Annotated in this window: 101 protein-coding genes and 1 riboswitch (2 of these 102 cut by a window edge); of the genes, 64 read left to right on the top strand and 37 right to left on the bottom strand. The window is 54.6% G+C overall.

All coding sequences use genetic code 11. The features are described 5' to 3' along the window. Positions 1 to 860, bottom strand: the 5' portion of a protein-coding gene (locus tag MTX78_RS18425; protein ID WP_243797279.1) for a mannose-1-phosphate guanylyltransferase. It extends 229 nt beyond the left edge of the window; the window shows 860 of its 1,089 coding nt (coding positions 1–860); its start codon is at positions 858 to 860; its stop codon lies beyond the left edge, outside the window. A gap of 142 nt (positions 861 to 1,002) precedes the next feature. After that, positions 1,003 to 1,980, bottom strand: coding sequence for a KpsF/GutQ family sugar-phosphate isomerase (locus MTX78_RS18430; RefSeq protein WP_394805595.1), 978 nt, complete (start codon positions 1,978 to 1,980; stop codon positions 1,003 to 1,005). A gap of 178 nt (positions 1,981 to 2,158) precedes the next feature. Between MTX78_RS18430 and recQ the strand changes: the two genes are divergently transcribed. After that, entirely contained in the window at positions 2,159 to 4,345 is a 2,187-nt protein-coding gene (recQ, locus tag MTX78_RS18435; protein ID WP_243797282.1) for a DNA helicase RecQ, read from the top strand. A 206-nt stretch (positions 4,346 to 4,551) separates the two neighbouring features. Further along, complete coding sequence (locus MTX78_RS18440) at positions 4,552 to 6,624, top strand: M3 family metallopeptidase (protein ID WP_243797283.1); 2,073 nt, start codon at positions 4,552 to 4,554, stop codon at positions 6,622 to 6,624. A gap of 101 nt (positions 6,625 to 6,725) precedes the next feature. Here the strand turns inward: MTX78_RS18440 and MTX78_RS18445 are convergent, their stop codons facing one another. Beyond that, positions 6,726 to 7,148 (bottom strand): BrxA/BrxB family bacilliredoxin, encoded by a 423-nt coding sequence (locus tag MTX78_RS18445; RefSeq protein ID WP_243797284.1) that lies wholly within the window; start codon positions 7,146 to 7,148, stop codon positions 6,726 to 6,728. A 316-nt stretch (positions 7,149 to 7,464) separates the two neighbouring features. Here MTX78_RS18445 and MTX78_RS18450 point away from each other — a divergent pair, with 316 nt between their 5' ends. The 6 genes from MTX78_RS18450 to MTX78_RS18475 all read left to right on the top strand — a co-directional run bounded on the left by MTX78_RS18450 (position 7,465) and on the right by MTX78_RS18475 (position 16,330). Then, on the top strand, positions 7,465 to 7,758 hold the full coding sequence (locus MTX78_RS18450; RefSeq protein WP_243797286.1) for a hypothetical protein: 294 nt from the start codon (positions 7,465 to 7,467) through the stop codon (positions 7,756 to 7,758). A 122-nt stretch (positions 7,759 to 7,880) separates the two neighbouring features. After that, positions 7,881 to 8,948 (top strand): tetratricopeptide repeat protein, encoded by a 1,068-nt coding sequence (locus MTX78_RS18455; RefSeq protein WP_243797287.1) that lies wholly within the window; start codon positions 7,881 to 7,883, stop codon positions 8,946 to 8,948. 80 nt (positions 8,949 to 9,028) lie between these two features. Beyond that, a complete protein-coding gene (locus MTX78_RS18460; protein WP_243797288.1) occupies positions 9,029 to 11,062 on the top strand; it encodes an OmpA family protein in 2,034 nt (677 codons plus the stop codon). Between the two features lie 173 nt (positions 11,063 to 11,235). Next, positions 11,236 to 14,865, top strand: coding sequence for a hybrid sensor histidine kinase/response regulator (locus MTX78_RS18465; protein ID WP_243797290.1), 3,630 nt, complete (start codon positions 11,236 to 11,238; stop codon positions 14,863 to 14,865). Between the two features lie 72 nt (positions 14,866 to 14,937). Beyond that, positions 14,938 to 15,657 carry a LytR/AlgR family response regulator transcription factor gene (locus MTX78_RS18470; protein WP_243797291.1) on the top strand — a complete coding sequence of 240 codons (720 nt, stop codon included), beginning with the start codon at positions 14,938 to 14,940 and terminating at the stop codon, positions 15,655 to 15,657. Positions 15,658 to 15,796: 139 nt separating this feature from the next. After that, entirely contained in the window at positions 15,797 to 16,330 is a 534-nt protein-coding gene (locus tag MTX78_RS18475; protein WP_243802926.1) for a PKD domain-containing protein, read from the top strand. 58 nt (positions 16,331 to 16,388) lie between these two features. Here MTX78_RS18475 and MTX78_RS18480 read toward each other — a convergent pair whose 3' ends face one another. After that, entirely contained in the window at positions 16,389 to 17,687 is a 1,299-nt protein-coding gene (locus MTX78_RS18480) for a hypothetical protein (RefSeq protein WP_243797293.1), read from the bottom strand. Between the two features lie 733 nt (positions 17,688 to 18,420). Next, entirely contained in the window at positions 18,421 to 18,642 is a 222-nt protein-coding gene (locus MTX78_RS18485; RefSeq protein WP_243797294.1) for a hypothetical protein, read from the bottom strand. A 195-nt stretch (positions 18,643 to 18,837) separates the two neighbouring features. On the opposite strand from MTX78_RS18485, the gene MTX78_RS18490 reads away from it, so the two are divergent. From MTX78_RS18490 to MTX78_RS18505, 4 genes are all read left to right on the top strand, one after another. Beyond that, positions 18,838 to 19,083, top strand: a complete 246-nt coding sequence (locus MTX78_RS18490) for a hypothetical protein (protein WP_243797296.1) — start codon at positions 18,838 to 18,840, stop codon at positions 19,081 to 19,083. Positions 19,084 to 19,391: 308 nt separating this feature from the next. Beyond that, on the top strand, positions 19,392 to 20,939 hold the full coding sequence (locus tag MTX78_RS18495; protein WP_243797297.1) for an ABC transporter substrate-binding protein: 1,548 nt from the start codon (positions 19,392 to 19,394) through the stop codon (positions 20,937 to 20,939). Positions 20,940 to 21,345: 406 nt separating this feature from the next. Next, positions 21,346 to 21,999, top strand: a complete 654-nt coding sequence (locus MTX78_RS18500; RefSeq protein WP_243797299.1) for an ABC transporter permease subunit — start codon at positions 21,346 to 21,348, stop codon at positions 21,997 to 21,999. Beyond that, positions 21,996 to 22,970: an ABC transporter permease gene (locus MTX78_RS18505; RefSeq protein ID WP_243797300.1), complete on the top strand. Its 975-nt coding sequence runs from the start codon at positions 21,996 to 21,998 to the stop codon at positions 22,968 to 22,970. The genes MTX78_RS18500 and MTX78_RS18505 overlap by 4 nt, the downstream gene beginning before the upstream one ends. 710 nt (positions 22,971 to 23,680) lie before the next feature. Here MTX78_RS18505 and MTX78_RS18510 read toward each other — a convergent pair. From MTX78_RS18510 to MTX78_RS18540, 7 genes are all read right to left on the bottom strand, one after another. Beyond that, positions 23,681 to 24,586: an SDR family oxidoreductase gene (locus MTX78_RS18510; protein ID WP_243797302.1), complete on the bottom strand. Its 906-nt coding sequence runs from the start codon at positions 24,584 to 24,586 to the stop codon at positions 23,681 to 23,683. Positions 24,587 to 24,667: 81 nt separating this feature from the next. Beyond that, positions 24,668 to 25,306 carry a peptidylprolyl isomerase gene (locus MTX78_RS18515; RefSeq protein WP_317258913.1) on the bottom strand — a complete coding sequence of 213 codons (639 nt, stop codon included), beginning with the start codon at positions 25,304 to 25,306 and terminating at the stop codon, positions 24,668 to 24,670. A gap of 40 nt (positions 25,307 to 25,346) precedes the next feature. After that, a complete protein-coding gene (locus MTX78_RS18520; protein ID WP_243797304.1) occupies positions 25,347 to 25,910 on the bottom strand; it encodes a GNAT family N-acetyltransferase in 564 nt (187 codons plus the stop codon). Between the two features lie 127 nt (positions 25,911 to 26,037). Continuing rightward, positions 26,038 to 27,033, bottom strand: a complete 996-nt coding sequence (gene hemC, locus MTX78_RS18525) for a hydroxymethylbilane synthase (protein WP_243797305.1) — start codon at positions 27,031 to 27,033, stop codon at positions 26,038 to 26,040. Between the two features lie 191 nt (positions 27,034 to 27,224). Continuing rightward, entirely contained in the window at positions 27,225 to 28,364 is a 1,140-nt protein-coding gene (locus tag MTX78_RS18530) for a DNA polymerase III subunit (RefSeq protein ID WP_243797307.1), read from the bottom strand. A gap of 51 nt (positions 28,365 to 28,415) precedes the next feature. Continuing rightward, positions 28,416 to 29,630: a GlmU family protein gene (locus tag MTX78_RS18535; protein WP_243797309.1), complete on the bottom strand. Its 1,215-nt coding sequence runs from the start codon at positions 29,628 to 29,630 to the stop codon at positions 28,416 to 28,418. 184 nt (positions 29,631 to 29,814) lie between these two features. Beyond that, complete coding sequence (locus MTX78_RS18540) at positions 29,815 to 30,060, bottom strand: type B 50S ribosomal protein L31 (RefSeq protein WP_022822257.1); 246 nt, start codon at positions 30,058 to 30,060, stop codon at positions 29,815 to 29,817. A gap of 202 nt (positions 30,061 to 30,262) precedes the next feature. Here MTX78_RS18540 and MTX78_RS18545 point away from each other — a divergent pair, with 202 nt between their 5' ends. The 10 genes from MTX78_RS18545 (at position 30,263) to MTX78_RS18590 (ending at position 40,558) form a co-directional block, all read left to right on the top strand. Continuing rightward, positions 30,263 to 30,682: a hypothetical protein gene (locus MTX78_RS18545; protein WP_243797311.1), complete on the top strand. Its 420-nt coding sequence runs from the start codon at positions 30,263 to 30,265 to the stop codon at positions 30,680 to 30,682. 120 nt (positions 30,683 to 30,802) lie between these two features. Next, complete coding sequence (gene rdgB / locus MTX78_RS18550; RefSeq protein WP_243797312.1) at positions 30,803 to 31,390, top strand: RdgB/HAM1 family non-canonical purine NTP pyrophosphatase; 588 nt, start codon at positions 30,803 to 30,805, stop codon at positions 31,388 to 31,390. Positions 31,391 to 31,614: 224 nt separating this feature from the next. Next, entirely contained in the window at positions 31,615 to 32,235 is a 621-nt protein-coding gene (locus MTX78_RS18555) for a uridine kinase family protein (RefSeq protein ID WP_243797314.1), read from the top strand. A 469-nt stretch (positions 32,236 to 32,704) separates the two neighbouring features. Further along, positions 32,705 to 33,016 (top strand): hypothetical protein, encoded by a 312-nt coding sequence (locus MTX78_RS18560; protein WP_243797316.1) that lies wholly within the window; start codon positions 32,705 to 32,707, stop codon positions 33,014 to 33,016. Between the two features lie 146 nt (positions 33,017 to 33,162). Next, complete coding sequence (gene secDF / locus MTX78_RS18565) at positions 33,163 to 36,174, top strand: protein translocase subunit SecDF (protein ID WP_243797318.1); 3,012 nt, start codon at positions 33,163 to 33,165, stop codon at positions 36,172 to 36,174. A 202-nt stretch (positions 36,175 to 36,376) separates the two neighbouring features. Then, the gene (locus MTX78_RS18570; RefSeq protein WP_243797320.1) at positions 36,377 to 36,961 is read left to right on the top strand and encodes an RNA polymerase sigma factor; all 585 of its coding nucleotides are present in this window, start codon (positions 36,377 to 36,379) and stop codon (positions 36,959 to 36,961) included. Continuing rightward, positions 36,936 to 38,366, top strand: a complete 1,431-nt coding sequence (locus MTX78_RS18575) for a porin family protein (RefSeq protein ID WP_243797321.1) — start codon at positions 36,936 to 36,938, stop codon at positions 38,364 to 38,366. The genes MTX78_RS18570 and MTX78_RS18575 overlap by 26 nt, the downstream gene beginning before the upstream one ends. A gap of 312 nt (positions 38,367 to 38,678) precedes the next feature. Next, complete coding sequence (locus MTX78_RS18580) at positions 38,679 to 39,053, top strand: hypothetical protein (RefSeq protein ID WP_243797323.1); 375 nt, start codon at positions 38,679 to 38,681, stop codon at positions 39,051 to 39,053. Positions 39,054 to 39,140: 87 nt separating this feature from the next. Next, on the top strand, positions 39,141 to 39,641 hold the full coding sequence (locus tag MTX78_RS18585) for a YceI family protein (RefSeq protein ID WP_243797324.1): 501 nt from the start codon (positions 39,141 to 39,143) through the stop codon (positions 39,639 to 39,641). Positions 39,642 to 39,652: 11 nt separating this feature from the next. Continuing rightward, positions 39,653 to 40,558 (top strand): DUF5777 family beta-barrel protein, encoded by a 906-nt coding sequence (locus MTX78_RS18590; RefSeq protein ID WP_243797326.1) that lies wholly within the window; start codon positions 39,653 to 39,655, stop codon positions 40,556 to 40,558. A 96-nt stretch (positions 40,559 to 40,654) separates the two neighbouring features. Here the strand turns inward: MTX78_RS18590 and MTX78_RS18595 are convergent, their stop codons facing one another. Together MTX78_RS18595 and MTX78_RS18600 are read right to left on the bottom strand one after the other, a co-directional pair. Next, complete coding sequence (locus MTX78_RS18595) at positions 40,655 to 41,227, bottom strand: acyltransferase (RefSeq protein WP_243797327.1); 573 nt, start codon at positions 41,225 to 41,227, stop codon at positions 40,655 to 40,657. 157 nt (positions 41,228 to 41,384) lie between these two features. Further along, positions 41,385 to 42,011 carry a NifU family protein gene (locus MTX78_RS18600; RefSeq protein WP_243797328.1) on the bottom strand — a complete coding sequence of 209 codons (627 nt, stop codon included), beginning with the start codon at positions 42,009 to 42,011 and terminating at the stop codon, positions 41,385 to 41,387. Between the two features lie 317 nt (positions 42,012 to 42,328). Here MTX78_RS18600 and MTX78_RS18605 point away from each other — a divergent pair, with 317 nt between their 5' ends. After that, positions 42,329 to 43,684, top strand: a complete 1,356-nt coding sequence (locus MTX78_RS18605; RefSeq protein ID WP_243797330.1) for an HTTM domain-containing protein — start codon at positions 42,329 to 42,331, stop codon at positions 43,682 to 43,684. Between the two features lie 56 nt (positions 43,685 to 43,740). On the opposite strand, the gene aroC is transcribed toward MTX78_RS18605, so the two are convergent. Continuing rightward, the gene (aroC, locus tag MTX78_RS18610) at positions 43,741 to 44,820 is read right to left on the bottom strand and encodes a chorismate synthase (RefSeq protein WP_243797332.1); all 1,080 of its coding nucleotides are present in this window, start codon (positions 44,818 to 44,820) and stop codon (positions 43,741 to 43,743) included. Positions 44,821 to 44,907: 87 nt separating this feature from the next. Further along, positions 44,908 to 46,410, bottom strand: coding sequence for a BatD family protein (locus MTX78_RS18615; RefSeq protein WP_243797334.1), 1,503 nt, complete (start codon positions 46,408 to 46,410; stop codon positions 44,908 to 44,910). A 295-nt stretch (positions 46,411 to 46,705) separates the two neighbouring features. On the opposite strand from MTX78_RS18615, the gene MTX78_RS18620 reads away from it, so the two are divergent. The 5 genes from MTX78_RS18620 (at position 46,706) to MTX78_RS18640 (ending at position 50,610) form a co-directional block, all read left to right on the top strand. Next, on the top strand, positions 46,706 to 47,431 hold the full coding sequence (locus tag MTX78_RS18620; protein WP_243797335.1) for a ferritin-like domain-containing protein: 726 nt from the start codon (positions 46,706 to 46,708) through the stop codon (positions 47,429 to 47,431). Between the two features lie 31 nt (positions 47,432 to 47,462). Next, a complete protein-coding gene (locus tag MTX78_RS18625; protein WP_243797337.1) occupies positions 47,463 to 48,329 on the top strand; it encodes a ferritin-like domain-containing protein in 867 nt (288 codons plus the stop codon). Positions 48,330 to 48,496: 167 nt separating this feature from the next. After that, positions 48,497 to 49,207 (top strand): ferritin-like domain-containing protein, encoded by a 711-nt coding sequence (locus MTX78_RS18630; protein WP_243797339.1) that lies wholly within the window; start codon positions 48,497 to 48,499, stop codon positions 49,205 to 49,207. A 15-nt stretch (positions 49,208 to 49,222) separates the two neighbouring features. Then, positions 49,223 to 50,116: a ferritin-like domain-containing protein gene (locus MTX78_RS18635; protein ID WP_243797340.1), complete on the top strand. Its 894-nt coding sequence runs from the start codon at positions 49,223 to 49,225 to the stop codon at positions 50,114 to 50,116. A gap of 302 nt (positions 50,117 to 50,418) precedes the next feature. Then, a complete protein-coding gene (locus MTX78_RS18640) occupies positions 50,419 to 50,610 on the top strand; it encodes a hypothetical protein (protein WP_243797342.1) in 192 nt (63 codons plus the stop codon). A gap of 209 nt (positions 50,611 to 50,819) precedes the next feature. Here the strand turns inward: MTX78_RS18640 and queG are convergent, their stop codons facing one another. The 3 genes from queG to ruvB form a co-directional block, all read right to left on the bottom strand. Continuing rightward, positions 50,820 to 51,773, bottom strand: a complete 954-nt coding sequence (queG, locus tag MTX78_RS18645) for a tRNA epoxyqueuosine(34) reductase QueG (protein WP_243797343.1) — start codon at positions 51,771 to 51,773, stop codon at positions 50,820 to 50,822. Positions 51,774 to 51,932: 159 nt separating this feature from the next. Beyond that, entirely contained in the window at positions 51,933 to 52,385 is a 453-nt protein-coding gene (locus tag MTX78_RS18650) for a hypothetical protein (RefSeq protein WP_243797345.1), read from the bottom strand. A 182-nt stretch (positions 52,386 to 52,567) separates the two neighbouring features. After that, positions 52,568 to 53,608, bottom strand: a complete 1,041-nt coding sequence (gene ruvB, locus MTX78_RS18655) for a Holliday junction branch migration DNA helicase RuvB (protein ID WP_243797347.1) — start codon at positions 53,606 to 53,608, stop codon at positions 52,568 to 52,570. A 302-nt stretch (positions 53,609 to 53,910) separates the two neighbouring features. Between ruvB and MTX78_RS18660 the strand changes: the two genes are divergently transcribed. Next, complete coding sequence (locus tag MTX78_RS18660) at positions 53,911 to 54,870, top strand: hypothetical protein (protein WP_243797348.1); 960 nt, start codon at positions 53,911 to 53,913, stop codon at positions 54,868 to 54,870. Between the two features lie 104 nt (positions 54,871 to 54,974). Here MTX78_RS18660 and MTX78_RS18665 read toward each other — a convergent pair whose 3' ends face one another. Next, positions 54,975 to 55,319, bottom strand: coding sequence for an HIRAN domain-containing protein (locus MTX78_RS18665; protein WP_243797350.1), 345 nt, complete (start codon positions 55,317 to 55,319; stop codon positions 54,975 to 54,977). 160 nt (positions 55,320 to 55,479) lie between these two features. On the opposite strand from MTX78_RS18665, the gene MTX78_RS18670 reads away from it, so the two are divergent. Continuing rightward, complete coding sequence (locus tag MTX78_RS18670) at positions 55,480 to 55,941, top strand: DUF4268 domain-containing protein (RefSeq protein WP_243797352.1); 462 nt, start codon at positions 55,480 to 55,482, stop codon at positions 55,939 to 55,941. 564 nt (positions 55,942 to 56,505) lie between these two features. Here MTX78_RS18670 and MTX78_RS18675 read toward each other — a convergent pair. Both MTX78_RS18675 and MTX78_RS18680 read right to left on the bottom strand, forming a co-directional pair. Next, positions 56,506 to 56,994: a YfbM family protein gene (locus MTX78_RS18675; RefSeq protein WP_243797354.1), complete on the bottom strand. Its 489-nt coding sequence runs from the start codon at positions 56,992 to 56,994 to the stop codon at positions 56,506 to 56,508. A gap of 113 nt (positions 56,995 to 57,107) precedes the next feature. Then, positions 57,108 to 58,340 carry an acyl-CoA dehydrogenase family protein gene (locus MTX78_RS18680; RefSeq protein WP_243797356.1) on the bottom strand — a complete coding sequence of 411 codons (1,233 nt, stop codon included), beginning with the start codon at positions 58,338 to 58,340 and terminating at the stop codon, positions 57,108 to 57,110. A gap of 215 nt (positions 58,341 to 58,555) precedes the next feature. Between MTX78_RS18680 and MTX78_RS18685 the strand changes: the two genes are divergently transcribed. Beyond that, a complete protein-coding gene (locus tag MTX78_RS18685) occupies positions 58,556 to 60,301 on the top strand; it encodes an APC family permease (RefSeq protein ID WP_243797358.1) in 1,746 nt (581 codons plus the stop codon). 83 nt (positions 60,302 to 60,384) lie between these two features. Here MTX78_RS18685 and MTX78_RS18690 read toward each other — a convergent pair whose 3' ends face one another. Then, entirely contained in the window at positions 60,385 to 62,868 is a 2,484-nt protein-coding gene (locus MTX78_RS18690; RefSeq protein ID WP_243797360.1) for a TonB-dependent receptor, read from the bottom strand. A 60-nt stretch (positions 62,869 to 62,928) separates the two neighbouring features. Beyond that, positions 62,929 to 63,032: riboswitch (TPP riboswitch) on the bottom strand. Positions 63,033 to 63,354: 322 nt separating this feature from the next. Between MTX78_RS18690 and MTX78_RS18695 the strand changes: the two genes are divergently transcribed. Continuing rightward, complete coding sequence (locus tag MTX78_RS18695) at positions 63,355 to 63,624, top strand: hypothetical protein (RefSeq protein WP_243797362.1); 270 nt, start codon at positions 63,355 to 63,357, stop codon at positions 63,622 to 63,624. A gap of 221 nt (positions 63,625 to 63,845) precedes the next feature. Here MTX78_RS18695 and MTX78_RS18700 read toward each other — a convergent pair whose 3' ends face one another. The 4 genes from MTX78_RS18700 to pnuC form a co-directional block, all read right to left on the bottom strand. Further along, positions 63,846 to 64,259, bottom strand: coding sequence for a GNAT family N-acetyltransferase (locus MTX78_RS18700; protein WP_243797363.1), 414 nt, complete (start codon positions 64,257 to 64,259; stop codon positions 63,846 to 63,848). A 9-nt stretch (positions 64,260 to 64,268) separates the two neighbouring features. Continuing rightward, a complete protein-coding gene (locus MTX78_RS18705; protein ID WP_243797365.1) occupies positions 64,269 to 65,144 on the bottom strand; it encodes an aldose 1-epimerase family protein in 876 nt (291 codons plus the stop codon). Between the two features lie 148 nt (positions 65,145 to 65,292). Beyond that, positions 65,293 to 65,817 carry an AAA family ATPase gene (locus MTX78_RS18710; protein ID WP_243797367.1) on the bottom strand — a complete coding sequence of 175 codons (525 nt, stop codon included), beginning with the start codon at positions 65,815 to 65,817 and terminating at the stop codon, positions 65,293 to 65,295. A gap of 65 nt (positions 65,818 to 65,882) precedes the next feature. After that, complete coding sequence (gene pnuC, locus MTX78_RS18715) at positions 65,883 to 66,515, bottom strand: nicotinamide riboside transporter PnuC (protein ID WP_243797368.1); 633 nt, start codon at positions 66,513 to 66,515, stop codon at positions 65,883 to 65,885. Between the two features lie 112 nt (positions 66,516 to 66,627). On the opposite strand from pnuC, the gene MTX78_RS18720 reads away from it, so the two are divergent. The 3 genes from MTX78_RS18720 (at position 66,628) to MTX78_RS18730 (ending at position 70,679) form a co-directional block, all read left to right on the top strand. Then, complete coding sequence (locus tag MTX78_RS18720) at positions 66,628 to 66,951, top strand: rhodanese-like domain-containing protein (protein ID WP_243797370.1); 324 nt, start codon at positions 66,628 to 66,630, stop codon at positions 66,949 to 66,951. 53 nt (positions 66,952 to 67,004) lie between these two features. Continuing rightward, complete coding sequence (gene hrpB, locus MTX78_RS18725) at positions 67,005 to 69,638, top strand: ATP-dependent helicase HrpB (RefSeq protein WP_243797371.1); 2,634 nt, start codon at positions 67,005 to 67,007, stop codon at positions 69,636 to 69,638. 249 nt (positions 69,639 to 69,887) lie between these two features. Then, positions 69,888 to 70,679, top strand: coding sequence for a DUF2490 domain-containing protein (locus MTX78_RS18730; protein ID WP_243797373.1), 792 nt, complete (start codon positions 69,888 to 69,890; stop codon positions 70,677 to 70,679). 156 nt (positions 70,680 to 70,835) lie between these two features. On the opposite strand, the gene MTX78_RS18735 is transcribed toward MTX78_RS18730, so the two are convergent. Beyond that, on the bottom strand, positions 70,836 to 71,675 hold the full coding sequence (locus MTX78_RS18735; protein ID WP_243797375.1) for an FRG domain-containing protein: 840 nt from the start codon (positions 71,673 to 71,675) through the stop codon (positions 70,836 to 70,838). A 252-nt stretch (positions 71,676 to 71,927) separates the two neighbouring features. After that, positions 71,928 to 72,776, bottom strand: a complete 849-nt coding sequence (locus tag MTX78_RS18740) for an oxidoreductase (protein ID WP_243797377.1) — start codon at positions 72,774 to 72,776, stop codon at positions 71,928 to 71,930. A 425-nt stretch (positions 72,777 to 73,201) separates the two neighbouring features. On the opposite strand from MTX78_RS18740, the gene guaB reads away from it, so the two are divergent. The 9 genes from guaB (at position 73,202) to MTX78_RS18785 (ending at position 84,290) form a co-directional block, all read left to right on the top strand. Further along, the gene (gene guaB / locus MTX78_RS18745; protein ID WP_243797379.1) at positions 73,202 to 74,683 is read left to right on the top strand and encodes an IMP dehydrogenase; all 1,482 of its coding nucleotides are present in this window, start codon (positions 73,202 to 73,204) and stop codon (positions 74,681 to 74,683) included. Between the two features lie 159 nt (positions 74,684 to 74,842). After that, on the top strand, positions 74,843 to 75,304 hold the full coding sequence (locus MTX78_RS18750) for a hypothetical protein (RefSeq protein WP_243797381.1): 462 nt from the start codon (positions 74,843 to 74,845) through the stop codon (positions 75,302 to 75,304). Positions 75,305 to 75,505: 201 nt separating this feature from the next. Continuing rightward, entirely contained in the window at positions 75,506 to 77,605 is a 2,100-nt protein-coding gene (locus MTX78_RS18755; protein ID WP_243797382.1) for a PP2C family protein-serine/threonine phosphatase, read from the top strand. 14 nt (positions 77,606 to 77,619) lie between these two features. After that, positions 77,620 to 77,949 carry an STAS domain-containing protein gene (locus MTX78_RS18760; protein ID WP_243797384.1) on the top strand — a complete coding sequence of 110 codons (330 nt, stop codon included), beginning with the start codon at positions 77,620 to 77,622 and terminating at the stop codon, positions 77,947 to 77,949. Between the two features lie 24 nt (positions 77,950 to 77,973). Next, entirely contained in the window at positions 77,974 to 78,387 is a 414-nt protein-coding gene (locus MTX78_RS18765; RefSeq protein WP_243797386.1) for an ATP-binding protein, read from the top strand. A gap of 307 nt (positions 78,388 to 78,694) precedes the next feature. Then, entirely contained in the window at positions 78,695 to 81,010 is a 2,316-nt protein-coding gene (locus MTX78_RS18770) for a peptidylprolyl isomerase (RefSeq protein ID WP_243797388.1), read from the top strand. A gap of 278 nt (positions 81,011 to 81,288) precedes the next feature. Further along, positions 81,289 to 82,677 carry a peptidylprolyl isomerase gene (locus MTX78_RS18775; RefSeq protein ID WP_243797390.1) on the top strand — a complete coding sequence of 463 codons (1,389 nt, stop codon included), beginning with the start codon at positions 81,289 to 81,291 and terminating at the stop codon, positions 82,675 to 82,677. Between the two features lie 108 nt (positions 82,678 to 82,785). Further along, positions 82,786 to 83,751, top strand: a complete 966-nt coding sequence (locus MTX78_RS18780) for an AAA family ATPase (protein ID WP_243797391.1) — start codon at positions 82,786 to 82,788, stop codon at positions 83,749 to 83,751. A gap of 101 nt (positions 83,752 to 83,852) precedes the next feature. Beyond that, positions 83,853 to 84,290: a hypothetical protein gene (locus MTX78_RS18785; protein WP_243797393.1), complete on the top strand. Its 438-nt coding sequence runs from the start codon at positions 83,853 to 83,855 to the stop codon at positions 84,288 to 84,290. 115 nt (positions 84,291 to 84,405) lie between these two features. Here the strand turns inward: MTX78_RS18785 and MTX78_RS18790 are convergent, their stop codons facing one another. Next, complete coding sequence (locus tag MTX78_RS18790; RefSeq protein ID WP_243797395.1) at positions 84,406 to 85,299, bottom strand: SDR family NAD(P)-dependent oxidoreductase; 894 nt, start codon at positions 85,297 to 85,299, stop codon at positions 84,406 to 84,408. Between the two features lie 196 nt (positions 85,300 to 85,495). Here MTX78_RS18790 and MTX78_RS18795 point away from each other — a divergent pair, with 196 nt between their 5' ends. Next, entirely contained in the window at positions 85,496 to 86,068 is a 573-nt protein-coding gene (locus tag MTX78_RS18795; protein ID WP_243797397.1) for a GNAT family N-acetyltransferase, read from the top strand. A gap of 64 nt (positions 86,069 to 86,132) precedes the next feature. Here MTX78_RS18795 and MTX78_RS18800 read toward each other — a convergent pair whose 3' ends face one another. Next, positions 86,133 to 87,269 carry a hypothetical protein gene (locus tag MTX78_RS18800; RefSeq protein ID WP_243797399.1) on the bottom strand — a complete coding sequence of 379 codons (1,137 nt, stop codon included), beginning with the start codon at positions 87,267 to 87,269 and terminating at the stop codon, positions 86,133 to 86,135. Between the two features lie 226 nt (positions 87,270 to 87,495). On the opposite strand from MTX78_RS18800, the gene recA reads away from it, so the two are divergent. The 9 genes from recA (at position 87,496) to tsf (ending at position 95,481) form a co-directional block, all read left to right on the top strand. Then, complete coding sequence (recA, locus tag MTX78_RS18805; RefSeq protein ID WP_243797400.1) at positions 87,496 to 88,596, top strand: recombinase RecA; 1,101 nt, start codon at positions 87,496 to 87,498, stop codon at positions 88,594 to 88,596. A gap of 340 nt (positions 88,597 to 88,936) precedes the next feature. Next, positions 88,937 to 89,641, top strand: coding sequence for a DUF3108 domain-containing protein (locus MTX78_RS18810; RefSeq protein WP_394805596.1), 705 nt, complete (start codon positions 88,937 to 88,939; stop codon positions 89,639 to 89,641). 203 nt (positions 89,642 to 89,844) lie between these two features. Next, the gene (locus MTX78_RS18815) at positions 89,845 to 90,543 is read left to right on the top strand and encodes a response regulator transcription factor (RefSeq protein ID WP_243797403.1); all 699 of its coding nucleotides are present in this window, start codon (positions 89,845 to 89,847) and stop codon (positions 90,541 to 90,543) included. A 171-nt stretch (positions 90,544 to 90,714) separates the two neighbouring features. Next, positions 90,715 to 91,806: a sensor histidine kinase gene (locus tag MTX78_RS18820; protein ID WP_243797405.1), complete on the top strand. Its 1,092-nt coding sequence runs from the start codon at positions 90,715 to 90,717 to the stop codon at positions 91,804 to 91,806. Between the two features lie 91 nt (positions 91,807 to 91,897). Then, positions 91,898 to 92,611: an RluA family pseudouridine synthase gene (locus MTX78_RS18825; RefSeq protein WP_243797407.1), complete on the top strand. Its 714-nt coding sequence runs from the start codon at positions 91,898 to 91,900 to the stop codon at positions 92,609 to 92,611. Positions 92,612 to 92,824: 213 nt separating this feature from the next. Continuing rightward, entirely contained in the window at positions 92,825 to 93,277 is a 453-nt protein-coding gene (gene rplM, locus MTX78_RS18830) for a 50S ribosomal protein L13 (RefSeq protein ID WP_243797408.1), read from the top strand. A gap of 41 nt (positions 93,278 to 93,318) precedes the next feature. Continuing rightward, positions 93,319 to 93,705 (top strand): 30S ribosomal protein S9, encoded by a 387-nt coding sequence (gene rpsI / locus MTX78_RS18835; protein ID WP_243797410.1) that lies wholly within the window; start codon positions 93,319 to 93,321, stop codon positions 93,703 to 93,705. Positions 93,706 to 93,723: 18 nt separating this feature from the next. Then, positions 93,724 to 94,491, top strand: a complete 768-nt coding sequence (rpsB, locus tag MTX78_RS18840) for a 30S ribosomal protein S2 (protein ID WP_243797412.1) — start codon at positions 93,724 to 93,726, stop codon at positions 94,489 to 94,491. Positions 94,492 to 94,641: 150 nt separating this feature from the next. Further along, positions 94,642 to 95,481, top strand: coding sequence for a translation elongation factor Ts (gene tsf / locus MTX78_RS18845; RefSeq protein ID WP_243797414.1), 840 nt, complete (start codon positions 94,642 to 94,644; stop codon positions 95,479 to 95,481). Positions 95,482 to 95,862: 381 nt separating this feature from the next. Here the strand turns inward: tsf and MTX78_RS18850 are convergent, their stop codons facing one another. Then, positions 95,863 to 96,864 (bottom strand): DUF3089 domain-containing protein, encoded by a 1,002-nt coding sequence (locus tag MTX78_RS18850; protein ID WP_243802929.1) that lies wholly within the window; start codon positions 96,862 to 96,864, stop codon positions 95,863 to 95,865. A 609-nt stretch (positions 96,865 to 97,473) separates the two neighbouring features. Here MTX78_RS18850 and MTX78_RS18855 point away from each other — a divergent pair. The 7 genes from MTX78_RS18855 to MTX78_RS18885 all read left to right on the top strand — a co-directional run bounded on the left by MTX78_RS18855 (position 97,474) and on the right by MTX78_RS18885 (position 108,362). After that, positions 97,474 to 98,799, top strand: a complete 1,326-nt coding sequence (locus tag MTX78_RS18855) for a hypothetical protein (RefSeq protein WP_243797416.1) — start codon at positions 97,474 to 97,476, stop codon at positions 98,797 to 98,799. Positions 98,800 to 98,855: 56 nt separating this feature from the next. After that, on the top strand, positions 98,856 to 99,311 hold the full coding sequence (locus MTX78_RS18860) for a hypothetical protein (protein WP_243797417.1): 456 nt from the start codon (positions 98,856 to 98,858) through the stop codon (positions 99,309 to 99,311). Between the two features lie 114 nt (positions 99,312 to 99,425). After that, positions 99,426 to 100,907: a hypothetical protein gene (locus tag MTX78_RS18865; RefSeq protein ID WP_243797419.1), complete on the top strand. Its 1,482-nt coding sequence runs from the start codon at positions 99,426 to 99,428 to the stop codon at positions 100,905 to 100,907. A 137-nt stretch (positions 100,908 to 101,044) separates the two neighbouring features. Then, positions 101,045 to 104,602, top strand: coding sequence for a hypothetical protein (locus MTX78_RS18870; RefSeq protein WP_243797420.1), 3,558 nt, complete (start codon positions 101,045 to 101,047; stop codon positions 104,600 to 104,602). After that, on the top strand, positions 104,583 to 106,058 hold the full coding sequence (locus MTX78_RS18875; protein ID WP_243797422.1) for a hypothetical protein: 1,476 nt from the start codon (positions 104,583 to 104,585) through the stop codon (positions 106,056 to 106,058). The genes MTX78_RS18870 and MTX78_RS18875 overlap by 20 nt, the downstream gene beginning before the upstream one ends. Before the next feature lie 190 nt (positions 106,059 to 106,248). Continuing rightward, positions 106,249 to 107,703, top strand: coding sequence for a hypothetical protein (locus MTX78_RS18880; protein ID WP_243797424.1), 1,455 nt, complete (start codon positions 106,249 to 106,251; stop codon positions 107,701 to 107,703). Next, positions 107,700 to 108,362: a hypothetical protein gene (locus MTX78_RS18885; protein ID WP_243797425.1), complete on the top strand. Its 663-nt coding sequence runs from the start codon at positions 107,700 to 107,702 to the stop codon at positions 108,360 to 108,362. Before MTX78_RS18880 ends, MTX78_RS18885 begins: the two co-directional genes overlap by 4 nt. 8 nt (positions 108,363 to 108,370) lie before the next feature. Here the strand turns inward: MTX78_RS18885 and MTX78_RS18890 are convergent, their stop codons facing one another. The 4 genes from MTX78_RS18890 to MTX78_RS18905 all read right to left on the bottom strand — a co-directional run bounded on the left by MTX78_RS18890 (position 108,371) and on the right by MTX78_RS18905 (position 111,309). Beyond that, a complete protein-coding gene (locus MTX78_RS18890) occupies positions 108,371 to 108,697 on the bottom strand; it encodes an antibiotic biosynthesis monooxygenase (RefSeq protein WP_243797427.1) in 327 nt (108 codons plus the stop codon). A 24-nt stretch (positions 108,698 to 108,721) separates the two neighbouring features. Further along, a complete protein-coding gene (locus MTX78_RS18895) occupies positions 108,722 to 110,155 on the bottom strand; it encodes an SHOCT domain-containing protein (protein WP_243797428.1) in 1,434 nt (477 codons plus the stop codon). Between the two features lie 116 nt (positions 110,156 to 110,271). Next, positions 110,272 to 110,997 carry an ATP synthase subunit B family protein gene (locus MTX78_RS18900; protein WP_243797430.1) on the bottom strand — a complete coding sequence of 242 codons (726 nt, stop codon included), beginning with the start codon at positions 110,995 to 110,997 and terminating at the stop codon, positions 110,272 to 110,274. Positions 110,998 to 111,060: 63 nt separating this feature from the next. Then, a complete protein-coding gene (locus MTX78_RS18905; protein WP_243797431.1) occupies positions 111,061 to 111,309 on the bottom strand; it encodes a hypothetical protein in 249 nt (82 codons plus the stop codon). A gap of 146 nt (positions 111,310 to 111,455) precedes the next feature. Here MTX78_RS18905 and MTX78_RS18910 point away from each other — a divergent pair, with 146 nt between their 5' ends. Beyond that, entirely contained in the window at positions 111,456 to 111,656 is a 201-nt protein-coding gene (locus MTX78_RS18910; RefSeq protein ID WP_243797433.1) for a hypothetical protein, read from the top strand. Positions 111,657 to 111,779: 123 nt separating this feature from the next. Here MTX78_RS18910 and MTX78_RS18915 read toward each other — a convergent pair whose 3' ends face one another. Beyond that, positions 111,780 to 112,472 carry a class I SAM-dependent methyltransferase gene (locus MTX78_RS18915; RefSeq protein WP_243797435.1) on the bottom strand — a complete coding sequence of 231 codons (693 nt, stop codon included), beginning with the start codon at positions 112,470 to 112,472 and terminating at the stop codon, positions 111,780 to 111,782. 316 nt (positions 112,473 to 112,788) lie between these two features. Here MTX78_RS18915 and MTX78_RS18920 point away from each other — a divergent pair, with 316 nt between their 5' ends. Beyond that, complete coding sequence (locus MTX78_RS18920) at positions 112,789 to 114,993, top strand: S9 family peptidase (RefSeq protein ID WP_243797436.1); 2,205 nt, start codon at positions 112,789 to 112,791, stop codon at positions 114,991 to 114,993. 344 nt (positions 114,994 to 115,337) lie between these two features. Beyond that, positions 115,338 to 115,343, top strand: the start of a protein-coding gene (locus MTX78_RS18925) for a sensor histidine kinase (RefSeq protein ID WP_243797438.1). The gene runs 1,938 nt beyond the window's last position; the window shows 6 of its 1,944 coding nt (coding positions 1–6); its start codon is at positions 115,338 to 115,340; the stop codon falls past the right edge of the window.

Raw genomic sequence — 115,343 nt, forward strand, 5'->3', positions numbered from 1 at the left:
CCCATGCGGTGCAGCGAATCCCAGGTACCTAGGTCGCTCCAACCGAAGTCAGCGGGCAGTACAAACACGTTGTCTGCCTTCTCCATGATGCCGTAGTCGATGCTGATGTTGCGGCACCGGGAATAGGCCTCCGTGATAAAAGCTTCTTCCTGTGCTGTACCGAGTTGCGCTTGCCCGTCGTCGAACACTTCCGCAATATCACTCAGGTACTGGTGGAACGCTTGCACAATCACGTCGGCGCGCCATACAAATAGGCCAGAATTCCAAAGGAAGTCGCCGCTTTGCAAGAACATTTGCGCCAGTTCCAAATTCGGCTTCTCAGTGAAGGTTTTCACCTTTTTCAGCCCGTTTGGCAGGTCGCTGGCCTCCTCATCAATGTACTGGATGTAGCCATAGCCTGTGTCGGGACGCGACGGCTGAATGCCGAGCGTAATGAGAACTTCGTGGGTGCGCGCCACATCAATAGCTTGGCTGATGACGTTCCGAAACTCGTCTTCCCGTAGCACCGCATGATCGGCGGGTGATACCACAATGACAGCCTGAGGGTCGCGCTTGGCAATGCAGTAGCTGGCGTACGCAATGCAAGGAGCAGTATTGCGCCCGATGGGCTCACCCAAAATTTGGTCGGCTGGCAGATCCGGTAGATGCTGCTGTACCAATTCCTTGTAATCTCGGTTCGTAACTACAAACACGTTCTCAGGCGGGCAAACCCCTGCAAACCGGTCGACAGTTAGCTGAAGCATCGAGCGGCCTACGCCTAATACATCATGGAATTGCTTGGGGTGGTTGGTACGGCTGAAGGGCCAAAAGCGGCTACCAATGCCGCCCGCCATTACGACGAGATAGGTGTGTTGCATCATAAACAGGAAGTAGTGCAGCTAAGGAATTAGAGGTATGCAAATATCCGATTTTAACGCGAACCATATAGAATAGCTAGATAATGTAATGAAAGCGCGACAACCGCTGCTCAAGGTATTGCTCCTATTATCTGTCTTTTTCAAGCTATACCAAGCCTTCGCGTAGCAAATCGTGGAGATGAATAAAGCCGCAAAACCGGCTCTGCTCCGTAACAATAAGCTGCGTGATGTTACGCTCTTGCATTCGGGCCAAGGCCTCCACTGCAAAATCATCGATATCAACTGTCACCGGACTGGGTGTGAGGATATCCAGTGCTCGCACGTCCTCTAGCCGGCCCTCAAACGTAGTGAGCATCCGGCGTAAGTCGCCATCCGTAATAATGCCCCGCAACTGACCGACGGTATCAAGGACGGCCGTAGCTCCCAGCCGCTTACCTGATATTTCCAAGATAATCTCTTTGAGTGGCGCCGTTTCGTGCACCTGCGGCTGCTGGTTTTGCCGGCTTAAGTCGCCCACTTTCAAATACAGTTGCTTGCCCAGGGTACCCCCAGGGTGCAGGCGGGCAAAATCTTGGCGAGTGAAATCCCGGCTTTCCAACAGACACACGGCCAGCGCATCACCAAGCGCTAGCGCGGCGGTAGTGCTAGTGGTGGGCGCTAAGTTATGTGGGCAGGCTTCGCGCGTTACGGGAGCATGCAGAATGTAGTCGGCCTGCTGCGCCAAGTAAGAATCGGCGTTGCTGACAAGGGCCGCCATAGGCACACCTTTGCGCTTAAGCAGCGGCACCAGCACTTTTATTTCGGGCGTATCACCGCTTTTGCTGATGGCCACCACAAAGTCGTCTGGCTGTATCATGCCCAAGTCCCCGTGGATGGCATCGGCAGCGTGCATGAACAAGGCGGGGGTGCCAGTGGAGTTGAGAGTAGCTACCATTTTACTGGCAATGTGCGCGCTCTTTCCAATTCCCGTAACCACCACCCTCCCTCGTAGTGAGAGTATTGCCCCTACACAGAGTGCAAAATCTGGCGTTTGCTCGATAGCCTCTGCTACGCCCAGAATTGCTTCCGCTTCGTGCTGCAGCACTTTTTTTGCAATGGAATGAAGTTCGTTTTGCGGTTTCAATCTAAATTTGATTAGGTATTGAGTATTGGAGGGCGAGATAGAGCGTATTTGTCTTACTCCTTTAATGTCTCCTACCGAATACTTCAAAATTCCCTAGATTGAGATAAGCAACCTGTTTTGTGCAGATGAAACTTATCTGAATCTTCCAACCGAGCAAGTGAGGATGTCAATGCCAGCCGTGAACAATGCAATCAGCCAAGGTGCTGATTTGAAAGGCAAGTTAAAGGAAGTTTTTGGGTACGGTCAGTTCCGCGGCACGCAGGAGGCCATCATCCAGAACGTTATCGAGGGGCATAATACGTTCGTTATTATGCCGACAGGTGCTGGTAAAAGCCTTTGCTATCAATTACCTGCCCTCGTACTGCCTGGCACAGCCATTGTCATCTCTCCACTTATTGCCCTGATGAAAAATCAGGTCGACCAGCTCAACGCCTTCGGGGTAAACGCACAGTTTCTGAACTCGACTCTGACCAAGGCCGAGATGAACCGGGTGAAAAAAGACGTTATCAGCGGCGAAGTGAAGCTGCTCTACGTTGCTCCCGAAAGCCTGACCAAAGACGAAACCATCGATTTCCTGCAAAAGGCAACCATTTCTTTTGTCGCTATTGATGAGGCGCACTGTATTTCAGAATGGGGCCACGACTTCCGCCCCGAGTATCGTCGGATTCGTGGCATCATCGACAACATTGGGCAGGTACCTATCATTGCTCTGACGGCCACCGCTACGCCTAAGGTGCAGCTGGATATTCAGAAGAACCTGCAGATGGACGACGCCAGCGTTTTCAAAACGTCGTTCAACCGTACCAACCTCTACTACGAAGTTCGCCCTAAGCACAACACCAAGAAGCAACTGATTCAGTATGTGAAACAGCGCAAGGGGTTGGCAGGCATTATTTATTGCTTGAGCCGCAAGAAGGTAGAAGAAATTGCCGAGTTGCTGAAGGTGAACGATGTGCGGGCCCTACCTTACCACGCAGGCTTGGATCCGCACATACGCATGGCCAACCAAGACGCCTTTCTGAGCGAAGACTGCGACGTTATTGTGGCAACCATTGCCTTCGGCATGGGTATCGACAAGCCCGATGTACGCTTTGTTATTCACTATGACACCCCGAAAAGCATTGAGGGCTACTACCAGGAAACCGGCCGCGGCGGCCGCGACGGTCTCGACGGCGACTGCCTGATGTTCTATAGCTACGACGACATCGTAAAGCTAGAGAAGTTCAACAAAGACAAGCCCGTAACCGAGCGCGACAACAGCAAGTTGCTCCTCCAGGAAATGGCCAACTACGCCGATTCGGCGGTGTGCCGGCGCAAGCAGTTGCTGCACTACTTCGGCGAGCATTTCGAGAAAGACTGCGGCTTCTGCGACAACTGCAAACACCCGAAAGAGCGGTTTGAAGCCCAACAAGAGGTATTGCTGGCCCTCAAAGCAGTTGTTCAAACCGAGCAGCGCTTCGGTATCGACCACATCGGGACCGTGCTTATGGGCATGAACAATGCGCACGTTGAAAGCTACGGCCACAACGGGTTACCCATCTACGGGCAAGGCAAAGACCACGATGCACAATATTGGCATTCGTTGTTGCGCCAGTGCTTGATTTTTGGTTTCTTAGAGAAGGATATTGAAAACTTTGGCGTTGTAAAAATCTCCGACAAGGGTATGGACTTCATCGAGAATCCCCATTCAATTAAGCTCACCAAGGACCACGACTACGACGAGGAGGTCAAGGAAGAGCAGGAGCAGGAAGAGGTGCAGCAAGCCGCTGGCCACGACGAAACCCTGTTCGAGATGCTGAAGGCGCTGCGGAAGAAAATGGCCAAGGAAAAGGAACTACCTCCGTACGTTCTTTTCCAGGACCCATCGCTGAAAGAAATGGCCACTACATTCCCCACCAAGCTCGATGAGCTAGCGCATGTGGGCGGTGTAGGCCAAGGAAAAGCCCAGAAATTTGGCTCACCCTTTTTGGCGCTTATCAAGAAGTATGTCGAGGAAAACGACATCATGACGGCCTCCGACGTGGTGGTGAAATCGGCTGTCAACAAGTCGAAAATCAAGATTTACATCATCCAGCAGATCGACAAAAAGATGGACCTAGAGGAAATTGCTTCCTCTAAGGGCATCGACATGCGCGAGCTGATGGAAGAAATCGAGCACATCTGCTATTCCGGCACCAAGCTCAACCTCGACTACTACATCAACGGTATCTTGGACGAAGAGCGCCAAGAGGAAATCTACGATTACTTCATGACGGCCAGCACCGACAATATTGCGGTGGCCCTTAAAGAGCTAGGCACCGATGACTACACCGAAGAAGATCTGCGCCTGATGCGTATCAAGTTCCTAAGCGAAGTAGCCAACTAGAAACTTTTATTTCGGCGATTTTACAAGCGCCATTCCTACACCGGGTCTTGATTTGAAAGCCGCTTCCTTATGGGAGCGGCTTTTTCTATTGAGGGGTAAGCCAGAGCTATTTTGCGGCAGTTGAAGATGAATACATCATATTTTCTATATGATACATACTGTAAACTAGCTACCTTCAAAGCCTCTCTTCTCAACCTCATCCTCTGATGTCCATTCATACTTCTTTTACATCCGTACGGGCAGGCCTGACGCTGGTAGTCAGCTCTTTGACAGTACTCAGCGTGGCGGCAGCTTCCAATCCGCTAATGCCGGCCTTCAACCAGCCTATTGCCTTCGCCAAAGTCACGAAGGCGGATGTACAGCAGGCGACGGCTACTGTTATTGCAGGCACCAAAACCTCGTTGAACACTATCTACACTGTACCGGCCGGCAAGCGCACGTTTGCCAACACCATGGTGGCCTTCGATAACCTCAGCGACGACATCGACCGGGTGGCGGGTCCCATCAGCATTCTGTTCAATGCCAGCCCCGACTCCACCATCCGCAACCAGGCCCAGAAAAGTCTGGCCCAAATCAGCAAGTATGGCAACGAGCTGGCGCTAGACGAGAAGCTATACCGAGCAGTAAAGGACTATTCGAAAACCAAAGAAGCCCAGGCCCTGACCGGTGCGCACAAGAAGTTTCTGACTGAAACGATTGAGGAATACGAGCGTAACGGCTTCGCTCTCACGCCCGAGAAGCGCAAGGAGCTGCAACAACTCAACGACAAAATTGGCGACCTAAGCATTGCATTCGGAGCCAATATTGCTAAGGACCAAAGCTTCCTAATGGTGAGCGAAGCCGACATGAAGGGCCTGCCCGACGACTTCAAGAAAAGCCGCACTAAGGTCGGCGACGCCTACCGCATTGGGGTGGACGGCCCGACATACAGCACGTTTATGAAGTACGCCGAGTCGGAGGCGATGCGCAAACAGCTCTACACGCTGTATAATAATCGCGCCGCCGACACCAACCTGGAGGTGCTAAAGCAAATACTAATTGAACGTCAGAAGAAGGCACAATTGCTAGGCTACAAAACTTACGCCGCCTATCAAACCAGCAGCCGCATGGCCAAAACGCCTGAAACAGTGTGGGCTTTTGAAACCAAGCTGGTGGACCGGGTGAAGCAGAAAAGCCAGCAGGATCTGGAAGAACTGTTAGTGGTGAAGCGGGCCTACTTGAAAGACCCAAGCGTGAAGACGATTGCGCCTTGGGAAAGTGGCTTTTACAGCAATCTGCTGATGAAAGACAAATACCAGCTCGATGCCGAGAAAGTAAAGGAATACTTCGAGGTAAACCACGTGGTAGATGGCCTGTTTCAGACCACGCAGCAGCTATTTGGCTTGAAGTTCAACGAGGTGAAGGAGCCGTCGGTGTGGCACAAGGACGCGCGTATGTTTGAGGTACAGCGCGACGGCAAGCTCATCGGTCGTTTCTACATCGACCTGTTTCCGCGCGAAAACAAATACACCCATGCCGCCTGCTTTGGAATAGAATCGGGCAAGGCAACGGGCAAGGGCTACCAGTTGCCCACCGCGGCGCTGCTTTGCAATTTCAACGCGCCCACGCCCGGTAAGCCGGCCCTGATGAGCCACAGCCAAGTGGTTACGTTCTTCCACGAGTTCGGCCACGTAATGCACAACTTGGTGACCACGGCCGAGCTATCGAGCCAGTCGGGTACCAGCGTGAAGCGCGACTTTGTAGAGGCTCCTTCGCAGATTCTGGAGAACTGGGCTTGGAACTACGATGCTCTCAAGACCTTCGCCAAGCACTACCAAACCGAAGAGGTACTGCCCAAGCCGCTGTATGATAAGATGTGGGCTGCCCGCAACGTCGGTTCTGGCATTGGGGCTTCACAGCAGATTTTGTACGGCACCCTCGACATGACCTTGCACGACAAGTTCGACCCAAACGGCACCGAAACAACCACCGAAGTGCTGAAGAAGCTGCAAAACCAACTGACTCCCTTTGCCTACCTCGATGGCACTAACATGCAGGCCGCGTTTGGCCACTTGACGGGCTATGCCGCGGGTTACTATGGCTACCTGTGGTCGAAAGTGTATGCCGAGGATATGTTCTCGGTGTTCGAGAAGAATGGCGTGATGGACCAAAAAACCGGCCTTCGTTACCGCGACATGATTCTGGCTAAAGGCGGCACCGACGACGAATACACCCTGGTGAAGAACTTTCTCGGCCGCGAACCGAATCAGGAAGCATTCTTTAAATCGTTGGGACTATAAGTAGCGCTACTCGTCGGCCTTCTGAATGAGTGCTAGCCCCAAAGCAAAACGGCTTGTAGCAGATGCTACAAGCCGTTTTGCTTTGGGGCTAGCACCGAAAACTAGCAATACTCTTCGAAAGCGCCTTGCAGGTTGTTGACAATGCGCATCATGTCGTTGCCTTCGATGTGGTAACGCTCGATCATGTGCACCAGCTCGCCGTCTTTGAACAGGGCAATAGCGGGGCTGCTAGGAGGATAAGGCAGTAAATGCTCGCGGACCTTCGCTACAGCTTCGGTCTCCATGCCGGCAAATACGGTCACAAGTTTAGTGGGCTTCTTTTCAGAGCTGGCCACAGCCATTTTCAGGGCGGGGCGGGCTTTGCCGGCAGCGCAGCCACACACCGAGTTAACGGCTACCAATACGGTACCGCTTTGCTCGTTGAGGACGGCGTCCACTTCTTCGGGGGTCATCAGTTGCTCGAAACCGGCCTCCACGAGGTCCTGACGAATCGGTGCTACCATGTATTCTGGGTACGTAGCCATAGGTAAAAGCTAGGCGTTGGGGTGAGAGGTGAAAAGACAACGAGCTACAACTAGTCGTTGGTATTGCAAAAATACGCAAACATTGGCGGCTCACAGGAAGTTTGATTTTATAGCAGCTAACTACCGAAAACACTACCAGTGCAACGGCTTTTTCGGTTTAGCGCTGCAGACCGCACAGTTTCATACCACTCTGGGTCCGTCCACCGTAGTAGCTGCAGCACAGTCGGAGTGGCGCTAGGGTAACCAAGAGCACGCTATACTTCGTAACCTCAACACACTGCCTCGTTAGAAGCACAACCACCCGTTTTTTTAAGTTATGACTTACGCCGAGTTTAGTGCTTCGCTTACGCAACACACCCCTCCCAGCAACCTCTCTCCGTTGCTACAGGCACTTTGGCACGCAGGCCGCAACGAATGGGCCGATGCCCATGAAATCGCTCAAGATCATGAAGGCGAGGCACTATACGACTGGCTACATGCCCTGCTGCATCGGCAAGAAAATGATACCACTAATGCTGGCTATTGGTACCGCCGAGCCGGACAGCCTGTCTTTCAAGGTAGTGTCCGGCATGAGTGGGAAACCTTGGTTCGGACGCAGCTTACAATCTAACCGAAGCAAGCTTCTACTTCGTCTTAAAATAATTACACGAGCCAATAATTTTTCAGCCCAATTCGTCGCGTCTACGCAATAAAAATTATATTTATCCAGTCAAAGCAAACTGACTGGATGTGATGTTGAAACTACTACTTCTAACGGGTACTCTTAGCTTGACCAGCCTAGCGGCGCAAGCACAGGTCGATTCCGTGCGGGCTTCTACCCTTCCGCCTGCCCAACAAGCTGAAAAGTTTTACAACAGCGGTGTGGCCAAGTTCAACCAGAAAAGCTACCGTGCCGCGATGCAAGACTTTGACCGGGCGCTTGCGTTGCGGCCGGACTTCGCCAAAGCTTTCTACAACCGAGCCACCACGCGCTACGAGTTGAAAGACTATAAGCCCGCGCTGCAGGACTACGACGAGGCCTTGAAGCTGGAGCCCACCAGCGGCACCGCTTACTTTGGGCGGGCGCAAGCACATGAGGCCTTAAAGCAAGCAGCCGAAGCAGAACAGGATTATACAAAAGCCGTTGAGGCAAATGCTGCCTATGCTCCAGCGTGGTACTACCGCGGTGCCCTGCGCTTCGAGAAGGCTGATTACGCGGCCGCTAAAGCCGACTTTGACCAAGCCATTAAAGCTGACCCCGCCTATGCCTATGCCTGGCACGACCGGGGTAGCGCGCAGCGGCAGCTCAACAACTATCCGGCAGCCATTCAGGATTACACCAAAGCGTTGGCCCTGCAACCCGAATTATTGCCCGCTCTGCTCAATCGGGCTGGTGCCAAGCGGCGCGCTGGTGACCTAAAAGGTGCCCTGCAAGACTACGCCGATTACCTCCAGAAGAAGCAGGATAATCCTACGGCGTATACCAACCGAGGAGCCACCCGTTACGAAACCGCCGATTACAAGGGTGCCGCTGAAGATTTCGGCCGAGCAGTAGCGCTAGATGGCACTTACGCTTTTGCTTGGAACAACCGTGCGGCTGCTTATCTCAAGCTGGAAGATTATAAAAAGGCCGAAGCGGATGCAAGCCGAGCTATTGCCCTCAATCCCCAGTACGCCGAAGCGTATTTGAATCGTGGTCATGCCCGCGAAATGCTTCGCAATACAGAAGGCGCTTGCCAAGATTGGCGCAAAGCAGCGGAGTTGGGCTTGGAAGTTGGCGAAAACTACGCTGCCAATTCCGGCTGCGGGGAAAGCAAATAGTGCGCGAGACAAGAATAGTATCTGCGGAAGCCATTGTGGTAGCCAATACCCCTATGCGCTTACGAAATCCTGCTAGAGATATGCATAAGTACCTATTAGCCTTTCTGCTACTTTCTACCGCCGCTCACGCACAAAGCGTGGAGTTCAGCAAAGACCGATTTGGCAACAACAAAGACGGCCTCAAAACGGCACTGAAGGAAATCAAATCGGGAGACGAATGGTATAATTCTGACCCACCCCGGTACGAGCAGGCGTTGCCACACTACCTGGAAGCACAGAAGCTCAACCCTGAAAACGCCGAGCTAAACCTTAAAATTGGAGACTGTTATTTGCATTCTGGCTTCAAGCCACGGGCGCTAGCTTATTTACAGAAGGCGTATCAGCTCAATTCCGGGGTTGATCCACGAATTCATTATTTGCTGGGGCGTGGTTTGCACCTGAACGGTAAATGGAAGGAAGCTATGGCAGAGTATAAACAAGCTATTCCCGCCACTGGCACCAAAAACACCTCTGCTTTCACGCAGGACATCCAGAAAAAACTAAAGGAGTGTGAAAATGGCCAGAAGCTGGCTGATAAACCTACACGCGTCTTTATCGACAACGCGGGACCGGGCGTAAACTCGCCTTATCCCGATTACGGTCCGGTTATTTCGGCCGATGAATCGGTGATTCTCTTCACGTCGCGGCGGCAGGGCTCTACGGGTGGAGAGAAAGACCCCGAATCCGGTGGCTTCTTTGAAGACGTGTATCAAAGCAACCGCGAAGGAGAGTCGTGGAGTGCGGCGCGCAACTTAGGGGAAACGGTAAATTCTGCGGGACATGATGCCACCGTGGGCCTCGCGCCTGATGCGCAACGCATGCTGGTGTATGTGGAAGACAATGGTGGCGACTTGAATGAAGCCAACCTGCGTGGCGCCACCTGGGCCAAGCCGCAGCGTCTTGGCAACCGCATCAACAGCAAAGCCCACGAGTCGTCGGCAGCGTACTATCCGGATGGGAAAAGCTTGCTATTGGTCTCCGACAAGCCTGGCGGCTTGGGTGGCCGCGACATCTACAAGGTGGAAATAGATGGCAGGGGACCGGCCGTGAACTTAGGGCCGGCCATCAACACGCCTTACGGCGAAGAGGGCGTGTTCCTGCATCCAGATGGCAAGACGATGTACTTTTCTTCGGAAGGCCATAGTTCGATGGGTGGTTACGACATTTTCAAATCGACTTTCGAAAACGGTAAGTGGAGCGCGCCCGAAAACTTGGGCTGGCCCATCAACACCCCCGACGACGACGTGTTTTTCGTGATTTCGGCATCGGGTCGTCATGGTTATTATTCTTCGTTCCGCGACGATGGCATGGGTTCCAAGGACATCTACCAGATTACGTTTCTGGGCCCCGAAAAACCACCTGTTCTTAGCCAAGAAGACCAACTATTAGCGTCGCGTGCGCTGCCCGTGAAGGAAACGCTGCTGGCTCCGCCAGTTCCGGTTGCCACATCACAGGTGACTATTCTGAAAGGCACCGTCACGGATGCGGCTACCAAACAGCCTGTGGAGGCCACCATTGACGTGGTAGATAATTCGCTGAACCAGACTATTGCTTCGTTTCGAGCCAATGCTCAGTCGGGGCGCTACTTGGTTTCGTTGCCGTCAGGTATAAACTACGGTATTGTGGTGCGGCAGGAAGGGTACTTGTTCCACTCCGAAAACTTCGACTTGCCAGCTGGGGCAGCTTACTCGGAGGTGGTAAAAGACATCGAGCTTAAGAAGCTGGATGTCGGGGTGAAGGTGGTGCTCAACAACATTTTCTTTGACTTTGATAAAGCTTCGTTACGCAAAGAAAGCACTGGTGAATTAACCCGCTTACAGGCTCTGCTGACGGAGACGCCTGCCCTGCGCCTAGAAATATCCGGCCATACCGACAACGTAGGCAACGCGGCTTACAACAAAGACCTTAGCCAGCGGCGGGCCAAAGCCGTGGTGGACTACTTGGTTGGGAAAGGCGTCAGCAAAGACCGCCTTACGTTTGCTGGCTACGGCGACACGCAGCCTGTAGCGCCTAACACAACGAAAGGTAACCGCCAGAAAAACCGCCGTACCGAGTTCAAGGTAACGGGTAAGTAGGCACCGGCCACACAAAGATGCGGCGGCGTTTGCGCCGCCGTACTTTTTCCTCGTGGTGTCAAAGACATGATTCGTCGGGTAAAGGCCGTATTTCCCCGATACATCGGCGGCTCACCTATACCGGGGCTGTATCTTGCTACAGTTTGCTACCGACCATCGGGCTACTTTTCCTTGTGCTGCTTCGCTGTTATCGTCTACTCTTTACGCTGTTTGTTTGCTGGGGCAGTTGCGGCCTTGGTGCACAGGCCCAACAGGCAAGCCCCCAGTATTTCCTAAAGCAGTTCGGCCCAGCCGATGGCTTGCCACAGCCTTTCATCTACGCACTAGCCCAAGACCAAGCAGGTTACCTCTGGATTGGCACCGCTGAAGGGTTGGTCCGCTATGATGGCACTGAGTTCGTCACGTTCAGCACCAAAGATGGACTGGCCGAGGATTTTGTGACGGCGCTATACGTGCAGCCACAAACCGGCCATGTCTGGGTGAGCCACTACCAAGGCGGAGTATCATGCTGGGATGGACAACGGGTGCGGCGAGTGCCAGCAAAAGCAGTGCAGCCTAAAGGCTTTCACCCACGGCCCGGTATTGCCGCTCCTGATACGGTTTACAAGAATGCAACTCAGTTTGGCCTCGCCACGCAACAGGTAGCCACGCTGCACCAAGTACTTCCTGCTGGCACCGTACCCCAAGTGGTACTCACTGACCGAGAGCATAACCTGTGGGTCGGAACGGCTGGACAGGGGTTATGGCGCTGGTCGGACCGCCATATTAGTTTCTATCCGTTGCCCAAAAACTCGGTCAGTGCGCTATTCAACCAAGGCAAAGCAGGCGGCATTTCAACTACGGGAGAGCTTGTTTCACTGAATTCGATTTCTGGCCAACCGTCACCATTCATTGTTTATCCCGGTAAGCTGTTGCCATATCCACCTAGCGCGGTCCTTTACACAGCAGACAAACCGTCGAACCTTATTTCCAGCAATGCCTACTCAAAGCTAGTACCTGGTTCTATTTTGGCTGGTACCGCTGGGCATGGGCTCTGGCAAGGCGCTGTAATCCCGAGGCGTTCCATTCTACGCTTGGTACGGCGTCTGCCCACTACACTTTCGGTTACAGCCCTTGCCCAACAACGCAACGGCGACGTATGGGTGGGCACTGCGCTAGATGGCTTGTATCAGCTCCCTGCCGACTCCACCAAAGCAGTACAACACTTCACTACTGCCAATGGCCTACTGCATAATACTATTTATGCCCTCACCGCCGATTCCACCGGAGGGGTCTGGATTGGTACCCACGACACTGGACTAGCCATGTGGAGACAGGGAAGCTTTCATTACTTCCGCTTTCCTAGTGGCAGCCTCGACGTATCGGCCCTTCTAACCGATGGTGCCGGCCGGGTTTGGATTGGAACCGAGGGCAACGGCATTTTCTGCTATGAAAAGGGCCTGCTTCGCAACTATGGTCCTAGCAACGGCCTTCGCTCTCCCTACTGTTACGCGTTGCTACCAATACGTTGGCGTAACAATTCGGGCAATATTTCCCAGCACGAGCAAGTACTGGTAGTGCATCGTAATAGCCTTAGCTTCTCTGACACTACTCTTCGCCACTTTATTCCGGCGGCTCTACCCGGCAATCCGCTGGTCCGCGACTTACTACCGCAAGCCACTGTAGATAAAAGCGCGTTTTGTGTGTGGTTACGCACTCGTAGTGGTTTACTCTGCCTACGGACCACCACCGCCACCCTCTTGCCTGGCACCCGCACGCCTACCCCTACCCTATTGAGCAGCGAAGTTGATGGCGCCACTCGTTTGCCTACTCAGCTAAACGAACTGTCTGCCACGCAGCACCGGGTCAGCTTCATGTTCCGAGGCATCAGTTTGCTACCCAACCAAACAGATTTGCAGTATCAGTACCGCCTTGCGGGATATCAGGAACAGTGGAGTCATCCTACTGTGGTGGGCGAAGCACAGTTTCCGCGTTTGGATGCCGGCCATTACTCCTTTGAAGTACGCTGCCGGCGAGGGGCACAGGGACGCTGGTCGGCATCAACGGTAACCGCGTTTTCCATTGCCACCCCTTTCTGGCAAACGTGGTGGTTTGCGCTAACAAGCCTGGTGCTGTTGGGGGCAGGAGTTTTTGCACTGATACGCGTGAGAGAAGCTACACTCCGGCGGCAGAAGGTGCAGTTGGAAACCACTGTCCGTGCCAGGACCCACGAGCTACGTGAGCAGAAAGCCCACATCGAGGACATGAACGCCGAGTTAGTTGTAGCCCGCGACGTGGCCGAGGCTTCACGCAAGGCCAAAGCCCAGTTTCTGGCCAACATGAGCCACGAAATTCGAACCCCTATGAACGCGGTTATTGGCCTGACCCACCTGCTGCGTCAAACGCCCGTTAACTCCGAGCAGAACGAATACCTGGAAGCGGTACAGTCGTCGTCGCAAAACCTGCTGGTCATCATCAACGATATTCTCGATAGTTCCAAAATAGAAGCCGGCAAGCTCAGCTTAGAGCACACCGCATTTCGCTTGCCGGAGTTGCTGCGGCGCGTCGCGAGTATGTTCCGTTTCGCCACCGAGGCCAAGCATCTGTACTTCAACCTTGAGATAGATTCCACCGTGCCCACGGCCGTACTCGGCGACTCGGTACGCCTAAACCAAGTTCTCGTGAACTTGGTGGGCAACGCGGTGAAATTCACAACGACTGGGGGCGTAACAGTACGGGTGACGTCTTCTTCCACTGAACCTAGCGGCCTCCAGTTGGTGCGCTTCGTGGTGCGAGACACAGGTATTGGTATCCCGGCCAATAAGCTGGATGCCATTTTCGAAGACTTTTCGCAGGCTAATACCAGCACTACCCGTCAGTTTGGGGGTACCGGCCTAGGCCTTAGCATCGCCCGCAACCTAGTGGAGTTGCATGGCGGGCGCTTGTGGGTGGAGAGTGAGGACGGACAAGGCTCCGCATTTTCCTTCGAAATCCCGTATACCGTCGCCGACCCCACCGAGGTGGCCCCAGAAGCCACCTTAGCCGTCGGGCGCTTCGAGCCAGAACTACGTGTGTTGGTAGCCGAAGACAACGACTTAAATCAGCTAGTTGCCCGTAAAACTCTGGAAGCTTGGAATGTACAGGTGACCATTGCCGCCAACGGCCGACTGGCAGTAGAGGCCGCTGAGCAGCACACATTTGATGCTGTGCTGATGGACGTGCAGATGCCGGAGATGGATGGCTACGAAGCGGCCCGTCAGCTGCGGGCACGCTTCCCTGATTCCGCCGTTCTACCCATCATCGGCCTCACTGCCTCTGCCCTCCCCGAAGACCGGGCCCTAGCCCTTGAAGCAGGCATGAACGATACCCTGGCAAAACCCTTTGACCCGGCCGTATTATACGCCCGCCTTGCTCACTACACCGGGCGCGGACACCTCGCTGCGCAAACCCCATCGTTCCCAGGAGCCGAACCCACAGAACTAACTGCTTCCCTTCCCACCCTCGACTGGACGCTTTTGGAAGAGCTAGCAGGTGGCAACGAAGCCTTTGTTCAACAGATTATCAACACTTTTATCAACCAAGCGCCGCCGCTACAAAAGCAATTAGAGACGGAACTGGCGTCGGTCGATCCGGCGGCCATGGCACGCACCGCCCATAAGCTCAAAGGGCAGGTAGCTTATTTTGGCGTTGAAGAATTGTATTCCACACTAGAAACACTAGAGCAGCAAGCCAAACAAAACGCAACGCCGGATACACTTTCAGCATTGGTTGAGCAAAGTGGCGAATACCTGCGCAGGCTGTATCCACAGCTGCGAGAAAGATAAACTACCTAGCTTATGTCTTATTAAAATCTGTAACGCTGCGGTTTTTTCCAGGGATAGTATACCTTTGAAAATATGCCTGCTTCTCTATCCCCTCTGCGTTGTCTGGTAGTAGACGATGATCCACTTTCTGTACAAGTAGTTGAAAACTGCATTGCCAGCACCCCGTTCCTAAAGGCGGTGGGCAGTTGCGAGAGTGCCGTTGCTGCTGCCGAAGTATTACGCAACCAAGAGGTGGACCTGCTATTTCTTGACGTCGAAATGCCACTTATGTCGGGTATCGACTTGCTCAGCACACTCCACAATCCGCCGTTGGTGGTGCTTATCACTAGCAGCAAGCAGTATGCGGTGGAGGCGTTCGAGTACGACGTAGTTGATTATCTGGTGAAACCCGTGAGTTATGCTCGCTTTCTGAAAGCCGCTCAACGCGCTTTGGAGCTTGCCCACCCCCAGGCAGTTACGGAGCCTACTCCTCCCGCTGATGCGGACTTCACCTTCATGAAGGTAGATACCAAGCTGGTGAAAGTGCTTTTCGATGAGGTACGCTACGTAGAAGCCCTCGGCGACTACGTCCACATCGTCACGGGCCAGAGCAAGCTCATTGTGTATAGCACCATGAAAGCGGTAGAGGAAAAGTTTCCTGACACCTTATTCGTGCGCGTGCACCGATCCTTTATTGTCAATCTGAAACGGGTGCAAGCCATCGAAGACAACACGATTGTCATCGATAACAAGCACATTCCTATTGGGCAAACGTACACCCGGGAAGTGTTCCAACGGCTTAATAAGTTCTAATAATTGCTTTGCTGTTCTGACTGATTCAGCCGGTACAACCGTGAAATTTCTATTCCACTTTTCAAGGCTAATTTTTGGACTCATTGCTGGGCTGGTGCTCGTTCACCAACCTGCACGGGCCCAGCAGGCCGGTGATACGGTGAGTGTATCATGCCCACTACCGCGAGTAGTAGAGCTTTGCGTTGAACTTGATGCCAGCGCCTCAGTCGATCAGGCAGCCGGTCCTCTCACCTTTCGTTGGCAAATGGGCGACGGCACAACGCTCACGGGCCCAATGGTAGCTCATTGCTACGCTATCCGCCGCCGCTACACCGTCCAACTCGACGTAGTAGACGACAAAACAGGAGAGGTGCGAGAAGCCGAGAAAATCATCCCGGTAGACTTCACCCAAGAAACTGTTCTCAACTTCACGGCTACCCCCGACACGGTCCGCGTTGGCCAGTCGGTTGCCTTCGATGCCGTGGACTCGCAGTTACCTTTGTGCGAAAATGTAGTTGTGCTGTGGGATTTTCGAGATGGGGTGGTAAGTAATGGACGGCGAGTACAACACGTTTTTCGCCGTCCAGGCCAGTATGCTGTTCGAATGGCGCTACGCGGCAACGGTCCGGATAGCTGCCCTAGCAGCCATTGTGTAGGCCGGGTTATCACAGTTATACCGGCGGCTGCGCCCTAAAAACACCTATCGGCTTAAAGCACGGCAGCAGGACCAGCACTATACTTAGTATCGCTTTCTAAACCAATTGCCGGTCTTCTTCTGCCACCTGCACTGCCGTTACTTTCAGGATATCTATCGTGAGGCCCCATAGATTTTCGTAGGGTACTATCTCAATTTCCGAGTACGCTTCTCCGGGAGGTGGAGCTGCTTGCATTCTTTTCAAGAGAGGCGCTGCCTGCTGCTGACTTAAGGTTGGGTCGAAGTCAGACTTCACTGTAATAGCCAGGAGGCGAAAAAACAATTGGCTGCGTAATGTTCCTACGTCCCGCAGGTGGCGCTGCTGGTACTTGCGCAAGCTTTCCAGCCGCAGCAGCAAACCGTCTAAGTCGCGCTGACGCAAATAGTGCAGAAACTGCAGAATTAATACGGCTACGTTGTAGCCCTGCTTATCACGGCTGTGCGTCGGGACAGTTTGAATGAAGGTGTTGAAGCTACGAATTCGCAAGGGGGAAGACTCTGGCCGAATGAACTGCAGATACACTTCATACAAATCCCAGCGTTCTTGAGCGGCATAGCGTTGCTTGTTGAAATACACGCTTTTACGCGCTGTTTGCAGTAGCTCTTGCGCCTGCCCATATTGCCCTGCGTGTAGGGCTAGCAGCATGTATATTTCTAAGAAGTACAGCCAGTTGTTGGATGCATAGTGAAAGTCCTTGGCGTATTCTTCAGCTAGTTTAAGCCCCTGTTCAGCCTGCCTGCTGCGCAAATGCGCATACACACTCATGTAGTTGTTGTAGCGCTTATCGAAACGGGTGCGGTTAATTTTACCCTGCTCCCACTTCTTGGCGGTTTCCGTTGTGAGCCTTATAATCTCTTGATAGTTGCCTACCAATTCTTCCCTAGTAAGTTGCGTTCGGTAGAGATAGAAGAAGGTGGTAAACGTTCTGGCATCTTTATGCAGCGTTTCCAGTTGCTTGAGATAGGCCTCAATCTTTCCAAGCATACCCTGCCGGGCCCGCACGGTGTAAGCCATCATTGCTTTCACCTCCCAGAATAGTTTTGCGGCTTCCTCTTCTAACCCCCAAAGCCGTTGGTTTTCTGCTAGTTTCTTGTTGTTGTTGCGGAACTTGCCAGGCTGTTGCATATCAGCATAGATACTACGCAGCAACTGCCCGCACATTACGCTGTAATGGGTGAATTCCATTGTTTCAGCCAAGCGCAACGCTTTACGAGCCAAGCGTTCTGCATTGAAATACTCGCCTTCCCCAAACAGAGTACTTACCTGATAATACAAGCTCAGGCATTGCTGTTCGTAGCGCCGCGATACTACGTGCCGTGGATCTGATTCGTCGAGAAAAAAAAGATGGTTCAACATTTTCTGCTGAACCCGGGATTTTAGCTTCCGAAAAGCAGTTTTGCTGACAGCGTCCGTTTTGCCATACAATGATTTGACTACTTGCTGCTGCGACTTTTCTTGATCCTCAAGCAGCAAATGGATCAACGCCATTTCCTTATTGGCCCCTTGCTTGACTGTAAAATCCAGTAATGGCAACACTTTTTGCCGGCGGTCTGTCACAATTCTTGCCAGATTATTCAATCCATCCATCATGCATTTTCCCTTTACAGTCTCACAAGGGCTATTTTATAAACAGACCCTACCCAAAATTACTGTCACAAATCGACCTTTTTTTTCCTTTACAAATATCATCTCCCTATTTGATCTTTGTAGAGGAAAAGTGTGTGTTTTTGAAAGATGAGATGTCACATTTTAAGGTATTATCTACAATACAAGCGGTAATACCAAATGTGACTTAGCCTTGAGTAGCTGAAGGATGATTTGTTTAATAGAAAAAGTTTAAAATTATATAACTAACATACAAATCACTTTTAGACTATACGTTTCCTTTACGAGCGTGCGGATGTATTTCACCTTTGTGTCAATCAATGACTTGGCACAACATAAACTTACTACCATGCTCAATATAATCACTTTCGCTCTGTTGCAATTCGCCACTTCTTCCATCAATGCTACCTCTCAGGTTAGCTCGGTTGAAGCAAATCCAGCAACAGTATACACTGTAGTCGCAGACCACGGTAACGGCGGCTGGTCAGGTACTGCAGCTGTAGATCACGGCAGTGGTGGTTGGTCCGGGGTTGCAGCCATAGATCATGGCAATGGTGGCTGGTCGGGTTTCGTGTCGGCAGACCACGGTAACGGCGGCTGGTCGGGCTTCGCAGCCGTAGATCATGGCAACGGCGGTTGGTCCGGGGTAGTCGCCGCAGCTGACCACGGTAATGGTGGCTGGTCCGGTATTACAGCAGCTGACCACGGCAATGGTGGCTGGTCGGGTGTTGTAGCTTCAGCCGATCATGGAAACGGTGGTTGGTCGGGTGTTGCAGCCGCCGACCACGGTAATGGTGGCTGGTCCGGAGTTGCCTCAGCCGATCACGGCAATGGTGGTTGGTCCGGAATAATAGCTGTAGCCGCAGACCACGGCAATGGTGGTTGGTCAGGTACTGCAGCTGTGGATCACGGTAACGGCGGCTGGTCGGGCTTCGCAGCCGCCGATCATGGCAACGGCGGTTGGTCCGGGGTAGTCGCCGCAGCTGACCACGGTAATGGTGGCTGGTCCGGTATTACAGCAGCTGACCACGGCAATGGTGGCTGGTCGGGTGTTGTAGCTTCAGCCGATCATGGAAACGGTGGTTGGTCGGGTGTTGCAGCCGCCGACCACGGTAATGGTGGCTGGTCCGGAGTGACGGCCGTTTAAGTAACACTAAGCCGTCAACGGATTGTAAGCCACTCAATAATTAAGTGAATATCCGGCTCTCGTAGCCAGTCTTGGAGTTCGCGCTAGGATTCTTGGTTATCTTGCGACTGCACATGCCGGGCGCTAGCTAGCTAATGACGCGACACCTTCAGAAAATCCTTTTTTTTCTTCTGCTCAGCGCTTGCGGATTAACGGCCTGTGCTCCCTCTTCCAGACCAGAGGCAGTGCGTATTCGTTGGACCTCTGACCCGCAAACATTGGACCCTCTAACGGCAGCTTCTCCACAGGCGATAGAGGTGCTCAATCTGATGCACTGCAGCTTACTTATCAGCGACGCCACCACGCTAAAGTTTGCGCCTTGGCTGGCCAAGCAGATGCCCACCATTAGCCGAAGAGGTACTTCGACGCTATTCAGCTATCAACTCCGGCCAGAAGCCACTTGGGATAACGGCCAGCCTGTATTGGCTCGTGATGTAGCGTTTACGCTAAAAGTGCTGAACTGTCCTGGCCTGCCTACCGAGTACGCGCGAACTCAGTACGGATTCGTTACGGATGTGGAACTAGATGACCGTGATCCGCGCCACTTTACTTTGGTGTGTGAGACTTCCTCGCCCGACATTCTATTCTCTACCGGGGATTACGCTATCCTACCAGAATATGTACTGGACCCGAAAGGGGAATTACGGGCGGTACCCTATTCCTTGCTGCGTACCGATACAGTTGCTGCAGTGCGCCGCTATCCTGCTATACGGGAGTTTGCGCGGCGCTACAAGCAAGCACGGCTAGACAAGCATCCCGAGCATCTGCCTGGCTGTGGGCCGTATACGCTAACTAAATGGGCCGATAAACGCTACCTACGTCTTCAGCGCAAAGAAAAGTGGTGGGCTAGCGCCCTCCCCACTCCCCCAACATGGCTGCAAGCCCATGCGCGACGCCTGGAATACCAAATCATTCCGGACAACACAACGGCCCAACTGGCTCTTCGCCGCGGCGACTTGGATTTGTATCCCATGCCGCCCGCTCGGGACTTCGACCGGTTACGAAAATCAGCTGATACAGCCCAGCTAACCTTCCACACCTCCGGGTCCTATGAAATAACGATGGTAGGTTTCAACAACCAACATCCGTTGCTTCAGGATGCGCTTACTCGCCAAGCGCTAAGCTTGCTCTTTAATGTACCAGGATTGATGCAGGCCACCCAGCCAGGATTGGCGTACCGGAGCGTAGGCCTGATTAACCCCAGTGACAAGGAGGTTTATAATGACAGCATCCCGCTCCTGCCATTTAGCACAAGCAAAGCAGTGGACTTGCTTCGCCAAGCGGGTTGGCAACGCCAGGCTGGTGGAAAGTGGACGCGTAAGAGCGAAACACTGTCGTTGAGAATCAGCTACCGTGCTGGCGAGTCAGCTCATGAAACAATAGCGTTGCAGTTTCAGGGAACAGCCTCTAGCCTAGGTATCCCTGTCTTGTTGCGGCCCACGGAAGTAGGCTTGTTTAAGCAACAGTTAGTGTCTGGTGAGACTGAACTTCACGTGAGCACCATCCATGGCAGTCCTGGCTACAATTTCATACCGTATTTGCACTCGCGTAGTATTGGAATAAGCAACCTCACCCGCTATAATTCGTCAGTAGCCGACCAGTTGATGGAAGCCATTGTCAACGAGCCCACCGGACCATTGCGTACGAAGTTGATTCGAAAATTTCAGCAGCAGTTTCGTACCGACTCACCCTTAGTCGTGCTATTTTTCCTTCGCAACCGGTTTATTGCCAGCAAACAATTGCAAGGAGTACGCGCTATACCTATTAAGCCCGGCTACGACGTCTTAAGTATAGCACCAGTTTTTTCTCGACAATAGCAGTATGGTACGTGGGGTGATGCAACTCTTGCAGTGGATTTTCACCGTTTGGGTACTCATCACGATACTCTTCCTCTTGACGAAGGCATTGCCGAATGAGCAGCAACTGCTGCTCCGTTTTGCGGACACAGCGGGGAGCAGGCAGGGCTTTTCAACTCAACAAGTTGCAGCAGCACAGCAAGCGGCTCGTCAGCGCTTGGGACTCACCGAGCCAGCATTTTATATCTCACCAGCACCACATTCTGGCGCATCAGAGTGGCGCTGGCACTGGAATGGTTCACGCAACCAATATCACCGCTGGCTTCGTGCTTTGCTACACGGCAACCTAGGCCAATCGTATTATACTCAGGAATCCGTAACAGCTTTGCTTGTAAATGCATTGGGTGTAACTGCACCTCTTGCTAGCTTGGCTGCCCTACTGGTGGTTGGTCTTTCGATACCAGTGGGTTTGTGGCTGGCTGCTCGCTCCGGCTCTCATTGGATGCTCACCGTGCTGCTTGCCCTCGATGCTTTGCCACTTTTTGTAATAGCATTGCTACTCATGATGCTGCTAGCTAGCCCTGATTATCTTTCCTTGTTCCCAGCATTCGGGCTCAGTGCGGAAGAAGAGGATGCCGGCATCAGCTCTATTCTCAAGCAACCAGCATTTTTAATACTGCCACTGGCTAGCTTAGTTATTTCCACCATCACGGAACCCGCCGTACAACTTGCTCACGCACTCCGCCACGAGGCTCAACTTGACTACATTGTGACGGCTCGGGCCAAAGGGTTAGCAAAAATGCAAGTACTACAGCGGCACGCACTACGTAATGCGCTGCTGCCCACCCTTACCCTCTTCACTGAGTTATTGCCAAACCTGCTAGCGGGAACCGTTGTAGTGGAGCTAGTTTTTGCACTCCCTGGCTTAGGCCGGTTGGTAGCTGATGCTGCGGCCGCTCGCGACTATCCAGTGCTACTCGGAGGCGTGTTGGTCGTTCTTGTTGTACGCCAGCTTCTGTTGGTTTTCGCCGATTGGCTGTACCAACTAGCGGATCCGCGGATCCGTGCTTTAAACCAATGAGGAAATGGCTCCATCAGAATCCTCAACGAACTTGGACGCCTCTGCTGGCCTTGCTCTGGCTTTCCTTGCTGGTATTCGCTGCCGTGGTAGCAGGCTTGCTTCCACAGCAACTCTTGTCTCCTGATTTGCTTAACAGCAATGCACCGCCTTCTACTCCTAGCCATTGGCTAGGCACTGATCCGCAAGGGCAAGATGTCATGGCCGCGCTGTTGTATGGTGCTCGTACTGCCCTGCTAGTCAGTATACCATCTGTTGGCATTGCCGCTGCTCTAGGCACTGGCTTTGGCTTAGCCGCTGGTTATTTTGGTGATACACGTTTGCGTTATCCGTTGGCTTATTGTGCGACGGTGGGATGTGCTTTCCTCTGTTTTGCCCTGTTCAAAATCTCATTCAGTTGGCTACTGTTGTTGCTGTTATCAGCGCTAAGCGTAGGCAAAGTACTAACACGATTCCAGTTTTGGTCGCATAGGATAGCACTTCCCCTCGACCAACTTATACAGGTATGCACCAGCCTGCTTTCGTCTGTTCCGAGGTTGTTACTTATCATCACAATAGCAGCAGCTATTGAACCTACGCTTCTTGGCTTGGTATTGCTGTTGGGATTCACTTCCTGGACCCAAACAGCCCGGCTGGTACGCGCAGAAGCAAGACGTGTGCGTCAGTTGCCTTATCTGGAAGCTGCGCATGCGGCCGGCTTACCACCTTTGCGGATCGTATGGCATCACATGTTGCCCAACGTTATGCGGCCTGTTATTACCACAATACCTTTAAGTATTGCCGCATTTATTACACTAGAAACTACCCTGTCTTTTCTAGGAATAGGCTTGCCTCCTGAAGTTGTAAGCTGGGGAAAATTACTTGCACTCAGCCGTTTGGCTCCATCTTCGTGGTGGTTGTTGCTGTTCCCGGCGCTTTGTCTGTTGGCTACCACACTGGCTCTACGTTCCGTACTGGCTTTCAAAAAAAGGTAGTCTGCATCTCCTATTGATGTCACAAAATGTGTGCATTCCACCCTGTTTATATGACAGGTTGGGACTTCTATAGGTAGCTTAAATGGCTTGAAAACTGGTTGAAACAGCGTGTAGCAACTATCAACCTCTACGATATGTACTAGTACTGAACACAAAATCGCTAGTCACAATTAACACCGTTTCTTCCTTTACTTACCTTGAGCCTAGCCCTAGTTTTGTAATGTACTAAAGGATAAAGCACACAAACTTCTTCTCTTCTCGCTGTTCGCCTCGGCTAATAATGGCGTCACTACTTCTCAAGCGTCGGCAGGGACACGCTTTGCGTTACTTGCTTCTGGAAATGGCAACTAAACAAAACGTTGCAACAACTAGGTCTGGTTTCCAGACAATTGACGGAGAAATAGTGCCCTTTATCGCTGGTGAACTAGCACTCCGCTCAGGAGCGGCAGTGATGATTGGAGGTCTCTTGGTAGGAACTGTTTTATTGGAATCCACATAAAGGTGTTAATTATTACGGCTTTCTCTGCTAAGGGAGCAAGAAAGTCAGTGAACAATGTTGCAATAGGTGTGTGAAAACCCCGCTGGTTCTGCCTGCGGGGTTTTTGCGTTTGCCAGCCCCTGCATTTTATCCTGTGCATTATCATTACCCACACCCTCAGACATCTTTGAACTGCCTCCGTCTTCTGCAGCAGGAACTACCGCTTATATGGTCATGATTCCTGCGTCTGTTGGGCTAGTAGGGCAATGCCACTCTGGAAGTCATGAGGCTGATAGCCTAGCTCCGTTTGTGCTTTGCTGATGATGAAGCCTGTGCGCGGGGGGCGTTTAGCTGGCTGAGAAAACGTACTACTGTCCACTCTAGTAATAAGCGACGAGTCGAGCTTGAAATAAGTAGCTACCTGCAACGCCATTTGGTAAGGGGTCAGCAACTCGCTGCTGCTGATATGATAGACACCCGTGGCGTTATGCCTAGCGGCAAGCCAGCAACCCTTCGCCAGATCTTCAGCCAATGTGGGTGTGCGAAACTGATCGTCAACTACTTTGATCTGTTTGCCAGCACGAAGAGAATCGCGGACCCACAGTACGATGTTGGTACGGCCGTAGTCGTGCGCGGTGCCATAGACGAGCACAGTGCGTATAATCACCCACGGGCCGAGGCTGGACTGCACAACTTGCTCGGCAGCAAGTTTGCTTTGGCCGTAGAAATTAATGGGTGCCGGCACCGCGTCTTCGGCAAGAGGGCCTTTTTCACCGCTAAAAATAAAATCGGTGCTAACGTGAGTCAGATGTACGTTATGAGCGGCGCAAGCTGCTGCTAGGTGCTCTACAGCCGTTACGTTTTGCAGCCAACAAGCCTCTTGGTTTAATTCGCACTCGTCGACGTTGGTCATTGCCGCCGTGTGAATGAGGTGGGTAGGCTGCTCCTGCCCTATCACGGCCGCCACTTGCACCTGATTGGTTACATCAAGTGCAACGAAACGCACCTCTGGGTAAAGGCCAGCAAGCTTGTTGGAGCCACGCGAAGTAGCCATTAGTTCCACGTCAGGCTGTTGTCGAAGCAGTGACACAAGCTTTTGGCCAAGCAAGCCATTTGAACCAGTGATTAATACTCGCATGCAATAACAGTCACGTAGTGAGTTTACTTCAAGGCAGACAACTGCCTCCTTATCCTGTTAGCTGGCTGCTTCGGTACCGCACTAGTATTGGTACCCGTACAGTTCGGTGATTTTCTTCTTCTTGACCTTCTCTGCTTTCACTGTCATTTTGATGTCAGTAAGCGGACGGTCACGGTCGTTTTTGGGTTGAGCAGCTATTTTATCGAGCACATCGAGGCCACTGATTACTTGACCGTACACAGTGTACTGACCATTGAGGTGCGGTGTACCCTGATGGTTTTGAACGAGGTAGAACTGCGAAGAGCTACTAGCTCGTTCCGGATTCACAAAATCGCCCTGACGAGCGGCAGCAACGGCGCCAAATTTATGCTTGAACTCCGGCCGAATTTCGGCTGGAATGGTGGGAGCATCAGGCTGTCCCATCCCGTCATTGTCTGGGTCAGCGTCTTTGGAATTGATGTCGCCTCCCTGAACCATGAAGTTAGGAATCACGCGGTGGAAGGTAGTGCCATTGTAGAAGCCGCTATCCACTAACTTAAGGAAGTTGGCCTTATGCTTTGGCGTGGCATCAAAGAGCACGAGTTTGATTTCACCAAGCGAGGTACTAATAGTCACCAACTGATCTTTCTTGCTGCGCTTTGGGCCTTTGGCAGCATGCAGCACGGGCCCCATTAAGAGTAACAGCACCGTGCACAGCAATGCTGAAAAACGAAAATTCACTTTCATAAGATAATAGACACGAAAAAGTTACGCGGCGAAATTAAGCTGTTTCGGCGGCTAGTGCCCTATCGTCTGATTGGAGCAGCCCGTACAGGATGGTGTCATGGAGTGCTCCGTCACCTCCCCGAAACGCATGACGCATCAATCCTTCACGCCGAAAGCCTAAGCGTTCTGCCAGCATTCCACTACGAAGATTGCCAGGACGGGCATTGCAGTACACACGCTCTAGGTCAAGACGCTCGAAAGCCCATGCCAAGCTCGCGCGCGCCGCTTCTAGCATTAGTCCTTGGCCTTCAGCAGTGGCTGCCAACAGATACGCTAATTCGGCCTTCGGCACGCTCCAATCTATGTTCTTGAAGCTCACAAACCCAATGCATTGGTTGTTGGCTTTTTGCCAAACCCCTAATTGATAGCCTGCGCGAGTATGCCACTCCCTAATTTTCTCCTCAATAAAATTCGCAGCGGTAGCTGCGTCTTGTACGGCTGCTAGCGTTTTAGGAAAATCAAGAGTCAGGCGAGAACGGTCAGTATCTAGCAAAGCAAGTAGAGAATGTCGGTCGTGGGCCTGCCAAGGCCGCAAAAGCAAACGTTCCGTTTCAATCATACAGGCCAATTGTGCGGGGCACTTGCATCCCCGCTCGCTCACAGTTGTATCAGAAATTTATCTACCTCTACTCCCTGCCGTGCCGTTTTTCACACACCTGCCAATTGTTGACCAACTAACGAAAGGGCTAGACGGGTGTGCGTGCTTCGCGGATGCTTTCCAGGATTTGCTGCCCTCCACTAGCCAGAATCTTTTCAGCTACTTGAACGCCAAGCGCATCAGCCGCCGTAGTAACAGCCGACTGTATTTCCTCTAAAAGCTGCTCGCCATCGAGGCTGATAAGGCCACCGTGCAGTTGAACAGTACCAGCAGTGGTGAGAGTGGCTAGCGCAAAGGAAGGGATGCTGCACCCACCTTCCATGGTGCGCAAGAAAGCCCGCTCTGCCGCCAAACAAATATGGGTGGGCCCATGGTCGAGAATGCGCTGGAGTTCCGCCTTCAGGTCTGATTCCAAACTGCGGGCACATTCAATGGCCACGCTGCCTTGGCCAGTGGCTGGCACAAACTGCGTTTCGGGGAGGGTATGCCGAATAAGGGCGTCGTATTCCATGCGGTGCACACCGGCGTAGGCTAGTACCAGGGCGTCATACTGGCCCTCTTCCAACTTGCGCAGACGGGTTTGTAGGTTGCCGCGGGCTTCGGCCGTGGTAGAGTTCGGTAGGAAGCGCTTTAGCATAGCCTTGCGGCGGGTGCTGCTGGTGCCCAATACCAAACCTGGCTTGTGCAGATCAAGGTCGGTTTGAAAACTCACAACTACATCGTTCACTTGCTCGCGCTCCATAAACGCCAACAGTTCTAGATCAGCAGGAATACTGCTTTGCACATCCTTGGCGCTATGCACTGCAATATCTATGTGGCCGGTACGCAAGCCTACTTCCAATTCCTCAGTGAATACGCCTTTCGCTCCTATCTTATCGAGCGAACGGTCGAGCACCACGTCACCGGTAGTGGTGATGATGACAATTTCAGTCATGATGCCAGCTTGCTCTAGGCAAGAGGCTACGTGGTTAGCTTGCCATAGCGCCAAGCGGCTACCTCGGGTGCCAATACGAACGGGCTTTTTCACGAGTACGAATCCAGAGTTTAAATAAGAGCCGCCCACTACACTTGTAGCGTCAGCCATACGACTTGCCAATAGAGTTGAACAGCAAAACAGAAAATAAATTCTGCCCTAGGCAGGATTTGGCGAAACTGATTCAAACCCCGACTTTGTGACGAGCAAAGATAGAACTGTGCGTATTCAGACGCTGGCTATAGCAGGCTTAGCACTAGCTATAGCTTTTTAGCAATCTATATTTTCTACGTTTACAGGCTCTAGGCCGCGTTTTTTAGCAGTTCAGCCACCCGCAACGATACATCCACGAATACCATGCGAGGGTTAGCATTGCGTTCGATATGGTAGTGTGCTTCGTTTAATTCGCGGGCAAGCGGGTCGGCGTTCCGGGGCGTAACAAAGCGGCTGAAGCCGTTGATGAACTGCTGTTCGGCCGCCGGCAAGTGAGGCACCAGTAGTGGGTCGAGGCCGTAGAGCAGCACCTTGCGCAAAAGCCCTAAAGCAAATTGCACGAACTCCTTCTGGTTTTCTCGGCCTAGCTTCTGAAATTCGTCGCTGATGGCTAGCATCTCACCTACATTGTTGCTGTAGCACAAGCGCATCCATTTCACAAACAGCGTGAAGTAGTCGTGGTCGGCGGTGGCGGCTTGCTGAGCAGCTAGAGCAACTCCAGGGTTACCCTCCGCTAGTTGAGCCAACTGCCTGGCTTTCACCTCCGGAATATCGTGCGCAGTGTGTAGCCAAGTGGTTAGCTCGTTTTCTGGTAATGGGCGCACCACTACCGGCTGCACACGGCTAATGATGGTAGGCAGTAACTGCTCGGGAGCATAACTCACCAATAAAAACACGGTAGCTGGCGGCGGCTCCTCCAGCAATTTTAGCACTGCATTAGCGGCGGCCGGATGCATCAGTTCTGGCAACCAGACAATCACAATTTTGAATTGGGCCTCGAAAGCTTTCAACGAAACTAGCTTCAGTAATTGCAAGCTTTCTTCTTTGGAAATACTTCCTTGCTTGTTTTCAGCACCAATGTGCTGCATCCAATCATTAAGGCCTTGGTATGGATTGTCGAGCACAAAACTGCGCCACTCCGCCATGAACTTGTTGCTAGTTGCGTCCTTGGCCACTGTTTTGGTGGTCGTCACGGGCACAATGAAGTTTAGGTCGGGATGGATGAGCTTGTCGATTTTCTGACAGCTCGGGCATTGCCCACACGAATCCTCGGCTGCGGGGCCCCGAGACTCACAGTTCAGGAAGGTGCCATACGCCAGCGTCAGGGCTAGCGCCGGCGACCCTTCAGCTCCCCGAAACAACTGCGCGTGCGCCACATGGTTGCGCCGCACCGATTGCACCAATACTTGTTTGACCTGCTGTTGACCAGGAATATCAGAAAAACGCATAGCTATGAACGAGCAGTGAACAGGACGCCACAAAGAACAAGGGTAGCACTATTACTCTTTATGTACTGATCTTTCCCAGACCCGGTCCTTGGCGGTATCCTCATATACCTGCTGCATGATGGCCTGCTCCACAGCATCATATTCCAGTTGGCGGCGAGCCATCACACGCTCTGCTACCTCTGTTACCTTGGGCAGCTTGAACGTCTCGAAACCGGCTGCTCCACCCCAGCTGAAGCTCGGGATGAATGTACGCGGGAAGCCTGCCCCAAAAATATTGGCCGCCACTCCTACTACCGTGCCCGTGTTGAACATCGTGTTGATGCCGCACTTGCTGTGGTCACCCATCATGAGGCCACAAAACTGCTGTCCGGTGTTCACGAAGCGGCCTGCCATATGGCTCCAAATTTTAACAGCGGCGTAGTTGTTTTTCAGGTTGGACGTGTTGGTGTCAGCCCCAAGGTTGCACCACTCGCCAATTACCGAGTTGCCTACATAGCCATCGTGGCCTTTGTTGCTATACCCGAAAAATATGCTGTTCGTCACCTCTCCTCCTACTTTGCAAAACGGCCCTACCGTATTATCACCGCGCATTTTGGCGCCGGGGTTGATGTGAGAACCTTCGCCTAACGCCAGCGGACCACTGATGATAGCGCCTTCGTGTATCTGCGAATCTTTACCGAGGTAAATGGGCCCCCTTTCCGCATTCAGAATAGCCGCTCGAATTTTGACACCAGGCTCAATAAAGATGTTTTCTGGCGCATACACGATGGTATGCGCATCCCCTACGGGCGCCGATTGGCGGCCTTTGGTTAGTAGGTCAAAGTCGCGGCGGATTTCCGCTCCGTTATACAAAAACAAGTGCCACACTTCCCGAATGGTGGTAACAGGCTCTACTACTTCGTGCGTTTTCTGGAAACCGTCTTGGATCAGCTCCGCTACCAACGAAGCATCGGCCAGATGAGCCGCCACGAGCATCTCCTTGTAATACAACGCTTCTCCCGCTTGAAGTTTTTGTACTTGCTTGGTAAGTACCTCGTCGGGGCATATGGCTCCGTTGATTACCAGGGCAGGGCCTGTGACGGAACCAGCGGGATACTTCGCTTGCAGGTAGCGCTCTGTGAGGTAGGCAATAGGCAGTTGCAGACGGTGCTGCCATTTTTCAGCCAGCGTCAGGATGCCGCAGCGCAAGGCTGCCACGGGCCGCGTGAAAGTGAAAGGCAGCAAGTGCGGCCGAATGGCCGGGTCGTCGAAGAGCAGAACGCGCATGGAAAGGTTTCTGATTGCTGGTACTAATAAGTTGGGCTCGGCTATATAATTGAGGCTCGGCTTATGGCTGAGGCGGTTTCTTTGGACGCCTCCGTTAGAGCGCAAATAAAAACTCCTGCCGGACAAAGCCGACAGGAGTTATACAATACTGCCTTTTCGGAGTCAGCAACCCCGAAATAAGCAGTTATTTTTTCTGGTAGCGGTTGCGGAATTTCTCTACGCGGCCAGCAGTGTCAAGAAGCACGTTCTTGCCGGTGTAGAAAGGGTGCGACTCGCTGCTCACTTCCACCTTGATGACGGGGTAGCTCTTACCGTCTTCCATCGTGACGGTCTCGTTGGAGTTCATCGTCGAGCGAGTGATGAATTTAAATCCGCTCGACGTGTCCTGAAACACGACTTCGCGATACTCGGGGTGAATGTTCTTTTTCATGGTCGAAATGCCGTTTGTACCTGGGTGCCTGCCGATTTTGCGGAAGGGACTGCAAAAGTACAAGTTACGCTCAACTTTCAAAAGCACTACTTGTCTTTTCTGCGTTTATGCGGCTACCGAGCACGACCTATAATAAAATGTTTATTTTTGGCGTCGTTCTTAGGTTACTTTATCCTCTATTCTCTTCTCCTTATCCGCTGCCATGCTCCATAAGGTTGGTTTTTCGTTGTTGTTGATGGTCTTGTTGAGCGCCTTGTTGGCTTTTGGTGCTACTGTGACGCTTTTTCAGGCTAGCTACGACAACTCGAACGTGCGGGTGGTGTGGGAAGTAGCCAACGAAAGCGGAGTGCAGAACTATGACCTGTACCGTAAGGCCAACTCCGAGCCGACTTTCACCAAGCTAAGCACCCTGTCGCCTTCTGGGCAAGCACGCTACCAATACATGGATGCCGATGTGTACCGCGGTGCCGCAGCGGGTGCAGCCGGTACCTTGGGAGGTCCTTTCACGTATCGTCTCACCGTACGCACCACGGCTGGCGACCAAAGTTACACCAGTACCCTAGGCGACACTCCTAGCGCCGTTCAGCGCTCTTGGGGCAGCATCAAGTCGATGTTTCGGTAGCACCTACCGGCTTGCGCCTTGCGTTACTTGTTCTTTAACCGGCTTGTCCGGTTTTTTTTGTGTTGTCTTTACCAGGCAGCACCTTAAGAAGTACCTCATTCTAACGTACCACATCAGCCTATGCGCCTTTGCTTTGCTTCCAATAATGCCCACAAGCTCGATGAAATCAAGCCGTTGCTCCCAGCAGGAACCGAGTTGCTGAGCTTAGCTGACATTGGCTGCCAGGAGGAGCTTCCTGAAACCCAGGATACCTTGTCCGGCAATGCCCGCCAAAAGGCCCTTTATGTGTGGGAACATTACGGGGTGTCGTGCTTCGCCGACGATACTGGCTTGGAAGTAACTGCCCTAGGCGGTGCACCTGGCGTGTACTCGGCACGCTACGCAGGCCCACAGCGCCTAGCTGCCGACAACGTTGCGAAGTTGCTTCACGAACTACAAGGCCACCCGGATCGGTCGGCTCAGTTTCGAACCGTAATAGCCCTGGTGCTGCCTGATGGCGCTGTGCACGAATTTGCGGGGGTGGTGAAAGGCAGTATCACGGAAACTAGCAGGGGAGGGGGTCGCTTTGGCTACGACCCCGTTTTTCAGCCAGCAGAAGGTAATGGTCGGACCTTTGCTGAGATGAGCACCACTGAAAAAAACCAAATCAGCCACCGTGCCCGGGCTGTTGCAGGCTTAGTCAAGTTCCTGGGAGACGCAGCAGAGTAGACAACTGGTGCAGCCGGCAAGGCAGAGAAACCGCGCGGCTATTAGCCCGAGAACCACGCAAGCAGAGAAGCACTTACCGCCCAGACCCAGGCCAACATCGTGTCGAGCTTCAAGAGTTGAGGCTTTGGCAATAAATATTGCTGCTGCTCTGTCTGGCAATGACAACGCAATCCTTGCTACTTTTGCAGGGTTGGCCCTGCCGGTACGGGCCATTTATTCGCCTCATGCAACATCCTTTCATCGTCGGCATCACCGGCGGCAGCGCCTCGGGCAAGACCACCTTTTTGCGCCGGCTGCTGGCCTCGTTTCCCGAAGAGGAAATCTGCCTGATTTCGCAAGACAATTACTACCACCCGCGGGAAAGCCAGCAGGTTGATGCGCAAGGCGTCACTAACTTCGACTTGCCTTCCAGCATTGACTCGGTGGCTTACGCAACTGATGTTCTACGCCTGAGCCAAGGGTTGGAAGTACGGCGGCCGGAGTACACGTTCAACAACCCTGACGCGGTGGTGAGAGAACTGGTATTTCAGCCAGCTCCTATCGTGGTAGTAGAGGGCATCTTTGTTTTCTACTTCGAGGAAGTGGCGAAGCTCCTGAACCTGAAAGTGTACATTGATGCTGAAGAGCACGTGAAGCTACAGCGCCGCATCGTGCGCGACCGGGACGAGCGGGGTTACGACCTAGAGGACGTACTCTACCGCTACACCAACCACGTAGCCCCGACCTACGAGAAGTATATCAAGCCATTCAAGCAAGACGCCGACATCGTCATCCCAAACAACCGGCATTTCGACCGGGGCTTAGAGGTGCTAGTGTCGTTTCTGAAGTCCAAGATTGTAAGGTAGCCTAGCTCTACAGTAAAATAAAAGTGGGGCCTTATCTTCCAAAAACGGAAAGACAAGGCCCCACTTTTATTTTACTGTAGAGCTAGGCTGCTAAAGCAGCGGCTAGCTAGCGCACTCGCCCGAAACTCCCTTAGGTAATCAGTTTCTTATCACCGCTCGTGCATCGCACACAGTCTAAAGACTGTCGAGCAAATGTTGGAACATAAGTGAGCCGCGCAAAATCCCAAAATGTTGTTAGCAGCACCTTGACTGATAGTAGGATTTTTCTCATACCGCCAAGCACCTCTTTAGTAGCTTGACGAACTATTTCTCTGGAAAGGAATATTTCAGCCTGAATTTATAAGCAGTTCAATGTTTCGACTTTCCTTGGCTGACTGATTTAATTATATTTGTAGCTCTTGGGTTGTCTATGGTGCTGCGTATTACCAACTTTTTGCCTCGCTTGCGTTTTGCGCTACTAACAGTCACTATGCTGTTCGTACTGTCGCTCAACCACCAAGCTGTTGCCACCTTCCGGGTGCCAGCGGGCAAAACTACGCGCGTTGGTCAGCCTGCTAAGGTGAACGTGGTAAAGCAGAAAGTAACGCTAGAAGCCACCGGAACACTGGATCTGCACATTGCGCCCCAAGCTGATGCTTGGTTGCCGTGGCCAACAACGCATGTGTGGTTGCCCGCCATGCGCCGAGCGTTGGCCGCTCCTCGTCCTCTCTTAGGTGTTCTCCCGGCCGCGGTATTCCGCGCCCGCATGTTAGTGGCGGCTCTCTCGCCGCAGGCCCCCTAGCGCCGCTTGGTTTGAGCGGCCGGCCGTGGTTGATACCGTGGTGGCTATCTGCATGTCTTGCTGTTTCGTTGGGGCTATTCACCACCCAGCTAAGCGTTTGAGTTGCAAGACCCTCCTTTCCAAGCTTCAACTTTCACTTGTATTCAATGCGTAATAAAGGACTTATCATCGGGTTGACGATCATCGTGTCGGCCCTGTGTATCTACTTTCTGACCTTCACGTTTATTTCACGTCGGGTTCAAAACGATGCCGTGGTGTATGCCACGAAGAACGGGCAAGTAAACCAACAGCAGCGCCAGCACTATCTGGACTCGGTGTGGCGCGCCCCCGTTACCAGCCTGCTCGGTGTTGATTATACCTACCGGGATGTACGCTCTTCCGAGTTAGGCCTTGGCCTCGACTTGAAAGGTGGCATGCACGTAACACTGGAAGTTTCGCCGGTGGAGATTGTGCGCGCCATGAGCGGCAACACCAAAGATCCTAAGTTCAACCAAGCCCTCGAGCGGGCACAGGTTGCTCAAAAGGCAAATCCGTCCACGCCCTTCACGGCGCTGTTCGCACAAGCATACCGCGACGTAGCACCCGGTGAAAACCTGGCCCGCATCTTCGCAAACACCACCAACAAGAGCCGCGGCATCGACATCAACTCCAGCAACGAGAAGGTGATTGGCGCTATCGACAAGGAAGTAGAAGAAGCCATTGACCGTTCGTTCAACATTCTGCGGACTCGGATAGACAAGTTTGGCACCAGCCAGCCGAGCATTCAGCGCGTGAAAGGCACCGGCCGTATCCAAGTGGAACTGCCCGGCGTTGACAACCCAGACCGGGTACGTAAGCTGTTGCAAGGCCAGGCCAAATTAGAGTTCTGGGAAGTGTGGCGCCAAGACGAGTTTGGTCCTTATCTCCAGCAACTCGATCAGGCGCTGATTGCCAAAGAAAAAACCGTTACCCCTGCTACCGCTGCAGCCACTACCACCGGAACCACCGCCGACGCTGCCGCTGCTAAAGGCGACTCCAGCTCCCTGGCCAGCCAGTTGGCTAACAAGAAAGCCGCTGCTACCGCTAAAGCTGATTCCACTAAGCCCCAGCAAAATTCGGTGTTGGCTCGTCTGTTCACGATGCCAATTCCTGGCCAATTAGGTGTAAACCTGCGCGACACAGCCCGGGTGAACGCCATCCTGCGTTCCGATGAGGCTCGCGCTATTTTGCCTCCTAACCTGACCATGTTGTGGAGCGTGAAGCCCGAGGTAATTGAAGGCCAAGAGTACTTGAAGCTGAATGCCATCCGGAAAACACCTGGCACTGAAGCGCCCCTGGGCGGTGAGGTAGTAGCGGATGCTCGGCAGGATTACGACCAGGGTGGCCGCCCCGAAGTGAGCATGGCCATGAACCCTTCGGGCGCTAAGCGGTGGCAGAAAATGACCGGCGCCAACATCGGCCGCCAGGTAGGCATCGTGCTCGACGACTATGTGTACTCTGATCCGGTGGTGCAGTCGGAAATTGCAGGTGGCAACACTAGCATCTCGGGCAACTTCTCGATTGAGGAGGCGCAAGACCTTTCCAACGTACTGAAAGCAGGTAAGCTGCCCGCTCCTACTCGCATTGTGGAAGAAGCAGTAGTGGGTCCGTCGCTCGGTCAGGAAGCCATCAACCAGGGTCTGTATTCTTCGCTGGCTGGTTTGGTTATCATCATGGCATTCATGGCGCTCTACTACGGCCGTGCTGGTATGGTAGCCGATGCCGCGTTGCTCTTCAACAGCTTCCTGATTCTGGGCGTACTGGCGCAGTTTTCCTTCGCCCTCACGCTGCCCGGCATTGCCGGTTTGATTCTGGTATTCGCTTCGTCGGTGGATGCCAACGTGTTGATCTTCGAGCGTATTCGGGAAGAATTAGACCACGGTCTGACCTTGCAGGATGCTATTGCCAAAGGGTACTCACGCGCTTTCTCGGCCATCTTCGACTCCAACGTGATGACGTTGATTATCGCCTTGATCCTGTTCATCTTCGGAACGGGTCCGGTGCAGAACTTCGCCGTAACGCTGCTGATTGGTATTTTCACCTCGTTCCTATCGGCCGTGTACATCTCGCGCCTGATTATCGAGTGGCTGGTGAAAGGCAAGACGGTAAGCAAGATGACGTTCTCGACCTTCCTTTCGCGGAAGCTGTTCACCAACATGAACTTCGACATCGTGGGCAAGCGTAAGATTGCCTACGCCTTCTCTACTATCTTCATTGTAGTAGGATTTGTGCTGATGGCCGTGCAGGGTGGTCCAAACCTGGGTGTTGACTTCCGTGGTGGCCGGGCGTATGTAGTTGATTTCGCTAAGCCTGAAGTGGCGTCCGATGTTCGCGAAGCCGTAACCGAAGCTTTCCAAGGTGCTGGTACCGAAGTGAAAACGTTCGGCAATGCTAACCGTCTGCGCATTACTACCGGCTACCTCTCTGATGACGAAAGCGTAGCTGCTGATAAGAAAACTCGCGATGCTTTACTAGTTGGCTTGAAGAAGTATAATGTCGCAGATAAGCAAATTGTTAGCACCTCGAAAGTAGGCGCTACCATTGCCGACGACATCAAACGCACTTCGGTGTTGAGTTTGGGCCTGACGCTGCTCGGTATCTTTATTTACGTATTGTTCCGCTTCGAGAAGTGGCAGTATTCGATGGCGGCGGTAGTAGCCTTGTTCCACGATGCGCTGCTGGTTATTGCCTGCTATCCAATTGCCCGTCTATTCGGTTTGAACTACGAAATGGACCAGATTTTCGTAGCAGCCGTCTTGACCATCATTGGTTTCTCGATGAACGACACCGTAGTTATCTACGACCGTATTCGGGAATACTTGCGGGAGAACCCCAAGCTGACGTTCGCGCAAGTAGTGAACCCGGCGTTGAACAGCACGTTCTCGCGCACCATGATTACGTTCACTACGCTGTTCTTGGTGGTGTTGGTACTCTACATCTTCGGGGGTGAAACGTTGCGCTCCTTCTCGTTCGCTATGTTAGTAGGTATCATTTTCGGTACGTATTCGTCGCTGTTTATTGCCACGCCGATTATCCTTGATACTTACGGCCGCAAGGAAGCCCGCGAGCGGGGCACCGACCTCTCCACCAAAATCACCGACGATACCGACGCTCCTAAGCTCTCGACAGCATCGGTGTAACCTTCGTTTTTTCAGTCTTTTGAAAAGAGCCCGGCCAGTTGGTCGGGCTCTTTTTTTGGTTGCTGACCATGACACGAATCTTCTTTCAGCTGGAGCCTCTACGATTTTACTATATTATTTACTGATCCGCAGGCAACCTTTTCTTGTTGGCCGCCGAGTGGCCTATTGAATCTTCTCTCCCGCCGCTGTGGCTAGTCACGAAATGGATTCTGCGCTGCTCATCGAAATCCTGGCCGGCTGCCAAAAGCTGGAACAGGCCAGTCAACGACGGCTGTATATGCTGTATTATAGCTACAGCTTCAGCGTATGCCTGCGCTACCTCCACGACCGGGATGTGGCCCTGGAAACCGTGAATGATGGCTTCATGAAGGTTTTTCAGGAGCTACCACGCTTTGATGTGGCACGGCATGCAGATATATCAGGCTCTTTGCGCGGCTGGATTCGCAAGATTATGGTACACACCGCCATCGACCGGTTTCGAGCTACCTCCCGTCTCGTCTTCCAATCCGACTTAGACACTGTAGCCGGCTCCTACGTCGACAACAGCCATACTCCACTCGACGCCCTGTCTTTTGAAGAGTTGCTGCACCTGATTGGGCAGCTCACACCCGCTTATCGCGCCGTGTTCAACATGTACGTCATTGACGGCTACACGCACGAGGAAATTGCCAAGCAACTAACTATTTCGGTCGGTGCTTCCAAGTCGAACCTTTTCAAGGCGCGGGAGCACTTAAAAACGATGCTTAAAAAAAGTAAACACCATGCCTACGCCAAATATGTCGGATGAAGAGCTGGACGAGTTAGTCCGGCGCAGCGCCGAGGCGTACCCCGAGGAAATTCCTCTGGGCGGCTGGTTACGCATGGAAGACAAGCTGCAAGCGGCTGCAACCGACCGGCTGGTACGCCAGAAAGTGCTGCGGCTTTTTGCAGTTGAGCTAGCAGTAGTAGCCCTATTGCTTTTGCTCTGGCAGGGATACAAAGCGTCAAACCGCATCAACGAGGTGGCGCAACAACCCAATAACACGGCTGCATCCATTCATAAACAACCAGCTAGCTCTTCCAAACAGCAAGCAAGCACTCAGCGGCTTGCTGCTTCAACATCTGATATTGCCAGCGCATCACTACTTAGTAGCTCCTCGACCAAATCCAGCTTGCCGGCAGCAGATAGGCCCACACTATCCGTAGCGGAAACTTCTCATCGGCCCCTATTGATCGAAATGCCACTTGGTGCAGGCTCTCGCCGGCAAGTGGGCGCAACAGCTGTATTCCACTCTGAAGTAGCGCTTCACAAACGCCAGAAAGTTGCTTCGAATGTGGAACGCCAGCTTGGCGCTACGCCTTCTGCTTCCTTACTTGAAAAGGAAGGGACTGAAGCCACCAGCCGCCAAGAAACGACTTATGCATCATCACCCAAGTCGCTGGTGGTAGTTCCCTCCCTGGCCGTCATCCCGGAAACATTCTCCTCCCAACCTTCGGAACTCTCTCCGCAAGCCGCTACACTTCCTGCGGGCCCAACAGGCCGCCAAGATACCTTAGCTCAGCAACCACTTCCCTCCCCTTCCGATTCAGTTGCTCGCCCGCAAGCCAAACCCGCCCGTCCGACGCACCGGTTGTTGATTGGCTTGCTAGTGGCCCCTTCGTTTAGCGCGGTGCGGCGGCTTGAAACCACCGGATTCGGCAACGACGTGGGAGTACGACTGGAATACCGGCTCACTTCCCGCTTGCGCGTACGAACCGGGCTGACCCGGAGTGTGAAACGCTATGCGGTAGCCAGCACCGATTACACAATTCCAGCCTCCTGGACCTGGCGGCAAGGAGAATACAATGTCAATGCCGATTGCCGCATCACGGAAATTCCTGTGGATCTGCGCTACGATGTGGTTGCCCGCCCTACGTACAGCGTTTTTGCCAGCGTGGGCCTGACTTCCCTGCTTATGCGCTACGAGTGCTACGACTATGATTTCCAGGTCAATGGTCAAACCCGAACGGCAGTTGAAAAGGTATTCAACGGGTCCAACCATACTTTCGGTCTTCTCAACCTGTCTGGGGGCGTAGAACGGGCCCTCGGAAGCCGGTGGTCGGTGCAGGCCGAACCCTTTTTGCAATTACCGCTCGGTGAAGTTGGAGCCGGAAAAGTGCGACTTAGCAGCGCTGGCGCAGCCTTTTCCTTGAAATATGGGCTGCTACGATAAGACAGAACTTCATTTACACCCTATCATTTACATCCTCTTTCGCTTGTTCAGGGCTGCTCCTGGTAGCGCCATTCCTCTGCAGTTGAATGCATATGCATCCTAACGGATGCTCAGTTGACTCCCTCTTTTCCTGGTTCTTGCCCGCTAAGCCCTATCTCCTTAGCCGGATAGCTCTTGCCTATTTCCTGGCCGGTTACGCACTACTAATCATCCAGTCAACTAACTGACTATCTGCTATATAATACCCAAGATCACAAGGTAGCAGCCAGAACCGAATGCCTTTTCGCTGATCCATCATCCATTCCTTTTTCTATGTACAGCAAACTACTGCTCTTGCTAAGCGCCGGACTTGTGTTCAGCGCCTGTGCCTCCGAAAATGGGGAAGACCAGGTAGCCGACGCGCCGCCGACTCCAACCTGCAATACGGCGAACGTCACCTACACGCTCACTGTGGCGCCGTTGCTACAGAAGAGTTGTACTTCCTGCCACAACAGCAATTTCGCGAGCGGCGGCGTGAACCTGAGCACTTACGCGCGGGTCCGAACGGTGGCACTCAATGGCCGCCTTATTGGCAGCGTCAATCATGAGGCCGGCTACTCTCCGATGCCCAAGGGCGGAACCAAACTACCCGACTGCGACATCAGCCAGTTGCGCAAGTGGGTAGAAGATGGTGCCATCGAAAACTAATCGATGATGACTACAAGCCATTTTTTTCCGCCAATCCTCAGGACGTTAGCGCTGCTACTCCTGAGTGCGCTACCGGCTATACCCGGGGTGGCGCAGAGCAAGTTTCTCACGCGCACGGGCACTATCAGCTTCTTTTCTGCTACTCCCATCGAGGATATCGAAGCCCGTAGCCAGATGGTGGGGGCAGCCGTGGATGTACAGGTAGGGCAAGTAGCTTTTACGGTGCCCATGAAGTCGTTTCAATTTCCTAAGTCTCTGATGCAGGAGCACTTCAACGAGAATTACGTGGAGTCGGAAAAGTATCCGAGGGCTACCTTCTCGGGGCGGCTCGTCAATTGGACCGCTGCGGCATTGCCCGCTACGGGTCCGCAGCCCGTGCAAGTGGAAGGCGACCTAACAATTCATGGCGTGACCAAGCATATCCGCGTACCGGGCACCTTGGAAAAGCAAGGCAACCGCCTGCTCGTTAAGTCGAAGTTTGCCGTGGCTCCCGCCGATTACAACATTGAAATTCCGGCTCTTGTCCGCAACCAGATTGCCAAATCAGTGGACGTAACCGTGAACCTAGCCTGCAATCCAGCTCCCTGATTTTTCCTTCTATGACTTCAACCTTCACTCGTTGGTATCTGGCTACCGGACTGGCCAGTGCATTACTGCTTGCCCCTGGCAGCACCCACGCGCAGGACTTGCTCAATCAACTGGAAAGCACGCCCACTGATAGCCTGCGCCGCGAATACGTAACGGCCACGTTTAAAGGCACACGCATCGTCAATGGCCATTCCATTGAGACGCCCGGCCGGGGCAGTATGCTGTTTCTGATTTCGCACCGCTTTGGTACCCTCAACAGCGGAGCTTACGAGTTCTTCGGCCTCGACCAAGCCACCATCCGCCTAGGCTTGGAGTACGGCCTGACAGACAGGCTGGCGGTAGGCGTAGGACGCAGTTCCCTGGAAAAGACCTATGACGGATTCGTGAAGTATAAGGTCTTGCGCCAGAGCAGCGGCCCCCGTCCTCTACCTGTCTCGGTAACGCTCCTGGCTACTTCCGCCGTTAGCACGCTGAAGTTTCAACCGCAGCCGGAGCGCTCCACTACCTCGCGCTTCACCTACACGTACCAGGCATTGCTCGCCCGCAAATTCAGCTCAAACCTGTCGGTACAACTCATGCCCACGCTCGTGCACCGCAACTACGTGGCCCTGCGCCGCGACCAGAACGATGTGTATGCCCTTGGCGCCGCAGCCCGGCAGAAACTAACCAAACGTGTAGCCCTTACGGCGGAGTACTACTATGTGCTGCCCGGCAACACGGCCGATGACTACCGTAATTCTCTCGCTCTTGGATTTGATATTGAAACTGGCGGCCACGTGTTTCAGCTGCACTTCACCAACTCGCAGGGCATGATTGAAAAATTCTTCATCCCACAAACGACCGGAAATTTCTTTGACGGTGACATTTATTTTGGTTTCAACATTTCTCGCGCCTTCCAATTGAGTAATCGGGAATAAATAAAACAACATGAAGGATCCGGCGCAGTTTGCTGGCAACCGTAATAGGTGCCAGCAAACTGCGCCGGATCTTTCATTTTCTGCGAAACAAGAATATTATTTTCGGTCTCCTATCTTTTTGGCTGGCACCCCCGCCCATATTTCATTGGGCGCTATTGATTTTGTTACCACCGCGCCTGCTGCAACAATAGCTCCGTCGCCTATCGTAACGCCCTTGAGTACTACGGCATTCACACCAATCCACACGTTGTTTCCGATAGTAATTGCAGCGTCAGTACTAGGCTGCGTTCTCATGAGTGAGGAAAGCTCAGTACCGTGGTTGTGGTCGATGAATCTACTCCCAGAGGCTATCAACGCATCATTACCGATGGTAATACCCGTATTGATATTGAACTCGCACCCCGTTCCAATAAATACGTTGTTACCAATTTGTATGCACGACTTGGTATTCCAAACCCCGTCGTACTTGAAATACACGTTGTGTTCAAACGCACAGTTTTCTCCAATTGTCACTTGGTTGGGCCACGTAGTATGCACCTTATGGAAATAGGTACCCTTCCCAATTTTCATTCCCAGAAAACTCAACCATAGCCTTCTAAAGAAAAAGCTGAATTGCGCGTAATACCGTTGATTAAGAACGAAAAAGCCGTGTTGAAGCAAATAACTCATGTGTGAAGTCTGGTTGATATTTCAGCGGCGCGCTTGTTTTCGGGAAACATAAAACAAAAATGCCCCTGCTAAAAAGCAGAGGCATTTTAGCACCAGTAGCGAGCAGCTTGTTACGCTGAAACGCGCTGGAAATATGGAGTTGAAGCTACGAAAGCACTTATGCGGTGATTCCTTCCGCTACTACTTCTCTCACTTCGGGCACCATACGCTTGAGCAGGTTCTCGATGCCCGATTTCAGCGTAACAGTAGCCGAAGGGCAGCCCGAACACGAACCTTGCAGGTTCACGGTCACGATGCCGTCTAGGTAGCTTTTGAAAGTGATGTTGCCACCATCTTGCTCAACTGCAGGGCGCACATAGTTGTCGAGCAGGTCGATGATTTTCTGGCTGGTTTGCTGGTCAGCTTCCGACGAGTCGCCGGTGGCGGCGGCTTGCTGGGCAGCTTTCTGCTCGGCAGCAGGATCCACGGTGAAGATGGGGCCGGCAGCCTCAATGTATGACTTCAGGAACGTGCGCAACTCTGGAATGAGCTGTGCCCACTGCAAGTCCGAGACCTTAGTAACGGTCACGAAATTCTGGGCAATGAACACGCGCCCTACGTAGTCGAAGTTGAAAAGCTCCTGAGCCAGCGGCGAATTGGCGGCCGCTTCTAGGTTTGGATAGTCGACGCTCACGCCATCAGCTAGCAGCTGGGAGTTGAGCACAAACTTCATGGATTCGGGGTTGGGGCTGGCTTCGGCATAAATCGAAACCGGCGCAGCGGGGGCAGTGAGTTGTTCAGCCATGTTTGAAAGACTTGGAGACAAGCGGGAGAAAGTCAACCGGTTTCCTTACCGGTCCGACATATAAAACCGCACTGGGCGGGATTAGTTGCAAAGATAAACAAGTCGGCGAGGATAAGGCATTGCCACCGCGCGTAACGTAGGGGTTCCTCTCCTACGTACGCATGTTGTGCCCGTCCTACGTACGCATGTTGTGCCCGCCAAATTTAGCATCCGTTGGGGCATGGTGTACGGCGTTAACCCTGCCTGATGCAGGATAAATTACTACTTGCGCCGTCCGCAGCAACCCACCGACACCCCTGCGCCCGTATCTTACCACCATGCTTGCCCGGTTCACTACTGCTTTATTTCGTCCGATTGATATTGCCTGGCTGATTGTTGCGCGTATTGCTGTCGGGTTTTTGCTGGCAATGGAAATGGCTGGCAGCTTAGCCTTGGGTTATATTCGGGAGTATACCGAGCCCCAGTTCCACTTCTCGTACCTGCTTTTTGATTGGCTGCCCGACTGGCCGCCAGCCGTCATGGTGGGGCTGCACCTCGGAGCCGTGGCGGCGGGTATAGCCGTAGCGGCGGGCTGGCGTTTTCGCTTTTCAGCCGTGCTCCTGACACTTTGCTACACGCTGTTGTTTCTGGCTGAGCAAACCCGCTTCATCAACCATTTCTACCTCTATTGCCTCATAGCCGGTATGCTAGCCCTGATGCCAGCACACCGCGCAGCTTCCGCCGACGTGCGCGCGGGCCGGGTGGCCCCCTCTGCTACCACTCCCGCCTGGACCCGCTACCTCTTGCTGTTCCAGATGAGCACTGTTTATCTGTACGCGGGGTTGGCCAAGCTCAACATCGATTGGCTGATGGCTCGTCCGCTAACGGTGTGGCTGGCGCCCAAAGCTAGCTACCCCATCATTGGCCCGCTCTTAGGTAGCAGTGGCCTTCCGTGGGTGATGAGCTATGCGGGAGTGGCTTTCGACCTGCTGGTAGCTCCGCTGCTGCTCTGGCGCCGCACCCGGCCGTGGGCGTTTGCAGCAGCTATGGTTTTTCACCTCTCCAACGTCTTGATATTCGGACTAGGAACGTTCCCGTGGTTTTCACTGCTGATAACGGCCGCTTTATTTTTTCCACCCGACTGGCCTCGTCATACCCCCGGGCTGCGTCGGTGGGTGGCTAACCGCGTTCCGCTGCCGCACCCGGTGGCGGAACCCGTCAGGCCCACTGTGCCACGGTATACGCCAGTTTTGCTGGCTGGGCTGGGCCTGTATGCACTGGTACAGCTGCTGATTCCGTTGCGGCATTTCTTGTACGCCGGTGATGTACACTGGACCGAAGAGGGCCACCACTTTGCCTGGCACATGATGCTGCGCGCTAAGTCCGGCTCCCTTCTGTACCGCGTAGTGTTGCCCGACGGCCGCACCGAAACTGTGGTTCCCACCACGTACCTCACGCCCCGCCAGTACAGCAAACTAGTCGGGCAGCCCGACTGTATTCTGCAGTTTGCTCATTTCATAGCTGCCGAATACGTTCAGCGCGGCCTCGGAAAGGTGGCCGTTTATGCCGACTCCCATGTGCAGCTCAACCGTCGGCCTAGCCGGCCCATTGTGGCGCCTACTACTAACCTGGCCGCCGAGCCCCGCACTCTGCGCCTCTACCCCTGGATTACTCCCGCGCCGCCAATCGAGTAACGAGTTCAGCTGCTCTGGAAGCCCACTTTAGTTGATTGCGGACTGTATGAGTTGCGCTACACCTTGTTGGCTCGGGCACGCAGAAGCATGTCGGCTAGCACGAGGCTGGTCATGGCATCCACGATAGGAACGGCGCGTGGAAGCACGCAAGGGTCGTGGCGGCCACGGCCAGCCAGCATGATTTCCTCGTTCTGGTCGTTGAGTGTTTGCTGGGGCTGCAGGATGGTCGCAACGGGTTTAAAGGCCACGCGGAAATAGATATCCTGTCCGTTGCTGATGCCCCCCTGAATACCTCCGGAGTGGTTGGTGCGGGTGCGTACGGCCCCGGCCTCATCTGTGTAGAATGCGTCGTTGTGCTCCGAGCCGAATAACAGCGTACCCGCAAAGCCAGAGCCGTATTCGAAGCCCTTCACGGCATTTATGCTCAGCATGGCCCGCCCTAGTTCGGAATGCAGCTTATCGAAAACCGGCTCGCCGAGGCCAGCCGGCACCCCTTTCACTACGCCTGTTACTAGACCCCCCACCGTATCCTGCCGGTCCCGGGTCTGCCGAATGAGCGCAGCCATACGCTCTGCCGTTTCGGGATGCGGACAACGCACAGGGTTGCTGTCAATAAGCCCGAGGTCTAGCTGCTCGTACCCCACGGGCACCTGCACCGCCCCTACCTGCGACACGTAGCTCTGCACGATTATGCCGTGTTGGGCCAGAAACTTCTCGGCTATGGCGCCTGCTGCTACCCGGGCCGCCGTTTCGCGGGCCGAGCTGCGGCCACCTCCGCGGTAGTCGCGGCGACCATATTTCTGGTCGTAGGTGTAGTCGGCGTGGGAAGGCCGGTAGGCGTGCTCGATATGGGAATAGTCGTGGCTGGCCTGGTCCTGGTTGCGGATGAAGAGGCTAATGGGCGTACCCGTGGTATGCCCTCCAAATAAGCCAGACTGTATTTCCACCTGATCGGCTTCCTTGCGCGGAGTGGTTAGGTCACTTTGTCCGGGTCGGCGCCGGTCTAGCGCCGCCTGGATGTCGGCAACCTCCACGGCCAGCCCAGCGGGGCAGCCATCTACAATTACCCCAATACCCGGCCCGTGCGACTCGCCGAAGGTGGTGATGCGAAACAGGGTGCCGAAGGAATTGCTCATGGGTAACCAAGTAAAAGAGTAGCTGAGTGGCCGCAAAGGTAACAGCCGCTCTCGCCCAACATACTACTGCCGGAGCTACTATGCCCCTCAATTGCTTTTTCGCCACCACCCCCAAACCGCTACCGCCAGCAAGACAGCCAGGATATAGTTGGCGTAGCGGCGTACATCGGAGTAGGTGTCAAGGGGCTGCAGAGTGTTGTTAGCGTCGAAGAGCTGGTTCTGGTAGAACGGGTCGTCGGAAGGGGCCCGAAAGGTGCTGGCGGTCCGCACCGGGCCACGCACCGTCGGGCGCAATTCGGCGTGTAGCGTGTCATAGCGGCCGGTGGCTGGATCAAAGAATACCAGCCCCAATAGGCTGTCTAGCGGCAATTGCCCCGGCCTACGTGCCACAAAGCGGTAGGTGAATACCTTGCGGCCACCCACGCGGCCCGCTTGCCGGGTTATTTCCTGCCGTATGTCGGGGCCATATACTTCCAAGCCGAGCCGAGCTGGCACGGCCGGTGCGCTGACAGCCGCCAAATTGCCTTCGCCCTCCACCCCAAAACTATACGTGAAGGCCTGCCCTGTTTGAAATGTTGATTTATTGATGGATTCACGCAATTGATAACTCCCAACGGGCACCTGGTCGCGGAGGGGGTGCGGCGGCAGTGGCTTCACTCGGATGGTGCGGGGTGTAGTAAGGTAGGTTTTGTAGCCTTCCAAACGGTTGTCGAGACCCTCAGCGGGGTTTTTAGCTAAGCGGTATTTCACCATGCGCAACGCTACCATCGGAAACACCAGCGGCTCGGCATTCAGCGGATAGTACTCGGCTTCATAAAGACGATAACGCAGAAAAGGCTTGCCCCCCATCGTCACCGATTCCGGCACTATCTCCTGCTCGTTGAAGGGCTCTTCCCACGCGGTGCGTTGCCGGAGTTGCTGCAGAATTTCTGGTAGCTGGCCCGCAAAATTGTAGAAGTCGAGCAGGCCCTGGTCGGCGGGCGTGAGGTAGAAGTACAGGCCCACATGCACGCCTTCCCCCACAAACACGCTGGTTTTGTCGGGCACTACAGCCAGGAAAGCGTTGTCTTTTGGCTCCACGTACTCCTGTGGCTTGGGCTTGCCAAATAGTTTATCAAGCAAGCCGATTCCCTGCAAGCCGCCCGGTGCGGGAGTGGGGGCAGTACCCGCAGCCGGCGCCGGCCCCACTCGCAGGGTAAGGCCTTCCGAGCGCACCGTTAGCCCGTTAATAGTCATGAAGAAGGGTTTTACGCTGTATTCCCCTTCCGCATAGGCGGCGTAGCGCTGCGTAATCCGTAGCTCAGTGGTGGTTTGTCCTTCTACTATGCGCGTGGTCGTGGTGTTGGACTTGCCGCTTTTCTTGAATCCCTCAATATCGGGGAAAGCGGAATAGCGTTCCAGCGCGGCGCCCCGCAGCCGGAAACTAATAGTAAAATACTCGGTGACCGGAAATGCGGCCGGGCCTAACTCCAGTTCTGCCTGCGCTGCTATAGCTCCTGGCACTGGCTTGGGAGGTTGCTGCGCGCTGCTTGGCTGCCACAGAAACGAGCAGCCAACAAAAAGAATAAAGCAGAACAGGTAGCGAAGCATAGAACGGGCGACAGCGCAATCAAAGCTACGCAAAAAGCCCTTTCAGCCGAAAGAATACGGTTTTCTATGCACCCGAGTGCGTTGGTAAGCTCGTCTTTTGTATGGTTGAGGTTAAGGGCAGTGCAAACCCGACAATAAAATTCTGGCTTTCGGCAATCCTCCCAGGCTTGGACGTCGTAAGTGCCTTCCAAATACCCAACAGTATTTCTCGGTAATCTTCAATACACAACTCCCTAAAAGCTGTGTACAGGCTGTTTTTTGCCGAAATTTTCCTTTACCAAAATCATTCCACCACATGTCCAACAATCTCAAAAAGGATAGCGACGAGGCAGCATTTGCCAAGCCGCTTTACGTTCCCATCAAGCGCCGCTCGTTCTTCATGTATGCTGGCGCTACCGCTGGCGCCACTGCCTTGCTTCTCTCTGGTTGCGAAGACGACGATGGTGGTGGAATGACCACTCCCGGCACTGTGAACTTAGGCTCCGGCGACGTTGGAGTATTGAACTACGCCTATGCGTTAGAGCAATTGGAAGCTGCCTTCTATGCTCAAGTGGTAGCCACCCCGTACACAGGCATTTCGACCGATGAGCGTACTGCCTTAACGGCTATTGCCAAGCATGAGGCCATTCACCGCGACTTTTTCAAAGCTGCCATTCCAGCTGCTTCCGCAATTCCGGGCCTGACTCCAAACTTCAGCGCGGTTAACTTCAGTGACCGTAACTCGGTACTGACCACGGCTCGCACGTTTGAAGATTTGGGCGTAGGTGCTTACAACGGCGCAGGTCGTCTGATCGGCGACACTATGGAAGGCAAAAATTATCTGCTATTGGCCGGTAAGATTGTATCAGTAGAAGGTCGTCACGCTGCTTATATCCGCGACCTGCTTACGGCAGGCAGCTTTGCAGGCAGTGATGTTGTAAACGCTCAGGGTCTCGACCAGGCGCTCACGCCGGCCGTAGTACTGGCCGCCGCTCAGCCCTTCATTCGGGAAACCATCAACGGCAGCAACATCGGCAGCTAATTCACCTTCTCACAACTGACTTCTCTTTCGTATGAATCTGTTCAATATAATCTCCGAGTTGGAAAAGGTGGATCCAGAAATTATGGACCGCCTCACGCACCGCCGCAGCGCTTTGACTGCGCTCGGTGATATCAGCAAAAAGATGGCCTTGGCTGCTGCACCCATTGCAATTGGCTCCGCTTTCAACAAAGCAGTTGGCCAGCAAACGCTTGGTGATGCGAATGCCGTTTTAAACTATGCGTTGCTGTTAGAGCGCTTGGAGTACGACTTCTACGTGCAGGCGCTGGCCGCTCCTACCCTAGCCGCGACGTTGACTGGTGCTGATCGGACGGCTATTACGGTTATCCGAGACCATGAGAATGCCCACCGTACGCTGCTTGCAGCCGCCCTCGGTGCAAATGCAGCACCAGCTCCCTCTCGCTTCGACTTCGGTAACGCATTCGCCACATACGGAAGCTTCCTCACATTTGCTCAGGCGTTTGAAGATGCAGGGGTACGGGCTTACAAAGGTCAAGCAACTAACATTCCGCGTACGCTTAACCCAACTGTGGGCGGCAACGTTGTAAACGTACTGACTGTTGCCCTTCAGATACACTCGGTGGAAGCCCGCCACGCCGCCCACGTGCGCGTTATGCGCCGCGCTCCTGCGGCTGGGAGCCAGACGATCTTCCCATGGATCATTAACGGTGATGCCAACGGCGCTCCGGCTCCTGTATATGGCGCTGGCAACCCAGTAGCTACATTCCCTGCTGAGGGCAACCTATCTCAAGGTGGTATCATGAGTCTTGCTACGGGCCTCGGTGCTACGTACACGGCCGAAGATGTAAGCGCAGCCTTTGATGAAGGCCTCGACAACACCACGGTTGTAGGAATTGCTGGTCCCTACGTTAGAGCATAAGCCAACCAAACCAGAGCTTCTCTGCTCACTAATAAAAAGGCGTCTCCATCTTGGGGACGCCTTTTTCATGCAACCTAACTCATGGTTAGAGCATCCCATTAGAACGAGTTATCTTTGTTGCATTCCAAGCCGAGTTTGCTGCGGCATTGCTTTCTGATTGTCTGTTTATGTCAACCTTATTTCTGGCGCGTGCCATGCAGCGCCGCTCTTTCTTTCGGGTGGCGGGGGCCACAGTAGCAGCCTCCACCCTGGTGCTGGCTGGCTGCGGTGATGACCCAGACCCAGCTCCAGCCCCCGTAGATAACGGCTTGGCACTTGTCGGCTTTGATGCAAACCGTAACCCTATTGACGATGGGCTACTGAACTACGCTTATTTGCTGGAGCAATTGGAGGCGGCCTTCTACCAGAAAGTGGTGGCCGCGCCACCGGCTGACTTACTGCCTGGCGAATTGGGGTACCTCACCGATTTGCGTGACCATGAGCTTATCCACCGCGAGTATCTGAAAACGATACTAGGTAGCAGAGCATATGATGCGACTCTGAGCACTCCGTTGGAGTTCAACTTCTCTACCTTCACGCTTACCACGCGGGTGGGCGTCTGGACGGCAGCTCGGCAGTTGGAAGACATTGGCGTGGCAGCCTACAACGGTGCCGGAAAATTGCTTGTGCAAAAATACAACCTAATAGCCTTAAGTAAAATTGCCTCAGTCGAGGCCCGGCATGCAGCGTTGGCGCACGAGCTTTTACAATCTGACTCCTTCGCCTCTACCGTAGGCGCCGATGGGCTAGACGACGCTAAAACTCCGGTTGAGGTTTTAGCTCTGCTGGAACCTTACCTTCCCATTAAAGTATCTGCGGCAGACTTGTCGACCACCTAAGGCTTGCTGGCTACTATGAATATTCTGAAGCTTCTGGCCGATCTGGCCGCTACCCCTACCACTCAATTCGAGAACAGCACCCCCCGGCGTGAGGCGCTCGGCGAACTGCGTCGTATCGGAGCGAAAACCCTGGCCGCTGCGCTGCCCTTGGGGTTGGGTGCTCTGCCCACCCAGGCCCGCACTACCCGCACCATCCTCGACTCGCTGCAGCTGGCTCTACAGCTAGAACGCCTGCAATCTGCGTTCTACACCCGCGCTCTAACTGCGCCCGCCTCGTTTTTTCCAGCTGATGGCAGCATTCGTGCTTCTATTGTGAAAATGCAGGCGCACCAGCAGCAACACGTGGCGCTGCTGACACGCCTTATTTCTTCCAACGCGGCTATACCAGCACTGCCTACCTACGATTTTACGGGCAGCAAAAACAACACCCAGCCGGCACTCTTCCCCAACGTGTTCAGCAATTTCGACCAGTTTCTGACGTTAGCGCAACTCCTGGAAGACACCGGCGTGCGAGCCTACAAAGCGCAAGTGGAATTTCTGACGGCCGATAACTACACGCTGCAAACTGCGCTACAGCTTCACTCCACCGAGGCGCGCCACGCAGCCCGTATCCGCACAATCCGGCGGCAGCGCGCGGCGGTAGTTAAGCCTTGGCCCAGCCCGACGGATGCTTCCATTACGGTAGCCGGCAAAACCGACGTGGTGTACGCCACAGAGCACGCTACCACGCAAGTGATTTATCAGGCCCCCACCTCGACGGGTGCAGCAGGAACCTACAAGCCGGTACCCTTCCGGCTGCTGCCAATTGGCTCTGGAATGGAGCTGTTGACAGTAAGCGTACCGGAGGCTTTCGACGAGCCCTTATCGGCTGAAGAGGCGGAAGCACTGCTGGGCTTGTTTACCTATTAAGCAGCGTTAGCCGGCGCAAATACGGTTAACTCCCACTTTATTTAAAAAAGGAATGGCATCCGCTATTCCTTTTTTTGTGAGTGAAGGGCACTATATAGATACATTGTTGTTTAGCCAAGTACCTCAATATCCAAATCTTACACCAGTAAATACAACCAGCCTTTTTATCTTCAAAGTACCAACTTCCTCCTTCCATCAACGTTCCACTCGGCCGGCGCGCACCCTTTTTTCGGCGTTCCGTATACAGCTCTACTGATGCTCCTTCCACCCACAAAAACACCCATAATAATTAGCTTACTCCTATGTTGGAATACGCAAAAACCATCCTGCTCAAGGTGAGCTTTGATAAGATCCTATTTGAAAAAGAGCTCCGCAAAGCTCTTCGCATGCTGGTACCAGCTGAGTTAGCTCAATTTCGCGTGTGGTGCTACGAACAGTTCTCTCGCATCTACCACCGCATCCTGAACCGCGTGTTCAGCCAACCCGCACTCTAAACTGAGAGACGAAAGAGGGAGGCCCCTGGCAGAGAATAAAACAGCGTGAATCTGTTTTATTCTCTGCCAGGGGCCTCCCTCTTTCCAGTGGGCTTTCTTTCACTATCCACTACATACCCCTGGTGAGCGGTGCTATTGCTAAGCTTGTTGCTCCCTAAGTACAGAGCACAACGCTCTTTGCTATCCTGTCTATCTAGTCATTCACGGCGTTAGCTCTCGTTGAGCGGCGGCTTATCCCCCGTCACGAAGCGAATATTGCGCTGCAAGCCGACGTATCCTGTCCGTTTTACTGCCGACTGCCGAAACAGCTCCGAAAACAGTTCGTGCGTGATTTCCTGCCAATCGGTAGCCTTGAGGTCTTTCAAGCCAGGATGGGGATTAAACTGCGGCTCTTGGTGGGGCTTAGCAAAACGGTTCCACGGGCAGACGTCTTGGCAAATGTCGCAGCCGAACACCCAGTTGCCGAATTTACCTTCCACCTCCCGCGGAATCTGGTCTTTCAACTCGATAGTGAAGTAGCTGATGCACTTGCTACCATCTACCACGTAAGGCTCGGTGATGGCGCCGGTGGGGCAGGCATCCACGCATTTGGTGCAGGTGCCGCAGTAGTCCTTAATAGGGCCGTCGTAGTCGAGCTCCACGTCCACAATCAGCTCGGCAATGAAGTAAAACGAGCCCGCGCCGGGTGTAATCAGGTTGGTGTTCTTGCCCATCCAGCCAGCCCCGCTGCGCTTGGCCCAGGCCTTGTCCATCACCGGCGCTGAATCGACAAACACCCGGCCGCCCACTTCTCCTATTTCCTCCTGCATGGCTGCCAGCAGCGTTTTCAGCTTGTCCTTGATGACGAAGTGATAGTCGCGGCCGTAGGCGTACTTGCTGACTTTAAGTGTGTCGTCGAACTGCTGGGCTTCCTGGGGCGGGTAGTAGTTGAGCAGCAGCGAAATCACCGATTTGGCCCCATCCACGAGCAAGCGCGGGTCGAGACGCTTATCGAAGTGGTTGGCCATGTAGCCCATCTGGCCGTGCATATTGCGGTTCAGCCAGTTTTCGAGGCGCGGTGCTTCTTCCTCTAGAAACTCGGCCTTGGAAATACCGCAGTACATGAAGCCCAGCTCCGCCGCGCGTTGCTTGATAAAGGCAGTATAGTGAGCGGTAGGGAGCATGAGCAGAAAGCACCAAAAGTAATTACATGGCAGCTACAAGACAGACTACCCAAGTAATTTCAAAGTTCACTCGAAAAATGAAAGCCCTACCGGCAGTGGAGTTTACTGGATAAATGCTGTGGCGCCAATAGGCTGTTGACAGCTGTTTTCAATATAATTTCAACTACCACACGCTATAAAATAAGTGGGCAACCCATTTATAATCTGCGGGGTATCGTCAGTTCCCTCAAAGAATATATGGTCGCCAAGGTCTTTATTTGCTTGCTGATTATGTGCCTTCATCAGGAACTCCAAGACTGTAAATTTTTCTCCGTCATTGGCTGCCAGCGTTGCCAAGATTTCAACCTGATGCATTTCTTCTTCAGGTTCTTCTTCAAAAACCTGCTTGTCTTCATCGATTAGCGTTTCGTTTTCCAGCAAGTCTGATGGCTGTTTCACCCATGCCATATATTGAACTTGTAATTCTGGAACAGCAAATACAACGGTGTTAGGTTCCCAATGATTATCCTTCTGATAGATTGCTAGTTGATGCGCCACTACATCTTGATTGAATCTTGCTGAGTCAGTATAGAGTTCTTTGGTAAAGCGCCAAGCAATACGGTTCAGTGCCATGGTTCGTTCGTTCTTGTTAATAGACTTTTCTTAATAATGTCGCCAGGAACGAAACCAGTAGGCGTTTTTCGCTCAGTTACAGATTGTCGGCTATATGATTCGCGTCCAAAACGAAAGTGGCGAAAAGTAGCTTCATTCACTACTTCTCGCCACTACGGTTGCTGGACTAAAATCTGTAATTACTAGCTGAACAGCTCACCAGTGTTGCCACGCAGGTGCTGAGGCATGAGCTTGCCGAGGTGCTGATAGGCATGCTCGGTGGCTTCGCGGCCGCGGCTCGTGCGCTTGATGTAACCTTCCTGAATCAGGAACGGCTCGTACACTTCCTCAATGGTCTCGGCTTCCTCGCCGCAGGCCGTGGCAATGGTGCTCAAGCCCACCGGACCACCTTTGAACTTGTCGATGATGGTGGTAAGGATACGCTTGTCCATGTCGTCGAGGCCGCGGGCATCTACGTCGAGGGCGTTTAGGGCAAACTGGGCTATTTCCACCGTAATGGTGCCGTTGCCTTTAATTTGGGCGAAGTCGCGAGTGCGGCGCAGTAGGTTGTTGGCGATACGTGGCGTACCGCGCGAGCGGCGGGCAATTTCGTAAGCCGCATCCTCATGAATAGGTGTGCCTAGGATTTCAGCCGAGCGCTGCACAATGCTGGTCAGCAGCTTAGAGTCATAGTATTCCAGGCGCGAGCTAATACCGAAACGGGCCCGTAGTGGCGACGTGAGCATGCCGGAACGGGTGGTGGCACCAATCAGCGTGAAGGGCGACAACGTAATCTGCACCGAACGCGCATTCGGACCCGAATCGAGCATGATATCGATGCGGTAATCCTCCATAGCCGAGTACAGGTATTCTTCCACCACCGGGTTGAGGCGGTGAATTTCGTCGATGAAGAGCACATCGTGCGGCTCGAGGTTGGTAAGCAGGCCAGCTAGGTCAGATGGCTTGTCGAGCACCGGGCCGCTGGTCATCTTGATGCCGGATTCCAGCTCGTTGGCAATGATGTGAGAAAGCGTGGTTTTGCCGAGGCCGGGAGGCCCATGCAGCAGTACGTGGTCGAGGGCATCGCCACGGCGTTTGGCCGCGGCCACAAACACTTTCAGGTTCTCCACTACCTTGTCCTGGCCGGCAAAGTCGTCGAATGAAAGCGGGCGGAGGGCCTTATCAATGTCTTTTTCGGAGGCGTCCATGTGGTCGTTGGCGCCGGTGAGATAGTTTTCGCGCATAGCAGCCGAAAGAAAGGTTGGTATCGGCAAGGTAACACCCTAAGGAGGTAAAATGTCCCTTTTTTAGCAAAAAACATTGAAATGCCCTATACTACTAATTACATTAGCAAAAGACCCGTGCATTTATTCGGTTTGTATACTGCTCTAACGGCCGTAACACCAAGCAGGAAGTGGCGTTGCAAGGCGTAGCACGCCATTTATTAGGAACGAGAAACACAAATGCCACTTATTTGTAAAGCTTGAAACGCTATGTGGCAGCGTCGGCGTCTGTAACTTGCAGCCTCAAATTGCCTTGCTGCCGAATGCCTTCTACTTCCTCCAACGACTGGCTCCAAACGCTTCCTGCCGATTTCTACGACCAATTGGCGCGTTGCCTTTCCCTGCATGGCATGGTCTGCGTGGAGCTTCTAAGCCGTTCCCAGGAGGAACTCCCTCGCCAAGTGGCCGCTCTTACAGATCTTACGCTTGCACGGGTAAACGAGCTGAATACCATTGCCAGCCACGAACAGCTACTGCTGGCATTAGAAGAGCAGCCTCGCGCTTTGTACAACTTACTGCTCGTAGGCCGCCTCGCGCTGGATACGACGCTGGCGGAACCGGTTTTGGCTTATGTGAGACGTCAGATGGACATTGGCATTGCGCAGATGCAGCAGCTGAAAACCTATTGCCAGGAACTGAGCGGCGCGTTTTTGCTTACGCTAGAGCAGCACTTGCCCCCTGCGTGGCAACTAGGGCTGCACCGGCTGCGGGTGGAAGAGCTGTTTCATGCTTATGTGGCCAAGCACCCTGTCATGCCGCCTCTGGCCGCTACCATCCGCTTTTCAGAGGCGCAGTTGCAGATGGTGCGGTTGGCGCTATTGCTGGTACACTCGCTCCCCGAAGCTGGCGACCATGCTTTCCTGCGAGCCGTGGCCGCTCTACCCAGCTTGCAACCAACTGCTCTGGAACCTATGATTGGCCGCTTGGGTGAGTTGCAGGCCGCTGAAGAACTGCCGCTGAGCATGCCGGAGCTAGTACAGCTCTATCAGGCAATGCAAGTGTGCGGCATGGTATTCGTTTCGGAAGTGCTAGAACGGCTCGGACTAGAAAGCCTATTCCCGGCACGGCCAGCCGAGGAAAACGCTACAGCCGCGCCTAGCCACCGACAGGCGGTAGGCGAAATGGTGAGCGGCTTTACCCGTTGGGTGCAGCATACATTTCCGCAAGAACCCGCATTGCTAACTGCTCGCCAGCAAGTATTAGCCCTGGCCGATGCACTGTAATCGGTGGCCCGGCGCGGTTGTTATTCCGCCGTCAGTAGGAAATTGCGTGCGTTAGTTGAACGACTTTCACTCAGATTCCTTCCGCGTTGGAATGACTGCTACTGTTAGGACTGATTGCTGGCAAGCAGTACCACTTCAATTTCCAGGTGCAGCCACTCGTCTTCCCAGGCTTTGTGGTTGAGGCGGGCTTCAAGTGGAAAGCCCGCGTCTAGGAGCCGGGCCACGGTCTCGTTGCGCCCTTCGGGCAGGTAGCCCAGCCAAAAGGGCTCGGGGTCAGCGGTCAGGACCCGGACCGCCCAATCATCGTAGGTGCTGTCGGCTTCACGAGTGAGTACTAAGCGCTGTCCTAGTTGCAGGTGTGGCTCGTATTCGGACAGGCCCGAGCGGTGGGTGGTACCGGCTACGAGGCATTCAAGCAGAACGAGGGCAGAGGAGTCGGGAGCGGCCATAGAAACGGAGCTGTTGAACCGTAAAGTAAAGAAGTAGCCAGCAGCTTCGTAGTAGCTAGCTGAAATTCTTCGGCCAAGTAGCTTGCCGAACCGTATTTCCTCGACTACACGCTGGCTTGGCTGGCTTCGGGCAGTTGTTATTTGTCACCTAAGAATATCTATGTACAGTAAAGCAGAAGCCTCCCAGATTCGGCAGGCCTTTTGGACCACCTTCGGCCAATACATGGCCCCCGTACCCTCGGCCGAAGGACTCCCGACCAACTGGATTAACTACAAAACCGGCCTCAAGCACGTGTATTTTCGGCTGCACGCCGATGTGCGGCTGGCTTCCATTGGCATTGAGCTAACTCACCCTGACCCTGAAATCCGGGAGTTGTTTTTCGAGCAGTTCAAGGAGCTTCAAACCATGCTGCACGAAACAGTGGGCGAAACCTGGCAATGGGAACTGCACGCCGAAGATGCCAACGGCCAACCGCTCAGCCGCATCTATCAGGAACTGCAGCCAGCCAACCTGTTCAACCGCGACGACTGGCCCCGGCTCATCTCGTTTTTCAAGCCACGTCTCGTTGCTCTCGATGAGTTTTGGAGCACCGCGCAGTATGCTTTCGATGAGCTACGGTAGGTAAGGCAATGCGAACTGAAAAAAGCTACCTCCAAGACGGGAGCAGCCTTTTTCATGCATTGAAATCTGCTGGTTATGTAATGGCTTAGGTCTGGTCGCCGCCCGGGCCTTTGCTGGTGTGCGATGCTTGAGCACTAGGCGTACGCAACTGAGGCTCACGGCTTTGAGCAGCGCCCATTGTGCCGCTTTGAGCAGCGCCCATTGTGCCGCCTTGGTCATTGTCGGAGCTGCTGTCTACTTCATCGAGGTTGTGGTAGCGGCCGCCGTCGCCGTCTATGGTTTTGGCAATACCGTCGGACGAGCCGGTTTCAGCTTCACTATCAGGAGTAAAGTTATTGTCGCTAGAGTAGGTACGTTCGTGGTGCTTTAGGCTTTGGTTGGGCCACCCTGGCGCATCTCGTTGTCTTCGTTGGGGTACTGCTCTTTATCATGCTCGCGGCGTTATTGCCGCCGCGACTCGGCATTTTCATGCGGCTGATTGATCGTTGTTCATAGCGTTGAGGTAGATTACTGGATGTCAGATGTATACGAACCAAAAACCCCTCATGGCTACAGGAAGATTTCCTACATATAGATCAACAAGGCTTGATTTTTAGTGACAGCGTCCTGTACAAATTGCTTTAACTCCTTGAAAGTAGTTACCAGCCATTCCACTATTTCCTCCGGCTTTTCCTCCTTACTCCATTCCAGCGGATATATTTCCAGCTCGTCCATTGCTGCGCTGTTATAGCGTGACTTGAACTCTGACTCAGACAAACTATACAGCGCAGCAGCAAAGCGGCTGACTTCGGCACTGGCTAGTCCGCGCGCGGGGCCGTATCCCAGGTCGTGGTCTTCCTCATTGCCGATTATCTCGCCGCCATCCAGTAAATACGCAAACGGCTCCGGCCCCTCCCAGTCCGAGCCTGTCAGCATGAAGTGTAGTCCGTGCCATGCTTTGTCCAGATCTAACTCCTGAGTGGCAGGCACTGAGTTATCCACGAAATCCAGTATTGAATCAGGCTCATTTAGGAACTCACGTAGCTGCTTATCACTCACTTTTCTGAGTGTCATGGTCATGCTCATACCTGGAGTGCTAGTCTGTAGTGCTAGTAAAGATGAAAAGGGATAAAAAAAACGGCCGCTCTGTTTCCAGAACGGCCGTTTCAAGGTAGACAAATCAGGGCTTACTTGAACGCCTGGATGCCGGTGATGTCGGCGCCGGTGATGAGCAGGTGAATGTCGTGGGTGCCTTCGTAAGTGATGACGGACTCCAGGTTCATCATGTGGCGCATGATGGAATACTCGCCGGTGATGCCCATACCGCCGTGAATCTGGCGGGCTTCGCGGGCCACGTGCAAGGCCATATCCACGGAGTTGCGCTTGGCCATGCTGATTTGGGCGCTGGTAGCTTTGCCTTCGTTTTTGAGCATACCGAGGCGCCACGCCATCAACTGGGCTTTGGTGATTTCGGTCAGCATTTCGGCTAGCTTCTTCTGCTGTAGCTGGAAGCCACCAATGGGCTTACCGAACTGCTCGCGCTCCAACGAGTACTTCAGCGCCGACTCGTAGCAGTCGATGGCAGCACCGATGGCACCCCAGGCAATACCGAAGCGAGCGGAATCGAGGCAGGACAACGGACCTTTGAGACCGTCGATGTTCGGCAGCACGTTTTCCTTGGGAATTTTCACATCCTCGAACACCAACTCGCCGGTGGTGCTGGCGCGCAGGCTCCATTTGTTATGGATTTCGGGCGTGCTGAAGCCCTCCATTCCGCGCTCCACGATTACGCCTCGGATGCGGCCGTTTTCGTCTTTGGCCCACACTACAGCCAGCTGGCATTCGGGGGAGTTGCTGATCCAGAGCTTGGCGCCGTTCAGTAGGTAATAGTCGCCTTTGTCTTCGATTTTGGTGACCATGCCGCCGGGGTTGGAGCCGTGGTCGGGTTCGGTGAGGCCGAAGCAGCCCAGCCATTCGCCGGACGCCAGTTTGGGCAGGTACTTGCGGCGCTGCTCTTCGGAACCGTAGGCGTAAATCGGGAACATCACCAACGAGCCTTGTACTGAGGCCGTGGAGCGCATACCGGAGTCGCCGCGCTCTATCTCCTGCATAATCAGGCCGTAGCTGATGTAGTCGAGCCCGCCGCCGCCGTATTCGGTGGGAATGGTGGGGCCAAAGGCACCAACGTCGCCGAACTTCTTCACAATCTCAGAAGGAAAATAAGCGTCCTGGGCCCATTTCTCAATGTTCGGGCTGATTTCCTTTTTCACGAAGTCGCGGATGCTCTGGCGAACCAGCAGGTGCTCTTCGGTGAGCAGCCCATCGATATCGTAGTAATCGGTGAAACCAGCAGCGTTGGTGGAGCCGTGGGCTTTGGTGGCCTTGGCCTGGGGCGAGAGGACGTCAGCTTGGGAAGACATACAAGGAATAGCTTGGGTGGGAATCAGTTCAAAGATAGTGGTTTCAATACGTGAAACCGGCCCCGTCAACCAATGGTTCGGCTGAGCTACAGGGTTCCTGCTCAGCGTCAGCCCAACGACAAGCGTCCGGTTGAAATCGGTTGACGCGGCAGGATTGTTCAAGTTTTTGTTTGTTGCGTAGAAGCAGCATTGCGTTCTTATGCCTTCACCCTCCTATGAGCCAAGCTACCCCACACAAAAAACTCAACGAACTGGAAGCCAGCGCCATTTGTGGCAACGACATTTCCTCCTCGTGCTTGTACGTATCGGCGCTAGCTATTGCGCATGCCGGCCAATACGCCTGGGTGGCGCTGTTGGTGGTGGGCGCCGTGTTGTTTTTGTTTCGGCGCATCTACGGCGAAGTGGTGGGGGCGCTGCCGCTCAATGGTGGAGCCTACAACGTGCTGCTTAACACGACCAGCAAGCGTAACGCGGCGGTGGCGGCCTGTCTCACCATCCTGTCATACATGGCTACAGCCGTTATTTCGGCTTCCGAGGCCATGCACTATCTGCACACGCTCTGGCACGGACTGCCAATTATTCTGGCCACCATCTTGCTGCTGGGCCTCTTTCTGCTGCTCACCATCCTGGGCATTTCCGAGTCGGCGGTGGTGGCAGTGGGTATTTTCGTGTTGCATTTAGCGTCGCTCACATTACTGGCGGGCGTTACGGGCTGGTACCTGTTCGTGCACGGCCTCGATACGTTGGTAGCCAACTGGCACATGCCCCTCAAGGGCAGCCTCGTTTCAGCGCTGTTTTTGGGGTTCAGCGCAGCTATGTTAGGCATTTCGGGGTTTGAAAGCTCCGCGAACTTTGTGGAAGAGCAGGCGCGTGGCGTGTTTCAGAAAACGTTGCGCAACATGTGGGTGGTCGTGACGGTGTTCAACCCGCTGCTGGCGTTTCTGGCCATTGCGGCACTGCCGTTGGTGGAAGTAGGCCAGCATACCGAAACGCTTCTTTCGCACCTTGGCAACCGCACTGGCGGCCCTTGGCTGGCCACGCTTATTTCTGTGGATGCCGTGGCCGTGCTCAGCGGAGCGGTGCTCACCTCGTTTGTGGGCGTGAGCGGCTTGATGAAGCGCATGACCCTAGACCGAATTCTGCCGCAATTCTTCCTCAAGGAAAACAAGCGGTGCAGCAACTATATCATTCTTATTACCTTCTTCCTGCTCTGCTTGTCGGTGCTACTTATTACCAACGGCGAATTGGGGCCGCTGGCGGGCGTGTATACCATTTCGTTTTTATCGGTGATGGCCTTTTTTGCGCTGGGCAACTTTTTGCTTAAGCGCAAACGCCCCAAACTGCCGCGCCCCGTTTATGCCAGCCTGCTTACCGTGACGCTGGCGTTGCTAGGAGTGCTGGCGGCGCTGTACGGCAACATCCGCATGCGCCCCGACTACCTCATTGTGTTCCTGCAATACTTCCTGCCGGCCATGGTAATAGTGTCGGCCATGCTCAACCGCACGGCCATCCTGAACCTAGTGCTGGATGCGGCCGAGTCATTTGCCAAACATTCGCCCCGGATTTCACGGCTCACGCAGCTCAGCATTCGGCGGCAACTGCGGGAGCTGCACCGGCAGGAATTCGTTTTCTTCACCAAAGGCGACAACGTATCGAACCTCAACAAGGTGATGGCCTACGTGGTGGAAAACGAGTTTACCAACCGCCTCAAAATTGTGACGCTACTTAAGAAAGGTGAAACCTACCCCGAGGACCTGCTGACCGACATTCGGGTGCTTGACCGCGCCTACGAGCAAATTGTGGTGGATTTCGTAACGATCAATGACCAGTTTGGCCCCGAGCTAATCGACCGGCTCTCGAAAGAGTGGCACATCCCGAAGAACTTTATGTTCATTGGCTCCCCTGGCAACCAGTTTCCTTACCAAATTTCCGACCTGGGCGGCGTGCGGCTCATCATATGACCGCCCGTTAGGCTCTCTAAAACAGCAACGCCCTGCCGTGCGCTTGAAGGCACGACAGGGCGTTTTCGTGTGCGGTGCGTGTACTAGAACTTCACTCCTACTGACGCTAGGAAGTTGCGGGTGGCCTGCGGAAAAAACCAGTTGAACGTTTCTTGGCTGCCGCTGGCGCCGACGTAGCTGTAGGTATAGCCATTGGCCACGTACTCGCGGTTAAGGATGTTATTTACCAGCAAGCCCAGCTCTATTTCTTTCAGAAAGGACGGGTGCAGGGCATAGCGCAGGCGCAAATCCACCGTTTCGTAAGGCCGGATGCTGCGTGCTGCGTTCTGCGAGTTGTCGAGGTATTGGCGGCTCACCGTTTTCAGCAACAATGCCACGCGCAGGTCTTTCACGGGCTGGCCTTCCAGGGTGTGCGCCGAAACCACGCCGGGCGAATACGAGATGGTGGAAGCGCGCGGCGCGGCTACCACGGGTTCGTAGTTTTCGTCATACACCACGTCCTGGTAGTTCAGAATGCGGTTGCGGCTTAGCGTGAGGGTAGTGCTCAAACTAATTTTATCATCGGCCGATACGAAGCCCGTCAGCTCGACGCCCCGGCGGTAGCTGCGGGCTACGTTGGTGCGCAAGGCCGTGCCCACGTCGTTGAGCTGGCCAGTGGCTACGAGCTGGTTGCGGTAGTTCATGGAGAAATAGTTGGCCTCGAAGCGCAACACTGTACCCGGACCGAGTAGGCTGGCATCGGGGCGAGTGAAGCGGTAGCCACCCTCGAAGTCTTCGAGACGCTCGGCTTTCGCGCTTTGGTCGCCGGCGGGGCGGTCGGTGAAGTCGGAGCGGACAGGTTCCCGCTGGCCCACCGCGAAGCTGGCATACAGTTGTTGGCCTTCCGCCAAAGAGAAGGTAGCACCGGCTTTGGGGTTGAAGAAGGTGTAGCGGGCACGGGTCGTGACGTCGTTTTGGTCGTCTTCTACCCCATCAATGTTGTACTCGATATGGCGCACCTGCACGTCGCCGTACGCCCCGAGCTTTGGCAACACCTGCCAGGTAGCGCGGGCATAGGCGTTGTAGTCGGTTTTGGTGGCGTCGTTGAAGTAGTAGCGGTGCCGGATGTTGCCGTTGGAAGCGTACTGCGCCCAGATTACTTCGCCGTAGTGGTCGTTGTTGAACTGGTTCCAGGCTCCGCCTACGGTTGCCTGAAAACGGTCGTTGGCCTGCGGTTGGTAGTTTAGCGCAAAGGTGCCGCCGTAGAAGTAGTTGTCGAGCCACTTGCGGTCCACCAGGTTGGTACGGGTCAGCGTATCGCCGCCAATCACTACGTCCTGGAGGTTGTAAGCGGAGAAACGACGGTTGGCGCGGTAGTTTTCATAGTAGCCAAAGCCGCGCGTGAGGTGCAGCGCCGCCCCCAGGTTCCAGTCGGAGCCCAGCCCCTGCGACAGGTGCAGTTGGTAGTGGTTTTGCTGGTAGTTGTCGGTTTGGTTGTCGTAGGTATAGTAGCTGTAGCGGCGGCCTTCTTGGAGCACCCGTGCCGCATCGGCTTCGCTTAGCTCTCCATTGTCGATGTACTGCTGCAACAGCGCCCGGTTGCCCGTAAGGGCTGGCTCCGGTACCCCGTTCCAAGCCTGGTAGGTTTTCTCGCGGCCCGAGAAGGTGATGAACTTCAGCAGCGTGTTCTTAGCTTGGTAGCCGGCCGCGAAATAATACGACTTCAAATCCGAGGAAGCCCGGTTCATATAGCCGTCGGTGGCAATGCGCGACAAGCGGCCATCCACGGTGAAGTGCCCGTTCAGCAGCCCGGTCCCAAACGAGACGTTGTTTTTCCAGGTGTTGAAAGAGCCGTAGGTGTTCTGCGTTTCGCCGTAAGCTTCGCGGCGCACATCAAGCGTGGAAATGTTGATACTGGCCCCGAAGGCCGCGCCGCCGTTTTGACTGGTGCCCACGCCCCGCTGCACTTGCACGCTGCTAATGGAGGACGACAAGTCGGGCAGATTCACCAGAAACGAGCCGTGCGACTCGGCATCATTCAGCGGCACGCCGTTTACCGTCATGTTGATGCCCGTGTTGTTGGTGCCCCGAATACGAATATCGGTGTAGCCCACGCCCGCGCCAGCATCGGAATTGACCACCACCGAAGGCGTTTGGTCGAGCAGATAAGGCAAGTCCTGGCCGAAGTTGCGCTTGGCTAGCTCTTCTCGATTGACGTTGGAATAGGCGGTGGCCGTGCGGTCGTTGGCGCGGGAAGCCGTTACGAGGGCTTCGCCGGTAAGCACCCCACCGGGCTGAAGTGTAGTGTTTAGGCGCTGCTCGGTGGCTTGTCCCTGCACGCGCCGCACCAAGGGTTCATAGCCCAAAAACGAGATGCGCAGTTCGTGTATCCCCGCCGGCACCGCCGACAACGAGAAGTTTCCGGCGGCATCGGTAGCCGCGCTAGCCGCACCGTCAAGCAAAATAGTAGCGCCAGGCAAGGCGGTGCCGGTACGGGCATCCGTTACGGTACCCGACACGGGACCTTGTGCCCAGGCCGAGAAAGGCAGCGCCAACAGCGCCGCCCCGGAAAGCAGTAAAGTTTTCAAAAAGGCAATGCGAAAAAGAAGAACGGGCCCTACGCCAGGGGTCGGCGGCTTGGCAGTATCGTTCGCGGATCGTCTGTTCCCTTCGCCGGCATTACCCGGATCAGGTTCAATGGGTATGATCTCAGCCTTGGCCACTGTGGCATGGGGCACCCCTAAACTTCTGCTGCAAAGGTAAGGGAGTTTCTGGTTGCGTGCTGCGGGTTTTCGCGCACTGGGGTTGTGCTACGCCAAGTGGCAAGCAAATCACAGCTGATATATGGTGTTATCCCATCCAGTTGCTGCACGCGCTCCGTATCACTCAGAGGCGCAAGCTCATCATTGCAGCCTGCCCGTGGAAAGTGAAAAACAAGAAATCCACTTCTCCTTTACTTTCGATTGATAATCAATTACCTTAGAAAGGCTTTCAGATCCCAAAACTCGGAGGCCAAGGAAAACAACATCCACCTCCGCTCCGTTATTTAGTCGGTACCCCACCCGTCTGCTCGTTTGTCCTTCCAGTCTACCCCGACCATGACTCCCCTCGTGTACTTACTTGTCGTCCTTGCTATTACCATCTACTTTCTGCTGATTCCTCGGCGGCGCTACCCCAATCCGCCTCAGCCCGACAACGACGACGACGGGGGCGAGCCGCTCGATGACGGCCTCCCCGACTTGGACCTACCCCCCGGCATCACGCGCCCCATCAACGACTGGGAACCGGACTACAACAGGCGCCCCCAACGGCCCGTACGGCCCACTGCTCCTCATCTTTTATAGCTCTACCTGCCACTACAGCCCGTCTGCGCGGCACCTCATACAAAAAACGACCCTTCTGGCTTTCTGCGTTCCGTTGTTAATCGTGGCCGATACAACAGGAAACAGAGGCCGGAAGGGTCGTTTTGGCTGAATGAATACGGTAAATCGTAGAAGTTACTGATCAGATTAACTAACAGAAACTTCTTGGAGGGTTCTGCTCATTTGCTCTTGCACACAGCGTCCTATAGCTCACAGCCCATGCGTAGGTAGGCAATGGGGCCCTTAAAGAATTCTGCGCCCTGCGGCAGTAATCCGAACCGGGCATAAAAATCGGCGCTGTCTTGGCGGGCATCACACCAAATATGGGTGGCTCCGTGGCGGCGCGCTTCGGTTAGCACACGTTTCAGCAAAACGCTCCCGATACCTTGCCGCTGATAGGTTGGATGCGTGGCGAACTTGCGAAAGCGCGCTTCGCTATCTTCCACGAAAAGCGAAACAACGGACACTAATTCCTCCCCGAGGAAAGCCCCGAAATGTAGCCCAGCGGCATCGTTTTCCACTTTTACGTACTCCAAGGGCTTGTCGGGCCACAGCACTTGGTGGCGCAACGTATAGGTATCAGCCGGGGTGATGGCGCGGACTTCAAAAGCAGGCATAAGAAGGCGCTATTCGACGGTGATGCTGTAGGAGGCCACAAACTCCTGGTTGGGCTGCAGCGTCAGAATCCCCTCTTTCTCGGCTAGTTCGCCCGAGTCGGTGGTGGCGCTGGCAATGCCCTGCCAGGGCTCGATGCACACGAAGCGGGCCCCAGGGCCTTTGGTCCAGAGGCCGAGGTAAGGAAAACCATCGAAGCGCACCCGCACCCCCCGGCCCGACCGACGACTGCGCAGCGTAACGTGCGTGAAGTCAAAGTGCTTCAGCACCAAAGCGTCTTGCTCGAATAGCTCGTAGCGCAACGGCAGCGTGGTTTCGTCTTGCAGCACAGACTCGGTTTGGCCGTTGAGCAAGCCGCCTTCCAGCAGATGCCGCTCGAAGCTAACGGGATGGTCGAACACGAACTCGTAGTCCTCAAATGCCTCATCAGGAAGCAAGGGACAACGGAAAGCCGGGTGCGCGCCAATTCCGAAGAGCAGTTCACCAGTACCTAGGTTGGTTACCTCCCACCCGATGGTCAGCATGGGGCCCGCCAGCCGGTAGCTGATCAGCAAGCTGAAATCGAAGGGGAACAGGGCACGGGTAGCATCGTTGGCACGTAGCTCAAACGCCAGCTCAGCGGGTGCTTGACGGACAAGCGTGAATTCCTGGTCGCGGGCAAAGCCGTGCTGCGTGAGGCGGTAGGTTTGGCCTTGGTAGGTGTAAGTATCGTTTGGCAGGCGGCCAACAATGGGGAACAGCACCGGCGCATGGCGTCCCCACACGGCGGGGTCAGCTTCCCACATATATTCCAGGTTGTCGAGGTCTTTGCGAACGAAGCTGCTCAGTTCAGCGCCGCTGGCCTGAATAGTTACGCGGCACTGTTCGTTTTCGAGGGTGTACGTCATATGAAGAAGAGGTAGCAGAGGCTTTTCGTGGCGCTGCCAGCGGCGGCAGGGTTCAGAGGCAGACGCAACACCATACGGCTAGGGGGCACTAACCGTTGGAGCGCGTCATACTCTACGCTGCCCGTCGTGGAAGGGTAAGGGCTCGTTATTACTTCAGCAGTTCATCTACTAGCAAACGTGCTTGCTCGAAGCGCTGGGCTAAGGCACCACGCACAACGGCGAAAGTGGCTTGCTGAACCTGCAAGGCCTGCTGATATAAGGTGAAAAAATGCTGGCGCAAGTGCGGGTGCTCACGCAACGGGTCGGGTTCCCAGGGCAAGTCCACGTCGAGCAGCAGCACCAGATCATAGCGTTGCTGTTCAATGCGCTGCAAAATCCACTCAGGGCAATGCCCAAAGGCATGCTCGGCCCATATTTTTATGACCAGCAAATCGGTGTCGCAGAAGCAGATGGCGTGGCCTTGCTGCTCGGCGGCGGCAATGGCTTGCGCTTCCTCATGAAGCTGGCCCCGGGCAATGGCTTCAAGGTCTGGCAAGGCGTATTCGGGGCCTCTTTCTTCTAGATAAGCGCGAGCATACTCGGGTGCCCACGTGGTATGGTAGTGGGCAGCCAGTTGGCGGCTAAGGGTGGTTTTGCCCGTCGATTCGGGGCCGGTGATGGCGACGCGCAGCATGGGTACAGGTAAGGCAGTAGCAACTAGAATACGAGGCTAGCACGCTACAGCCAATGAAAGATTCTTTAGTCGTTGGGTTCAAGCTTCAGCAGCAACTCATCTTTGCGCATGGCGCGGCGCCATTGTACATAGCCGTACACGGCCAACCCCAGGTACAAGGCATAAAGGGCGCTGGTCGGGTAAAGCTGTTTGTACCAGAGAATAGGCACGTAGATGATGTCTACTACTATCCAGAGCCACCAGTTTTCCAGGCGCTTGCGCATCAGCAGATACTGCGCGGCCAAGCTACCCGCCGTGGTGAAACTGTCCCAATGCGGCACCGTGGCGTCGGTGTTGTGCTCTAAGTAATAGCCAAAACCCGCCGTGAAGCCCGCCACAAACAGCACACAGACCACCCATTCACGGCGGCGCGTGTGCGACACAGGCAGTTCGGTTTTGCCGCGCCCCCCGTACAGCCATTCGTACCAGCCGTACACGCTCAGCGCAATAAACATCACCTGGAGCATGGAATCGGAATACAGGCCGGCGCGCAGATACACCACGATGTAGATGCCGCAGCTCACAATGGCCACCGGAAAATTCCAGAGCGATTCGCGGGCGGCTAGCCACACGCAGGCAAACCCCGTCAGGACGGCCACCCACTCCAGCGGACTGTTGCCGACGGCGGCGGTTAAGAACTCGTATAACGACTGCAACAAAACAATAAGCTAAAAGCGGAAACCTCCCAGGCGGCAACGGTAGTCTGGATGAAGAAGCCAAAGCTAACGAGCCACCAACTAATTTTGTGTTTCGCCTTTCCAACCACTTGCCATGCTCCCCGAACTCACGCCCGAAGAACTGAACCGCCGTCTTGCCAACGGGGAAGATATGCAGCTCATCGACGTGCGGCAGCCCGAGGAGTACGCGTATTGCCGCATTGAAGGCAGCCACCTGATTCCGCTCGGCGACCTACCCCAGCGCGTAGAAGAACTCGACGAAACGCGGCCCATTGTGCTCATTTGCCACCACGGCGTCCGCTCCATGCAGGCCCTGGCGTACCTGCAGCACCGCCACGAAAAAACCAATCTGCTGAATCTGCGCGGCGGTATCCACGCCTGGAGCCTCCGCGTGGACCCCTCGGTGGCGGTGTACTAAGTGGCCGATGCTTTTAGCCCGTGGCGGGGCCTATTACCGAACTACTCTAGCCTGTGCGTTTCCCCGACCTCCCCATAACCGCCGCGTTACCGGATTTGCTGGCGGCCCTCGCCGCGCATGAGCGCGTGGTATTGCAGGCTCCACCGGGCGCGGGCAAAACCACCGTTGTGCCGCTGGCATTGCTGGAAACCGCTTGGCGCGCAGGAGGCCGGATTCTGATGCTGGAACCCCGGCAACTAGCCGCCCGCGCCGCCGCAAACCGGCTGGCCAAGCTGCTGGGCGAGCCGGTAGGCGAAACCGTGGGGTATCGAGTACGGCTGGAAAGCAAGGTGTCGGCGCGCACGCGCATCGAGGTTATCACCGAAGGGATTTTGACACGCCTAATTCAGGACGACCCCGCACTGGAAGGCGTGACGGCGGTAGTATTCGATGAATTTCATGAGCGCAGCCTACGCGCTGACCTTGGCCTAGCCCTGACTTTAGATGTGCAGGCCGTACTGCGGCCCGAACTGCGCATTCTGGTGATGAGCGCCACCCTGGAAGCCGAACGGTTGGGAGCCTGGCTGCATGCACCGGTAGTGAGCAGTGCTGGTTTTCTGTTTCCAATCGAGACGCACTACCTGAGCCCGCGCCAAGCCGCTGTGGGGGGCACCCGGCCCGGTGAACGGCTAGCTACCTTGGTACCGACGGCCGTGCGCGAAGCCTTGCGCGCACATGCAGAAGGCGACATTCTGGTATTCCTGCCTGGCCTAGCCGACCTGCGGCGTGTGGCCGATAAGCTAGAACCAGCGTTGTCTGAAACCACGCGCCTGCACCTGTTGCACGGCGAGCTGCCTCTGGAGCAGCAAGATGCCGCCTTGCGCCCCGCCCCGGTAGGGCAGCGTAAAATTGTGTTGAGTACGGCCATTGCTGAAACCAGCCTAACCATTGAAGGCGTGCAAGTGGTAATAGACGGCGGCTTTGCGCGAGTACCGCGCTTTCAGGCCCGTACTGGCTTCACCACTCTCGAAACGGTGCCCGTAAGTACCGCCGCCGCCGATCAGCGCCGCGGGCGCGCGGGCCGCTTGGGGCCCGGCACCTGCTACCGCCTCTGGACCACCGCAGAGCACGATGCCCTCCCTGCCCACCTGCCCCCCGAAATTCTCACCGCCGACCTGAGTGGGTTGGCTCTGGAACTGGCCTTGTGGGGCGCCACGCCCGCTGCGTTGCGCTGGCTTGATACGCCTCCTACTCCTGCCCTTGCCTTAGCGAATGATCTGCTGCGCCGACTTGGAGCCGTGGAAGCGTCAAGCCAGCAGCTAGCAGGGGAAGGTGATAAAGCGCTGGATTCAACAGGTGCCGGTACTGCGCCAGCTTCACTGTCTGTTACTACTGCGCCGCAAAAACCTACTCCCCACGGCCGGGCACTGGCACGGCTGGGCCTAGCCCCCCGATTAGGCCATTTGGTGGTACGAGGCCACGAGCTTGGCCACGGTCCAGCCGCTGCAGCGCTAGCCGCTTTGCTTTCGGAACGCGACGTGTTGCGCTCCGCCGATGCTCACTCCACCCCGCCCGATCTGCGCCTGCGCTTCGAAACCATTGCGCACGGCCGCCCCGCTCTCCCCGGTTTGCTGGTACAGCACAACACACTGCACCGAGTTCGGGATGCGGCGCGCAACCTGCGGCAGCGGGCAGGTATCCGGGATACTGCTACCTCCACCGATGCGGATGCTGCCGGCTTATTGACGGCCCTGGCTTACCCCGACCGGATTGCGCAACGCGAAACCACCGACCGAGTCCGCTTATCCACTGGCCAACGGGTGCTGCTGCCAGCCGAGTTTTTTGGGCGCGACGACCAGTTTTTAGCGGTAGCGTATCTAGAAGGGCCGCCCCACCAGTTGCGTGCGGCCTTAGCCGCACCCGTAAGCCGCACGGAGCTAGAACAACTATTCTCCGACCAGATTGACACCCGCGACGAAGTCCGGTGGGATGCCCCCACGGGCCGCGTACTGGCTAGGCGCCTCAAACGGCTAGGCGCGCTGGTTCTTTCCGATACCGCTCTCGCGCAACCCGACCCCGAGCTAGTAGCGCAGGCATTGTTGGAAGCCTTACGCACCGCGGGCATTGCGCGCCTGCCATGGACTGAGGGTGCCGTTGCGCTCCGCCAACGACTGGCGTTTCTGCACTACCATTTTGCCGCCACCTGGCCCGACGTATCGGATGAAGCTCTACTGGCGCAGCTAGAGGACTGGTTGGAGCCACACCTGGTAGGGTTGAAAAGCCTGAATGAAGTCAGCCGGCTCGATTGGCAAGAGTTATTGCTCCAACAACTGCCTGATGGGTGGGCACAACGCCAAGAGCTAGACCGCCTGGCGCCTTCGCACCTCGCCGTACCCAGTGGCTCCCGCGTACCCCTCGACTACTCCGACCCTACCGCACCGGTGCTGGCCGTGAAGTTGCAAGAAGTATTTGGGCTGCTAGATACTCCGTATGTGGCCGGCGGCCGGGTTCCACTCACGTTGCATTTGCTTTCACCTGGTGGTCGGCCAGCGCAGGTTACGCGTGACCTACGCAGCTTCTGGCAAACGGGCTACTTCGAGGTGCGCAAAGACCTGCGCGGCCGCTACCCCAAGCACCCCTGGCCCGACGACCCACTCACAGCCATTCCTACCAAGCTAACCAAGAAGCGTTTCGAGGCCGGTCAATAGCACCTACTAGGTTAAACAGAGGCAGGTGTAAAAGCCGGGCACCCGTAACAACTCACAAACCCAGCAAGTACTTTCCGCTACCTGCTTGACAGTCAGTTCTTGAACAAATTCTAGCTGGTCAGTATTTCTCTCCTATAAAATACGATTATACAAGCAGCATTCTGTTCATCTAACTCCTTGAATAGCAAGGATGAAAATATAGTTGGTAACATTGGGATAATACTAGTCATGATTTCATAATATAGAATTATGAAATCAATTGTACACTCCACTGCGGCAAAACTGCTTGTTCTGCTACTGTTGAGTTTGGCGAGCGGGGCGCAGGCACAAACTCAAACAACCACTGCTACTCCTACCGCATATCAGCGCTTCAATACTTGGCTGATGGTTTTCAGCGACGCCCGTTTGAGCAATAAATGGGGCATCCATACGGAGGGGCAACTACGGCAGGTTAAGGGCCCGAACTCGCCGCAGCAAAAGTTTCTGCGAGTTGGCGCCAACTATTATGTGGCCAACATCTTGGTTCTGACGGGCGGTTATGCCAATACTATGTCCTACCCAGATGGCAATGATTCGGACGTAGGGGGCTTGCCAGAACACCGCAGCTATCAGCAGGTATTGCTCCGCTTCGATAGCAGCCGAGTTATGTCGCAGCACCGGTACCGCCTCGAGCAGCGCTGGGTACAGCACCTCGGCGACAAGAAGTTCACGTATCTCAACCGCTTCCGGTACCAGCTGCGGCTTACACTGCCACTAAACCACGAGCGAAAGATTGCTCCCGGAACCCCGTACGTACTGGCCTCCAATGAACTATTCGTCGTTTTCGGACGCAATGATGCGGGCAAGTTTTTCGAACAGAACCGCGCCTGCCTAGGGGTTGGCTACCAAGTCAATCGTGCCACTTCCATCGAAGCTGGCTACATGAATCAGATGAGCCAACAGGAAACTATGTCCTCGTTGGTTGCGGGCCACATTTTGCATCTAGGCCTCAATTTCAACCCGGACTTTCGCAAAGGCAAGCTGACAATGGCTAATAATTAGGCGAAGCCCTGTACGAGCATTACGACATGGTAATTGCTTGATCTGTAAGAGACATTTCGCTTTTTAGAGCAGTCATTTGGCCCTAGTTCTGCTCTACCAGCCGCTACGAACATAGCTTGCTCCCTTCTGTAGCCACACTCTGCCCTGTTGACTCTATCAGCCCGGAATCTGGTCTTCGTCTGAATCTAGCAATTGCTGACCGGGAGTAGGCGTGTAATGGCGGTGCAACCAGCGGCTAAGGCCCCCCAAGCCCGGAAACAGTACCCGCTCCGTGATATTGGCTTGGTCGAGTTTGTCGCGAATTTCCCACTTCAGTTGAGCTGGGATGATGATGCGGAAGTACAACTCGGGGCGTTGCTCCAACCACTCATGCAAGCTAGCCTGCGCGGTGTTCATCAACGAAAACAAGGCATATTGATGTACAATGCGGGCATCCAGAGAAGGTGGCTCCAAAAACAGCAGAAATTGCTCGTCGCGCAGCAATTCCAACTCGCGTAGGGTGGTACACAGCGGCTCCAGCAACTCGGGAGTGAACACATTCGAGCCTTCGGCTCGCAAGGCTTCGCGCAAACTGGGCGGCAAAGATTCGGCTGCCAGCACGTAGTTGATGGCCCATATCACCCCGTCTTCGCCGTACGCTTCTAAGTCGTCGGTGGCGAAGTGCAAGGCAACGTAGGGCGAATAGGTCCAGTCGAGGAGGCGGGTGGGGAGGCCGTGGTGCTGCGCCAGCGCCAACCAGTTCCAAACCGATGCGCCAGGCTGCGTAAAGTCGCGGCCGTATTTGCGGAAGTTGCGCAACAAGTGGTTTTCCAACTGCTGATACTCGCCCCCTAAGCGCTGCAAACTAGTGGTAAGCAACCAGTTGGACGAGCGTAGCCCCCGGTACACGAAAGGCGAGCGGAAGCGCCCGATGCGGCTGTCCCACGTGTCGCGGAAAAGTGCTTGCTGCAGATCGGTCCAGGAAGTAACGTGGATATCGTTGACGGAAAGCGGCACGGAAGAGTAGCTGAGAAGATGAGCAAAGAGGACATTCAGGCTGCAAGAAGGCTACCAGACAAAGAAGATCATACGCCTACCCTGCTCCCTACAAAAGGTACTGCACGTAATCTGCAAAACACTTACAAACAAACAAGCCCCTGCTGTTCATGCTGACAGCAAGGGCTTGCCTATGTGAGAAAAGAACTGTCTCAGGTTAGTAAAGCTACTCTAGCGGGCTTCCAACCGTTAACGGCTTCCTGTTGGACTGCTTTATTCTCCTTGTGGAAAATCAGCTGAGTCGCCTGTTTCGGCTACGCCAGCCAACTCTTCTAGGAGGCTAGTGAACTTGTCACGAGCGCCTTTCACGGCCGCTTTGCCGAGTGGCAAGTGCAGTGGCGGGTTTTCCTGGCGTACCAAGTCAAACATGATGGTAGCGGCCCGTTGCGGGTCGCCGGGCTGTTTGCCGCTGTAGCTTTGGATGCCTTTCAGGTTCTCGCCCACAGTAGCACGGTAATCTTCTATGGCTGTGTCTACGAAGCTAGCGGAGCGACCGGCCCAATCGGTGCGGAAACCGCTAGGCTCGATGTTGGTGACGTGAATACCAAGGGGTTTTACTTGCTGCGCCAGGCTCTCGCCAATAGCTTCCAGCGCAAATTTGCTGGCGTTGTACACGCCCACACCCGGGAAAGTTTTTAGGCCCCCAATGCTGGTGATGTTGAGCACGTGTCCGCTCTTTCGCTCACGCAAATGCGGAAGCACGGCCCGCAACACGTGTAAGGGCCCGAACACGTTCACGTCGAACTGGCGGTGTACTTCTTCGGCCGAAATTTCTTCGATGCTGCCCATGGAGCCGTAGCCCGCGTTGTTCACCACCACATCAATATGGCCGAGCGCCTGAATAGCCTCCGCCACGGCGGTTTTCACTTGCTGCTCATCGGTCACCTCGCATACCAAGCCGCGGCCATTGGCCCCAGCTTTTTGGGTGAATTCGTCGGCCTGCTCTTGTTTGCGAAAGGTGGCAGCCACTTTGTCGCCCTTGCTCAGGCAGTATTCGGCTAGTTCTTTGCCGAAGCCAGTACTCACACCCGTTATAAACCAGTTTTTGTTGTCAGTTGCCATTGTGTGGATCTAAAAGGAACGCCTGGCATTCAAGGCCATGGCGGCCTTTTCAACTCCTAAAGGGCCGCGCAGGTTTTGACAACTTCACTAAAATACGGCGGGGTCAGGTGCGCAAATGCAAAAGCTAGCACGGTTCAACAGCTAAAACCAATGCCTTGCATGCCACTTACTAGTAAAGCTCCACTTGCCACTGCGTACCTTAAGTTCTGCGTCTGGTAGCTGTGCTAGCGCAACAGCATGTTTTCTTGTCCTTGGTCTGCGCCTTCAGCGGAAAGTCCTGCCCCGTAGCCTAGACGCTTTTGTTTGTATTAAAATCAGCCACATACCATCACAATCAACACTAAAACAATCTTCTGATAATCTGCATCCCAACTTTTCGCCGTAGCTTTGACCGGCAATAAGAGAAACCTAACTTCCTTGTTGCCATGGCCGATTACGCCACCCCCAATTCCAAAATCGCCTTCGAGGCGCTGACCTACGACGATGTCCTGCTGCTTCCCGCGTATTCGGAAGTACTGCCCCGCGACACGGACCCGAGCGCTCAGCTTACCCGCAACATTCGCCTGAAGCTTCCCTTCGTTTCGGCCGCTATGGACACCGTAACGGAATCGGAAATGGCTATTGCGCTGGCGCAGGAAGGCGGTATCGGCATCATCCACAAAAACATGAGCATCCGGGCGCAGGCCGAACTGGTGCGCCGGGTGAAACGCTCGGAAAGTGGGATGATTCTCGACCCCTTCACCCTACAGGAAGCTGCTACCCTCGCCGATGCCAAAAAGCTGATGCGCGACAACAACATTGGCGGTATTCCTATCGTCGATGAGCAACGCCGCCTCAAAGGCATCCTCACCAACCGCGACTTACGCTTCGAGAAAGACATGGGCCGCCACGTGACGGATGTCATGACCCATACGCCCCTCGTAACAGCCAAAGCCGGCACCGAACTAGCCGACGCCGAAGATATTCTGCAAGAGTCGAAGGTGGAAAAACTACCAGTGGTAGATGCTGACGGCCGCCTTGTGGGCCTTATCACATACAAAGACATTCGGAAGCGCCGCCGCACGCCCAACGCCTGCAAAGACGAGTACGGCCGCCTGCGCGTAGGGGCTGCTGTAGGCGTAACCCCCGACTTGTTGGACCGGGTAGCGGCTTTGGTGGAAGCTGGTGTGGATGTGGTGAGCGTGGACACTGCCCACGGCCACAGCAAAGGCGTACTGGATGCTGTTCGTAACCTTAAACAGAAATTCCCTACCCTCGAGATAATAGCCGGCAACGTAGCCACGGCCGAAGGGGCCCGCGCCCTCGCTGATGCCGGCGCCGACGCGGTAAAAGTGGGAGTTGGGCCTGGTTCTATCTGCACCACTCGCATCATTGCTGGCATTGGTGTACCACAGCTGTCGGCGGTGCTCGAAGCTGCCCGTGGCCTAGAAGGCACGGGGGTTCCGCTTATTGCTGATGGCGGCATCAAGTTCTCCGGCGATGTTGTGAAAGCCTTGGCCGCGGGCGCCAGCACCATTATGATTGGTTCGTTGCTGGCCGGCACCGAAGAGGCTCCCGGAGAAGTTACGCTGTTCGAAGGTCGCAAGTTCAAGAGTTACCGCGGCATGGGTTCAGTGGAAGCTATGGAAGATGGCTCGAAGGACCGGTACTTTCAGGATGCTGAGGACGATGTGAAGAAGCTCGTTCCGGAGGGCATTGTTGGCCGTGTAGCCTATCGGGGCCTTGCTGCCGAAGTGCTGTTTCAGCTAGCTGGCGGCTTACGGGCCGGCATGGGCTACTGTGGAGCCGCTACTATTGAAGCGTTGCAACAAGCCCGTTTCGTACGCATTACCGGTGCTGGTCTGCGCGAGTCGCACCCCCACGATGTGCAGATAACGCAAGAAGCTCCTAATTATAGCACTAAGTAAAACTCTCAAGAAGCAACTAATAAGGAGCCAGCTCTAAGTAGAGCTGGCTCTTTTTGCATGCATTTTGTAGGCTAGCCACAAGGAATGTAATTTATCATATATAAATTTCTTATTATAGAACAAATAATTGTATTTTCGTCGGTAGCCCATTCCACTAACATGAATGCTGACCCACTCATTCGTGTTTTTTCAGCTTCCTACCTACGCATTCATCACGAGCCCAAATTGCGCTCGATAGAACTGGAGTGGCACGCTCACCTCCAACCAAACGAGGTGCGTACTGGCTTCCAAGTAGGAATGCAGATAGCAGAGCAGCGCCAGGTTCAGGCCTGGATTGCGAACATGACTCACATGGGCCCCATCAGTTCTGAAGACCAAGAATGGATTGTAGCCAACTGGCTGCCACGGCTGCGGCTTCTCGGATTGAAATTCTTGGCCATCGTAGTTTCCGATGATGCCCGCAACCGCCTCAGCATACACAATATTATGAGTGCCAGCGAGCAGAAAGGCTACACTCCTGCCGAAACGGTTTACTTCAGCTCGGCGCAAGATGCCCGCGACTGGGTGTATCAATCTTGTTGCCAACCAACTTCTCTACCCGTAGTAACCCGCCGGTTTTAGCTAACCTGTAAGACAGCATGTTGCTCTCGTCTTACTACGTACGGGTGGGCACATAGTCTTACGTGGGCATCTGTCCTCAAAAAAGCCTATCTAGCCTGGCCTAAAGTACGGGTACTGCGAAATTCCGCCTGCCCCTATATCTTAGCGGTTCGTTTCGCTTGAACCCTGGGCTGTTTCACAGTCGGGTTTGTTTCTCTGTCTATGCTCTTTCGCCAGAAGCTGAAAGCTATTATTTTTCCTTTTACCGTCATTAGCTGGCTGTTGCTGCTGCTGAGTACGCTCAGCAATACCAATGGCCAAGCTGCCCAGTGGCTAAATGGACCGTGGCCCGAATGGGTTACGCTGTTGGCGCAGGCAACTTTTGCAGCTGGTGCGTTCATCTACCAGCGCGGCCGCCCCGATCCGCTTCATGGCAATGACTTTGTGGGGCTGCTTCGCCGCTTGGTACTGGGCCCTGGCATGATGGCAACGGCCTGCGTGGGTTTGCACTTGCTTGAACGCTTCGTGCAAGTAGAGCTTCCCACCAACGACCAAACCTTTTTCGCCTGTATCTACACGGTGAACTTGGCGCTGTTCGTTGTTTTTCTGGCTTACACCAACTATTCCTGGCGCAGCTTGGTGTTGTTCCGAGCTTCGCCGCAGGTCCAACGTCAATGGGTGTGGTTTGAAGTGCTGCTGGGTTTCACGCTGCTGTTTCGCTTGCTGGATTGGGTGCCGCCCCACCCGTTTGACTACGTTATTGTGGGCGGGCTGGGCGTTTTTGGCGTGTACCTGAGTGGCAACCAGCAATGGGTAGCTTACCTAAACCGGCGTCAGAAATGGGAGGCGGTACTGCTTCAAATAGCTATCCTGCTGGCTATGGCGGTGTTCGTAGCTTACTTCTTGCGCATTCGCTATGATTTGAAGCTGGTAGCTCCGGCTCCTCAGCATGCTTTCCTGCTACTCAATGCGTTCTTCGGTGCCTTCTATGCTTTCATGGGTCTGATGGTTACCGTATTCAATTTGCCTACGGCGGGCGTATTCGAACAGAAGCGTGAGGAGATTTTGAGCATGCAGCGCCTGACGCAGCTGATTCAGAAAGGGCAGAATGAGGATGAGGTGTACGCCATGCTTTTCGATTCGGCCGTGCAAACCATGGATGCCGATGCTGCTTGGATTACGCTGGAAAATGATGAAGGTGTCTCAACAGTACAGCACTACCGCGTCTCGCCCGAACAGGCCGAAGGTGTGCAGCGTTTGCTACAGGAGTACAAGCTCCAACACATCGAATACCTCAACAACGACTTATCGAACAGCAGCGGGTTTCGCGACTTGAATCTGCCGTACGGCTCCCTTATTGTTATGCCGTTGCGTTCTGCCAAGCGGCGGTTTGGAGCCTTATATATGCTTAAAAACCCGCGCTACGGGTTCGACCGCGAAAACCTTAGCATTCTGCAAACCTTCGCCAGCCAGACGGTACTCAGCATTGAAAACCTGCAACTGGTGCATATCTCGCTGGAAAACCAGCGCGTGCAGGAAGAACTGAAGATTGCTTCGGCCGTGCAGGACAGTCTCATTCCTAAAAACCTGCCGATTGATAGCTGGTTCGACATCAGTTCGTATGCCGCTTCGGCCAAGGAAGTGGGCGGCGACTTTTACGACTTCTTGCATCTGCCTGGCCGTCGGCTGGCTATTCTCATTGGCGACGTATCAGGTAAGGGCGTGACAGCAGCGTTCCACGTAGCGCAGATGAAGGGTATTTTTCATGCGCTGATGCAAGAAAACCACTTGGCCCGTACCGAGCGCGAGAAGTTCCCGGTACCCAGCCGGTTTATGACGCAGGCCAACACGGCGCTGTCGCGCTGCTTGGAGAAGGTGGCGTTTATTACAGCCTCCCTCTACATCATCGATTACGAGAATGGAGGGTTTGTATTTGCGCGGGCCGGGCATTGCCACACGCTGTACTACCACTCTATCAAGGAGGAAGTGTCCTACTTTCAAACCACCGGCTTAGGATTGGGCATCATCCGCAACGAGTCGTACGAGAAGCACATCAAGAATCAGTTTTACGACTACAACCCCGGCGACGTAATGGTAATTTACACCGACGGGATAGTGGAGGCGCGCAACGCCAACCAAGAAGAGTACGGGGAACAGCGGCTGCTTTATATGCTGGAACAGACCTTTTCTATGGAAGCCGATGAGATTAAAGAGCAGATCCTGAACGACCTGGGGCAGTTCAGTGCGGGCCAGCCCATGCACGACGACCAAACCTTGCTTGTCGTCAAGTTCAAATCCTCTCAACCCGACATGGCGAACTGACGTACCCTGACCTTATGAAAATAACCCAACATTCCTCCGCCGGTACTCTCACGCTAAATCTTGATGGTGAACTAGATGCCAGTTCTTCAGTATCGCTGGACACGGAACTAGGCAAGCCAGATACACTTAAGTTTCAGAAAGTACTTATCAATTGCAAGCAGCTCAACTACATTTCTTCGGCTGGCCTGGGGGTTTTTATCTCCCATTTACAGCAGTTTCAGGATGCGGGTGTGAAGCTGGTTTTCTTCAACATGCAAGACAAAGTGTACAACGTGTTTGAGATTCTCGGCTTAGATACCCTCATGACTATAGTACCCTCAGAAGCAGAGGCTACTGCTATCTAACTTATTATAAACCAATCAGCGGGGATGAAAAACGCACTTCGGATCAGTTGTAGCCGAGGCAACCTGAAGGCTGTCCGTGACTTTGTCACGACTTCCCTGCTGGAGTGTAACCTATCGAATCTGCAACTCAATCAGATTGTATTGGCTGTTGACGAAGTGGTAGCTAACCTCATTATTCACGCCAACGGTGAAGACGAGTCACAGTATCTAGATCTGGCCATAAATATCGACGACCATTTATTTGGCATCGAAATATTTGATAATGCGGCTACAGTTTATAAGCCCTCCACGTATCATGAGCCTGATTTGCCAGAGTTTATTCGGCTCGGTAAAAAAGGAGGTGTGGGCATGGCCCTGGTCAACCGCATCATGGATAGAGTGGAATTCACTACCAACGGCAGCCAGAACGTGTGTAGGCTTTACAAGCATTTAGGCTGACGCTCGCCACGTACGCACACCTTCAGTCCCGTATTTCTCTTGCTTTGCGCCTGCACTGGTCCCGACCGATGCAGGCGCTGCTATGTCCACTACCTGCATCTGGATAGCGGTGCCTTGGAACTAAGCCACTGAGACGGATGGTTTGCAGCGGCAACTATCAAGAAGTAAAAGCTGCTAGCCGGGTTCCAGCCCGTCGGTTGATTTAACGTTTAGGACAAAAAAAATACGTAAAATTGCAACTGGCAGTTAGCCACGCTCAGTTGGATTGAGAGGCAATTGTCTCGCATTGCAGTTTCTTATATCTCATATGCACAAACGCATTCTGTACGCCGGCACTGCTGCCGTCGCGCTGCTGGCCGCCTGCCAGGCTACTAAAACTACTACCACCTCCAAACAACCCGCTATTGAGACGCTCGGCACTACTACGGTGCCAGCTGGGGAGTTTGCCTATGTTTATCGCAAAAACAACAGCACTGCTCCCGAGTACGGCACACGCCCCAGCGTAACAGAGTATTTGGACTTGTATACCAACTTCAAACTGAAAGTGCTGGAAGCCGAGCAACGGGGCCTCGATACCACCCAGGCCTTCAAGCGAGAGCTAGATGGGTACAAGCAGCAGTTGGCGCAGCCCTATCTCACCGAGAAAAGCGTAACCGACCAGCTGGTGCGGGAAGCCTATGAGCGGATGAGCAAAGAGGTGAATGCCTCCCACATTCTGATTCGCCTGCCGGCCGAGCCTACTCCCGCCGACACGCTAGCCGCTTACCAAAAGGTGGTAGCCTTGCGCCAGCGCGTAACAGGCGCTGCCAATTTCGAGCAAGTAGCGCGGGAAGTAAGCGAAGACCCGTCGGCCCGCGAAAACGGTGGCCGCCTCGGCTATTTCACGGCCATGCAGATGGTGTACCCCTTCGAAACGGCGGCTTTCAAAACGCCAGTTGGGCAAGTATCGCAGCCAGTGCGCACGCGCTTCGGGTATCACCTGATTAAGGTGAATGATATGCGGCCGGCGCAAGGCGAAATTAAGGTGGCACACCTGATGATTCGGGCAACGCCCAATATGCCGAAAGCCGACTCCGTAACGGCCAAGAAGAAAATCGACGAACTCTATACTCGCCTCACCCAGCGCAAAGAGAACTGGGACAAGCTGGTAGCTCAATTTTCCGAAGATGCTGGCTCGGCGGCCAATAGCGGCGAGTTGCCTCCCTTTGGCACAGGCCGCATGATTCCTTCCTTCGAGGAAGTTGCCTTCAAGCTTCAGTCGCCCGGTCAGATTTCAGCTCCTGTTCAGACGCCTTATGGCTGGCACGTAATCAAGCTGATTGAAAAGCAGCCGGTGCCCACTTTCGAGGCAATGGAGCCTACGCTGAAAAGCAAAGTGGCCAAGGATTCCCGCTCAGAGCTCAACAAAGCAGCTTTTCTGAAGCGCGTCCGCACCGAAAACAACTTCCGGGAGTTTTCGGCAGGCAAGGAAGAAGCCTTCGCCAAGATTGACACCTCGGTGGTTAATGGGCGCTTCAAGTACACGGCTCCCGATAACGTTATTACCACCTCGAAAAACGGCAAAAAGCAAAGCGGTACTGCACAGTCCGTCATTTTTATCATCAAGGACAAGCCTTACCAAGTATCCGACTTCCTGACCTACGTGCAGAAAAACCAGCGGCCCCGGCCCGGTGCCGAGCCGAAGTTCATAGCCCAGCAGCTCTACGACCAGTATGTGGAGCAGAGCCTGACGGAGTACGAGAAAAACAACCTCGAAAACAAGTACGAAGACTACCGCATGTTGGTGAAAGAGTACCGCGACGGTATTCTGTTGTTCCAGCTCATGGACGAGAAAGTATGGAGCAAGGCTATTGAAGATACCGTAGGTCTGCAGAAGTACTTCACCGAGAACCAAAGCAAATATCAGTGGGAGAACCGGGCACAAGGCACCGTTATTAGTGCCGCCACCCCAGAGCTACTCACCCAAGCTCAGCAGCAACTCAAAACGGGCCGCTTCGCTGTGTCTCGCTTGGCGCCACCGCCCGTTAAATTCACTGGCAACACCGATAAAGTAACCAAAGCTTCACTCACCGCGCTGGACCGTTTAGCGGAATCAATGCAGGCAGATACTGCATTGAGCGTTACGCTAACGGGTCGTTTCAAGCAAGGCGAATCGGCGGCTGTTGCTAAGCGCCGAGCCGCAGCTGTTGCTTCCTACCTTGGCAGCAAAGGCGTAGCAAGCCAGCGTATTCGGCAAGCCACTCAAGTCAAAGCCACCACTGATAACACTCTCACTCAAACTGTTTTCAGCGCCAACACAACTGCGCTGGAAGAGCAACTGAACGCTCAAAACCCACTATCGGTGCAAATCACGCAGAAGGCGTTTGCCAAAGGCGACAACAAAGTGGTGGATGAGCTGATGAGCCGCGGACCAGGTTCGTATGATGTCCAGAAAGATGGCCGTTACTACACCGTCATCATCGATAAGGTGCTACCAGCCGGCCCCAAAACCTTGGCCGAAGCCCGTGGTATTGCCACTTCTGACTACCAGAACTATCTGGAAAAAGAGTGGATTGCGCAACTCCGTGCCAAGTACCCGGTGCAAATCAACCAGCCGGAAGTAGACAAGCTGGTAAGCAAATAGAGCTTACTCTACCCAACAAAAAGCCCTGGTTTCAGCCAGGGCTTTTTGTTGGGAAAAGAGGCCCAGCAAACTACCAACGCGGTAGTGCAACCAGCCTGCTATTGGCTCGTGCAACCTGCAGGCTTCCCCTAGGCTCTATGCCTTACATCCTGGCGCTGTTTGGTTTTTGTCGGTGAAAGGATTTATGTTGAAATTTACGGGCGACTTTCTGCGTTCAGGTAGTTGTCTGGTTCGGTAGTTCCGTTGTGCGGCACCCGACGTATCCTTTGAAGTATTCCATGACTAGTTCTTTTGTTTCGTTGAAACGGGCAGCTACGCTGACCGTAGTGTTGTTGGCTGGTACCGTTTCGGCTGCCGTTGCGCAGCTAGGAATGGCACGGCCTGTTGGTCAGCGCATTGTTGATGGCATTATTGCCAAAATCGACAACCAGATAGTGCTTCGCTCTGACCTTGAAAACATCATGGCGCAGGAAATGGCCCGCGCCGAAGGCAAGCCGTTGCCTCCTGACATGCAATGCCGCGTTCTGCAAAGCCTAGCGCTAAACAAGCTCCTGCTGGCCAAAGCCGAAACCGACTCCGTGGTAGTGGAAGATGCTCAGGTGAAAGGCGAGCTAGACCGTCGAATGAACTACTTCGCGCAGCAGATTGGCTCTGAAAAGAAGCTGGAAGAGTACTACAACAAGCCCATCAAGCAACTGAAGGACGACCTACGGCCGCAGGTGAAAGAGCAGCTCGTTCAGCAGAAGATGCAGGAGCAGATTGCAGGCAAAGTAACCGTGACCCCACGGGAAGTGCGCCAGTATTTCAACCGCATTCCGAAAGACAGCTTGCCGTATTACTCCACCGAGGTGGAAGTAGGCCAGATCATCAAGTTTGCCAAGGTAAACTCAGCCGCCAAGCAGGCCGCACAAGCTAAACTCAACGACTTACGAGCCCGTATCCTAGCTGGTGAGAGCTTCGAGACACTAGCCAAGCAGTTTTCCGAGGACCCCGGCTCTGGAGCCCAAGGAGGCTACCTGGGCTTCTTCAAGCGCAAAGAACTGGTGCCGGAGTATGAGGCAGCCGCACTGCGGTTAGAGCCTGGCCAGTTGTCGCCGGTAGTGGAGTCGCAATTCGGTTTCCACCTTATTCAGCTAATTGAGCGCAAAGGTGACCAGTACAGCACCCGTCATATCCTGCTGAAGCCCGGTACTGGCACCACCGACGTAAACGAAGCCGCCAAAGACCTTACCAAGCTTCGGACCCGCATCTTAGCGGACAGCCTCACCTTTGCTAAAGCTGCTAAAGACAACTCCGACGATAAGCAAACCGGTGCTAGCGGCGGCCTGTTGCAAAACCGGGAAGACGGTAGCACCTACCTCCCGCTCGACAAGCTCGATCCGGCTATCTTCTTTACTATTGATACCATGAAGGTGGGCGGCATCACGCCTCCCATGCCTTACCGCACCGACGATGGCAAGGATGCGATGCGCATTATCTGGCTGAAATCGAATACCCCGCCTCACCAAGCGAATTTCAAGGACGACTATCAGAAGCTGGCTCAGGCTGCTCTCGCCGAAAAGAAAAACAAGGCGCTTGATGAGTGGTTTGAGAAGAACCGCGGCAGTGTCTATATTGAAGTTGACCCTCAATATTCTGGCTGCAAGCTGCTGAATTCCGTGAATTAATGCTGATTGTTGAATGGTTGGTTGTTGCTTTGCTCGACGAGCAAGCCTAACAGCCAACCATTTTCGCTACGATCAACCAAGCAACAATCGGCCTCTAACCCCTATAGAATGCGCACATTTTCTTCTGATAAAGAAGCAGCCGATGCCCTGGCTCAATCATACCAAACGCTACGTAAGGAAATTGGCAAAGTAATTATCGGGCAAGACGAGGTGGTGCGCTTAGTGCTGACGGCGGTATTCTCGCAAGGCCACTGCCTGCTGGTAGGCGTGCCGGGTTTGGCCAAAACGCTTCTTATCCAAACCATTGCTGACTCGCTGGACCTCACGTTCAACCGCGTGCAGTTCACCCCCGACCTCATGCCTTCCGACATTGTAGGTTCGGAAACGCTCACTCAGCAGCGGGATTTCCAATTCGTGCGGGGGCCTATCTTCGCTAATATTGTACTGGCCGACGAAATCAACCGGACTCCTCCCAAGACGCAGGCGGCCCTGCTGGAATCGATGCAGGAGTATGCGGTGACGGTAGCTGGGCGGCGTTATCCGCTGGAACGCCCGTTTTTCGTGCTGGCTACCCAAAACCCCATCGAGCAGGAAGGAACCTACCCCTTGCCCGAAGCCCAGCTAGACCGGTTTATGTTCAACATCGAGCTTGGCTATCCAAGCTATGAGGCGGAGCTGCAAATCGTGAAGAACACCACTTCTGACAGCAAGCCCACGGTAAGCAAAATCCTGCACGCCGACGAAATTCAAGCATTCCAGCATCTTGTGCGCCGCGTACCAGTTGCCGATAATGTGGTGGAATATGCAGTTAGCCTTGTGCATAGAACCCGCCCAAACACCGACCGGGGTGCCGCGCGCGCCACGCAGTTGTTGGAATGGGGCGCGGGCCCACGGGCATCACAGCACCTCATTGTTGGGGCCAAATGCAATGCGCTGCTCAACGGTAAATACTCTCCCGACATCGAAGACGTGAAAGCGGTGGCGTTGCCCATTCTGCGCCATCGTTTGGTTCGCAATTTCAAGGCCGAGGCCGAGAATGTATCGGTGGAACAAATTGTGAAAGAACTTCTCTAGTTCACTGACCACGCACCATTCACCTTTCCATCCGCTGCCATTACTTCTGGCTAAGCAACGGATAAGTGGTGTTTGCGAAGTGATAAATGTAAATTGTACCCATGGAAGCATCCGCTTACTATCAGCAATTCGAGCGCAACGTTTATATCATTCTGGACGCCTTGGCAGTCGGGCTCGATTTGCGCACAACGGCCTTGAGCACCTCTATTCCTCTTGAAGTGTATGTGCTTTGCGAAGTGCTTAACCAGGGCGGAGCGCAGTTCCAGCTCACTACGGAGGGCTTAGACCGGCTGCGCGAGTTTCAAACCCAGTACATGCAGCGCGAGTCTGAAACAGAGGCTATTATGCGTCGGCTGTTAGAAGACAAACGCGCCATGATGCGTACGCCCGAAGGCCGCGTCTTGATCAAAGAAATGCTGATCCGCCGGCTGGAATTCTTCAATGAGGCAGCCCGCCAAGTGAACGTGATGCGGATTCAGCAATCGTTAGGCAGCCCGCCACAGCACCGCTCAGGTATCGGGGCTGCGTTGCAGAAATAAGCCACAGCTCTTACGTCTGGCTCTAAAAAGAAAGAGGCTTGCCGTATTGGCAAGCCTCTTTCTTTGTCTATACCACTCAAGGTTCTGGCAAGTGGCTGCAAGAGCTGCAACGCATTTAATCGGTAATTACCATGGTGCCAGCAGCTTCTTCCCGGATCTTGGTGTTGCCATCTTTGGCGTGCTTTAGGTTAAGCTCTCCTTCTGGCTCGCGGCGTAGGTGGCTGGGCACTTCGGCACCCGGAGTGCCTTTGGAGTTGGTGATGCCGCCATCCACGAAGAAGAGGGCACCCGTCACGTAGCTGGCTTCATCGGAGGCCAGGAACAAGTACACATTGGCTACTTCCTCCGGTGTTCCGCGGCGGCCCAGCGGCGGCCCGTCTACGTTTTGCTTTTCCATCTTGGCATTCATTGGGCCCGTTTCTTTGTGGGTCCAGGCAGTGTTAATAGGGCCGGGGCAAACGCAGTTGGCGCGCACACCGTGCTTGGCTTGTTCGGTGGAAACCCCTTTCATAAAAGCATGGTTGAATGCTTTCGTGCCGCCGTAGGGTGTGTTTTCCGCAATGCCCATCCAGCCAGCTTCCGAGCCAGCCGTTACGATGTTGCCACGTGTTTTCTGCAGCTCCGGTAGCGCGGCCCGCGTCATCATGAACGTGGAGTAAATGTTGTTCTTAATCATGTACTCGAATGCGTCTACTGGGTAGTCTTCGAGCACGGAGGTGGCTGGAAACACACCGGCATTGTTGATCAGAATATCCAGCTTACCGAAATCATCAACAGCCAGCTGCACGCACTCTTCGGCGCTTTGCTGATGCGAAATGTCGCCCAGGTAGCCGATGGCTTTACCACCCTGCATCTGGATTTCGTCGACCACTTTGCGTACGGGGTCACTTTCCAGCCCCACTACTACCACGGCCGCTCCTTCGTTGGCAAACTTCTTACAGATGGCTTCGCCAATACCCGAACCGCCACCCGTTACAATGGCTACTTTTCCTTCAAGTCTTCTTTTCATAGCAGATAGGTCGATGTGAGGTACTTCAAAACAGGGCGACTCGTCTGCTGCACAACCTTGCGTCGGCAGGCACCAGCACACCCCAAAAAAGTAACGACATCCGGCACCGAGAGTTACTGACGACCTTACCTGCAAACAACTTTTTCGCCATTGAGGCCACGCAATGCGTACGTACCGGCACTGACTTCCCCGAATCATGCACGCTGCTCTACCCCCACCCCTTGTTCCCCTGACCACCTCCCGCCTCGTGCTTCGGCCCTATCAGCCCACCGACAAGGCGGTGTTCTTTGCAGTACTCGACCAAAACCGTCGTCGTCTGGAAGCTGCATTTCCGGCGCGTGTCGCCGCCGTACAGACCTTGTCTGATGCCACGCGCACCCTAGCACAGTTTGCACACGATTGGCAGTCGGGGCGCCTCTACGTGCTGGGCATCTGGCACCGTGAGACGGACGCGTACCTCGGTGATATTAGTTTACGCCCTAGCTGGCAATCCCCGTTAAGTGCAGAAATAGGGTATTATTTAGCAGCGGAGGCCGAAGGCCACGGGTACGCCCGCGAGGCACTGGCGGCGGCAGTGCAATTTGGGTTTGGCGAACATCTACGGGCTCACCACCTAACGCTTCGGTGCCGCCGCAACAATCCGCGTAGCTTAGCCGTGGCCGAAGCAGTAGGGTTCCGCCCCGTAACCACCACCCGACGGCGCCTGTGGCCCCTTCGCGTGAAAGATTCGGACATTATGCACTATCGTCTGGAGCCAACTTCTCTATAAGTGCTTTCGCACTTTATCCACTGCTACGGATTCTTACTTATCCAGCCTTTCTAGTGTCACAGCCTTACTCATCTCGCTGCAGTGTGCTCAGCAGAAATTCGTAGTTGAAATTCAAGTAAGCTCCAAAGGAAAACTCGACTTGCTTGTTTTGCAGATCATAGAAGGGTTCGAAACGGCTAGTCAACGTTACGTTCCCAGGTAGTTTAAAGTCACTGAAGAACCGGAGGATTAGCAGTTGTCGGTTGCGCTCCGTGTAGCCGGGGTTATTGACGGTGCTGGAAATGGACTGGTAAAGCAGCCCGCCTTGAGGCGCCACAAACCCGTTGCCCGACCAGTAGCTGATCATCACATTGGAAAGCCGCGTGTTGATGCCGCCATTGAGGTACAAGCCAGTACCACGGTTGAAGGGCAGTACTTCCTCGAAGGAATAGTCGGTGTAACGCGTGACGTAGCCATCGAAAGACAACGCCCGTACGAACCCAGTACCAGCACCCAACTTACGCCGCACCCGCACACCGGTGGCAAAGTTGAACAGCGTTTGCAGTGGCGTAGCAATGGTATCTAATTGTCCGCCACGGTGGATTGCTAAAAACTGCATAGGCACCACGCCCAAGCGCCAGCCTGCTGAATCCTGATAGGCCGTAAACTCAGAAGTAAGACCACCTGCTACTTCTTCCTGAAAGTTGCTGAACCGATACTGCTGCCGCTGCCAGTCAACCCAGGCGTCTAGCTGCAGGCGGTTGGTTTGCAACTTATACTGCATGCCCTCTTCTAATCTGTTGAGCATTACCCGTTCAAAGTCGAAGAGCGGCTCTATATATCCATGGTGCAGATTCCCCTCAATATTGCCGAATAGCAGGCTGTGGGGGCCGTTTTGATACTTGGCGGTGAACAGGGGACGCACTTGCCGCAGACGGGGCGTGCCGTAGTCTTTGTAGAGAAAGATACCAGCCTCCAACCGCAGATTAGCGCCCGGAAAATAAACCAGACGGGGGGCAAGTTGCGTACCGTAGAGTGTCTTGCCTTCGTTTATCTTATTGAAGTACTCGTTGTCTTTCGAAAACAAAAAGCCTTGTACAGCCAAACGAAGCTGCCCAGTGTACTCTGGTTTGATGGGCAGGGGGTGTAAAAAAGCTTGATTATTCAGTTGGCCCCAAGCCAGGTTCGTTCCACTCAAATAGCCTACCAACGTCAGTATCAAGACGGTAGAAAACGACCTTTTTCCTAAAATTTTTAGCACAGAAAAATTTCCCTAAATTCAACGAAAATTTTTAGCATTGCGGGGACAAAATATAGGCTAGCGGCGTTACCACTAGCCTGCCCCAACAGAGTAGCTTGGCACATTGCGAAGCCACTTCTAGGTTGCGCAGGCAACCCAAAACGCCTACATTCACCAAACCTAAGCATTTCCCCCAAACCCTATTCTAATGGCTGCTACTACTGACAAAGCCGAGAAAGCTGACAAGGTTGTCAATCAACAGACTGAGAAATTGAAAGCCCTCCAGCTCACGCTGGACAAGCTGGACAAGAACTACGGCAAAGGAACGGTCATGAAGTTGAGCGACAACAAAGTTGTCGACATTCCGGCCATCAGCACCGGCTCACTGGGCCTCGACATTGCGCTGGGCATCGGGGGTCTGCCCCGCGGCCGTGTAGTCGAGATTTACGGTCCGGAATCTTCAGGTAAAACTACACTGACTCTGCACTGCATTGCCGAAGCGCAAAAGAAAGGCGGCATGGCTGCTTTCATTGACGCCGAGCACGCCTTCGACCGGAGCTACGCTGAGAAGCTGGGCATCGACACCGAGAACCTGCTTATTGCGCAACCCGACAACGGTGAGCAAGCTCTAGAAATCGCCGACCAGCTGATTTCTTCGGGCGCTATCGACATCATTGTTATTGACTCCGTTGCGGCCCTTGTACCGAAAGGCGAACTCGAAGGTGACATGGGCGACTCGAAAGTGGGTTTGCACGCTCGTCTGATGAGCCAAGCCCTCCGGAAGTTAACAGGTACCATCAACAAGACCGGCTGCTGCTGCATCTTCATCAACCAGCTCCGCGAGAAAATCGGGGTGATGTTCGGCTCGCCTGAAACTACTACGGGTGGTAACGCCCTCAAATTCTACGCTTCCGTCCGCCTCGACATCCGTCGTATCGGCCAGATCAAGGAAGACAAAGACAACGTAACTGGTAACCGCACCAAAGTGAAGGTGGTGAAGAACAAAGTAGCACCACCGTTCAAAGTGGTAGAGTTCGACATCATCTACGGTGAGGGTATCTCCAAAGTAGGTGAAATCCTTGACCTTGGGGTTGACATGGGCATTATTGCCAAGTCGGGCTCCTGGTTCTCCTACAATGGCGACCGTCTGGGCCAAGGCCGTGAAGGCGTGAAAACCATCCTCCAAGACAACCCAGAGCTAGCCGACAAAATCGAGGCGCAGATCCGGAACTTGGTGAAAGGTGAGCCTGAAATAGCACTAGCGGCTATTCCAGTTGACACCACCGTTGACGACGACGACACGCTGTAAGCGTCGTTGGTAACTTGAAAACGAAAAAAGCGCTGTTGGTAATTCAACAGCGCTTTTTTCGTTTTAGGACCAAGACTTAGTTTCTTTCGTAAGTTGAGTCCTTTCGGCTTGTTCGGTGCCTCAAGAAGAGTGTCTCACCCCGTTCATACATTGCTGTATATTTGCTGGCACCTCTTTTGTCTGAGACATCAGGAACCTCTTTTTTCCTGTTAGCTATTTTATGAATCGTTGTTGGCTATCGACTTTTCTTCTTGCGTTGCCCTTGGCCGCGCTACTGGCATTCCAGCCTTCCGATGAGGTACGGTCGGTTCCGAATACCAGTATCGCAAAAGGAGAAATAATGCAATACAAAGTGCACTACGGCCTTATTAATGCCGCAGAGGCCACTATTGAAGTTGATGGCAATCTGCACCGCGTAAATGAGCGCCCTTGTTTCAAGGCATCTGTCACGGGCCGTACTACAGGCTCTTTCGACGTGTTTTTGCGTATTCGTGACACGTGGCGCACCTACATTGATACCACGACCATATTGCCGCAGCGTTTCTTCCGCAACATCGAGGAAAACAACTACCGCCGCCGCGAAACAGTGGACTTCGACCACATCAAGCACATGGCTGCTGTGGAGCGGCATGGCAAAGACAAAAACAAGGTGAAGCGTGGCACCTACAAAGTCCCTAACAATGTGCAAGACATAGTCAGCGGCTTCTATTACCTGCGTACCCTCAGCTACGACCAGCGCCGTATTGGCGAGGTTATTCGAGTACAAGGCTTCTTCGATGAGGATGTATTTTCCATGGACGTCATCTACAAAGGCCGCGAAACGGTGGAAACCAAAGCAGGCACCATTCGGGCTATCAAGCTGGTACCAAAGATGCCTAGCAACAAGCTTTTTAAAGGCGAGAATGCCATATCGGTGTATCTCTCCGACGACCGGAACAAGATTCCGGTTTTGATTCAGGCTGAAATGTTCGTGGGAGCCGTTAAGGTGGATATGTACAAGTATCAAGGCTTGAAATCCCGCCTCAACCTGGTGGCTCACAACTAACAACATGCGGCGGCTCCAACTTGGAGCCGCTTTTTTTATGGCTTCTTCGCGTTGTTTTGTGGTTCGGGTCTAGGCACTCTTCTTACTCTCTCCTAGATCAGGTTTCTGAACGAACCGAGGGTTAACGAAAACGTAACACGCCGGACACAAACGCGGCGGTACTTTTGTCTTCGCGCATTCATTCTTACCAAACACCCCGTACTGTGCAAGCACCCGCTAATCCTAATGCGTACAAGGTCCTGGTGGTCGATGATGACCCCGACATCGTGGAGCTATTGGAGTACAACCTGCGCAAGGAAGGCTACTCTGTTTCCTCGGCTCCTGACGGACGCCGAGCCCTGGAAGTCGCCCCTCAGTTTGCTCCGGACATTATTCTGCTTGATGTGATGATGCCCCATTTAGATGGCATTGCCACCTGCCGCCATCTCCGTGAGTTGCCTAAGTTCAAAGACACGTATATCATTTTCCTGACGGCCCGCGCCGAGGAGTTTTCGGAAGTAGCTGCCTTCGAGGCTGGCGCCGACGACTTCATTGCCAAGCCCATCAAGCCTCGTGCCTTGCTTAGCCGCCTCGCAGCCTTCGTCCGCCGCGACCGGGACCCGCAATCCGTGCAAGACACTATCGAAATAAACGGCCTTAAAATAGACCGGACTGGGTTTTCGGTGTATCAGGAAGGACGCAAAATCACGCTACCTAAGAAGGAGTTTGAGCTGCTAGCTTTCTTGGCCGCTACCCCACACAAAGTATTTGGCCGCGAGGAACTGCTCCAAAACATCTGGGGCAACGATGTATTTGTGTTGGCTCGCACAGTTGACGTGCACGTGCGCAAAGTGCGCGAGAAGGTTGGTGACCACCACATCCAAACGATTAAGGGGGTAGGCTACAAGTTCAACACCGACTAACGTCTAGCGCTGGCAGTCTACGTTACACAATGCCCCTCATGCATCAACATTGCCGGTATCAAGTACCGCTGCAACGATGTGTGAGGGGTCTTTGCGTGTTATGCGGGCAGTGCTGCTGTCATCCGTACTTCATCATTTATATTTAACGTTGAATTAACGCTTGTGCTTGGTTTGAATATCTCTTCGCGCATCATTGCCGTCATTTTATCGCTGCTGGTTGCTGTTGTGCTTACCACGTTGGCATGGGTAGGACCAACTATGGAACTACGGCAAGGCGTATTAGCAGCCGGTATCACGGTGGCTGCCTGTTTTCTGTTGCTATACCTCATGTTTGAAGCCCTGATTTTCAGGGAAATCAATAGCATCTATGCCAGCCTGGAGAATGTAAAGCGGAAGGAATTCAAGAAGCTCTCCAATAAATTTCTATTTCGGCCCGAACCCCTCAAGCGCATGCGCGACGAGATTGTGGAAATGGCCGAGCGCAAGCAAAAGGAAATTGACGAACTGAAGCGACTACAAGCTCTACGTCGTGAATTTCTGGCTGATGTATCGCACGAGTTAAAAACGCCAATATTCGCGGCCCAAGGCTTCCTTCACACCATCTTAGATGATGAAGACGTAGATGCTTTCACGCGGCAGCGGTTCCTGCAAAAAGCCGCCAACAGCCTTGACTCCCTCGATACCTTGGTGCAAGATTTGGTTACCATCTCTCAGCTGGAAAAGGGAGTAGTGCGCATGCGCCGCCAAAGTTTCGACCTGGTAGCACTGGTGCAAGAGATTTTCGAACAGTTGGAGCTGAAAGCCACTCACCGCAACGTACGGCTGGAATTGCGGCCACTCGACCTTCCCGAAGTTGGTGTACGCGTATTGGCCGACCGCAACCGCATCCGGCAAGTGTTGATCAACCTCATTGACAATGCCATTAAATACGGACGCACAGATGGCCACGTCGTTGTTACGCTACAAGAAAGCGGGAAAGCCATCCGCGTAGCCGTCACCGACGATGGCACAGGTATTCCAAAACAACATTTAAACCGCATCTTCGAGCGGTTCTACCGCATCGATAAGAGCCGCTCTCGTGATTCCGGTGGCTCTGGTTTAGGCTTAGCTATTTGCAAGCATATTGTAGAAGCGCACAAATCCACCATCAGGGTGCGTAGTGAAATGGGGCAAGGAACAACATTGGAATTCAAATTACTGAAACCCAAGAACCCAGTTACAGCAAGTAAAGTCACGAGCGAAGATGCTACGGGTGAAGCGTAACGCACAACCAAGAAGTATGGGCTTTACTAGCGCCTGTTCGTTATAGGGGTGTCGCCTTTCCCCCGCTACCTCGTTACCTTTGCAGCTTCTTATGAAGCTACCTAATTTCCAAGACCTAGTTCTGTTCGAAGACGAAGACTACGTCGTCATCAACAAGCCCCCTTTCCTAGCCACACTCGACGAGCGGTTCGGCGGCGCGCCAAACATTCTGCGCCTCGCCCGTGAGCAGTACGACGACGTGCAAGCTTGCCATCGTCTCGATAAAGAAACCAGTGGTTCCTTAGCTCTTGCCAAAAACCCGGCTGCGTACCGCCACTTGGCCATGCAGTTCGAAGACCGCAAAGTGCGCAAGGTATATCATGCCGCGGCGTGGGGTGTACACCAATACGATGGCTTGCGCGTGGACCGCAATATCGAGACGACCACCAAGGGCCGCGCCCGTTTGGCCTACAACGGTAAGCCTGCCGTGACGCTGGTACGCACCATGGAGGCGTTTGCCCGCCATACCTTGCTGGAATGTCAGCCCATTACGGGCCGTATGCACCAGATCCGCCTGCACCTCGCCTATTTGCAAGCGCCTATCATCGGCGACAAGATGTACGGCGGTGAGGACTTCTATTTGTCGTCATTAAAGAAGAAGTTCAATATCAAGGAAGGCGAGGAAGAGCAGCCATTCATCAAGCGGTTTGCCTTACACGCTGCTAGCCTCACGTTTGCTAAACTGGATGGGGAAAGTGTGACGATTGAAGCTCCTTATCCCAAAGATTTTCGGGTGTTGGTTGACACGTTGCGGCAGTATCAGTAAGAACCAAGAGTTGGGGTCAGCGCATCCACCTGTACAATAAGGCGGAAAGTGGCAACCTGCTCTTTACCACCCTAGCTCCTGTCTTATAGCTGCTTGCTAGGCATAATTCTCAATCCCTGTGTTGCAAATCCGCCGAAAGGCGGTAACTTTGTGTCCGTTTTCCCGGACCGGGTTTCGGTTTCATCTCATTTCCAAACGCTTACCTTCCTCCCAATGGATCATCTGAGCTTCAAGACGGTATCCGTCAACAAAGCCAACGCCGATAAGGCCTGGGTTGTGGTTGATGCCAGTGTTGCGCCCCTGGGCCGTCTGGCCAGCCAGATTGCCAACATGCTGCGTGGCAAGCACAAGCCATCGTTCACGCCCAACTCTGATTGCGGCGACAACGTTATTGTCATCAACGCCGACAACCTGCGTGTGACTGGCAAGAAACTGACCGATAAAATCTATGTAACCCACTCGGGTTATCCAGGTGGTCAGAAGCGCGTTAACCTGCGCGACAAAAAGGCCAAGAACTCGGCTAGCGTAATCGAGCACGCCGTAAAAGGCATGCTGCAAGGCAACCGCCTTGGCCGCGAGCAGTTCCGCAACCTGTACGTGTATGCCGGCAACGAGCACCCCCATCAAGCGCAGCAGCCGCAAGCTGTTGAACTGAAAAACCTTTAAGCCGATCGTTCGGCGTCTCTTTTCTTTAATTTTTTCACTTAATGGAAATTACCAACACCTCTGGTAGAAGAAAAACCTCGGTGGCCCGCATCTACATGCAGGCCGGGCAAGGGAATATCACTATCAATGGCCGGGACATGAAGACTTACTTCGGTAACGAACTCCTGGAAAACATTGTGAACCAGCCGCTTGCTGTTGTTGAGCAGGTTGGTCAGTACGACATCAAGGTGAACGTAGGCGGTGGCGGTATTTCGGCTCAGGCTGAAGCCATCCGTTTGGCCATCTCGAAAGCCCTCGTAGGGAACAGCGAAGAAGTTCGTCCGGCCCTGAAGAAGGAAGGCTTCATGACCCGCGACCCGCGCATGGTGGAACGCAAGAAATTTGGCAAGCGCAAGGCTCGTCGTTCGTTCCAGTTCTCGAAACGCTAATCCCAGAGGAAATTCATCATGGCTCAGTCCACATCATATAAAGATCTGCTTGACGCTGGTGCCCACTTTGGTCACCTCACGCGCAAGTGGGACCCGAAAATGGCTCCGTTCATCTTCATGGAGAAGAACGGTATCCACATCATCGACCTCAACAAAACGCTTGTTTCGTTGGATCAGGCGGCTAACGCCATCCGCAACATTGCAAAGAGCGGCCGCAAGGTAATGTTCGTTGCAACCAAGAAGCAGGCGCAAGAAATTGTAACGGCTGAGGCTACCCGCCTGAAGATGCCATTCGTGACCGATCGGTGGTTGGGCGGTATGCTCACCAACTTCGCCACGGTGCGTAAGTCGTTGAAGAAAATGAGCACCATCGACAAGATGGTGAAGGAAAACACCGCTTATGCTGCCCTCGCAAAACGTGAGCGTCTGATGATGACGCGTGAGCGTGAGAAGTTGGAGCGTGTACTTGGCGGTATCGCCGATCTGAGCCGCCTCCCCGCTGCTTTGTTCGTGGTAGACGTGAAGCGCGAGCACATTGCCGTGAAAGAAGCCAAGAAGTTGGGCGTTCCGGTATTCGCTATCTGCGATACCAACTCCAACCCTGAATTGGTAGACTTCCCGATTCCAGCAAACGACGACGCTTCGAAGTCTATTCAGCTCATCGTGGGCGTGATTGGTAAGGCTATCGAAGAAGGCCTGTCGGAGCGCAAAGTCGACAAAGAAGATGCCGACAAGAAGCAAGCAGAAGACGAAGGCATCCAGGAAAAACTGACTGCCGACGAATAAGCTTTCAAGAAGCTAAAATGTGAAGTCAGAAGCTAGAATCCGATGGTGCATACCAGGTCCCGGGTTTTGCTTCTGACTTCTTCTTTTGCCGTTTCCACTCACAAATACTAACACTAGCTAGTAGCTACTAGCCTCTAAACTTTCCCAAGAATGGCAGCAATTACCGCCCAAGACGTGAACAAGCTGCGCGCCATGACCGGCGCCGGCATGATGGATTGCAAAAAAGCTTTGGTAGAAGCCGAAGGCGACTTCGAAGCTGCCCGTGACATTTTGCGCAAGCAGGGCCAGAAAATTGCTGATAAGCGCTCCGACAACGCTACCTCTGAAGGTCTGGTGTTGGCAAGCGTGAACGAAGAAGGCACCAACGGCAAGTTGGTTGCTTTAGCTTGCGAGACGGAGCCTGTATCAAAGGTGCCTGATTTCCGCAACCTAGTACAGCAAATCCTCGACTCAGCTGTGAAAACCAACGCGGCTACCAAAGAAGACCTACTTGCTGCTTCGCAAGAAGACGGCCGTAGCCTGCAAGACCACATCACCGACTTGATGGGCAAAATTGGCGAGAAGCTGGACGTAGTAGCCTACGCTAACATGAGCGCCGAGAAAGTAGCTTCTTACATCCACTCTGACGGTAAAAAAGGCGTACTCGTAGGCCTGAAGAACGTGAACGGTGCTGATGTAACCACTGTAGGCCGCGACGTAGCAATGCAAATTGTAGCGATGAAGCCTGTAGCGGTTGACAAAGACGGTGTGGATTCTGCTACCGTTGAGCGCGAAATTGAAATTGGCAAAGAGCAGGCACGTGCTGAAGGCAAGCCTGAAGCCATGCTCGAGAAGATTGCGCAAGGTAAACTCAACAAGTTCTACAAAGAAAATACGTTGTTGAACCAAGAGTTCGTGAAAGACAACTCGGTAACCATCGCTCAGCTGCTCGACAAAACGTCGAAAGGCATGACGGTAACTGACTTCAAGCGTGTAGCCATCGGTGCTTAAGCTTTAGCCTAACATATTGAGAAAGCCCCGCTAGTATAATGCTAGCGGGGCTTTTTGTTATTTGCGGCCTATGGATGAACACACGAAAAGAGCTCATCGGTATTTGCTATACCACTTTTTACAAACAATCCGCAAACCCCCACGTGGTGTTAGTCCAGCCGAAAGACTCACAGATGAGCAGCGTAGGCGTTATGTCAATTACGCTGGGCCGGTTGCTTATCTCCTCCATAACTTGGCATTACTAGGAGCAGATGACTTTGAAGACTTCAATGAAGAAGCCTTTTGGAATGGATTTGACGATTTTAGTCAGCACTGTCCTGAGATAGATGTGAGTCACTTTAGAAGGGTTTTTGAGTCTGAGTTGCTCCGACATTCCAACGATTAATGTCCTGCCTGTTTTTGATACGCATGCACCCGCGCCGCGGCATTCTGCCGGATGTTCATGTAGAACAGTGCATAATCGACGAGGTGAAAGGAATGGCTTAGCTCGGGGCGGCCGGGCAGCAGGAAGCGGGGGTAGCCGTAGGATTGCGGCCGATGAATCCAGAGTAGCCCGTTATGCGCTTTAGCATCCACAACGGCGGTATCCACTTTGCTGAAACCATAGGAAGTCCCCCCGAGGTTGAGGTGCGCTATAGCTGTAGCCGTGTCGCGCTTCCACGTTAGAGGGTTGGTCACGACGCTATGAGCATAGGGAGCGTATTCCTGTCCCCAATCCACGGTGTTCCAGGCTACATAGCAACCGGTTTGGGTGGAATCCTCACAGGGGCGGACAACGTTCAACGTACTGTCAGGCACATTGAAACCAACCAAGTAAGCCGCTACCAACTTGCGCCGAAGCACTGGGTCGTTGTCGAAGAAGTCATGCATTAAATGGGTAAGGTGGCGTGTACCCTGGCTGTGTCCGGCCAGGATAATGGGACGGCCTTGGTTGTAATGCGCGAGGTAATAACGGAATGCTGCTTTCACGTCTTCGTAAGCCAGGTTAATAGCTTGATTGCCATTGCTAGTCTGCTCGTCGAAGAAAGAGAACAACGTAGCTTGCCGATAGCGTGGGGCATAAATGCGCGCAGTAGCGTTGAAAACGGATGCTTGTCGGCGCATGGTGCTTATATCTGTTATGTGGTTGATCTGCTTGTTGCTGATGTCGGCGTTCCAACCAGTCCGGCTTAGGTAAGTAGTTGGGTGAACAAAGAACACGTCAACGGGGGCACTGGCTTGCTCGTCGTGTAAGCCCGAATGGGTGGGTACTGCATCGGCGGCATCGGCCCGAGTAGGTAAGGCGGCCCAGCTGCTAGGTAACGCATAGTCGGGAGCAGTAGGGATCGAATAGCTAGGAAACTCGCGGCTAGGCTTGATAGCTTTAAGGCAAGACCCAAGCACTACAGGCAAGCAAATTGTTAACCAAGCAAGGCGATACGAAATAGCAGAAATCATAGAAAGCAGGCATAATTACCGCATGCGCTACCCAAGCGCACCAGTTCGCGTCCGATAAGATACAGTAAAGGTAGTGCAGCCACGTTACGTAACTGGTTGATAGCAGGCGACAACTGGAGTGCTGATCAGATTTAAAATGGAATTCTCTTACTTGCACGTAGCACCACTCCTGCAAGGCATCTGACCTTGCGAGCTTTTCTGCTTATACATAGTTGGGCGGCTCAGACGTTTAGCACCCTCAATGTTGATCAGAAGTCATCTACCTCTTCGCAGGAAACAGACAGTTGTTATGATCTTGTACTTTTTGGCTACCCTTGGAAATAGCTAACGAGCGAAACAGATATTTTTAATGTACACGCCACGAAGCATATACGCTACAGCAGCATTCCAACCTGAACCGAATGGCACGATATTGCCTTGCTACTTTCTGCTTTGCTAGTCCTTGCCTCACCTCCAACCAATACTCTTGCCGGAATACATTGTTAGCGAAAGCGCCGAATGAACGTATTAGCTACTCAGTGCCTCTCCTGTACCCTACTCTGCTTTCATTCTTTCATGGCCTTGACTAGTAAACGCCACCTCTCTTTTTGGGCCTGCGGTTTGGCCTTGTTGCTAAGCGCCTGCGACGTGCCAGGCGAGAAACGAGCCGCCAGCAAGGTTGCCACTGCTGCAAGTCCCAAAACTGAAGAAGCAACCACCAAAACCACTGGTCTGCGCCAACTCAATGTATTCGTTGACATATCGGGCGGCATGCAGGGGTTTGTGCGAGCCAACCAACCAGGCGACCCAGGCAGCGAATTTCAACGCACCGTTACGGCACTACTTTCTGACGTACAGGGCCGCACCACGCAAGGCACAACAGCTGGCTACTATTTCGTGAAAGAGAATCCGGTAGTTCAACCTACTTCTTACGCTGAGCTAAGCCAGACTATCAGCCGGGGCATCGAGAATCCGGCGGCGGGCACCGAAATGCCGGATATGCTACGCGAGGTGCTAAAGCTGCAAAAGCCTGGTACGGTCAGCATTATCGTTTCCGATTTTATCTACGGCCCCAAGGACCCGACGCAAACGTGGCGCGTGCGCACCGATGTAAAAGATGCGTTAAGCACCGCGAATCCGGCAGAATTAGCCGTGTCGGTGTTTGCGAATACGTCGGAGTTTCGGGGCAATTTCTATCCGGGCAACCGCACCAAGCGGCAGACCTTGGCCGGGACCAAGCTCCCCTATTATGTGTGGGTGCTCGGGCCAGCGCCGTTGGTAGCGCAAGTAAACCAGCAGCTGATGGGGCGGCTCGACCAGCAGCCGCAGGTGCATTTCAATGCTAAATATGAAGCACCTACTTATGGTGTCGTGACGGGCTACCAAGGCAAGGGTGAATGGTATACTGAGCCCGGACCCCAAGGGGGTAAGGCCACGGGCGTATCGTTCACTTCATTGTCGGCGAAAGAGCCCGCACAGTTTGTGGTGGGATTTGATTTGAAAAACCTTCCGCTGGCCGCCCGAAAGAGCTTTTCTGTGTCGCAATTGCGTCTGGAGCCAGGCAACACTGATGCCAAGCTGGTGAAAACATGGGCGGCGGCTGGCGGCCCACCCGTGCCGGCTGCGGGCCGGGCATATACGCATTTCACGCAAATCAGCGTTTCGAAGCTTCCTTCGACGGCCTCGCGCCAGAAGCCACAAACGCTCCGGCTGGCGCTGGCGCCTACCGCTCCAATATGGGCCACCATCTACTCCACCTCCAACGACAGCAACATTGCCAGCCAAGGACCTAAAACTTTCCTGCTAACGGAAGTACTGGCGGGCGTTGCGGAAAGCTTCGGCGGTCAATCCGCCACTGGCCCCGTACTCTTCGATGTGCCAGTGGCCTTGCGCCGTGACTAACACTAACACGATTATCTACCAACTCTCTACTGCCTCTTCCTTTCTCTTCCAACTCTATGCTCCAATCGTTTTTCACTGCGCTTTATCAGGCCTTGTTGGGCAACCCGGACCCGTCCAGCCTTATTCCCGTGTACCGGCAAAGTATTTTCCCGGGAGTGGGTTTAACCACCTTCTTCGTGGCCTTGGGCATGGCGCTGCTGTTCTATGTGGTGCTAAACCGCGTTGTCACTACTTCTTTTTTTAAGACGCAACATTGGGCCGTTATGCTGTTGCTGACGGCCATACTGGGCGCCATCATTGCCTGGCAGCAGGCCGCCGCCGCAGTGGAAGCACAGCTGGCAGAAACCGGCGAGGAGCTAGCCGTGGCGCAGGTTTCCACGCTGAAACGTTACCTGTGGGGCTTCACGGCCACGAATACGTTAGTAGCAGTTCTGTTTTTCATTCTCTGCTCTTTCGCGGTGAAAAGCCTTTCCGTGAGTGCCCGCACTACGCCGGTGCGCTGGCCTAATTAGACTATCAGCCAACCTGCCCGTCCTGCTCTGACAAGCGCAGCACAGCATTCTGGTACCATCCTCAAATCTGGCAGAAACCGTGCTCAGCACCTTTTCAGCCACTTCCTTTTACATATGGCAACGCTTTATATTTTCGGCATCGGGGGCACTGGTTCCCGGGTCATTCGTTCGCTCACGATGCTGCTGGCCGCGGGAGTGGAACTTCAAAATTGCAACCGAGTCGTTCCCATCATCATCGACCCGGATGCGCTGAACGGTGATAAGCAGCGCACCATTGAACTGCTGAAAACCTACCAGCGCCTGCGCCAGCAATTGCGGCCCGCGCCGGAAGCCGGTCAGTTTTTCCACACCGAAATTGCAACGCTGGCTTCCATGGCTGCTACTTCGGGGCAGGAGCGCGACCCGCGGGTGAAAGAAACCTTCGAGTACAACTTCAGCGGCATGGATGAGCCGTTGCGCGACTATCTGCACTACAACTCGCTGCCCGTTGAAACCAAGCACTTGGTTGATTTGCTGTTCGACCCCAAGAGCCTGAACGAGCCGCTGACGGTCGGTTTTAAAGGCAGTCCCAACGTAGGCAGCGTTGTGTTGAATCAGCTGATGAACTCGCCGGAAATCGAGTTTTTCGCCAACGGCTTCGGGCCCGACGACCGGGTGTTCTTCATCTCGTCGATCTTCGGGGGCACGGGGGCGGCTGGCTTCCCGCTGCTGCTTAAGAATCTGCGTAACCCCAAGGGCAACTTGGCCAAGAAGCACCTGCTGAACACGGCCCCGATGGGTGCGCTGACCGTACTGCCCTACTTCGACCTGAAAAGCGACGAGACCAGCTCCATCGATTCCAACACTTTCATCACAAAGACCAAGGCGGCCCTGGCGTACTACCAGCGCAACCTGCCCGACCTGAACTCGCTCTACTACGTGGGCGACCAAGCGCAGAAGCAGCAGGAAAACCGCGAGGGCGGCAACCAGCAGCGCAACGATGCCCACTTCGTGGAATTGGTAGGCGCGCTGTCGGTGCTGGACTTCATGCGCCAGCCGGCTGCTGTGCTCCAAAACGACACGCATTTCTACGAGTACGGCCTAGAGCGCGACGATATGGAAGTGCGCTTCGAGAGCTTCGACCCCAACCAAACGCGGCCGTTGCTCGGCCCGGCTCTCACCCGATTCAAATTCTTTGCTACGTGGCTGGAACATCATTTCCCCGAAACCGACGACGCGGTGTACGCCAAAAATATCAACCTGAAGAGTGCCTGGCAAACTGCCCCATTCTTTCGCGACCTGCGCCGCTTCCTATTCGACTATAACTCGCCTGAAGGCCAGCCCATCAGCTTCAAATCCTGGCTGCGCGAACTGCGCGACAACGCCCGTCACTTCGTCCCGTTCCGCCTCGATGAAGCTGATTTCGACAAGATCGTGCAGGGTCAGGAAGTGAAGAAAGGCTTCTTCAACTCCGACACCATCAGCCGCAGCTACGTGCGCGAACGGCTTGACAAGCAACTACGCAAAGTAACCGAAGCGGAAGCGCCTGGCGAGTTTGTGCGGGCCTTCAGCGAGGTGATGGAAGACGTAGTAGACGCCAAAGTACCAGGGTTTTAATAACCTCACCCCCGGCCCCTCTCCTCGGGGAGAGGGGTTCCAGACGACGCAGTATAAACTATATTCTTCCTCCCCGTTGAACGCACCCCTCTCCCTGAGGAGAGGGGCCGGGGGTAAGGTCCAACGAAACGTACTACATGAGTAATATCTTACAGCTGCTGGAGCGCGGCAATGCTAACCTGCGCGGCTGGCAGGAATCCAACCAACTGACGGCCTTGGAAGCCGAGCGAATGCTCGACCCCGCTGGCGGCAACTCCCGCCGCACGGCCACCGCCATTCCCACGCCTTTTGGCCGGCTGCACTTGCTGGAAACTGCTTTCAAATTCGTGAAGCAGCAGCCGCAGGGCCACTCGCTGTACCACCGGCAGGTGTCGCAGTGTTGGGACTTGCTGGAGCTGCTATTCTACAGCAAGCCCACCGACGAGTACCAACTGCGCTTTGTAGCCTGGCACAAGCAGGAGCAATTGCAGCAGTTGCAAGGCAGCTCCGACCCGCGCGTGAAGCTGCTCGGCGACACACTGGCGCTGTACCTGGCCGATGAACACTTCCGCGAGGTAGACGCGCTGTATTTGATTTTCGCGGACCGGCAGGATGCCAGCGGGCGCCGCACCACGCAGCTATTGGGCGGTACTTCGCCGTTTACGCTGGTATTTGTGCACCCGGAAGTACGGCCGCTAAACACGCAGCGCAAAGGCGGCACCGGCTTCTATTTCGACAACGAAGTAGTGCCCCTGACCGCTCGGAAAGCTGATTTTCAGACGTACATCTTCGGTCTGTTTGAGGTAGAGAAAAGCTTGCGCAGCAAAGACTTTGCAGGCAGCGTGTACGACTTCCTGACGGCGCTGGATCGGAGCCGCATGAATGAGCTGGCGGAGCTGAACCAAACGGCATCCTCCTTCAACCAGCCCTACGAGCCGCTGCGCGATGCGCAGGGCAATGCCGTGCAGATTCGGGGCGTGGAGCTGCGGCACCTGGCCGAGGCACAGCAGCCAATTAGCAGCGACTGGTTTGTGGCCGCTACGGTGCCACAACTCGGTAAAACGCCGCTGGCGCTGCTGCCGGGCCTGGATTTGCGCCGCGGCAACTACTTCGGTGGTACGCCCGGTACCGATTCCACGGTTATCAAGTGGAGCTACGACGAAGAGTTGGATAAGCGCCGGCTGGAAGGCTTGGGCGTGCAGTACCCCTTCCTGACGGTGAACGACTTGCTGGAAGACATGTTGGTGGAAGTCCCGTTTGCGGTGAACACCGAGCGGTTCCACTTCGGCACGGTGCTGCCGGAGCCGGGCACGCGCCTAGAGGACCGGCCGTTCCGGTTCCTGCTGCCGCTGAAGCGTCGCTACTTCGACTACTTCCGCCCCGAGGACCTGGACCGTTACCTGCGCCTCACGGTGTTTGACAATCACGTGCTAGTGCAGCTCGCTATACCCGTTACGAGTGGGCGTGAAGTGATGTACGAGCGGCGCTACTACTACCGCCCTGGGCCCGGCTCCAGTGCCGACCAGACGGTGGCCGCTGTGCCGAGCGACAACGCCAAAACCCCGTACAATGGCGGCCGGGTAAGTGCCCGCGTGAACGTGGGCGTGTTCCCGTTCTACAAGTTCCCGAACGTGGCGCAGGCTGGCGGCAACAGCCACTACTACGTGCAGCTAGCCGACCAAAACGAAGGTGCCGACTTGGCGCGTCTGCGCTTCTACACGGGGCAGCAAGCGTTGGCTCCGGCAGGCGCAGGCAATATGCGCGGTGTGCGCACGCACCAGCGCATGGGCCGCAACGCCCGCGGACCAGCCAGCACCTACTACGAGGTGGTGGGCACGCACTTCGATTTCATGGAAGTAGAAACGCCAGCCGCCGACTTCGCGCGGCCGGGCCGGGCGGTGAGTGGTTTGCTGGTGCCGCGCTGGCAGACGGCCGTGGGTGGTTCGCAACGGTTCACGTTTGCCGTGGACTTTGGTACCACCAACACGCACGTTGCCTTCGCGACGGCCGAGCGGGGCGAGCCGCAGCCGTTCAGCATCACCAAGGAGAAAGAACTTCAAGTGGTAACGCTCAACAAACCCCTCGCCACTTCCGATTATCTATTGCCAGTTCGCTACGGCGTGGGTAGTTTGGGCACTATGCCGCTGGCCGACACGGTGCGTAACCGCGAATTCGTGCCCGCCTTCATTGGTACCGATGGCGCCGACGTGGCTTTCCCTATCCGGACGGCCACGTGCGAGTCGCCGGCGTTTGTGGGAGAGGGCGACCCGATGCTGTTTGGCAGCATCAATATCGGTTTCCACTTGAGCCGCGACGGATCGTTGTACAACCACCCCGAGGATGGGCGCTATCAAACCAACTTGAAGTGGGATACCGAGGGTGCCCATCGCGCCGCCGGAGTGCAGCGCATTCGGGCGTACATCCGGGAGCTGCTGCTGCTTATTAAGCACAAAGTAGCGCTCAACGAAGGCGACGTGAGCCAGACCCAAGTGGTATGGTCGCGGCCTTTGAGCATGAAGAAGAGCGGCATCCGGGACTTCGAGGAAATCTGGCAGGAAGAGTTTTCGCGCATCTTCGGGCAGGAAGCTGGTACTCGCCTAGCGCACATCAGCGAATCGTGGGCGCCGTACCTGTACCTGACTGACCCCCGTACCGACGGCGGCATTGTGCCGACCGGCGACGAAAACGTGGTGAACATCGACATCGGTGGTGGTACTACCGACGTGCTGCTGTTGCGCGGTCGGCAGCCGGAAGCTACCCTCTCGTTCCGCTTTGCCGGCGACGTGCTGTGGGGCGACGGAGCAGGCGGCGGGTCGCGGCAGCAGAATGGCTTGCTGTACTACTACGTGAGCCGCACGGCCAACAAGCCCATCAGCCAGGAAGCGTGGGCAGCGCGCGAGGTGGTGAAGGCGGCGCTGGAAAGCAAGGCTGGCTCTGCCGACGTGGTGAGTTTGCTATTCGGGTTCGATAAGCAGCTGGAATTCTCGAAAGAGCTGCGCGGCGCCAAGCACTTGCGCGTGGTGCTGTTCCTGCACTTTGCGGCCATCGTGTACCACGTGGGCCAGGTGTGCAAGGCTCGTGGTCTGGATGTACCGCGTCATTTGTGCTTCAGCGGCAAAGGCAGCACCTACCTGCGCATGCTGGATTTGAATTCCAACTTGTCGGCGCTGACGGAGCTGGCGAAGCTGGTGCTGCAATTTGCCTCGGGCCAAACCGCGCCACGTGACTTCCGCCTCACACTAGTAGGCCAGCCCAAAGAGGCTACCGCCAACGGCGCCGTGCTCTGGAAGATGAAGGACGGCAATCACCTCAACGACCCCAAGGAGTTCGTGCTGCCGGGTACGGTGCCCGCGGACGTGGAGCCCTTTTCCGCGCCAGCCCCAACCTCAGTGCTGACCTTGGGCGACGCCACTGCTCTGCGCGAAGACGTGCTAGCTAATGCCCGCCGCTTGGTCCGTTTCCTCACCCACGATTCGCAGGAAGTTCGCGACTTGTTGGAGGACCTGAACGTGGAAATGAATCCGGACTTCGTGTACAACTTCCTCGATGGCCAACTCAAAGACAGCCTGAATGCCGGTCTGAACTCCTTGCTTAACAACGGCGCGAAGCCGGACGACCGACTGCCCGAAACGCTGTTCTTCTTCCCCTTCCGCGACGCCTTATTCCAGTTGGGCCGCGAGCTATTCAAACGGAACTATGCCACGCAACCGCAGTAAGAGTTCGGCCGCCGGTCAGTGGCTACGCGCCGCCGCGGTAGCCGCCTCGCTGCTATCCGGGCCGGCGGTACTGGCACAAACCAGCGGCAACGCGGCGGGAACCACCGAGGTGGTTCCCGCCAACGCCCGCGCTCAAATGTGGGCCGCTACTGCCCGGTTTGTTTACACCGACGACCCTGCCCTGAAGCCAATTCAGGCAGAGCTACTGAAGACTATCCAAGACAAGAGCATCTCCGCTTTCAACCAGGGAGTAGATGCGGCGGTGGTGCTAGAAAAGCAGAAGCTTGGTGCGCAGCAGCGGGTGCTGAAGTTCCGGGGCGTTGTCAGTACTATTCAAGACAAAGTCAACCCGAGTGACTACGGTGGGCTGGCCCAAGCCATAGTGGCAGAGCTGCAAAAGAACCCGGAACGCATGGCGGACCTGGAGCGCAAAAGCAGCCTCACGGCGCTGTCTAGGCAGCTCAACCAACTAGCTACCGGCACGGCTACTACGGCGGCCGAAGCAGCCGACACCGCCCCCACCATTGCCGACGTCACCGAGGTAGCGGCTACCCCGGCTCAAGACTCCGGGGCCGATGCCTACGAAGTACCCGAGGGGCAGCTACAGCCCGAAGCACAAACCGATATTCCTACTTCAACCCCTGCTCCTGCTATGCCCGATTCCGCTACTCCCCCGCTTCTTTGGGCTGCTTTGTTGATGTCGGGCCTGAGTTTGCTAGGCGTGCTGTACTTGCTGCTGACGCGTAGCAAATCGGGCGGGCGGCAACGCTCTTCGTCGTATGACGCAAGCACGTACGATAGTGAGTCCGCCAGAACCTCAACGCAACGGCAACAGTCTTTCAGTCAGGACGGTCGTTTGAGTAATGCGCAACTCATGGAAGTGCGCGAAGTGGTGTACAAGGCCTTGAATGAAGCTAAATCGCCTTCAACAGCACCAGCGGCGCCAGCGCCCAAGCAAAAGCAAGCGCCTAAGCCGCCAACCCGCCAAGCACAGCCCCAAGCGGCGGCACCAGCCCCGGTAGTTCCTCCGCAGCAGGCGGTTTATGCAGCTCCAGAACCCGACCAAACCGACCATTTGTTTGCCGTTGAAGCTCCGGCCGCCCCGGCACCAGCAGAGCCCGCAGCCCCGCGGGTGCATGTCATCTATGCCAATCAGCAGCCCATCAACGGGGCGTTTCTGCGCGACAATCTAGCCGACGCGCCTGCATCGTACACCATTTTTGAAATAATGGTGGACGAGCGGACTCCCGACCAAGGCACTTTCGTGGTCACGCGCAACGAAAGCGGCCATGGCGGTTACATTGGTAGCCACATGAGCATCTTGGAGCCGGCTTGCACCTACAATTACCCTACCGGCCCAGTGTCGCGCATTATCACCGAAACGCCTGGCACTGTGCAGCGCACTCCATCCGGCGACTGGCGCATCAACCAGAAAGCCCGGATTTATTTCGTGTAGTCGAGTGTAACTTTGTAAAGGAACGTCATGCTGCGCTGGCCGGAGCATGACGTTCTTATTTTGATTTAATACAGCACACTTGTTAAAGTGATTTATCCGCTGATGTTGTCAAACTATATCCGTCATGCTGAGCGCAGTCGAAGCATGACACTCTTACCACTCACACTTCTCTTTTAAACCGTACGTACCAATGGTAATTGCCCTGCTGGAACTGCTAGTAGTTATAGGCATTCTGACGGTGCAGATACTGGCTTTCCGCCGTAGCCGCCTCGATATTGAGCGACTGGCTACTCTGTTTCCGACGGACGACCAACTGCGCCTGCGCCGGGTGGAAGACGCCACCACTGGCCAGCAAGTAGACACGCTAGAAGCCCCCGCCGCTTCCCCCGACTTCAAGGACGTGCTGGTAGATACCAATGCCTACCTGCTCAAAAATAAGGGCACCGCCAGCTTCGATATCCTGCAGAACATTGCCGAGCGCCGGGCCGAAGCGCTGGACAATGAAGTGCAGCAAGGCACTTCTACCCCCCTATATGTCGGCTTGATGGGCACCTTTTTGGGCGCCATTCTTGGCTTAGGCAGTTTGCTGCTGAGCGGGGGCAAGTTCGATGAGGCCGCCATTCAGTCGTTTTTGCAGGGCGTGGCTATTGCCATGGTGGGCAGCTTACTCGGGTTGTTTTTCACGCAATGGGCTGGTATGCTTTACCGCGCCGCACACCGCCAGGCCGAGGAGCGCCAGAACGACTACTATACCTTCCTGCAAGTGGAGCTGCTGCCCATTCTGCACTCCGATATGGCCAGCAGCCTGAGCAACCTCAAGTCGGTGCTCGACAGCTTCAATAAGGAATTCGTAGATAAAATCTACGAATTCGGACCCATTATCAATGCGCTGAACGAGAACATCAGCACGCAGAAGAACTTCCTGGAGGAATTGCAGAAAGTAGGCTACACCCAAATGGCCGATGCCAGTATCCGGGTGTTCGATAAGGTGGCCCAAAGTGCCCACCACTTCGAGAACTTCTTGGTGTACCAGGATAAGCTGAATGCCACCATGATAGCCGGCAACGCCGTGGCAGACCGGGTTTCGGGCTTGCTCAACCGCCTCACGAATCTGGAAAAAGGCTTGAACGCCGTGCCGGAACTGGTTTCGCAGCACGATGGCACGGTGCGGGCGCAGCTCCAGTTTTTTCAGCAGAACCAGGCCGAAATGGCCCGCATGGCCGGCCAGACGCAGCAGTTCTTTGACGAGCAGTACCATCAGCTGGCCGATGTGATGCGCCGCCGCATGGGTCACTTCCAGAAGGAAGCCGATGAGGCCGCTAACTTGTGGCAGGACCATTTCAAGACCCTGAACCGCGACAATATCTACGAGAAGATTGTGCGCTACATGGAGCCGTTTAAGAACCTGCACCACCAGCAGGCGCAGCTTAACGCCCAGCAAGATATCCTGAGCCAGTCCATCAACCGCACCCACGACCGGCTGATGCAAAAAATGGCCGATGATGCGGCCATCAACACGCAGCTTCTCCAGCAGATGAGTACCCTCAACACGCTGCTTGAAAAAGCCACGGCCAAAGGCCCCGTCGGCCGCATGATGGAGAAGGTATTCGGGAGCCCAACTCCTGCCAAGCCCAAGGCCCGATGAAGACGACCGGCCGCAACAACTTCTTCTGGCCTAGTTACGTGGACCTGATGACGGCGCTGTTTCTGGTGATGTTGGTCTTGTTCGTGCTTAGCTACAAACGCTTCCAAGACCAGCAAAACAACAACGAGCGCCTGATTGCTGAGCTCCGCGTGCAGGTGCAGGAGAAGCGCAAGCTCGATGAAATCAAAGCCGCCCTCCAACGCCTGGAAAGCGACTATTTCACGTACAACCAGCGCTACAAACGCTACGAGCTGAACTTCCCCGTCACGTTTGCGCCCAAGAGCGACGCCCTACCCGATGTGGCTCGCACGCCCCTCACCCAAGCCGGCCGCTTCCTGCAACGCCAAATGCAGACCCTAGGCAACGACAACGTGCAGTACCTCATTGTGGTGGAAGGCCGCGCCGCCAAAGACCTGCGCTACCCCGACGACGACCCGCGCAACCTCGATGGACCAGCCGTACGGCAGCTTAGCTACAACCGCGCCCTGGCCGTTATCCGTCTGTGGGAGCAAGCGGGTGTCCGGTTCCCTTCCAATCTGGAAGTGGTAGCGGCGGGCAGCGGGTTCCGCGGCACCGGCCGCTACACCGGCGCCGAAGAAGGCAAGAACAAGCGCTTCATCATCCAGATTCAGCCCAAGATTGGCTCTTTGGGGAAGTAACAGGAGAGCTACTTGCCAAGCCCCGTATCATTTGGCAAGGGCAGCACCTCGTAGTGCGTGACGTACGGCTCCATTTCCAGCAGAAACGCCGCATCTTCTGGGTAATAGCGTGCTTGCTCGTAGGTAGGACCGGCGAAGGCCTGGATAGCAGCGTAGGACTCCCAAAAAGTTAGTAGCTGAAAGTGGGCGACCCCATCCTGTACTCTGCGCAAAACGGTTACGCCCTGGTTGCCGGGTGTAGTGCGGTAATCAGCTAAGCCGGTGCGAAGCAGGTACTCGTAGTAGGCGTCGGCCTTGGTTTCGGGCACGGCTCCATGCCACATTCTTGCTATCATGTGCTTTGCTTTTAGAAACGCAACCTATTCAGGAGTGGGCGGGGGTGCCACCGGATCGGTGAGCGTATTTTCTAGCAAGCGCTCCTGTTTTTGGTAGGTGATTTTATAGTCGGGGTTGAGGCGCAGGCGCATTTGGGCGCGGATGTACTGGTTTTTCTGAAGCGACTGACGAAAGCCGCGGCCCCGCTCGATGTAAGTAACCACCCGCGAACCGTCGTTGGCGGGGGCGGCTACTCGCAGACTACCGGGCTCCACTTGAAACTGCGCGTCTTTTAGCTCAGCAAACCGATTCTGCTCCAACCACGCGCTAATGGCCGCAGGCGTAGTGTTACGCAAAATCACAAACAGATCCACTTGCGGTGCGAAGTACTGGTCGGCGTTAAACGGTGGAGCTTGGATATCAGCGTAATAGGCTGCCAATACGTCGCGCACTCTATCAGTGGCCTCGTTGGTATTCTCGGCCGGCTTCGTTTCCGTGACGGGAGGAGTAGCCTGGGTTGCCTGGGGGGCATCTTCGGTAGTGCCGGAGGACGCCGCAACTGCCGCAGAATCAGTGGTTACGGGTGGAATTACGGGGGCCACGCGCACCGTTTCGGGCGCGGCGGCCGGTGGCAAGTCCAGCTGCTCGGCCTGGGGGCCAGTTTCAGGCGTGACGGCTACCGTATCGGCGGCAGTCTGGCTGATGCTGGTGAGGTGTTCACTGGACCTGGATTGTCCGGCAACCAGGTACCAAATAAGCGCTAGCAGCAACAGCCCACCGCCTATAGCCAGAATTTTGCCAAGCGGGCTTTTAGCTGGCGCATCTTCTTCCTCATACTCCTCTAAGTCGGGTGCTTGTGCTGTCGGCGGTGGCGTCACCACCAAGGGCTTCACGGCTACCGGTGGCCCAACCGGACGAACAGGTTCCACGGGCGGCACGGGCGGTGCTGGCGTTCTGGGTGGAAAGAAATCCGGCGGCGCGGTTGCAGCGGGCGGCGGTGGAGTTGGCGGGTAGAATTGCGGGGGCGTAGGCGAGACGGGTGGCGTGGGTGGCGTGGCTGGCCGCGGCGGATAGAAGTCCGGGGTAGAAGAGGCTGGCGGCACAACGGGAGCCGGCGTAGGAGCGTTGTAGGCTGGCTTATCGGGGCTTACTGGTGCAGCGGGCGGTTGCGGCGGCGAAGTTGGTGTTGATGGTTGCTTGAAGAAGTCCAGTAACGGCGGCAACTCCTCGGCTGGCCCGTTCGCCGGACTTGGAGCGGCGGGCGGCGCAGTTTCTGGCTCTGGCCGAACGGAGGTGGGTGTCTCAGGAGTTGTTGTGGGAGCCGTAAACGTAGGATTCAGTGGAACCGTCGGCGGAGCGGGTTGCTCGGCCAGCAGTCTGCCCTTCAGCGTCTCGAACTCCTGCGGCGTGATGGTGCCCGCATCAAGCAACTCCCGGAGTTGGCGAAGGGTGTCGAGGGGTGAAGAACCTTTTTCCATGTAAGCAGGGCGAATAAACTAAGGCAAGTACTGTCAGGCCTTAAACGAGAGTGAGGAAGTGGTGTTGGTTGGCGCCAGCGAAAGAACAGCTAGTGCCGTGCTTGACTAGCAAGCTGTTAGCGCCCGAGGGTGGAGAGCCGGTCTTTGCGTCGCTGTAGCTTGGCCTTACGCAATTCCAGTTGCTGCGCGTTGACGAGTAGCTGCGCGGAATCCTGACTGGCCTTAAGCTTGTTGTCGATGTTTTGCTTCTTCAACGCTTCAATTTTCTCTAGGTTATTCTCGGTGTTCTTTGCTAGGCTTGTCCGCTCTTTTTCCAGCCGGTCTTTTTCTTTTTCGGTTTCGCGCAGTTCTTTCTCCGCAGCCTCAATTTGCTCCTGATACGCTTTCAGGCGAGCCGCTTTGGCGAAGTTCTGGGCCATGGTCCGCATGGCTGCAAACTCAGTTGGTGTGTTTTCCGGGCTGAAGTAGGTTTTGGCATCGTAGCCGCCAAACACGGCCAGCTCCGTTACACTATCCGACGGCGCCGTTACCATGGCGTAGAGGTCAATCAGCTTGCCCGACACGCTAGAAGCGGGCACCTGCTTGGCAGCCAGCACGTCGCGCTTGCCCACCCCGAACGTGCCGTTGCCCTTGCTCTTGATATTGTAGGTATCTTTCAGCCAAGACTGCCAGAAGTTGCGGGTCCACTCAGGCGTACCGTCTACCAGTACCTTGGCCGCGGCCCGCTCTTGCTTTTCGTAGTTGATACTGTTGTCGCGCACTTCGTACATCTGCGCGCTGGCGGAATACCCTGTTAGCACAAACGCCAGCAGGAAAAGCAAAAAGTGAACTTGATTTTTCATGGGTTCAGAAGGGCAGTGAAGCACTGAAAGCTGCTGGGGGTGAAGCAGGATAATGAAAGGGCGCTAATAGATGTCGTGGCGTTCGAAGGTGGCTTGCAGATCCTGGTGCATCTGCTGGAACCGATTGATAACGGCGCGCACAAACTCTTCATCGAGTAAGGTGCGGACTTCCTCGTCGCTGGTCACGTCCATCTCGCTCACCTTATACGTTTGCTCGTACGGGCCTTTTTCGAGCTTGATGAGGTACTTCCCGTTCCAAGAAAAAAGTGTGATTTTGACCTCTGGATGCGGAATATCGGCAAGCTGACGCATGGTAGAAACAGAAGATGAAATAAGAATGCACGAAGATAGGCAGGACCACCCGACCAATGCCAACAGCTCGACATAACACCCTACGGCCAGAGTCGTACCACTACTGCACAGTACGCGCTTTTTATCAACTTAACCCATCTGGCACCATGGCACAAGGAGACAAGTCGGCTTACACCGACAAGCAGAAACGGCAGGCTGAACACATCGAAGAGAGCTACGAAAAGCGGGGCGTACCCGAAGAAGAAGCCGAAGCTCGGGCTTGGGCCACCGTCAACAAGCAAGACGGTGGCGGCAAGAAAAGCGGCTCGGGCCGTAAGAAGCCCGCCAGCCAAGACAAAAAAGACTAACTGACAAGGAGGTAGCGCGAAGCTTGGGCCAAGCGCTACTCCCACTCAGACCTCTGTGGCCGCCAGCAGGCAGCAGTACCACCTGCTTGACCCTCAATTAGCCCACTGACAAGCAGACAAACGCTACTTTTTTTTCTGCGCCACCATTTTCACCAGCCGCATCTGCTGCAAGCCAAAGTCCCCGATGCCTTCGGTTTCTTCGTAGCGCACAATGGTAAAGCCGGCAGCCGCGTACAGCTTCTTTAGCTCATCGGTGTCGAACACCACACTCTCTCCTATTTTGCGCTGCCGGGTAGCGTCGCGGTGGAAACCTTCGATAACCACCAATCCGCCTGGTTTCAGGCTCTGGTGCACTTTCTCGACGTGGTTACGCCCGCCCGCATAAATGAATGCCACCAAGTCCCACCGGTTGCTACCGAAATCAAACTCGGCATCATCCTGCACGAAGGTGGTAATGCGTAAGTTGGCTTTGCGCGCATTATCCTGCGCCAGGGTTACCGCCTCGTCGGCTATATCTACCCCGTAGGCATCCCAGCCTTGGTTTGCTAAGTACAACGTGTTGCGTCCCTGGCCCATGCCCACATCGAGCGCCTTGCCGGTGGGCCGGCCTTTTATGGTTTCAGCCAGCAGCTTGTTGGGCCGGGCATTAAAGGCCACGCGGGTTTCCTTGCCGGTAAGCACGGCATTCCACTTTTGACGCTCCAGTTCCTTGGTTTCCCGAGGGCTGGGCGCTGGCTTCAGCACAGAAGCCGACTGCTGTGCGAAGCCCGTCGTGGACAGCACAAACAGCAAGGAGACAGTAAATAAGGATTTCATAGGAAAGAATAGCTAACCCAATTTACGCGTATTAGAACGTCTGCCGTGCTATCGACTCGGTCAAAGACAACTTCTTCTGGCTGAAGTCGAGCACAAGGCAGGTGTTCTTATCCTATGAACGCAAACTGCCTTAGTATTAGTTTTCATAGATATTAAATAGTCTGTATCCCTCATATAGAGAGGTTGGGCAGGTACACCAGCCGGCCGCGGAGCGCTGAAGACGCAGTACTGGGTTGGGGCTTTCTTGCTGCCAGCGAAGTGGCAAGCCCCACCGATTCATACCTTGCACTTCCCACTTTTGCTTGGTTTTTTCCTTATGAAAATTTCCTTTTTGGCTGCGCTGACGTTGTTGCCGCTAGCAGCAGCAGCTCAACAGCAGGTGTACACGCCCGAGCTGCTTTGGAAGCTTGGGCGCCTCGGCGAAATGCAGGTGTCGCCGGACCGCAAGACGGTGGCTTACACGGTGACCCGCTTCAGCCTCGCCGACAACAAAGGCAATGCTGATATCTGGCTGGTGCCGGTAGCGGGCGGTCCGGCCCGGCAGCTCACCAACTCGCCGGACTCGGAAAACACGCTCAACTGGCGCCCCGACGGCAAGCTTACGTTCCTGTCGGCGGAAAGCGGCCGCGACCAACTGTACGTGCTAAACCCCGACGGCACGGGCAAGCAGAAGCTCAGTGAGTTTCCGGAGGAAGGCTTGGCCAACCTGCGGTACGCGCCTACCGGTAACTTCATCTTGTACACGCAAGATGTAAAAACCGGCAAATCGGTGCAGGACTGGTACCCCGACCTTCCCAAAGCCGACGCCCGCATCATCGACGGCCTCAACTACCGCCACTGGAATACCTGGGACGATTTCAAGTCGAGCCACGTCTTTTTTCAGCCTGTGGGGGAAGATGGGCGCCCAACGGGCTATGGCAAGGATGTCATGCCGGGTGAGAAGTTCGATGCGCCCTTGCAGCCCTTGGGCGGTGCCGAGCAGTTGGCTTTCGCTCCGGACGGGTACCGGCTAACGTATACCTCGCGCAAGCTCACGGGCAAAGCGGAGGCCGAAAGCACCAACTCCGATATCTATCTCTACGACATTCGAGCCGGCAAGACGCTGAACGTGAGCGAAGGCCTCGGCGGCTACGACACAGAACCGGTTTTCTCCCCCGACGGCAGCAAAGTGGCGTGGCTCAGCATGGCCACTCCCGGCTTTGAGGCCGACCGCACTGGCATCGTGGTCTATGATTTCAACACCAAACAGCGCGCCGACATTACAGCCAAGTCCGAGCAAGCGGCTGCCAACATCCGTTGGAGTCCGGATGGCAAGACGATTTACTTCGTGAGTGTCGTGGCTGGCACCGAGCAGTTGTTTTCTGTACCAAGCAAAGGCGGCAAAATCCGGCAACTAACCACAGGAGCGCAGAACTACAACAGCTTCGAGCTAGCGGGCCCCGACGTGGCCATCTGCAATAAAACCACCCAACGCCACCCCGCCGACCTGGTGCGCGTCGATCTGAAAACCGGCCGCGAAACGCCCCTTACCTCTATTAATCAGCAGGAGCTAGCCGGCATCAAAACCAGCAAGAGCGAAGCCCGGATGGTGCGCACTACCGACGGCAAGCAGATGCAGGTGTACGTTATCTACCCGCCGGACTTCGACCCGAGCAAGAAATACCCAACGTTGCTCTACTGCCAGGGTGGGCCCCAAAGCCCCATCACACAAAGCTTCTCGTACCGCTGGAATTTTCAGCTGATGGCGGCCAACGGCTACATCGTGGTAGCCCCGAACCGGCGCGGCCTGCCCGGCTTCGGCACCAACTGGAACAAGAGCATCTCCGGCGACTGGGGCGGCCAAGCCATCCGCGACTACCTCTCCGCCATTGACGCCGTGAGCGAGGAGCCGTACGTGGATAAAGACCGGCGCGGGTGTGTAGGGGCTAGCTACGGCGGCTACTCCGTATACCAGCTGGCGGGCAAGCACGAAGGCCGCTTCAAAACCTTCATTGCCCATGCTGGCCTCTACAATCTCACCAGTTGGTACCCAACCACCGAGGAAATGTTCTTCGCCAACCACGAGCTAGGCGGAGCACCTTGGCAGATACCCTCAAAGAGCAGAACACTTTCTAGCGCACAGAAAGATTCAGCTATGCGTGTTGAGACAGCAACACGCATAGCAACCAACCCTGAACCGGTAGCAGCTACAGACAACCTAGCAAATAGGTCTGCCCTCCTTGGTGCGGATGCTGAGTTCGAAAGGAAGCAACATGTAGCTCAGTCCTATCAAGAGTTCAACCCGCAGCTTTTCGCCCGAAATTGGGATACGCCCATCCTTGTCATCCACGGCGGCAAGGACTTCCGAGTACCTGAAGACCAAGGCATGGAAGCATTTGGCACGGCGCAGCTGCGCAGCATCCCGAGTCGTTTTCTGTATTTCCCCAACGAGGGCCATTGGGTTCAGAAGCCGCAAAACTCGGTGCTTTGGAACCGGGTGTTCTTTGACTGGCTGGGCCGAACGCTGAAGCCAGGCTCCTAGGCCGAGACTATTAAACAGTGGTATACTACCCGCTTGGCTAAACCAAGCGGGTATTGCTTTTTGGCTGCCGTGACTTATCGGGCCATACCAGCCCAGCAAGTCCCTGCTGCGCACCTCAGCTTCATGCTACGCTCATCAACCTGGTGTATCAGAAACGTAACACCCCAGATTGCTCGGCAACAACACAGTCTATAGCGGATTGACTGTCAATTACTTTGCTACAACCGAAGGTGCGTTGTGGTAACACGATTTTATAAATATTTATACGTATAAACACTGACAAAATATTACTAACCAACTAATGTTTTGTATTATGCAGATTAAATGCAGAATATTTCACATATATGATA

Source organism: Hymenobacter tibetensis (genome assembly GCF_022827545.1).
In the GTDB taxonomy this organism is placed as follows: Bacteria; Bacteroidota; Bacteroidia; order Cytophagales; family Hymenobacteraceae; genus Hymenobacter; species Hymenobacter tibetensis.

Bases quoted from the DNA above. Each gene is read 5' to 3' on its own strand.
- MTX78_RS18440 (WP_243797283.1), top strand. From the start codon at position 4,552: ATGTCCATTCATACTTCTTTTACATCCGTACGGGCAGGCCTGACGCTG.
- MTX78_RS18445 (WP_243797284.1), bottom strand. From the start codon at position 7,148: ATGGCTACGTACCCAGAATACATGGTAGCACCGATTCGTCAGGACCTC.
- MTX78_RS18450 (WP_243797286.1), top strand. From the start codon at position 7,465: ATGACTTACGCCGAGTTTAGTGCTTCGCTTACGCAACACACCCCTCCC.
- MTX78_RS18455 (WP_243797287.1), top strand. From the start codon at position 7,881: ATGTTGAAACTACTACTTCTAACGGGTACTCTTAGCTTGACCAGCCTA.
- MTX78_RS18460 (WP_243797288.1), top strand. From the start codon at position 9,029: ATGCATAAGTACCTATTAGCCTTTCTGCTACTTTCTACCGCCGCTCAC.
- MTX78_RS18470 (WP_243797291.1), top strand. From the start codon at position 14,938: ATGCCTGCTTCTCTATCCCCTCTGCGTTGTCTGGTAGTAGACGATGAT.
- MTX78_RS18480 (WP_243797293.1), bottom strand. From the start codon at position 17,687: ATGTTGAACCATCTTTTTTTTCTCGACGAATCAGATCCACGGCACGTA.
- MTX78_RS18495 (WP_243797297.1), top strand. From the start codon at position 19,392: ATGCACTGCAGCTTACTTATCAGCGACGCCACCACGCTAAAGTTTGCG.
- MTX78_RS18505 (WP_243797300.1), top strand. From the start codon at position 21,996: ATGAGGAAATGGCTCCATCAGAATCCTCAACGAACTTGGACGCCTCTG.
- MTX78_RS18510 (WP_243797302.1), bottom strand. From the start codon at position 24,586: ATGCGAGTATTAATCACTGGTTCAAATGGCTTGCTTGGCCAAAAGCTT.
- MTX78_RS18520 (WP_243797304.1), bottom strand. From the start codon at position 25,910: ATGATTGAAACGGAACGTTTGCTTTTGCGGCCTTGGCAGGCCCACGAC.
- hemC (WP_243797305.1), bottom strand. From the start codon at position 27,033: ATGGCTGACGCTACAAGTGTAGTGGGCGGCTCTTATTTAAACTCTGGA.
- MTX78_RS18530 (WP_243797307.1), bottom strand. From the start codon at position 28,364: ATGCGTTTTTCTGATATTCCTGGTCAACAGCAGGTCAAACAAGTATTG.
- MTX78_RS18535 (WP_243797309.1), bottom strand. From the start codon at position 29,630: ATGCGCGTTCTGCTCTTCGACGACCCGGCCATTCGGCCGCACTTGCTG.
- MTX78_RS18540 (WP_022822257.1), bottom strand. From the start codon at position 30,060: ATGAAAAAGAACATTCACCCCGAGTATCGCGAAGTCGTGTTTCAGGAC.
- MTX78_RS18545 (WP_243797311.1), top strand. From the start codon at position 30,263: ATGCTCCATAAGGTTGGTTTTTCGTTGTTGTTGATGGTCTTGTTGAGC.
- rdgB (WP_243797312.1), top strand. From the start codon at position 30,803: ATGCGCCTTTGCTTTGCTTCCAATAATGCCCACAAGCTCGATGAAATC.
- MTX78_RS18555 (WP_243797314.1), top strand. From the start codon at position 31,615: ATGCAACATCCTTTCATCGTCGGCATCACCGGCGGCAGCGCCTCGGGC.
- MTX78_RS18560 (WP_243797316.1), top strand. From the start codon at position 32,705: ATGCTGTTCGTACTGTCGCTCAACCACCAAGCTGTTGCCACCTTCCGG.
- secDF (WP_243797318.1), top strand. From the start codon at position 33,163: ATGCGTAATAAAGGACTTATCATCGGGTTGACGATCATCGTGTCGGCC.
- MTX78_RS18570 (WP_243797320.1), top strand. From the start codon at position 36,377: ATGGATTCTGCGCTGCTCATCGAAATCCTGGCCGGCTGCCAAAAGCTG.
- MTX78_RS18575 (WP_243797321.1), top strand. From the start codon at position 36,936: ATGCCTACGCCAAATATGTCGGATGAAGAGCTGGACGAGTTAGTCCGG.
- MTX78_RS18580 (WP_243797323.1), top strand. From the start codon at position 38,679: ATGTACAGCAAACTACTGCTCTTGCTAAGCGCCGGACTTGTGTTCAGC.
- MTX78_RS18590 (WP_243797326.1), top strand. From the start codon at position 39,653: ATGACTTCAACCTTCACTCGTTGGTATCTGGCTACCGGACTGGCCAGT.
- MTX78_RS18595 (WP_243797327.1), bottom strand. From the start codon at position 41,227: ATGAGTTATTTGCTTCAACACGGCTTTTTCGTTCTTAATCAACGGTAT.
- MTX78_RS18600 (WP_243797328.1), bottom strand. From the start codon at position 42,011: ATGGCTGAACAACTCACTGCCCCCGCTGCGCCGGTTTCGATTTATGCC.
- MTX78_RS18605 (WP_243797330.1), top strand. From the start codon at position 42,329: ATGCTTGCCCGGTTCACTACTGCTTTATTTCGTCCGATTGATATTGCC.
- aroC (WP_243797332.1), bottom strand. From the start codon at position 44,820: ATGAGCAATTCCTTCGGCACCCTGTTTCGCATCACCACCTTCGGCGAG.
- MTX78_RS18615 (WP_243797334.1), bottom strand. From the start codon at position 46,410: ATGCTTCGCTACCTGTTCTGCTTTATTCTTTTTGTTGGCTGCTCGTTT.
- MTX78_RS18620 (WP_243797335.1), top strand. From the start codon at position 46,706: ATGTCCAACAATCTCAAAAAGGATAGCGACGAGGCAGCATTTGCCAAG.
- MTX78_RS18625 (WP_243797337.1), top strand. From the start codon at position 47,463: ATGAATCTGTTCAATATAATCTCCGAGTTGGAAAAGGTGGATCCAGAA.
- MTX78_RS18630 (WP_243797339.1), top strand. From the start codon at position 48,497: ATGTCAACCTTATTTCTGGCGCGTGCCATGCAGCGCCGCTCTTTCTTT.
- MTX78_RS18635 (WP_243797340.1), top strand. From the start codon at position 49,223: ATGAATATTCTGAAGCTTCTGGCCGATCTGGCCGCTACCCCTACCACT.
- MTX78_RS18640 (WP_243797342.1), top strand. From the start codon at position 50,419: ATGTTGGAATACGCAAAAACCATCCTGCTCAAGGTGAGCTTTGATAAG.
- queG (WP_243797343.1), bottom strand. From the start codon at position 51,773: ATGCTCCCTACCGCTCACTATACTGCCTTTATCAAGCAACGCGCGGCG.
- MTX78_RS18650 (WP_243797345.1), bottom strand. From the start codon at position 52,385: ATGGCACTGAACCGTATTGCTTGGCGCTTTACCAAAGAACTCTATACT.
- ruvB (WP_243797347.1), bottom strand. From the start codon at position 53,608: ATGCGCGAAAACTATCTCACCGGCGCCAACGACCACATGGACGCCTCC.
- MTX78_RS18660 (WP_243797348.1), top strand. From the start codon at position 53,911: ATGCCTTCTACTTCCTCCAACGACTGGCTCCAAACGCTTCCTGCCGAT.
- MTX78_RS18665 (WP_243797350.1), bottom strand. From the start codon at position 55,319: ATGGCCGCTCCCGACTCCTCTGCCCTCGTTCTGCTTGAATGCCTCGTA.
- MTX78_RS18670 (WP_243797352.1), top strand. From the start codon at position 55,480: ATGTACAGTAAAGCAGAAGCCTCCCAGATTCGGCAGGCCTTTTGGACC.
- MTX78_RS18675 (WP_243797354.1), bottom strand. From the start codon at position 56,994: ATGACACTCAGAAAAGTGAGTGATAAGCAGCTACGTGAGTTCCTAAAT.
- MTX78_RS18680 (WP_243797356.1), bottom strand. From the start codon at position 58,340: ATGTCTTCCCAAGCTGACGTCCTCTCGCCCCAGGCCAAGGCCACCAAA.
- MTX78_RS18685 (WP_243797358.1), top strand. From the start codon at position 58,556: ATGAGCCAAGCTACCCCACACAAAAAACTCAACGAACTGGAAGCCAGC.
- MTX78_RS18700 (WP_243797363.1), bottom strand. From the start codon at position 64,259: ATGCCTGCTTTTGAAGTCCGCGCCATCACCCCGGCTGATACCTATACG.
- MTX78_RS18705 (WP_243797365.1), bottom strand. From the start codon at position 65,144: ATGACGTACACCCTCGAAAACGAACAGTGCCGCGTAACTATTCAGGCC.
- MTX78_RS18710 (WP_243797367.1), bottom strand. From the start codon at position 65,817: ATGCTGCGCGTCGCCATCACCGGCCCCGAATCGACGGGCAAAACCACC.
- MTX78_RS18720 (WP_243797370.1), top strand. From the start codon at position 66,628: ATGCTCCCCGAACTCACGCCCGAAGAACTGAACCGCCGTCTTGCCAAC.
- MTX78_RS18730 (WP_243797373.1), top strand. From the start codon at position 69,888: ATGAAATCAATTGTACACTCCACTGCGGCAAAACTGCTTGTTCTGCTA.
- MTX78_RS18740 (WP_243797377.1), bottom strand. From the start codon at position 72,776: ATGGCAACTGACAACAAAAACTGGTTTATAACGGGTGTGAGTACTGGC.
- guaB (WP_243797379.1), top strand. From the start codon at position 73,202: ATGGCCGATTACGCCACCCCCAATTCCAAAATCGCCTTCGAGGCGCTG.
- MTX78_RS18750 (WP_243797381.1), top strand. From the start codon at position 74,843: ATGAATGCTGACCCACTCATTCGTGTTTTTTCAGCTTCCTACCTACGC.
- MTX78_RS18755 (WP_243797382.1), top strand. From the start codon at position 75,506: ATGCTCTTTCGCCAGAAGCTGAAAGCTATTATTTTTCCTTTTACCGTC.
- MTX78_RS18760 (WP_243797384.1), top strand. From the start codon at position 77,620: ATGAAAATAACCCAACATTCCTCCGCCGGTACTCTCACGCTAAATCTT.
- MTX78_RS18765 (WP_243797386.1), top strand. From the start codon at position 77,974: ATGAAAAACGCACTTCGGATCAGTTGTAGCCGAGGCAACCTGAAGGCT.
- MTX78_RS18770 (WP_243797388.1), top strand. From the start codon at position 78,695: ATGCACAAACGCATTCTGTACGCCGGCACTGCTGCCGTCGCGCTGCTG.
- MTX78_RS18775 (WP_243797390.1), top strand. From the start codon at position 81,289: ATGACTAGTTCTTTTGTTTCGTTGAAACGGGCAGCTACGCTGACCGTA.
- MTX78_RS18780 (WP_243797391.1), top strand. From the start codon at position 82,786: ATGCGCACATTTTCTTCTGATAAAGAAGCAGCCGATGCCCTGGCTCAA.
- MTX78_RS18785 (WP_243797393.1), top strand. From the start codon at position 83,853: ATGGAAGCATCCGCTTACTATCAGCAATTCGAGCGCAACGTTTATATC.
- MTX78_RS18790 (WP_243797395.1), bottom strand. From the start codon at position 85,299: ATGAAAAGAAGACTTGAAGGAAAAGTAGCCATTGTAACGGGTGGCGGT.
- MTX78_RS18795 (WP_243797397.1), top strand. From the start codon at position 85,496: ATGCACGCTGCTCTACCCCCACCCCTTGTTCCCCTGACCACCTCCCGC.
- recA (WP_243797400.1), top strand. From the start codon at position 87,496: ATGGCTGCTACTACTGACAAAGCCGAGAAAGCTGACAAGGTTGTCAAT.
- MTX78_RS18810 (WP_394805596.1), top strand. From the start codon at position 88,937: ATGCAATACAAAGTGCACTACGGCCTTATTAATGCCGCAGAGGCCACT.
- MTX78_RS18825 (WP_243797407.1), top strand. From the start codon at position 91,898: ATGAAGCTACCTAATTTCCAAGACCTAGTTCTGTTCGAAGACGAAGAC.
- rplM (WP_243797408.1), top strand. From the start codon at position 92,825: ATGGATCATCTGAGCTTCAAGACGGTATCCGTCAACAAAGCCAACGCC.
- rpsI (WP_243797410.1), top strand. From the start codon at position 93,319: ATGGAAATTACCAACACCTCTGGTAGAAGAAAAACCTCGGTGGCCCGC.
- rpsB (WP_243797412.1), top strand. From the start codon at position 93,724: ATGGCTCAGTCCACATCATATAAAGATCTGCTTGACGCTGGTGCCCAC.
- tsf (WP_243797414.1), top strand. From the start codon at position 94,642: ATGGCAGCAATTACCGCCCAAGACGTGAACAAGCTGCGCGCCATGACC.
- MTX78_RS18855 (WP_243797416.1), top strand. From the start codon at position 97,474: ATGGCCTTGACTAGTAAACGCCACCTCTCTTTTTGGGCCTGCGGTTTG.
- MTX78_RS18860 (WP_243797417.1), top strand. From the start codon at position 98,856: ATGCTCCAATCGTTTTTCACTGCGCTTTATCAGGCCTTGTTGGGCAAC.
- MTX78_RS18865 (WP_243797419.1), top strand. From the start codon at position 99,426: ATGGCAACGCTTTATATTTTCGGCATCGGGGGCACTGGTTCCCGGGTC.
- MTX78_RS18870 (WP_243797420.1), top strand. From the start codon at position 101,045: ATGAGTAATATCTTACAGCTGCTGGAGCGCGGCAATGCTAACCTGCGC.
- MTX78_RS18875 (WP_243797422.1), top strand. From the start codon at position 104,583: ATGCCACGCAACCGCAGTAAGAGTTCGGCCGCCGGTCAGTGGCTACGC.
- MTX78_RS18880 (WP_243797424.1), top strand. From the start codon at position 106,249: ATGGTAATTGCCCTGCTGGAACTGCTAGTAGTTATAGGCATTCTGACG.
- MTX78_RS18885 (WP_243797425.1), top strand. From the start codon at position 107,700: ATGAAGACGACCGGCCGCAACAACTTCTTCTGGCCTAGTTACGTGGAC.
- MTX78_RS18890 (WP_243797427.1), bottom strand. From the start codon at position 108,697: ATGATAGCAAGAATGTGGCATGGAGCCGTGCCCGAAACCAAGGCCGAC.
- MTX78_RS18895 (WP_243797428.1), bottom strand. From the start codon at position 110,155: ATGGAAAAAGGTTCTTCACCCCTCGACACCCTTCGCCAACTCCGGGAG.
- MTX78_RS18900 (WP_243797430.1), bottom strand. From the start codon at position 110,997: ATGAAAAATCAAGTTCACTTTTTGCTTTTCCTGCTGGCGTTTGTGCTA.
- MTX78_RS18905 (WP_243797431.1), bottom strand. From the start codon at position 111,309: ATGCGTCAGCTTGCCGATATTCCGCATCCAGAGGTCAAAATCACACTT.
- MTX78_RS18910 (WP_243797433.1), top strand. From the start codon at position 111,456: ATGGCACAAGGAGACAAGTCGGCTTACACCGACAAGCAGAAACGGCAG.
- MTX78_RS18915 (WP_243797435.1), bottom strand. From the start codon at position 112,472: ATGAAATCCTTATTTACTGTCTCCTTGCTGTTTGTGCTGTCCACGACG.
- MTX78_RS18920 (WP_243797436.1), top strand. From the start codon at position 112,789: ATGAAAATTTCCTTTTTGGCTGCGCTGACGTTGTTGCCGCTAGCAGCA.